Here is a 113,961-nt window from a genome sequence, read left to right on the forward strand (position 1 = left end):
CGTTTTCACACAGTCTGGGTCGATGGCCGACCGAAGCAGAAACATAATCCATTGGGTGCGGCTCCGCTGTCGAATGATCCTTGTCATCGCGGAACAGGACCGCCATCGAAATAAAGGCTAAGCAAAATTTTTCCCTTATAGCGATGCAGCTGATCGCAAACGGCTTTTTAACCATCGACATATATAGCATGCTGCAATGCAAAAGGGGAATTTGATGCGAGCAGATGCTGCCAACCTCCTGGCCCGGCTGGGAAGGAGGGATTTCCGTTATCGGGAGTTCACCGACAATTTCGCCGATATGGAGCTATGGCCAATCTTCGAGGCGCTGCTGACGGACAAGCGCGTGGTCGGCAAGCCGCTGTCCGCGCTGGCCGCGCGGCATGTCGAGGACATTCTGCCTTCCAGCAAGGCTAGCCCGGCACGGCCGCCGGAGCCTGCGTCCACGGGCGGCTTGTTCGACGGCTATGGCGACGGCGCCCGCCCCTCTTCCGCCAGTCAGGAGGCCGGGGAATTGCGGTCCTATCTGCAACGCCTTTCAAAAGGCTCGCATGAGGGGCGCGACTGATGCCGCTGATCCTCTGTCACTCGGCCAAGGGGGGAACCGGCACCAGCTTCATCGCCGCGCACCTTGCCATGCATCTGGCCCAGCAGGGGCATGAAGTCGTCGCTCTGGACTTCACCTATCAGGATGCGCTCAAGCTCTATTTCGGCCTGCTCCCGACACAGTCGCTGGTCGAGTTCCGCGGGTCCGGCTCCTCGCCGCTCGCGGTGGCTGGCGTCGAGCTGTTTTCCGGTTACGCCCTTAGCCGCGAGAGCGATTTCATCGAGGCGCTGCGGGCCGGTCGATCACCCTTCGCCGAACGGAAGATCTATATCGCCGACGTAGCCGCCGGTGATCGTGAAACAAAAGACCTGTTGCTGCCCTTCGCGCAACTGCATCTCTGCGCGCTGTTGCCGCATCCGGTGTCGCTGGCCGCTCTGACAAAGGTGCAGGCAGGAACCCCGGCGATCGAGTTGACCAAGACGGCCTTCATCCTCAACCAGCTTGACGACACGCACCGCTTTTCCCGCCACGCCCACATATTCTTGCGGGAACTGCTGGGCGAACGACTGATCGGCACCATTCGGCGTGATGAGGCGGTCAACGAGGCCGCCGCCATGTTCGAGCCGATCAACAAATATGCAGCGGCCAGCGCGGCTCTGGCTGACATCCGTGAGGTCGCGCGTGCGGTCGAGCAGCGTGCGGGGCTGGTGACGGAGGCCGATCAACTCTCATGAAGTTCCTGTCTTCACAGCCTGCAAAATGGCTGGCTTTGCTGTGCGTGGCGCCCCTGACCCTGCTTGTGGTCGGCGTTCCGCTCGATCTCGATGCGCAATGGCTGTTCACGGGCATAACCATCGTGGGCGCCATCGTGCTGGGCCGCTCTCCCACGCGAAAGGCGACGTTGACGCTGGGCATCCTGTCGCTGCTGGTTTCGACCCGCTATATGTTCTGGCGCACCACCCAGACGCTGGAATTCGGCACCTTGCCGGAATTCCTGCTGGGGAGTGGCCTTTATCTTGCGGAAATCTATGCCTGGGTCATTCTATTGCTGGGCTTTCTGCAAACCAGCTGGCCGCTTAACCGGCCCGTGGTTGAGATTGCGGGCGAGCCTGAGCATTGGCCCGTCGTCGACGTTTTCATTCCCACCTACAATGAAAGCCTGTCGATCGTGCGCAATACCGTGTTCGCGGCGCTGGACATGGATTACCCCGCCGACCGCTTTCGCGTTTTCATCCTCGACGATGGCCGTCGCCCCGAATTTCGCGCCTTCGCCCGGCAGGTGGGCTGCGGATATCTGACCCGCGCGGACAATCTTCATGCCAAGGCGGGCAATCTGAACGCGGCGATGAACAAGACGCGCGGCGAACTGATCGCGATCTTCGACTGCGACCATGTGCCCACGCGTGCCTTCCTGCAGATGACCGTCGGCTGGTTCCAGAAGGATGCAAAGCTGGCGCTGATGCAGACGCCGCACCATTTCTATTCGCCCGACCCTGCCCAGCGCAACCTGCGCACGGTGGACGATCTGCCGGGCGAGGGCGACCTGTTCTACGGCAATGTGCAGGGCGGCAATGACCTGTGGAACGCCGCCTTTTTCTGCGGCTCCTGCGCCATCATCCGGCGCGAAGCGCTGACGCAGACCAACGGTTTTGCCGGCGAGACGGTGACGGAGGACGCGCATACCGCGTTGAAGCTCCAGCGCATGGGGTGGAACACCGCCTATATCAGCGCGCGCCTGTCCGCAGGACTCGCCACCGAGCGGCTGGTGCTGCACATCGGCCAGCGCATCCGCTGGGCGCGCGGCATGACGCAGATCATGCGGATCGACAACCCGCTGCTGGGGCCGGGCCTGAAATGGCAGCAACGCCTTTGCTACCTGAACGCGATGCTGCATTTCCAGTTTCCGCTGCCCAGGATCGTGTTCCTCACCAGCCCGCTTGCATATCTCATCTTCGGCCAGAACATCATCCATGCCTCGGCATCGCTGATCTTCGCCTATGCCGCACCCCACCTCTATTGCTCGATGGTGTCGGGCGCTCGATCGCAGGGCGGCGAACGCCGACCCTTTTGGGGCGAGATATACGAGACGATCCTGGCCTTTCACCTAGTCCCCGCAACGATCCTGACGCTGTTCAACCCCCGCAAGGGCAAGTTCAACGTCACCGACAAGGGCAGCCTGCTGGACCGCACCTATTTCGACCTTGGCACGGTGAAGCCGCACCTGATTTGCATCGCGCTGATGCTGTTGGGGGTGATGCTGGGCTTCGTGAAGTGGCTATTCTTCCCACATCTGTTCAACATTCAGTTCGACACATTGATATTGAACACCCTGTGGGCGGGCTTCAGCCTCATCATCCTGCTCGCGGCCGTATCCGTCGCGCGCGAAACACGGCAGGCGCGCGAACATATCCGCATCGAAACGCAGGTGCCCGTCACCATCTATCTTCAGGACGGGCATGTGTTCGACGCGATGACCACCGACCTTTCCATGGGCGGCGCCGCGATCCTCCTGCCGCTCGACGTGTCTCTGCGCGACCGGATGGTGACGCACATCTCGCTGCCCATGGGCGACGAGAAGCTGACGCTGCCGGTCGACAATATCCGCAGCGATCGAACTCGGGCGTTCCTGAGCTTCCAGCCGCTCGACGTGACTCTCTCGCGCCATCTCGTCCGCGCCATATTGGGCCGTGCCGACGCCTGGCAGCCCGTTGCCTCTCCGCGCCCGGTATCGGGTCTGCGATCCTTGTGGGATATCATTGTGGTTGATTTCACTACGCTCAAGCGCCTGTTCCGCCTGAACCGCACGGAACGGCGCACGCTGAAGCGCGAACAGGCAAAGCTGCCCGGCGCCCCAGCCACCAAGGCGGCCGCTGGCCTGCTGTTGGCTGCTGGCGCGCTGTTCGCCATGCAACAGCCATCCCGGGCGCAAACCCCTGGGGTAGCAAGGATCGCCGCAACGCCAGCTTCGGCCGCTGGCGCGCGCCAGCAGCGGCTGAACTTCCGCGATCTCCAGATCCACTCGCCCATCCGGCTTCAGGGCACACGGGGCGAAATCGGTATCCCCTTTGGCATGCGCCGCAACGACGTGGTCACCAACGCCAGCCTGACGCTGAACCTGGCGTGGTCGCCCGCCATGCTGGGCGACCTCAGTCAGTTAGTCGTGTTGCTGAACGGCGAGGTCGTGGGCACCCTGCCTTTGCATCCCGGCGACGCAGCGGGCCAGATCGTCAAGATACCGGTCAACCCCGCGCTGTTCCTGCCGGGCGACAACCGTCTGAACCTGCGCCTGTTGGGCCATTATACCCGCGATTGCGAGGATCCGTTTCACAGCTCGCTCTGGGCCAATGTCAGCAATGTTCGGTCCTGGTTCGACCTGACCGTTCAGTCGTTGCCGATGGCGCCCGACCTCGCTCGCCTTCCCGGCCCCTTCTTCGACCGTCATGACAATCTGCCTTTGCGCTTGCCCTTCGTCTTTGCCGGGCGTCCCGGCAATGGCGAACTGGAGGCGGCGGCCAGCGTCGCGTCCTGGTTCGGCGGCATGGCCAGCTATCGGGGCTTTTCCTTCAAGCCGCTCCTGAACCAGCTGCCGCAAGGAAATGGCGTCGTTTTCCTGCTGGGCAATCGCTCGGTCGCGGGCCTAACAATGCAGGCGCGCGGGCCCTCGGTGGCGGTGGTCCGCAATCCGCGCGACAATTTTGGCGAATTGCTGGTCGTCATGGGCCGCAATGTGCAGGAACTGAAACTCGCCGCAGCAGGCATCGCCAGCGGCCGGGGCGTCTTTGGTGGAGCGCAGATGTCCTTCGACAATGTGCGCATTCCGACCTACCCGCGCTATTCGGCGCCGCGCTGGATCAGCACCGATCGTGCGGTGCGCCTGGGCGAGTTGACCAACGCCTATGCGCTTCAAGGCCTGGGCCTTCCGCCCGGTCCGCTCAGCACCCGGTTCCGCATCACGCCCGACCTTTTCTTCTGGCCGCGCCAGGGGGGCCGGCTGGACCTGCGCTATCGCTATCCCACGGCCGACTGGCTGGACAAGCGCGGTTCCCGGCTCGACGTGTCGATCAACAACCAATATCTGCGCACCCTGCCGGTCGCAGGCGGCGACTGGTGGGATCAGATCGTCGCCGGCAAGGGCGCCGTATCCCAGGACAGCCGCGCATCGGTGGTCCTGCCGCGCTATAATCTGTTCGGTCAGAACGAGCTGGTCTTCGACTATAATCTGATCCTGGCCAACAAGAAGAAGTGCGAGGGCACGCTGCCGGACAATGTTCGGGTCAGCATCAGCCCGACCAGCACGATCGACTTTAGCCATGCCTATCACGCGCTGCAGATGCCCGATCTCGCCACCTTCGCAGGCGCAGGCTATCCCTTCACCATCCGCCCTGACCTGGCCGAGACGGTCATCGTCATGGGCCGCGATCCCTCGTTGGGAGCGATCGAAGCGTTTCTGGCGCTGATGGGCCGCTTTGCAGACTCCACAGGCCTTCCAGCCACACATGTAACCGTCGCCAGCACGATCGAGCCATCGGCGATGGAGGGCAAGGACATATTGGTTCTGGGCTCCAGCAGCGTCGCCAGTTCAGAGCAGCTGTTCGGCTCCGCGCCCGTACGCTTCTATGACGGGGCATTGCATGTGGCCGAACGGTCGGCGCTGCAGAATATCCAGAGCATATTCGCCCTGGGCGAACGATCTTCGCTGGAGGAGGCGGAACAGACCATCTACAACACCACCGGCTTTTCCGGCATCGTAGGCTTCCGTTCACCCTTCGACAGTGGCCGCAGCGTGGTGGCCCTGCTGGCAAACGACCCGAATGCCCTGCCCCAACTGGTGAACGGCATGGCCGATACCAAGATCAATGCGCAGATACAGGGCGACCTGGCGGTGACGGACGGCGAAGGCATGACCAGCTTCGCGGTCGGCCCGACCTATTGGGTGGGATCGCTGCCGGTCTGGATGCGGATCGCCTACTGGTTCAGCCAGCGCCCCATCCTGATGGCGGCGAGCGGCCTGCTTCTGGCGCTGTTCCTGGCGGGCCCCGCCTATCTTTACCTTAACCGGCAGGCCAAGCGCCGCCTCGCAGCGGCGGACGAAGCATGAGCAGGACCATTATGATGCGTAAGTTGCTGATCGCGGCCCTGGTCGGATCGACCGCCATCCCGTGCATCGTCCAGGCAGAGGTGCCGGGCGTCGCCGCCCTGATCCAGCAGGGTCGCTACTGGCAGGGCAAGGGGCGGCAGGATCTGGCCAACCAGGCCTTTCGCCGTGCATTGGTGCTCGACCCGTCCAATGGAGAGGCGCGGCGCGGCCTGAACGGCGGCGGCTCGCGGACTCCAGCGCCTGCCCCTGCCGTTGCAAAGCCTGCCGCTGCGCCTGCGCCAGCACGTCAGGCTCGCACCACTGGCCAGACGACCCAGCCGACCGCGCCTGCGCCCCGGACGCGCAGCGACACCGGCGGGGACGCGCGGGCTGCCGGTTTCCGCGCACTGGAACGGAGCGATCTGGCCGAGGCTTCCACTCTGTTCGAGCGCGCGCTGTCGCGCAATCGTGCCGATGCCGGTGCACGGGGCGGCCTTGGAATCGTAAGACTGCGCCAGAGCCGCTTCAGTGAGGCGCGCGACCTGCTGGAGCGGGCATCGCGAACGGGCTCGGCGGCGCAGTGGGCGGAAGCGCTGGCCAGCGCCCGCTTCTATGGCGACCTTGCCGACGCACAAGTGGCATTGTCGGCAGGCCGTCTTGCCGAGGCGCAGGCAAAAGCGGAGGGTCTGGTCCGATCAGGCTATACCGATCGCCAGCCCGCGCTCGAACTGCTGGCGAACATTTATGAACGGCAGGGCCGTTATGCAGACGCCGCAGACATGTTCCGCCAAGCGTCGAACCAAGGGGCTAGCGACAGCCAGTCGGAAGCTCGCCTGAAGAGTCGGGCCGCGCGCGGCCGCGCGTTGGCCGCCGTGGCGCAGGGCGATCCGGTGACCGCTGAGCAGGAATTCCAGTCGGGCCTGTTGCTCGATCAGAGCGATCCCTGGATTCGCTACGAATACGCGCGCTTCATGATCGATCGCGGCCGGACATCCGATGCCGACTCTCTTGTCCGCTCGCTTTCTGCCTCCTCCAGTGCCGACGCTCTCTATGCGGCCGCGCTCATCAACAATGAGCTTGCCCGCCCCGCCGCCGCCGATGAGCTGATCAGCCGGATTCCCGATGCGCAGCGCACGACGCAGATGCGGAACTTCGCGCTGGGCCTCAAGACCGATCAGGCGATCCGCCGCGCCCGCGAGATCGGCGCAATGGGGCGTCAGGCGGAGGCGCGCGCGGCATTGCAGCAGCTGAGCGGCACGCCCGGTATGACCGCTGCCAAGCAGGCGGCGATCGCCGACGCGCTTTATGATCTGGGTGACCTCGACGGGGCGGCCGGGCTGGCGCAGCAGGCACTGGCGGGCGACATCAGCGATGTGGAAGGCTATGAGCCCGTCGTCCGCGTGTTGGCCAAGACCGGCCGCGACGACCTCGCCGCAGCCGCGCTTCAGCGGGCCAACCAGATGACAGGCGGATCGGCCGATGGCCAGCGGTCTCTGGCACGGATCAGCGGCGGCATGGCGGCGGCGCAGGCGGACCGGCTGCGCCTGGCGCAGCAATATGCGCCAGCGTTCGACCTGCTCCAATCGGCCTGGAATGCCGCGCCCGGCAACCGAGAGGTTCTGTCCGCGCTCGCCCGGCTCTATCAGTCCGGCGGCATGCCTGCGCGTGCGGCGCAGAGCTATCAACTGATCCTGGCGCAATCGCCCAAGGATCGCGACGCCACGCTGGGCCTGATTGAAACAGCAGGCGCGGCGGGAGACACCACGCTCGCCCGTCAGGCCATCGACCAGGCAGCCCAGCAGTGGCCGAACGATCATGAGGTCTATCTGGCCGCTGCCCGGATGGAGCAGGCGCGCGGCAACGAAGGGGCGGCCATCCGCTATCTGAAGCGAGCGCGCGAAATCTATGCAAGGCAGGCAGGCATCGCGCCAACGCTGACCGCGGCCAATCCCTTCGGCACGGCGGCGATGGGCGAAAATCCGTTTCGTTCGCAGGCTGTCGCGCCTGCCCCAGCCCCTATCAACCCCTTCGCGCTCAGCGGGCGCGCGCGGCTTCCTTCGCCCGCCAGCTATGGATCGGGCTATGGCGGGCCTGCTCAGACTGTGGTCCCGCAGCAGAGCAGCTTCGCCGCTGGGACGCCGGGGTTCGCGGGCAACGCGCTCGCCTCCGCCGCTTTCACTTCCTCCTCATCCTTCGAAACGCCCCAGGGCGGCAGCGGCATCGGCGATCCCGTGCTGGCACGCCTCGAATCCGACATCCGCTCCCTGTCCAGGGACAGCGGTCCGCGCGCCGAGGTGGAAACCGGCTATCGCGAGCGGTCCGGGGAACCGGGCTTGAGCGAGCTCAAGGAACTGACCGGCTCAGCCGCCATTTCCACCAGCATCGGCAATGGCCGTCTATCGGCCAAGGCGGAAGCGGTGGTGCTCGATGCCGGTGCGCCCAGCCAGTCCGGGCAAGCGCGCTTCGGCGGCAATGGCCTGCCGGAGGCTGCCGCCATCGTCGGAGAGGTGGACCAGGCGAACATCCCGGTCGGGACGCAGCATGCGTCCGGCGTGGCGTTGTCGGCATCCTACAAGAGTCCGCTGTTGCAGCTGGAGGCGGGCACCACGCCGCTCGGCTTCGGCACTACGCGGGCGACCTGGCATGCGGCGGTGACGCCGCAATTCTCCTCCGTAGCGTCGGGCAAGATCTGGTTCGAGCGCCAGCCTGTCAAGGACAGCATCATATCCTATGCCGGTGCCAGCAATCCGGCCAGCGATGCCGCTGTCGGCGCGGCCATGGCGCAGATCGCCAATGCGGCGCGCGACCCGGTGACGGGCCTGTCCCCGGTCGACTATGCCACTGGCGGCGCCTATGGGCTGGGCGAACGTTGGGGCCAGGTGATGAAGACCGGCGGCGGCATGTCGTTCAGCTATGATCGGAACGGCACCGGCTTCTACGGTGATGCCACCTACCACCGGTATCGCGGCGAGAATGTCCGGAACAACTATGGCATCCAGCTGAACGCGGGCGGCTATATGAGGGTCTATCAAGGCAATGGCTCCACCGTGACTGGCGGCATCAACGTCAATTATCAGGACTTTGCCAACAACCAGAACTTCTTCACATTCGGACATGGCGGCTATTTCAGCCCGCAAAGCTTCCTCAGCGTGGCCTTCCCGTTGCGCTACACCTATGACAGCAGTCGCTGGGAAGTGCGGGGTAATTTTGCGCCCGGCTACCAGAGCTTCGATCAGGACGCCGCCAATCTCTATCCGACCAGTGACGCCGCGCAGGGGCTTCTTAACGATTTGAAGCTACAGGATAGCGATGTGCGTTCGAGATATGATGGCCTTAGCAAGACCGGCTTCGCCCTTTCCGCTGACGGAGCCATCTATTACCGCGTTAGCCCCTCGACACGGGTTGGAGGACAGATGGGCATGAACACATTCGGCACGTACGACGAATTCCGCTCGCTGATCGGCATTCGCCAGTCGCTGGGAGCCGGGCGATGAACGAAACCACGCACCGCTTCATGGCGGCCGGACCCGTTGCCGCCGATCCCAAGGGGCTTGCCCTTCTCAGTGCGATGACCGCCGCTGAAATCTGGGCGAGCGCCTCTCCTGCACAGGCGCGCGGCTTTTATATGGCGGTCGGGGGCAGGCTCGCCGCGGCTCAGCCGATGGACGAAGCCACCGATCTGGCGCTGCTCGCCACCCGCGCCAACATGCTGTGGGCGGCGCTCGATTGGGGCCATGTCGACCTGCATATGGAAGATCAGGGCATTGCCATCCGGCATGAGGGGCTGCCCCATGCACTGGACGGGGACGTCGACGGCCACTGGCGCGAGATCGTCAGCAGCGTGCTCGAGGGCGTCTATGACGCATGGTTCCGTGCGCTGGGAAGCGGTGCGACGCTGATGACGCGAACGGTCGATTTCAATGGCGGGACGCTGGACCTCTGGCATGGTCATTGACCGCCGCAGTTTTGCATTGGGCGCGTTAGCGGTGATGACGGGATCATGCGCCCGCGCTGGCAGTCCGAGGAGCCGGAGCGGCCGGAGCAGCAGTCCGGCCGCCAAGGCGCTGTGGGCTCAGTTCAAGGCAAGATTTCTGGACCCGTCCGGTCGGATCGTCGACACCGGCAACAACAATGTCAGCCATAGCGAAGGACAGGGCTATGGTTTGTGGCTTGCTCAGATGGCTGACGACAAGACGGCCTTCACCAGCATGTTCGAATGGACGGAAAAGACGCTGGCCCGGCCGGATTTGGCCCTCTACGCGTGGCGATACGACCCGCGCCAGACTGACAAGGTGGCCGACAGAAACAATGCCACCGATGGCGACATATTCATCGCCTGGGCGTTGGCCCGGGCGGGAGAACAGTGGAAGGAACCTTTGTTTACCTCGCGATCGGAGGAGATAAGGGCTGCCATATTGACGCATCTGGTGACAGAGCGTTTTGGCAGGCGGCTGCTTTTGCCTGGGCTGGACGGCTTTTCGACACCGAATAAGGTGACGGTGAACCCATCCTATCTGGTTTGGCCGGCCTTCGACAAATTCCTCTCTCTGGATGGGCGCGGCGTGTGGGGACCATTGGTGACCGACAGCGAAAAGCTGCTTCTGGACGCCCGGTTCGGACCAAATCGCCTGCCAACCGACTGGGTGGACGTGACCGCCGACGCGGCGCTGGCGCCCGCCGCCGGCAAGCCGCCACGCTTCGGCTTCGACGCCGTCCGCGTGCCGCTTTATGCCATGGCCGGCGGCCGCAGGACGTTGGCCGATCCCGTCATTTCTTTCTGGCGCCAATATGCGCGGCTGGGAAAGACGATCCCCGCCTGGATTGACGTGCAGTCCGGGCAACTCGCCGAATATCCCCTTTCAGCCGGGGGGATGGCTGTCGTCGATCGAAGCCTGGACCGCGCAACTACGCCTGCGATGCCGACAGACTATTATTCCGCTGCTCTCCAGAGTCTCTCGAAAGCCCTTTGACTATGCTTCGTTCGGCAAAAGCTTAGATGCACAGGTTGCGTCATTCGATCTGTCCGTTTTCCCACAGCGTTGAAACTACACCTGGACACATCGGGAGAAAGGCAGATCAGGCCTTTCCCATCGACTGATCTCGGCCTTCCTCTCCTCGTCAGCGGCATTTGGTAGCCATCCAGAAAGTGTAGAGCGTTCTCACCGGCATGTCGTTGTCGCGAATGGCAGCTCGCGAGATCCACGAACTGCTGACAAAATGTCTGGCATTATCCCGTGCTTCCCCACCAACCGTCGAACTTGGAAATGACCGGTTCCGGCTTGCACCCAGATCCACGTAGCCCGATCGGAAGGGCGTAAGCTGGTCGACGGCCGTAGGAATAGCTGCCCTTCCGGACTTGGAGATCGAAAATTGGCCCCTGAACGGTAACAAAGGGTCGGTTGTGATGGGCAAGGCATTGGACAAAGGCGTCATCCCGGGAGGCTTCGCTGGACGGCCGCTATCGCTAGATCCAGTCGTTTGTGAGCCGATGTGTCTTCCTATCGCCTAAGCGCAAGCTGGGTGGTTACCCGAATGACCGCTGACCGGTAAGGATCGGCGGAAGCTGTCTCGCCGTCTCATTAGTCCACCACCCGAACAAGCGCCTTGCCGGTCACTGCCCCCTGTTCGAGAGCGATATGCGCATCGGACGTTCGGTGCAGGGGTTCTATCAAGCCAATCAACGGCTTGTAGGCTCCTACCTCGAGGCCGGCGGTGATGTCGAGGATGGCAGCGTGTTTAGCCGACATCGGTACCGTGTAGATGTATACGAACCTAAAAACGGCGCCGGTGATCATCGCGCGCAGCAGCGGGATCGAGCTTTCATCCGTCGCGTCCCGCATCGCATACGAACTGATGACCCCACCGTTCGCCAGACAGGCCAAGTCGAGGTCGAGGTTCGCGACGAGATTAACGTCGACGATGCGATCGACGCCTGCGCCTGCCGTCGCTTCTTGTATTCCGGCCACGACATCGACGCTGCGCAGGTTGAGGACCAAATCAGCGCCTGCGTCGCGCGCGATGGCCTCGTGCTGTGGATCGAGGACCGTTGTGGCGACCCATGCCCCCGCCCATTTGGCGAGATGGATCGCGGCCGATCCCACCACGCCTGCGCCACCGTGGACGAGTACGCGCCGACCTTTGAGGTCTCCATCGGCAAAGAGGCAGCGGTGAGCCGTCAGCGCAGGGATGCCGAGGGACGCCCCGATCTCGAACGACGTGTTGGCTGGCAGCGGCACCGCATTGGCAGACGGTACGACGACATAGTCGGCCGCCGTTCCCTCCGCACGACCGGACTGCGCTTCGAAGATCCATACGCGCTCGCCGACCCGCGTCGCGGGGACATCTGGGCCTACGGCTTCGATCACCCCGGCACCGTCTTGGTGCGGAATGATGCGCTCATAGGGCATCGCGGACGAAAAGCCGGTTCGCACCTTTACGTCGGTCGGATTGATGCCCGATATGTGCACGCGAACAAGAACTTCTCCCGCGTTGGGCATGGGCGTGGGGAGGTCGCCGAGGATCAGGACATCGGCGGCGGCCCCTTGGCGGTCGTAGTAAATGGCACGCATGATCAACTCCTGCTGTCCCAGCTCGCGACGGAACGGGCTGGCGGAACTACAAATCTGCACATGGAGGCGAGTTTGCAAGAAGGCACACATTTGATATATAGGGATAAGAAGTATACTAATGGCATCATGACATCAGATTTTAAACCGGCTCGCTGTGCCGTCGCCGTCACCGTCGAAGTTGCCGGCGGCAAATGGAAGCCGCTGATCCTTCACTATCTGCTCGGCGGTACCAAGCGGTTTGGTGAACTGCGCCGCCTAATCGGCGGGGTGACGCAACGCTCCCTCACGCTCCAACTGCGGCAGTTGGAAGACCATGGCGTCATCCGTCGCGAAGTGTTTGCGGAGGTGCCTCCTCGAGTTGAATACTCCCTGACGGAAAGAGGCAGGACGCTTGCGCCCGTCCTCGAAGCAATGAAACAATGGGGCGAAACCTACGCGGCTCAGCGGCTATAGGCGATGCGCTGCTCTACGATCGCCTACGGGCAACGCGGTTCCGGCCGTCAACGGCAACAAAAGGGCGCCTGACGACCGGCAGCTTCCAGGAACGCGAACGGCAGCCCCTGTCGGGATGGTCGTTCGTTGACTTGCTCGAAAACGGCCGGGTCTGGGTCGCGAGCTTCCGGAAAAAGCGGAAGGTCTGCACCTGGGTAGCCGGACTCTGGCACTGAGCGTCTTGAACGGGTCGCCTGCCGCCGGATAGGCGGGGAGAGGGCACGCTCACGTTCTCCCTTAGCATGAGGCGCCCATTCCATCCAAGAGGCCACAGCCTCACTCCTCCGGCTCGCATCCTCGCGACGGCAGAAATCGGCGCCCCACGACCGCCATTATGAGGATGCCGACCCAAGCTCACACGGTGCTGACCGTACCGCCATCTATGACAAATTCAGCGCCGTGGATCGCCCCTGCACGATCCGAAGCCAAATAGGCGATAAGGTCGGCGACTTCGGAAGGCTCCGCCCCGCGGCCGATTGGAATGCCGCCGAGAGCCTCAAGGACTGACTGCCTCGCATCCTCGATTGTGCCGCCATTCGTGTCCTGCAGGCGCTCCAAGAAGCGGCCCGTCGACTCAGTCATGATCCAGCCAGGGGAGACCACGTTGACCCGCACACCCTTGGGACCAAGCTCCTTGGAGAGCGATTTGCTGTAGGTCCTGAGCGCGGCCTTGGCGGCGGCATAAGCTGTCGTCGATTCCGGCAATGGCAGCACGGACTGGATGGACGTGACATGCACCACGGCGCCGGCGCCTTGTTCGATCATCTTGGGCACCAGCAGGCGATCGAGGCGGACGGTCGCCAGAAGGTTGAGGCTCAATTCCGCAAGCCAGTGTTCATCGGTCAAGGCAACGAAGCCGCCGCCCGGCGTGGACGAACCGCCGATGACATGCGCGAGAATGTCAATGCCGCCCAAGCGTTCGAGAGCAGCATCCGCCAGCGCCTTGCTGCCTTCCGGGGTCGCGAGGTCGGCCTGGACGAACTCCACTCCGTCGATGGGCTCCGGCGTTCCGCGCGCGGCGGTGATAACGCGCGCGCCTCCGGCCAGAAACCGGTCTACCGTGGCGCGGCCCGCACCTTTGGTGCCGCCGCTGACGAGTACGCGCTTTCCTGCGAACTCGGTCCGATCAGCCTTGATCGTCATGCCGTGACCTCCACTGCCTTGATCGCATCGGCTTCGATCGCGAAGCAGTAGGTGAAGCGGATGGGACTACCGGGAAAGTCGCCATGGGCGGGGCCTTCGACGACGACCAGACCGTCTTCGCGGCGGATAGCATCCGGCGTGAAGATGGCTTTCACGGCGATGACCTCTTCCTCGAACAGGGTCCGGATCTGGTCGTGGCCCTCAAAGCGCTTCCCATTATCCAGGAAAGCCGCGTCAGCAGCAAACGGCTTGAGCATGGCGTCTGCATCGAGCCGTGCGTTGGCCGCGACATAGTCGGCGATGGGTTTAGGTAGTTCGATCGGCATTGCTACGCTCCTTGCGGTGACGAGGAGAATTTAGCGCCACACAATGATTGTGATAATCGGGCTAAACCGGCATGTGGCGTTGCGAAAGGCGGGACAATGTCGAAACACGGTTTGATCGGATTTGACGCTGTGCTTGCGATAGCGCGGCGGGCATCGTTCCGCGCGGCAGCGCTGGAACTGGGGCTTTCCACCACTGCGCTAAGCAATGCCGTCGGCAAGTTGGAAGGGCAGCTTGGCGTCCGACTGTTCAATCGCACGACTCGCAGCGTGTCCCTCACCGATGCTGGACGAAATTTCGTCGAGCAGGTTGGGCCCGCTGTGAGCACCCTCCACGAAGCGATGGGAGCCGCTCGGTCACAGCAGGAAACACCCTCCGGAACTCTGCGGATCAATGCTTTCGCCACAGGCGCACGGGAGATACTCGGCCCACTTTTGCTGAAGTTCCTGCGACGTTATCCCAAGGTTCACATCGATCTCGTCACCGAGGGCCGGATTGTCGACATCGTCGCTGAGGGGTTTGACCTCGGATTACGAACCGCAAACCTGGTGCCGACCGACATGATCGTCATTCCAGTCGGACCTCCGCGCAGTTTTGCCGTCGTGGCGTCGCCTGCATATTTCAAGGCCAACGACAAACCACGCACACCCCCGGACCTGCTTCACCACTCCTGCTTGCGCATCCGGTTGCCAAACGGCGCGCTGCATCGCTGGCACTTCGAGAAGAACGGCCAGCCTGTTTTAATCGATGTTTCCGGCCCCATAACCCTGGACGAGGCGAGCCTGTCGCGCATCGCCGTGCTCGATCATGTCGGCATCGGTTATTTCATGGAAGCCGACGTCCGGGACGACATCCAGGCGGGACGCCTGGTCCGTGTCTTGGAAGACTGGACGCCGCCGCTCGCACCCTTGTGCCTCTATTATCCTAGCCGGCGAAATGCTTCAGCTGCTTTCAGGGCCCTGATCGAGATGGCGCGACAATCACCCGGGTGACCGACATGCCGGGACTGCTTTTGCCATCAACTGCCATTCTCCGTGCTAGGCTGAATGGCGGTATCGGGTCGCGACCTGCTGGAATACCGGACGGACCGCAACTGGGCATCGGAGTATAGCGTCCGAACGGCAACAAGGGGTCGCTACCGGCGCCGCAGTTCACCCAATTAATGTTTCGTGACTGACGATAACTGCGAGCCGTCATCGAACGTCAACGTTAGGGGCCAGAGTGCTGTCTTCGTGAAAAAACGCTCAGTCCGGCTTGGCCGGGTCTCATGCAATAGGCCGAGCCAGCTAAGGGGCCGAAGGACATGCGCATAGACAAGTGATTTTATATGATAGTCCTTATCATCGCTGCCCGTCAGCCTAGCGCAGAATTGCTTGTCAGTCACACCTGAATGGGCTTCCACGTTCACGGCGTTGAGGACCGAAACCCATTCGATTTCCAGCATGTCATCGTGACCGATGGAAAGGAGCAGATGCTGGGCCAGCGTAATCCATAGGCTCCCCGGATGCTCCAATAGATCCTTGCCTATCTTGGTTATGTGTACGAAGCCTTTTCGGTGGCGGGCGAGCTTGGCGGCCAGCAGCAAATCATGCAGAATGGCCAGTGGCGGGAAGTCATGTTCGTTTAGGACCTTATTGATCGCGTAAAGTTCTTCGGCGGTGTAGCCCGGCCAATTGAAGGCTGCGGCGGCCCAGGTGACGAAGTAGCGCTTTATCGCCCTGTTGGGCGTGAGGCCGATCGGACCGATTTCGGCGAGATGACGCAATGTGAGCAGGGCCGCTCGATGGAGGGGTGATAGCGCCAATTGCGGGGCGTCAGCGGTTGGGGCGTGAAACTCGATCATCGTGACACGGTTCTGCCGCGCCGGGGACCTCGAGACAAGAACCGTATAATTAACTCCCGTGGCGCGACTGCACTGTGCCATGTCTCGGAGGGTGACGCAGAAAACCGGACTGACCGTAGCTGGAGATGATAAGTAGGCGGCTGAGTGTCTTGTAAGGTCGATGACCGAAGTGTGCCAAATTAGGGATTTTCGGGCAGCGGCGCTGGTGACGATCTTGCTGCATCAATCTTTGGCGCTACCATCGCCGCCTTCCTTGGATTGGGGTTTAAGCGGCGCCAGTATCCAGAACGTTAGCAGCGTGAAAATGGTAAGGACGACCGCAACGTCGTAACTGCCGAGACCTACCGCAACGCCGATGGCACCAGTGACCCAGAGGCTGGCTGCGGTCGCGGTCCCTTTAACCGTATTCTTGCCCTGCAATATGGCGCCACCGCCCAAAAAGCCGATGCCTGCGATCACACCCTCGAGAACGCGGGCAATGGCCGCTGGATCATGAGCCATCGTGGTTTCGACGGCCTGGACGAAGCCGCAACTGGCAACGGCGACCAGGGGAAAGGTTCTTATCCCGGCGCTTCGTTCTTCTACCTCCCGGTTCCAGCCGATCGGCACGGCCAGCCCGTAGGCGATCGACAGAGCGATGAAATGAGGAATCAGAGAGAAGCTGCCAGCCATGCACATCATAACGCGCGACGACGGATTGCGATGCGGAAGTGGGATCCGATGAATTTTTCCCAATCCTTTGGATGCACGATCAGCGGGGCCTGTGGAATCTTGGGCTGGCATTTCCTGTACTAGCTGCGTCTAAGCCCCTTCGTCGCGCGCCTTTACCGGCGGGATGAAGCTGACCTGTGCGAGGCGCCAGGCGCGCTCCTTGTGGCCTGGCCAATATTGGCGGGGATGCCGACATGACTGCGGAGCATGGGTGTCATGCACCTCCGCCCGGATCAACCGGCCGGTTTCGCGCAAGCGTATGGCCGCGCCCGGAAACTCCGCCAGCAGTTTTTGCCGCACCTGCTCAGCGTCATCCGACAGCGCCGCGCTGGAGAGGGCGCGTGGAAAGCCATCGACCAGTTCCGCTGTGGATGACCGCAACGCCTTGAACCCATCGTTGATGACATCGACAGATATGATTGCCGCCGCCAGCGCATCGGCCCACCACCAGCCAAGCCCCAGACCGATGACGCCAGCAAGGCCGGCCGCGCCGGTCAGCCAGTTCGCCTTGTTCATCAGCGCGTCGGTATGCAGCAGCTTGTCGTTCAGTTCCTCCGCAAGAGGCAGTTGCTTGCGGCCGATGAAGAAGGGCGGGATCACCGAATAAAGCTGCGCCGCAACCATGAGCCAGCCGAGCCAGATATCCTGACCCAAGATGACGATCGACCCTACCGTCGCATGTTCGGCGCTCGCCAGCGCGACCAGCGCATTATAGAGCAGTATAGCGCCGACCGCCGTCAGTGCGACAGCAGCGACGAAGAACCCCAGCCCATTGACCCGCTCGAACGCAAAGGGGAAGCGATGCGAACGGCTGGCGCTGCGCTCCAGATGCGCGGCGATCAGGAACATGACAGGCGGCACGAGGCCCAGCGTGTCCTCGATCCATGCTGTCTTCATCGTCTGGCTCTGGCCCAGCACCAGTCCCATGACGACGATCACCGTGAGCGTCCAGAAAATGTTCCAATATTCGAGCCGGATGGCTTTTTCCAACGGTTCGGACAGCTCGTCCGGCAGGCTGGTTTCGCTCATTGGGCGCGCGCCTCCGTCGATATGGCGCGGCTGGCGCGCTCCACGGTCATGATCCAGCGGTTCTCACCGTTCCGCATGGCTGTTTTCAATTCGATCCGCTCACCCTCCTTGCCGGATACCGATAAAGCGGGGCCGAACGCCACTTCGGCCTGCCAGGGGCTGGTTTTGGCGAAGCGGCCTATGGCGAGGTCGAGCGTACCGGCATCAAGCTGCCCCAATAAGGTTTCGCCCGAACCTTCGGTCCAGAGCGGCCGGGCGCCTGTTCGCTGTTCGATCTGGCGCAGAAGTCGGGCTGTTTCCTGCGCATCCCGCGCGGATGGATCGACCGAGCCGACCGTAAAATATCTGGTCGATTCGATCCGTGCCGATGTGTCCGCAGGATCACGCGGCAGGGCGTTGCAGGCCGATAGCGCGATGCACAACAGGATTGGTAGCCGCCTCATGATGCTCGCGCCATTATCTTCATTCCCCTTGCCGTTCGGGGATAACGCCTTGGGCTTCAAAGGGATCAATTTCTGATCGTAGGCCACCTTATCAAGGTCTCGGCCATGCCGACCCCTGGAAAATGTTCTAAACCCCAAAAGTCACAAAGCCTTTGTCGTCGATCTGCCAGGCGGGATTGTGCGCGATCTCCCAGGCATTGCCATCGGGATCGGCAACATAGCCGCGATAGCCGCCATGGGGCGGCGCATCGGCCTTTCGGAGCAGCTTGCCCCCGGCGGCAAGCAGCTCCGCGATCGCGGCATCGGCCTCATCCGGCGAGCCGACATTATGCGGCAGCGCGAAGCTGCCGGGGCGCTGTAGATTATCGAGTGCCATATCTTCGGCCAGCTTGCTCCTCAGCCATGTCCCGAACACGAAACCGTTCATCTGATAGAAGGCGATCTCCTCATTCTCGAACACCGGCGTCCATCCGAAGCCTTGCATGTAGAAGCGTTTCGATCGCGCGAGATCATCGATGCCAAGGGTGATGACGGATACTGCTGTTGCATGGTCAACCTCCTGCCCTTCACTCAGTCATGTGGTGATTGGTGGATCGATGGCATGGCGTCCCTTTCCTGATTGCGCTGAACTTGCGTACAGCCTCAGCCGTTCACGATCGTCCCGCCATTGGGATGCAGCACCTGTCCCGACATGTAGCTGGCGTCGTCACAGGCCAGGAACAGGAAGGACGGCGCAACCTCATTGGGCTGGCCGGGCCTACCCATCGGCGTGCCTTCGCCAAAATGCTCCAGCTTTTCAGGACTGGCGCCGCCGCAGGGATTGAGCGGCGTCCAGATCGGGCCGGGCGCGACAGCATTGACGCGAATGCCCTCGCCAACCAGATTTTCCGATAGTGATCGGGTGAAGGCCGTGATCGCGCCCTTGGTCGAACTATAGTCGAGCAGTTCGCTGCTCCCCTGATACATGGTGACGCTGGTGCAGTTGATGATGGTGGCCCCGGCCTTCAGATGCGGCCGCGCCGCCTGCGTCAGGAAGAACATGGCGAAGATATTGGTCTGGAAGGTGCGGCGAAGCTGGTCCTCGCTGATGTTGGTGATGTCCTTGTCGGGATGCTGCTCGCCCGCATTGTTGACGAGGATATCGATCCGCCCGAAGGCCTCCAGCGTTTGGGCGACCACCGCATCGCAATGGGCTTTCTCGCCAATGTCGGTGCGGATGGTGATGGCGCGCTGCCCCTCTGCCTCGACGATGCGTTTCGTTTCTGCAGCGTCGTCATCCTCCAGCAGATAGACGATCGCGACGTCGGCTCCCTCTCGCGCATAGAGCGCCGCGACGGCCCGACCGATGCCGCTGTCCGCGCCGGTGATGATGGCGACCTTGCCCGCCAGACGCCCCGATCCGGGGTAGCGCGGTTGCCACTCGGGCTTGGGTTCCAGCCTGCTTTCATGGCCGGGCAGGGCGTCCTCATGGATCATCTTCTGGGTGTCGCTCATCACTTTCTCCTCGTGACAGGAGAACAGACGGGTCGCCAAAGCGTTCACCGCAATCATACCGATCCATGTTAACCGGAGATATGCGATGCTGCTCAAGGCTCTGGCTCTTAATTGCACGCTCAAGCCCGACGCGGGCGACGCTTCATCGACCGATGCGATGATCGCGGTGTTGCAGCAGGCATTTGCCGAAAGGCAAGTGACCCTTACCGAGACGGTGCGGGTGGCAGCGCTGGACATCAGACCCGGCGTCACTTCCGACGAGGGCGAGGGTGACGACTGGCCGGCGCTGCGGGCGAAGATACTGGATCACGACATAGTGATTTTCGGCGGTCCCATCTGGATGGGCCAGATCAGCAGCGTGGCCAAGCGCGTGCTGGAACGGATGGACGCCTTTTTGTCCGAAACCGACGATGAGGGCAGGATGCTCAGCTATGGCAAGGTCGCCGTCGCAGCCATCGTGGGGAATGAGGACGGCGCGCATTTCTCTTCCGCTCAGCTTTTTCAGGCCTTGAACGATGTTGGCTGGACGATTCCGGCGGTCGCGGTTTGCTATTGGGTGGGAGAAGCGATGGGATCGGTCGACTTTAAGGATTTGAAGGACACGCCGGAGATGGTGACGAAGACGGCGAAGATGGTCGCAGGCAACGCCGCGCATCTCGCTGGACTGCTCCAATCCAGCCCCTATCCAGGCTGACGGTCGGTGGCAGGCAGAGGTTTTCGGGCCAATATCGTCCTTTACGGTGCCCTGTTGGCGAATGTGGGTATCGCGATCGCCAAGTTCGTGGCTGCGGCGATCACCGGTTCCTCGTCGATGCTGACCGAGGGCGTGCATTCGCTGGTCGACAGCGGCAATCAGTTGTTGTTGCTCTATGGGCAGGCGAAGGCGGATCGGCCGCCCGACGCCGCGCATCCCTTCGGCTATGGGCGCGAACTCTATTTCTGGGCGTTCGTCGTAGCGATCCTGATCTTTGCGGTCGGGGCAGGCGTCTCCATCTACGAGGGCTGGCGCCATATCGCCAGTCCTGAGCCGTTGCGCGATCCCACGGTCAACTATGCGGTGCTGGGGATCGCGATGGTGCTGGAGGGCACGAGTTGGGCCATCGCGGTCCGGGAATTCAACGGCACGCGGGGCGCGAGCGGCTGGTGGCAGTCGATCCGCCGATCCAAGGATCCTGCCGGATTTATCGTGCTGTTCGAGGATAGCGCAGCTCTGGTGGGCCTGCTCGTTGCGGGCATCGGCGTTTGGGCGAGCCATCATTATGCCGATCCGCGCATCGATGGTGCCGCGTCCATCGCGATCGGCCTTATCCTTGCGACCGTCGCGGTGCTACTGGCAAGGGAGGCCAAGGGTCTGCTGATCGGCGAGAGCGCGGACAAGGCCATCATCGCTATCGTGTGGCGCATATTGGAGGCCCGGCCGCAGGTGACGGCGGTCAATCATGTTCGCACCATCCACACGGCGCCTGACGCGGTTTTCGTGGCGATCAGTGCAGATTTTGCCGATGATCTGCCGATGGGCGAAGCGGAAAGCCTGATAGAGGCGATGGAGGCGGAGATGAAGGCAGCCGTACCCGAACTTACCTCCATCTACATCCGCCCGGAAAAGCAGGGCGACGCGCTGGTGCAGCCACGCCCCTTCAACCGCGCCAATAGCTAAGCCGCAGAAACGGCGCTGAGCGAACGATCCCCGTCATTGGATGCATCGAGTTGATGGCGATGCGATCCCAATGCAGCGTTGGACGCATTGATCATTTGTCGGTGGGCATCGCTTCCGCTTTCCACGTCGGACCAGGGTTGGCCCGAAATGCAGCCGTGACTGCTTCTCCAGATTTCCCCTGCGATCAGTTCCACTTCTTCTACCGTGGGTCGCCTTTCTTCGGACAGACAGTCCCGAAGCAATTTGTGAAAAATCTTACCGGAATTTGCTTGAACTCGGCTCATGGGCATCCTCTCCAGCGCCAATTTTTATCGGCTGCCGTAAGGGAAGTGCCTCATGAGTCGGTTCGCGTCAATGTTCCGACTTACCCATTCAATGGCAGCAAATCAGTGGGTTATGGCGATTATACTTTATTGCCGTCTCGCGGACGAGAACCGATCGCTACAATCGCATTGATCTTGATTTACATCATCCCACGCTCTCAAGGGAATCGTCTTAACCTGGCGCAATGAGGGGGAACGACGTCGGCCACCTGGCGTAGTTCTGTTCATGCCTGCTCCTATGACCCCTATGTTCCCATGGCAGCACGCTTCTCAATCGGAGAGCGAAGCCGCCTTGGCCAGACATGTTTCAGCGCCGTCCTTCCCCTGCGTAGGGGCGAAGGCGGCTTTGGCTAAAGGTACGCTCTGCGTCCTCGCCTGCAAGGCGATCGACAGTGCGTGGGATGATGTGCGCATTCATGATGCGCTGTCATGCTTTGCTGCTGACTATAGGACAGACCCCGGCCTTTATCGCAGCTTTGCCGTGGTATTCGACGGGCCGGATGAATTGAGTGAAGAGACTTTTGAGCATGCCCTGTGGTCACGGCTGCAATCTCTTTCCGACAAAGATGTGTGGCGCGGTCATGACTATGATAGCGCAGTGAGCAGCGACCCTGCCAATCCGCATTTCTCGCTCAGTTTCGGCGGCGAAGCCTTCTTCGTGGTCGGGCTGCACCCTCATGCCAGCAGGGTTGCGCGCCGGTTCGAAAAGCCGACGATCATATTCAATTTGCACGACCAGTTCGAACAACTGCGTGCAGCGGGGCGGTACGAGACGATGCGCGAAAAGATTCTGCTGCGTGATGAAGCCCTGGCTGGAAGTCGCAATCCGATGCTCGCTCGCCATGGCGAGTCGAGCGAAGCGCGCCAATATAGCGGGCGCCAGGTGGGCGAAGACTGGGTATGTCCATTCGCCTATCACGGGGCGAAGGATGAGGATGAGCCCGATGCGGAGGCGGACGATAGATGACCGTATGCAAGATGCCGGATCAGGTGAATGAAATTCCGCCGCGCAGCGGCACTGCTTTCCGCCTGACCGAAGGGCAGATACTGACCGTGATCGATCCGCAGGGAATGCAGGTCGCCGATCTGCTGGCATTCAACGCTCAGGATCTCGATGAAGTCATTTCATCAGGTCGCACGTTGGACTATGCCGAAACCATACGCCTGACCACCGGCCATGCTTTATATTCGAACAGATCGCGGGTCATGCTGGAGATCATCGACGATATGGTCGGCGTTCATGATTTCCTGCTGACGCCCTGCTCCGTCGACACTTTTCTCCATTTTTATCCAGACGAGCCAGTGCATCGCGGTTGCTTCGGTAATTTGGCTGAGACTCTTGAACCCTATGGGGTGGCTGCCGATCGAATCCCCGTCGCCTTCAACTGCTTTATGAATGTTCCGATCGATAGCGAGACGGGCAAATTGTCCGTTTTGCCACCCGTCAGCAAAGCGGGCGACCATATCCGCTTCCGCGCCAGGATGGATCTGGTGATCGGGCTGACCGCCTGCTCGGCATTTGCATCCAACGGAGGAAGTTTCAAGCCCATCCATTACCGGGTCGATGGCGATAGCTGAGAACTCTTGATGGGCGAGCAATTATAAGCCTTACCAACCCTTCTGCGTAGCGTGGGGTGCCTTCGAAACTATTCTTAATTCGCCGACACGCTTGTTTCCGGAATGGAAAAGCAGGTTTTCAGCACGGATTTGGAAGCTGAGCGGCTGGATAATTTGTTGGCAGAGGGCGCTGTGGCGTAACTGGTCATTGCGCCGCGAACGCCAGTCGATCATCATTGCTTGCATGAGTGAATCTGAAGAAAATTCAGCTTGGTAAACAGGCACTTGCGGGGTTTACGCGATCAACATCCAATATCGTCGATCTGGCGGAGACAAGCCTCCCCTCATTGCGCTTCACGGGCTGATGGGGAGCGGAGCATGTCTGTTGCCCCTCGCACGCGCAGTCGCCGACCACGATATCATCCTGCCCGATGCTCGAGGCCATGGCGGATCCAGCTCTCCTCCAAACGGATACCTATACAGCGATTTGGCCGGCGATCATTGGGCTCATTGAGCACCTGGACTTGAATGCTCCAATTCTCGTTGGCCACTCGATGGGGGGGCTCACCGCTGCGGTTGTCGCTAGTCATCTCGGAACGGCCATCAAGGCGGAAGCGCTTGTCGATCCCACGTTCATCAGTCCGGAATGGCAGCGTGAGGTTTACGACAGCGATGTCGCAGCTGAGCATCAGCGCTCGCGCACCGGAATTGATCGAATATCTGGTGGATGCAAGGTTTCAAACCAGCCCCAATGCCTTCGAGGTAGTCACTCCGCCGAATCCAGATTTGCGGAAGCTAGTTCAAGGCATCCGCGTTCCTGTTCTACTACTACTCGCCAGCCGGGCCATCGTTTCAATCGACACTGCCTGTGAACTGCAACGGCTTAATCCATTGCTGCGGTTCGAAATCATTCCAGATGCCGGGCATGGGCTGCCCTATGATCAGAGCAAGTTGGCGCTGCGGTATCCGCTTTCGCCGCCTCAATGCACGCGATCGAACATGCCGCCATTGCAGCTTCTTGACTGGTAAAGGGGCGACCGCCGATTGGCAATTTCATGAGGCTCGGACGGCGGTTTCTGTTTGAGCCCAACATTCCTTTCGTAAGAAATGAACGCCTTGGTTGGGTCGGGAGCCACCGGAATAGCTGCCCGTCCGCTGCTGGTGATTGAAAATCCGCTCTTGAATGACGGCAAGGGTCGGAATAGTTTTTGGCCCAAGCCGGGACGCTCTGAACCATCGGAGCGAGGGAGCCTGAAATCGTGGCGGGCGTTCAGGCTTTCAGCACAGGAAAGGTTGCGATCATGGCTCTTTGAACGATCGGAGCACCCGTTCAATTTGAATTCAAAAATCCGGCGGCATAAGCGCCGCCGGGGTACGACAGAATCAACTATGCCGTGAGAAGATTGACGGCGGTCGGTTTAGCCGCCGGTAGTCCTGACGTCTTGGCCAGGGTAAGAAGTTCCGTCTTCCGGCCGGCCATTTTATCGCGCAGTGCGACTAAATCGACGTCGGTTTTGCGACATTGGGCAAACATCCCCTCCGACGGCATTTCCTCTTCATGGACATGATGTTTGATTTCTTCAGAGATAACCTTGACCTTGGCGTCATAGAAATCGTCGTTAGACGAGCCTGCCTCGATATCGTTGATCAGGACCTTCGCGCCATCATGCTCAACATATGCTTCGTCGAGCGTGTGATCCTCAATCAGACCGCGGAAGGCAGGATAGAAGATCTCCTCCTCGATCAATGTGTGAACTTTGAGTTCGACGCAGATTTCCTGCGCCAAGGCCCGCTTCCGGCTGGCGGAAGTGGCTTTCTCGAATGTCTCGAACAGGTCTTCGACCTTTCTATGGTCTACCTTCAGCAAAGCGATCGCATCGGTGAACTGGGGCTCTGCCATCGTCGTCCTCCTTGGTAGTGTAGTAGCCTTGAGATTCTGCATGAGACACGTGGTTCCCCGCGAACGACTCGCAACAAAGGCGGTCGCGGGTTTGAAGAGCTGAAGCCGCGCCGGTCGAAAGCCAATGTCACCAGCATGCTATGCCGATGACGCGCCGTTAATTCCCGGCCAATTCAAGGAGCGCTTTTGTGGCAACTACCGATACGCAAACGACCGACGACGTGCCTGACGAGAAGGAGGTTCAGGAAAACGTAGAAAAGGGTGAGGATAAGGATCCCAATCCCCTTGCGCCGCCGATAAACACGCAGGGCGGCAGCTCAGCAATAGCCATGCCTGGCGGCGGCATGCCGGCGCAAGGACCCCGCTCATGCTGGTCCGGCATCTGACCGTCATTCCCCTGTCTGGCTGTGCGGCGCGGCTACGCCTTTGGATTCCGGCGATTCACGTTGGCGAAGGAAGATCGACAGAAGGACGAGCACTGCGATCGACAAAAATTCGCTTTGCCAATTCTGGAATGATTCGAACCATAGCTGGGCATCTGACAGGTGGGCTATGGTGGCTAACGGTATTTCTCCGTGGGCGATAGCTTCCTGGGCGGCAACACGCGCGCTTTGCGTCCAGTGAATGATAAAGGATAGGAAAAAAACAAGGCCCAAGGCGAGCCCCAAGGATCGCGCATATAGAGCCCGCCAGAATGATCCCCAGTTCAGGATAGCCGGAGCCCCCGGCTTGTTCTCCTGGATATCAGTGTCGCGAGGCGGGGCATCAGGATCCTTCAATTCAGCAGATCCCCGTTGAGCGAGAACTGCCGTCAGGACTACATAAGCGGCCATCTGAAGAAATTCACTTTCCCAGTTTTCGAACACACTGGATAGGAATTCCGGGCTGACGGTATATGCCCCGAGCGGAAGGACGGCTTGCCCACGCCGGTGCGCTTCTTCCATCTCGACATTCCAGCCCGCTATCCACTGGCCGATGATGCTTCCGGCAAACATACCGAGAAGGACAATCGTCAGTCCGTTGTCGCGAAGTATGCGCATCACCGCCTCCGCTTTTGATATGAGAGGAAACGTCGACACGACGCGATAGGTCCGAACCGACTTTCCATGGGTCGGGCAATGGCAAGTAAGGTTTATATCAGCGTTTATAGATGAAGCCATTTCCTTGGGCAGGCAATGGCTGTCCCAATGTTTCCATCAGGCGAGGAACCAAGGGCAGCAATTCGCGTGCGAGGAAGCCGATTTCGCCGATCTCGGCCGCTGCCAGCTGACCGGCCGCTCCGTGCAGCGCAACGCCCCAGCCTAAGGCCACAATGGGCGCAGCTCCACGGGCGAGCAGGCCACCAACGATACCTGCAAGTACATCGCCCGATCCACCAACACCTAGCCCCGGACAGCCCCCCGTAAAGCGGATGATTGGCATACCAGGGCCGCCGATCCAGGTTTCAGGTCCCTTGAGCGCTATGTAGGCACCTGTCTGTTCCACGATTTGGCAGACCATATGTACGGGATCTGCGGCGACGGCCTGCGGATCGCGTCCGATCAGTCGGGCCATCTCGCCATGATGCGGCGTCAAAATAAGCGGGAGTTTCCTTGCGGCGTTCGCGAGTTCAGTTAGACTAGTGCAGGTCAGCGCCGCAGCATCAAGCAGCATCGCAGGGGGAGACAGCGCCAGGAGGCCGCGCACGAACAGGCCTGTCTCCGCGGTTGCACTCATGCCAGGTCCGACTAGTAGGAGATCGCATTGCGGTACCAAATCGGCCAGCACGCCGACGCCATCCTTTGCGATCTCTCCGTCCTCGCGCATCGGCAGACCGATCATGGCAGCTTCTGGAACCAGCACGCCCAAGGCCGACGCGACCGAATCGACGGTGGCCATTTGCAATTTGCCAGCGCCCGCGCGCAAAACGGCTTCGCCCGTTAGCGCAAGGGCTCCCGGAACAAAGCGCGCACCGCCAACCAGCAGAACACGCCCTCTGCTATTCTTATCGCAATCGCTATCGATTTGCGGAAGCCCGTGGGACGCGCACCACTTAGCGTCGAGAGGTATTATTTGGATCATCCCCGGGCAACAGCAGGTAAATCCGGGGCGTCGGTCATTGGCACAGCCTGAGTATCTCCCGGCGCCACGTCATTATAGCGCTGAAGGACCAGATTGCCGCGCCGCCCCGCTTGCGGATCGAAACGATATTCTGTGACCGAGCAGTTGGCGACGTCCCCGTCTCGGTCGATATCCAGAATCTGGGCTTCATCCATATTTTCGATGATGTAGCGCAGGCAGAGGACGACTACCTGATGCGCGAAGATGATGACCCTCTGCCCCGAATAATGGAGGGACACCGTGTCCATCAAAGCCCGGAGGCGGAAGATGACATCGCACCAGCTCTCGCCACCGGGCGGGCGGTGATAGAATTTCCCAAGCGTCTGGCGGAAGGCGGCTTGCTGCGGCTCAAGCTTCGCGACCCCACCCGTCGTTAGCCCGTCAAGGATGCCGAACTCCTTCTCGCGCAACCGCTCGTCAATGCAAACGGGCTCCTCCATCGCAGCGCCGCCCTCCCCCCTGAACAGCTTGGCCGTCTCCACGGCCCGGCGATAGGGTGAGGAGAGGATCACATCGGGTAGCTGGCCTATCCCGCCATGGGCGAACCAACGACCAAGCGCTCTCGCCTGCGCCTCGCCCAAGGCACTGAGCGGGACATCGACGTCCCTGCCCTCCAGCGCGATGCGATCGAGCGCAGCTTCATGCGCTGCGTCGCGGGCGACATTCCCAGCACTTTGTCCATGACGGACGATCCAGAGTTGCGAAGGCCAAGGTGCATGCTCATTATCCATAGAGGGATCAATGCCGCTCAGCATCTTGCGGTTCCTGCGATATCGCTAGCGGGACGATCGAAGCACGCCACCGCGCAGTCGCGAAAGGTCTTGCGCGGGTGTCGAGGGCGAGGCTCTGGCGACCGTGGTTGTGAACAAGCTGCGGTGCGAACTAAAGATCGCATCAGTAAAGGCTCCGGGCTTCGGCGATCGCAGCAAGGATATGCTCGAAGATATCGCCATAATCACCGGAGGCAACGTCGCCAGCGAGGACCTTGGCGCCAAGCTCGAGAACGTAATGATTCACATGCTTGCCGGGCCAAGAAGGTCACTATCGACAAGGGCAACGCCACGGTCATCGACGACGTCGGCACCAGGGGCGATATAGACGCACGCGTTGCGCAGATCCGCCAGCAGATCGATGCGACGCCCTCCAACTATGACCGAGGGAAGCTCCAAGAGGGGCTTGCCAAGCTCGACGGTGGCATAGCGGTGATCCGCGCCGGCGACGCGGCCGAGGTCGAGGTCAAGGAGAAGAAGGATTTGGCCAATAATGCGCTGCATGCCACCCGCGCCTCGGTCGAAAAGGCCATCCTGCCCGGCGGAGGCATCTCGTTGCTGCGCGCGCTCAAGGCGCGGGATGGTATCAAGGCGGCCAACGACGACCAGCAGTCGGGCTCAACATCATCCGCTGCGCGCTCCGCGCCTCCGCTCACAAGATCGCCGAGAATGCCGGCGAGCATGGTGCTTGGATCGTTGGGAAGCTGCTCGAAGCCGAGGACTATATTGAGCGTGGACGTAATGGCTCTGTTGTTCGCTATGTGATATGAAGGCCGCCGAAAGTGCGGCCCGGCCGCCTAGCTCCTATTCGGATCGGAATGCTCTTGCCTATCGAGACTATTGACGGATGCGGCTACCATCACGTGGCGTTTTCGTGAGCGCACCGGATGACGACGCCCTCTGATCAGATGACGAACCCGGCGCAATCCGTTTTGCAGGGGCAACGACTGCGCGACGAGTTGATACAGTCGAGCCGACACTCGCCCCTTGCTACTATCGTAACGGATGCAAGAGCCGGAAATGTCATCATCGCTGTCAACGAAGCTTTCGAACGGCTGAGCGGCTATGCTGAGTCGGATGTCATCGGCCAAAACTGCCGTTTGCTCTCCGGGGCTGCAACCTGCCCAAAATCGCGGGCGCTCTTGCGACAGGCTATCAATGCGGGCCGACCGGCATTCGTTACCTTGGTCAACTACCGAAAAGATGGTCAGGCTTTCCATAATGCCGTCATGATTGCGCCTGTCTATGACAAGGCTGGGCTTCTCACTTATTTCATAGGGACCCAATTGAAGGTGGATGGCGAAGTTCAAGATGCCGGAACCGCCAAGGCAAGGTTAGCTGTCTTAACCCCCCAGCAGTTGAAGGTTCTCGAGCATATGGCGCGCGGCATGCGCCACGCCGAGATCGCAAAGAACCTTGGCCTTTCCATCAAAACCATCAAGATGCATCGCGGCGCATTGGTGCATCGCTTGGGTGTGCAGACTTCGACCGAGGCGATCAGGATCGCTGTAGAAGCGGGCCTTTAACCTGAAGCAAGGCGGTTCGGAATGGCCTTGCCAACCTGTCAGGATTCGATATGGACTTAAGTCCGGGGTGCAAGCCGGGGGGCTTGTTGAGGATGTCGCGTGACGAATTCTGATATGCCCGACGAAGCCGAAGCAAAATTCAAGCTGCTCGTCGACGCGGTTATGGACTACGCGCTTTACATGCTGGATCCGGAAGGCCGGATCACGACATGGAATAGCGGCGCGCAGAGAGCCAAGGGCTATACTGCTGACGAAATCGTAGGGCGGCATTTTTCCTGCTTCTTCACCCAGGAGGATCGCGATTCCGGTCTACCGGAAACTGCCTTGCGCGTCGCAGCGCAGGAGGGCCGTTTCGAAGCGGAGGGCTGGCGGATCAGGAAGGATGGCAGCCGTTTTTTCGCCAATTCCGTTATCGATCCCATCAGGAACGATGCCGGAGAACTGATCGGCTTTGCAAAGATCAGCCGCGACATCACCGAACGCCGTGAAAGAGAACTCGCTCTCTTTCAGGCGGAACAGCGTTTTCGGCTCCTCGTCCAAGGGGTCAAGGATTGCGCGATCTACATGCTGGATACCGACGGTATCATCACCAATTGGAACACCGGGGCCGCAGCGATCAAGGGCTATGGTTCCGACGAGGTCGTGGGCAAACATTTCTCCATTTTCTACACGCAGGATGACCGGGACGCGGGCGCACCCGAACGAGCGTTGGCGACGGCCCTCGCGGAGGGAAAATATGAGACAGAGGCCTGGCGCGTTCGCAAGGACGGCACGCTGTTTTGGGCAAATGTGCTGGTCGATCCGATTTATGACGAAGAGGGAAAGCATGTCGGCTTCGCTAAGATCACCCGTGACGCGACCGACAAACGCCAGGCACAGGAGGAGCTGGAAGAAACCCGCAGCGCGCTGCTTCAGGCGCAAAAGCTGCAGGCCATTGGCGAACTGACTGGCGGGGTGGCCCATGACTTCAACAATCTGCTGACAGTCATAGGCGGGGCGGCCGAAATGCTCCGAAAAGTCGATCTGCCCGAGGAGAAGCGGGCGCGCTATATCGACAACATAGCAGCAACCGTTGAGCGGGCTTCCACCCTTACCGGTCACCTTCTCGCATTCAGTCGGCGCCGCGCCATCCGTCCCGAGGTTATCGACCTGAATATCCATCTCGATGCCTGGGCTGAAATTCTATCCCGGTCCCTCGGGAGCGGCATCACCCTGTCGGTCAAGACATCGGCGAAGAACGCGCGCGTGGAAGTGGACCCGACTGAACTGGAAACGGCCGTCCTGAACGCTGCCGTAAATGCCCGCGATGCGATGCCGGGAGGTGGAGACCTCCTCATAGAGACCCGGGACGCCGTCTACGAAAGGCAAGTCGCGGTGGCCATCGACATTACCGATAGCGGCACTGGTATGTCGGAGGAAACACTCGCCCGCGTCTTCGAACCGTTCTTCACGACTAAACCGATCGGCGAGGGAACAGGACTGGGATTATCCCAGATCCATGGCTTTGCGGCCCAAGCAGGCGGCATCGCCCGGATAAGTTCACGCGTCGGATTGGGCACCACGCTCACCATCATCCTTCCCAAGGTCGACAAGACGCCGGCGGCGATCCAGCAGAAAGGCGAACTTGCCTCAATACCACCGGGGATCAAAGTCCTTCTGGTCGAAGATAATATTCAAGTTCTCCAATTCGCGGAGCAATTGTTAGACGATCTGGGGTGCCAGACGGTGTGCGCAAGTAACGCGACTGAAGCACTTGCGCTTCTCCAGGAGCAATCGTTCGATCTCGTCTTCACAGATATCGTTATGCCGGGACTGAGCGGTATCGATCTTGCACGACAACTGTACATTCGGGCGCCTGGGCTGCCGGTCCTCCTTGCGACAGGGCATAGTGATCAGCTTGTTGGGGAAGGAGAGGCGCATCTTTCTGTATTGTCAAAACCCTATGGCGCCGAGACACTGAGCGCAGCGATCGGTCAGCTTATCGCTGCATCCGTTATTTCGTCAGGATCGAATATTGGAGCCAGCACCTGCGACCCGTGAGGTGGGGGTTTCGCTCCCCGTGGGGGGAGTTTTACGGATTGTAAATTGGCGCGCCGAACGGCCGAGGCGCAGTGCGTCATTTTTTTTACGTTCAGGCAACCGTCCGGTTTTGACGTGAGCCGACCTTAAATCGTTACTGCAAACGACCTATGTTGGTCGCCTGCGGCCGAAATAGCTGCTGGCCCGCACCTGGGGACTAAAAATCGGCACCTGAACGGTGACAAAGGATCGAGATCCCCGGATGTCGTTGAATCATCTGCAGATTCGCGAAGCGCGGCGCCCACGGCGCCGCGCTCTACTCGTTCACGCCTTCCCTGCTACGGCTTGCTTCGATTCGCCACCGTCCGTGACAGGTGCAGTGCCTGCTTTCACGGTCGGTGCCGACGAATTCGGCTTTGCCGCTGGTCTTGCCGCCTTCGGTGAGCCTGGAGCTTTCCCGGTATTCTTTGGCTTGATCGTTTCAGCCTCGACACCAAGGGAAACTACCTGATCTTTCCTGCCAGCTTTGGGCGCGGGGGCAGGCTTGTCGTCCGTTGGCGTAGCAATCGACAAACGCTTTCGCGCTGTTTGCTTGTCCGCAGATGGTTCCTTTTTTCCGGGCTTGGCCGAGGCAGTCTTTGGAGCAGCAATCTTCGTCGTTTTTGATACCGTCTTGGCCTTGTCCGCCTTACCCTTTTTTATGCCGACATCGGCTGCTTCGGCGGCGACGACTGTGGTGCGCGGAGCTGGATTGATCTTCGAAGCCGCAGCCTTCGGCAGTGCGTCCTCCTTGCCGTTCTTTGCAATCTTCGTGGGCTTTCTACCCAAACCCAGCTTTTCGGCGACGGCTCGCCGGGCATCGGAATAGGCTGGGGCGACCATGGGATAGGACTTGGGCAGATTAAATCGATCGCGATACTGATCCGGCGTCAAACCATGCTGTGCCAGATGTCGCTTCAATGTCTTGTAGGGCTTTCCGTCGATCAGGCTCAGAATGAAATCGCGCGACGCAGTGCTTCTGCGGATCGATACGGAGGGTACGTAACCTTGCGCTTCCGGCTCGACCTGGATCGCGACCGGGTTTGTGGCCAATGCCGCACGTGTCGACTTGATCAGGTCAGCCAGACCGTCGGCAGGAACCGTATTGTTGGAGACGAAGGCGCTCAGTAGCTGGACGGTGAGCGTCGTAAATTCATTGGGTGTTTCATCGGCCATTTATGCGAACCCATGGTGTGGAGGGAGGGGATTGATTACTGCGCGTCCAAGAATAAATTGTAAATGCCAGGAAAACGGTAGATCGGCTTGATGCAGAATGTTGCGCATCCAAAACCGAGGAACACCAGTTTGAGTACAGTCGGTCTGCTGATACGCCCCATCTGAGCATGTAAAACTTCCCATCGCTTCGTCTTGAAATCGTCCTGTAGACCATGCATCATCCTGTTGCCGGATGGAGAATGCTGACAGCCTTCCGGTAGGATTTCCCTGTCAGGCATCAATACGTCCGTCGTGCGTGTCGGACGGTCAGAACAGATGCGGCAGCATCGTTCGAGACACACCTAGCCGATTCACCCCCGAGTTTTCGGGGCCGTGATGCTGTCAGCCGCATGGCCAGGTGTTTCGTGTCCCGTCCCATTCGTGCTTCCGTCCTGGATGAAGGCTTTGGCGAAAAAGTCCCCCAAGGGGTCGACGAGCGCTCCATGGGCGTCGTCCTGCTGGCCGACGAAGAGATCGACACACCTCTGTTGGCCCAGACCTACCGCACGCAGGCGCCGGGCCTGCTCCGTTACTTCAAGCGTCAGACACGAGACAGCGATGACGCTTCCGATTTGATGCAGGAGGCTTTCGTGAGGCTTACCGCCCATATGCGAAAGACCCCCCTCTCCCATCCGGCATCCTACCTGCAGAAAATTGCGCGCAATCTTCTCGTTGATCGCATCCGCCTCTCCAAGCGCGCGGAAGCCGCCTTCGGGAAACAGACAGCAGAAGATGTCGAAATCGCAGTGGAGCCGGACCAGGGGCTTGCGATCGAAGGAGTCGACAGCCTGCGTCTCTACCGACAGGCCGTGGCCGCCCTTCCCCAAAGGACGCGGCAGGTCTTTATCATGCAGCGTGCCAAAGGCATGACCTACAAGCAGATATCCGAGGAACTTGGCATTTCTATCCCGACTGTCCAATATCATTTCGGTCGCGCGCTTGCGCGGATCGCGCAGGCGCTGGATGGTGAATGATGATGGATAGGCCTTCAGATTTCTTGCGCGACGAGGCGGCAGCATGGTTCGCCGCCATGCGCGGTCCGGCTGCAGCGGACCGGAAGATGGAGTTTGACGCCTGGATGGCCGCTAGCCCATCGCATCGGGCAGCCTATGCCCGGATCAGCGAAATATATAATCTCGGAAAGGGCCTGGAATTCGATCACGAACCTGCCATCGCGGCCAATCGGCGCCAGCGACGGCAGCTGTCCGTTCTGGCTGCCGCCCTGTGTCTCGGCATCATATCTGTCGCCGCTTTTGTCTGGAAACCTCTCCACCCTGGGCCGTCAACCGACGCCGCGCGCTCGATGGCAGTGGCAGCAAAGGCGTCGAACACGATGCAGACCTCCATTGGCGAGATCCGCAGGATCAAACTGGCCGATGGGTCCATCCTCACGCTCGACACCGGCAGTATCGTTCGAGCCGACTTCACGGATTCAGCCAGGACTCTCCATCTCGAGCGCGGGCAGGCCCGCTTCGAAGTCGCGCACGAGGCCCGGCCCTTCACGGTCATGGCAGGCGCCCTGTCGGTCACAGCCCATGGCACAGTCTTCGATGTCAGCGCTATTTCCGATGGTCGCTTCGCTGTCCATCTGCTGCGCGGTTCCGTCGAGGTCACCCAGAGGGACCGCGCTGAAGGTCAAAGAATATTGACGACCAAAATGCTTTCCCCCGGGCAAGCGGCAGAAACCGGATCCACCGGGCTCAGCCTTCTGAAGCAATTTCCCACAAATCCCGCAGGGAACGACTGGCCCTCACTGCTGCGCCAGTTCGACAGGATCGAAGTGGGCGAACTGATCCAGGAAGCAAACCGCTATTCGCGCGTGAAAATCCGGGCGCCTGCGCCCGAAGTTGCGGCAATGCGGGCGTCGGGCACGTTCAGGATCAACGATCCCCAGCGTCTGGCCAGCAATCTTGCAGTTCTTCTCGATCTGCGCGCCCGGAACGAGCCAGACGGCACAATCAGTATCACGGCCCAATAAAATTTTTCGCCCGCCGGCAGCCCTCTCATAAATCGGTAAATTCGAGCGTGGTCCCCGTCATGCGCCGCAATCGGCGCGCGACAGAAAAAGGGGGACATAGTGCGACAGATATTCCATGGATTGGCTTCCTCGGTGTTCAGCATCGCAGCGCTCACAACCGCCAGCTATGCCCCGATCGCAATCTCGCAGAGTGATCAAAGGATTGAGCTCCATATCGCAGAGCAGGATCTGGCCGCCTCGCTCCAGGCGCTGGGCGCCGCGACGGGGCGTGAGATCCTGTTCCGGCCCGAAGCCGTAGCAGGCAGAACCGCGCCGGCGGTCGAGGGCCATTTTACACCCACGCAGGCGCTCACCATTCTCCTCAGGTCGAGCGATCTGCGCTTTCGCGAGAATGGCAGGAGCCTTGTGATCCTGGGGCGATCGGGCGCGTCGGCGGCGCTGAGTGACGGCGCTGACGCGGCAAACACGCTCTTCGTCACCGGCTCCCGCATAAGAGGAGCAGATGCGCCAGGATCGAGCGTCATCCGTCTCGATCGAAAGGCGATCGGCGAAAGCGGCTATGCGTCTGCCCAGCAGATCCTCCAGTCGATCCCTCAAGCCTATGGCGGCGGCGCCAACGAAGCGACGAGCGGCGCCACCGGCGCGAGCGGCGCAAATCTCAACGCGTCCTATGGATCCTCGATCAATCTGCGCGGTCTTGGCCCCTCCTCCACGCTGGTGCTCCTCAACGGCAATCGTCCAGCCCTGGGCGGTTCCGGCGGCGTCTTTGCAGACATATCGATGCTGCCCATCAGCGCGATTGAGCGGATCGAGGTCCTTCCCGATGGCGCATCCGCGATCTACGGATCCGATGCGGTCGCCGGCGTCGTCAACCTCATCACCCGCCGAAAATTCGAGGGGCTCGAAACCGGCCTTCGCTATGGCACGGCTGAAGGAGATTTTTCGGAGATCCAGGCCAGCCAGGTCGCCGGCACCAAATGGAGTTCGGGTCGCGCCGTGCTTGCGATCGAATATTATCGTCGCGGTAGCCTTGCAGCAGATGATCGTGACTTCGCAACACAGGACCTGCGCCGCTGGGGCGGTAGCGACTATCGCGTCCAGTTCGCCAACCCCGGAAACATCGTGGCCGGCGGGCAGACCTATGCGATTCCCTCAGGCCAGGACGGAAGTTCGCTTGTTGCATCGGACCTGGTCGCAGGGTCGCTCAACCGACAGGACGGATGGGAGCAGGCCGACCTTCTTCCGCGCCAGACGCGCTATTCCGCCTATGGTCGGGTCGAACAGGATGTGACCGACGGCATCACGCTGGACATCGAGGGTCTGTACGCCCGGCGGTCCTTCTCCAAACGCGTGAACCCCGCAGGCTATCAATCCTCCATCACCGTCACACCCGACAATCCCTATTATGTCGATCCTATCGGAACAGGCCGCGCGATCAGCGTCCGCTATGATTTCACCGACGAGCTTGGCCCGCGTACCGATCAGGGCAAGGTCGAGGCCCTGGGGTTCAACGGCGGCGGCACGATCGCTCTTGGCGGCTGGGCAATCGATATCCGTGGCACCTATGGGAAGCAGATCGAGAATTTCGGGACGATCAATCTTCCCAATACCGCCCGACTGGCCGTCGCCGCGGCGAGCAGCGATCCCTCGATTGCCGTCAATCTCCTCGGTGACGGCAAGGTCAACAATGCCTCGGTGCTCGACTATATTCGCGGATCGACACACTCGCGTTTCGCGTCGACGATATGGTCGGGCGCGGTGCGTGGTGACGGTCCGCTGGTCAACCTCCCCGGTGGCGAGGCGCGCCTGGCCTTGGGCGCCGAGCATCGCGATGAACGCTTCAGATCGCGGACCGTTTCGGACCAGAGCCGGCTCGAGCCATATGTTTCCACCGGCACGCAGGGCGCGCGCAATATCGAAGCCGTTTATGGCGAAATCTTTGTGCCGGTCATCGGCGCAGCGAACGCCCGGCCCGCATTCCAATCGCTGAGCCTGTCCGCAGCAGTCAGGCACGAGCGGTATAACGACTTCGGCTCCACGACGAACCCGAAGTTCGGACTATCCTGGAAACCAGTGTCCGGACTGGAGCTTAAAGGCAGCTTCGGCACATCTTTCCGCGCGCCGGGGTTCGTCGAACTGCGGCAGACACCGGATTCGGACGTCTATTTCATCTACCCCGTCAGCGATCCGCAGTCACCCACTGGCACCAGCAACGTGATGTATTATCGCGGCAACAAGACCGGCATCAAGCCGGAAAAGGCGCGCACATTAACCCTGGGCTTAGTGCTGGAGCCAGCACTGCTTCCCGGCCTGCGCCTTTCGTCGAGCTATTTTGATATCCGCTACAAGGATCAGATCGTCGATCTGACCTCCGCCCTGCTGCAGATGCTGAACAATCGGGAAACCTACGCGGCGCTGATCAACGACAGTCCCTCGCTGGAGATGCTGCAGGCCGCCATCAACTCGCCCAATTTCATCGACTATTTTGGCCTGCAAGCCGCCGATGTAGATGTTTTCATCGATGCCCGAACGCAAAATCTCGCGGTTGTCCGGCAGAAAGGCCTGGACTTCGATGCCCAATATCAATTTCCAGCGGGGAATGGCGAAGCCCGGCTTGGCATCGACGGCACCTATCTCTTTCGCTTCACGCGTGCTGCGAGCGCATCGGCGCCAGCCATCGACATATTGAACAGCATCAACAATCCGGTCGATCTGCGTCTGCGCGCGCATGCGGGATGGACATCTGGACCCCTCTCTGCGGTCACCAGCCTTAACTATGTGCGCGGCTATACAAACAGCATCGTCAGTCCGGCCGAGCATGTGGATGCGTGGACCACCATCGACGCGCAGCTCAGCTACCGCTTCGAGAACAAGACAGGCATGCTGCAGGGCCTTGCTGTTGCGCTCAGTGCGACGAATCTGTTCGACACGGATCCGCCCTACGCGGCCTTCTCTTTCAACGGGATCACGGCGGTTGGCTATGATCCGCAAAACGCCAATCCGCTGGGCCGGGTTGTTTCGCTTCAGCTGACCAAGGCGTGGTGAGATGCGCCTTCCAAACTGCCTCGTCGCTGTCCTGTTTGCGGCAGTCGGCGCCCTGCCGTCCGCTGCCGCCGCGCTCTGTTCCTCGCCGCCGACACGCGCGGAGCAGAGCGCCACGAATGGCTCCGATGTCAGCCCCGAGGATCTGCTCGGCCTCTGGGACTTTGGCGATGGTGGATCCAGCCCTCTGAATGCCTCCCATATCGCGCTGTCCCCCAGCAAGAAGCAACTGGCGGTGCAGATGCGCCGTGCTGACGCAGCAACCAATCGCTACTGCATGGCACTTGTGATCATCGACCGAAGCGGGAAGCGCGCGCCTATCATAGCCGATCAGGGCGGAGACTTCATCAAGGCGAGATTTTCCAACCGCCGTCTGGCGGGATTTCCAGTCGGCCTGCCCATGCCGCTGACGCCGCGCTGGTCGCCGGACGGACATCATATCGCCTATGTGCGGCGCGATCAGGGGCAGACCCGGCTTTGGATCGCCCATGCGGATGGCAGCGGGGCAGAAGCGGCAACGTCCGGGGACCTGCCGATTTCCGATCTGAGATGGTCGGCAGATGGGCGGCATGTGCTTCTGGCGGCCGACACGAATCGCCTGGAAGCTGACCGTCGCATCGAGGAAGAAGGGCTTTCCGGCTTTCGCTATGATTATCGAATATGGCAGACGGCCCGCGCCCTTCCCTTTCCGCCCGGCGCGTACCCACCCGTCTATTATCAGGTCGATCGCGAGACGAAACAGCTGACGAGCCTTCGGGCAGACGCCGCCAGCAAGGCTTTCGGATCGCGCGGCGAAGGCGTTCCGGCAAACGCCAGGCTTGGCACGTTCCGCGATGATGGAAATGCCGCAGCGTGGGTCGAGCGTGAGCAGCCGGATCAGCTGCGCTCACCCTCAAGGCTTCACGCGGCCGTCGATGGCGTTCCCATCGCATGTCAGAGCGAAGCGTGTGCAGGCGAATTGCTCGGCATCTGGTGGACCGATCGGCACGAAATCCTGTTCCTGCGAACGGAAGGTCCAGCGGACCGGAGCCAGCTCGCACTTTACAAATGGCACCCACGGCGTGGACGACCCGCCCTCCTCCTTCGGACGGAGGATCTCATTCTCGGCTGCCAGGCAGGCAAGGGCGAACTGTTTTGCGGCTATGAGCGCAGCCTCGAGCCGCGCCGTGTCGTCGCCATTTCGGCGCGGGACGGCGCCGTCTCCAGCATCTATGAGCCTAACCCCGATTTCGCGCGGCATCGCTTCGGCGCGGTGCAACGCCTCTATTGGAAATTCCAGGGTGGTGAAGCCTTTGGCGACCTTGTCCTGCCGCCCGACTATCGGAACGACAGGAAGCTTCCTCTTGTGGTCGTCCAATATACGAGCCGCGGTTTTCTGCGGGGCGGAACCGGCGATGAATATCCCATATTGCCGTTGGCCGCGGCAGGCTTTGCCGTGCTGAGTTTTCAGAGGCCGACGGATTATGCCAATCGCTTCCCAGCCGCGACTATTGCCGAGTTCAGCCGAAACAATGTCGCTGGCTGGGCGGATCGGCGTCACGTTCTGAACGCTCTTGAAGCCGGTGTCTCCCAACTGATTGACCGCGGACTGGTAGACGCGGCGCGCATTGGCATCACTGGCCTCAGCGACGGGGCGTCGACGGTCCAGTTCGCACTGGTCAATTCCAGTATGTTCCGCGCTGCAGCCGTCAGCTCCTGCTGCGAAGACCCGAGCAATTACGACAGTGCCGGCGAGGAATATTATCGAGACCTCGTCAGTTGGGGCTACCCGCCCCGAGGCACAGACGGCCGCAAATTCTGGCAACCCTATTCGTTTCTGCAAAATGCCGACAAGATCACAGCGCCCATTCTCATGCAGCTTTCAGACGACGAGTTTCGTCTTGCTCTCCCCGCCTATCATGCCCTCGAGGCTGCGGGAAAAACCGTGGACATGTATATTTTTCCCGACGAGCATCATATCAAATGGCAGCCGGCGCATCGCCTCGCGATCTACCGGCGATCGATTACCTGGTTCCGCCGGTGGCTGCCCCCTCAAGGAGACCTCGCGTCACCTTCCGCCGGCGGACGGCCCTGACCCACATTTCCGTATCCCACAGCACCATCAGCCGGTTGATGCCGCCGCTTCCGCTTTCCTGGAAGCGGCGAAACTCCTCATCGACGGCGTCTACATCGATGATTTTTTCCGTGGCAAGCCAGCCATCGTGCAGATGCGCCTTCATTTCTCCGCTGCGCTGCTTGAAGATATCGCGAATCACAGCATCAAAGCCACCCTTCGACCGGCGACCCGAGATCATCGGGGGCAATCTGTCGGCGAGCAGTCGGCGAACCGGGGCACGGTTGCGCCCGCCCTCAAACCATTGCCAGGTCGGTATCCGAAGCGCCGCTTCGACCACCGGCCTCGACACGAGCGGGAACCGAAGGGCGTCTTGGCGAGGCGCGCTGTAGGCGTCCAGGTGATTATGGATGCCGATCATTTCCTTGAGATGATCGCATTTGCCTCTCTGTGCGCAGCCCAGATCGATCCCCCGGTGATAGGCCCGGCGCGACAGCGACCGCCGCGCCTCGCGGGACAGCAAGGAGCCATCCCTTTTCCAGGAAAGCCGATGCGGCAGGATCATCCTTCGCAATGCCCGCCAGATTATCTCCGCGCTGGTGGTCTCATGGGCGAGCGCAAGATCATGGACAACCGCCGGACTGTTCAACATCGTTTTCCAACTACCCAGACAATCGATCAACGGTGCGCTGGAGGGAAGATAGCAAAAGGTGCCGTCGCCGCCGCCCCCGCTCATGATCATGTCGCAGCCAAGCTCGTTCATCGCCCTATCCGCCGCCTGATCGAACAGCTGGGTAAAAAGCCGGGCGCTCGGCCACGCGAGATGCGCGGCAGCCGATTCATGGAGGCGGATGTGACTGGGTGACAGGAGCAATCCGCGCCATTGCCGGCCCAGATGGGCGCAAACTGCCCTCGCAAAATCGCTCTCATCTTCTCGCGCGTCAGGCCCGACATAGGTGACTGCCGTAAAGTCGATTGCCATGTCCGCCAGGAGCATGGCGAGGAGGGAAGAATCCAATCCGCCGGACAATTCCAGCATTACGCGACCGGCGCCGTTCGTTTGGGCGCGCACGGCGACCCTCAGCACCCTCTCAAGCCGCTCCGCAATCTCTTCATGCGAAAGCGCGCGGTCCACCTTCAGGCCCGCGAGCGGTTGCCAGACATAGCGAACCTCCTCATTTTGATCGCTGGCGGTGCATCCTGGGGTCAACTCGCGGACGGATTGCAACGCCGTGCGGTCCTGCCGAAGATCCCGATAGGCAAGCGCCTGGATAATTCCGTCCCGGCAAATCTCGAAATCCTGCCCTGTCGCGAGGCGCAAAAGATCGACGCTCGACGCGGCGAAGAACGCGCTGCCGACGCGGCACATGTAGCAGGCCTGCCCCGCCGATGGATCCCTGTAGAAGCGCACGCTCTGCGCATCGACCGCGACGGCGACAAACCGCCCCCAATGACGCGACGCCACCGTTTCCAGGCGATCAGCGCAATGCGCCGCCGTGTCAAGGCTCTCCTGGCTCAGGCGGCCGCCGTCTGGGTCAAAGGCTTCGCCGATTATGACAAGGCGCTGGTCCGACGAAATCTCAACGCGTCCCCTCAGGAAAAGCCTGTAGTTCACGTCGATCGACGTTTCGGAAAAGTCGTCGATCAGGGACAGATCGGCAAGGGCCCGCTGAGCGATGCCGATAGACGGTCCCCCTGCTGGACAGAGGATGAAATCGCTCATGCCCGGCACCGCATGATCGGCGTAAATCGACGCACATGGTCGATTTCGTCGTTCAGGAGCCACCCTTCGCGCTCGAGCCAGCAATGCGCGGAAAAGGGATCGAGACTGACGCCAAAGACCAGTTCCGTCATGGAATCTCCAACAAAATGATAAAGCGCAACGCTGTCGAGGAGGCAGACGCGGGATAGCGGAATGGATGGCCGGCAAGCGGTAAAGCGCCCGACATGGTCCATCACGACCTTTTGCTCCCGGACCGGCATCTGTCCTGCTCGTCTCCGCATCGGCTTAAGGGTTCTCGCAAGCGATCCCAATGCTATGCGCAGGCGCGTCGTGGCAAGAAACCAGGCGATCTGCAGATACTCGGCACGATTGGCGGACGACACGCAAATCTCGGCGCGGCCCTTCAGGGGTTTCGCCGCGCACGCCTCCAGACGTCGATTTCCGGCCTGTTCGCGGGACACATATCCCTTTGCCAGCAGGTCATCGAATGTTTCGTCTGAATGCCTGCTTTCAGCGCCCGCTTCCCATTGGATCAGCGCCTCACCCGATGCACCTTGGATCAGGAAATAGCGGGTCGTCCTCATATCGAGTGCGACGACGCGCCCGTCGACCAGGCAATGGTGAAAATGAGGCGTTGCGTAGAGCATCGTTTCGTAGATCGGCGCGGCCAGAGCCGCGCCGATCCCTTCGGATTATTCGTCGGCCATGCCGTTCAGGCGGTAGCCGACGCCGTCCGACGGTTCGCCCGCGATCGCGCCTTTGGTCTCAAAGGCGGCGTTGCCCAGATCGACGAAGTCGTCGGAGCGGTCTTCGATACGTTCCATGTTCATCTCCATCATGCATGCCGCAGTCATTTGCGGCATCCATGATGATAAGTAGCTCGTCCCTTATACCCGATCTTATAAGGTCTCATTTCACCGGCTTATAAGCGCCATATTGGAGATAACCCCGCACTGGCGGCAATCAAAGCCGCTGAACATCAGCTTCTACCGGCAGTGTCGGAGGATGGCGGGACCGCGCTAATTCTGTGAGCGATTGCCGAAGCGCGTCGTATCCGTCTCCTGTGATAGGCCCAGATGGCATCTCGTAATGCGGCATTCTGACCGGATCTGGTCAGGTTCCAGATCGCAAGCAGTTCTTCCTCGACATTCTTGACGACGGACGGCTCATGGAGTCGCGCGACCGAAAGCAGCTCGCCCGCGGCAAGAACTGCATGGAGATGCACCTGATTTCCGGGCCTGCTACCGATCCGGCCGAACAGCGCGGCGGTTGCATCGCGAATATCCTTGGGATGGTGCGGGCCACTGCGCTCCAGGATTGAGATAGGCCCTGGCTCCCCCGCAACGGGACTATTTGCCTTCAGGGCATGCCTGACCAGATAGCCATGCCAGACATAAAGGTCGCGCAGCACCTGCGCATCGAGTTGCGGGATGGTGAACCCTCCCCCGACATTGAGGCCCAATAGTCTCTCGCCCACCAGCCGATGCGCGCCATCCCGTACGGGCGATATGCTCACGCCATAGGTTTCGGCTGCATTCTGTACGATCAACTGGGATCCCGGAGGGAAGACGCCATCGAGTATATCGGCCTTGAGCCGGCGATAGATGCGCTCCGCCGTCAGGGGTTCAGGTGCCATCAAGACCTCCCGTCAGGACGGTTCGCCGTCATCACCCGGCGCGAAGAAGGAGGATCTGCGCCGGGTGACGGCCGCCTGCGAATGCTCATAGACGAGCGCGATGCAGCGATCTTCCAGTTCGGAGAGGTCCTCCTCCACCAGATATTCCTCGGGAATCGACATTCTTCGCTCCATGAGAAGAAGCGGGATCATGATGTGGGTGGTCGAGAGACCAAGCCGATGGGCACATGCAAGATGCTCATCAAGCTTCGACTTGGGATTGCCCGCCTCAATTTCCCGCAACCATCGAACACTGACCCCGGCCGCGCGTGCAAGCTGGGGCTGCGTGATCCGGTCACGTCGGCGGCGCTCTTCGATCCGTTTCCCGGAAATCTCCTTTATCCTGGAGAGAACCAGCACGTTATCCTTGGTCTGAAGTCTTCGAGTCGGCATGCGCAGGCACCCCTGACACTGGCTCGAAGCTTCCAATGGCACTTACCCGATCGCCGAAATCTATGCATTTGACGCACGCGGTCAAAAACAATCATTCTCAATTTGAGATGAATTCGACGATCCAACCTGATGTTGGCGCCGGCGTCCAGTGCCCGCAGCATTTATGATCGCGCCCGCTCGCGCGCGAGACAAGCGACCCAGCTGGTCAATTCGCGGTTCTCCGAGGCGCCAAGAACACTCAGCCCGGCAATGTAAATCCGACCGATCTGGGGCGCATGCATCAAACCTGTCTGCGATAATCTGTCCCTGATGGCCCGCGCGGACCGGCCGATAGCAGGCGAACCGCCCACGAAATGCTCGCATTTGCCGAAATATATATCCAGGCGATTGTCGAGCATCTCGGCCGCCACCTCATCGCAATCCCGCTGCTCCAGATGATCGATCGCAGCCTGGAGCGTCGCTCCATAGGGCAACAGATCCTGCGCCAGGGTGCACAGGCGCAGGTGGACAGAGAGATAGAGTTCCAATCCGCGTTCCGAAAGGGTCAGCCGATAGGCGCGTGACCTTTTACCGTTCATCCTTTGCACTTTCCTCACTGAAAATGACGGGCGGAGCCTGACGCGATTCGTGCAGCAAGGCAGAGTGGGTCCGCGATGGTCGACGCTTCGCCCGTTACAAACGATCCATGATGCGGCACGCAAATGCCCAAGCGGCACTTTACTGCCGCCTGGCGGCACGTCAGTGCCCTGCACCGGCACGTCATTGCCCTGGCCATTGCCGGGCGGGGGCAGTCTCGACATCGATGGTTTCAACAACCGGTGAGGGCGAGCTTACCCGAATGACCGAAGCTTCCCGCCAGCACCCTTCCCGAAACCGGGCCGCCGCTTCAGCCGCCCAGATGCGAGGAGACATGCCCCATGGGCAGAGGCATTCCTATCGGCGCCCCCGCACTCGTCATTCTCATGGCGGCAACTATGCCCGCAATGGCGGCCAAAGGGCAAGCCATGGTGAAGGCGCGAGTTCCCACTGACTGGGTCCAACCTCTCGCCGTTCGGCAGCAGGGCGGCGATTTTATCATCGAGGAGGCCACCCCGGGCGAAATTCCGGCCGCCCCCGCAATGACCGTACCGCTTGGGCGCTCGATCCGCTTCGATCCGGCGCTCCTTGCCCGCCCATTCCACGACAGGAAAGGATATCATGATGCCATGCCACGCACGGATCGCTAAGACACTGGCGATTGCGCTGATCGCAGGCGCCGCCGGGATCGTGAACGCCGCACCTGCAGAGCCCGCGACGGATCCGGTCGCTCTCGACACTGTAGCGGCAAAGGCTCAGGCAAGTCTTCGGCAGAGCTTCGCCAACCTCCAGTTCGAGGATTTCGGCCCGGCGCCCGTCATTGGCCCGCTGTTCCAGGCGAGCGCCGGCGGCCGCATCCTCTATTATGCGCCTGACAGCGACCATCTGCTCTTCGCCACCATCTACGACCGAAACGGCGTCAACCTGACCGCCCTCGCCCAGGATGCGAGCGCGCGAAAAAAGCTCGGCCAACTCGACCCTGCGCAGGCGCTCACCATCGGCCCACCCGGGGCTCCGACCGTCATCGAGTTCACCGATCCCGACTGTCCCTATTGCCGCGCCCTCGATCGTTTCTGGGCGGCAAAGGCAGCCGAAGGGAAGCCAGTGCGACGGCAAATCTATTTCGTGAGCGGTATCCATGCCGACGCCGCGTCCAAGGCCGAGCATATCCTCTGTTCGAAGGACCAGGCGGCCGCGTTCCGCGCCACCTATGCCGGAGAGGCGCCGAAACCTCTCACGACCTGCAAGGAGGGCGCCGCCCGCGTCGCGGCCAATGCGCAGGCGGTCAAAGCCATGGGCATATCGGGCACCCCCACCCTCATCCTCGACGGCCGCATCATTGCCGGTTTCCAGCAGGCCGAGATCGAGGCCTGGCTCGAAGAGAAGCTGGCGCCCAAAAAACCGCCCAGCTGATTCTCCCCACATTTGGCGGGCTCAGGCCGACGGGTGCAAGCGCGCCAACAGCCTGAGCAACAGATGCCGGCGACAGGGCCCCGTTTCCAAGGAGCCACCCATCCCTTCGCTAGCCGTCAACGATCAACCATGTCGATGCCGGCGGGCATTCACAGGGGACGGCTCCTTTTTGCCTGGAGAAAAGCCATGCTCAAGACCGTAAACCTACCACATCTGTCGATGCCACGGATCCGCCGCCTCTCTTTTGCGTCGGCCGATGCCGTGGGAACCCTGCTCATTGCGATGACCCTGGCATCGGCCGCCCACGCCTTCCAGGCGCCGGCCGCCGGCGACCTTGGCTACGACATCTACGATATCGTGGTGAACCAGGGGGTGAAGGGGCCGCTCGGCTTCGTGGGGGGCGTCGCCGCCTTCCTGTTCGGGGTCAGCCGCCTCTTTTCCAATATCATGATCGGCATCCCGACGATCGTGGCGGCAGTCTGCCTCATCCGGGCCGACTCCATCCTCCAGACCTTCGGCATGATGGTCTGAGACCCGCGTGAAACAAGGACTGGCGCAGGCTTTCCTTTTGGGCCTGCGCCGGACACGGGGAGCGAATGGTCGCTCCTTGTAACAATCACGCCTGGCCGGCGTGATGAAGCAAGGGAGAAGGACGTGGACGAGAGATTGCCGCAATTCCTGCACAAGCCGGTCCAGATCCTCTGGTTCGACGCGCAGGAGTTCATCCTCGTGGTGTCCACAATCTTCGTCGCCGTCATCGTCGGCGGATATTTGGGCTGGTCGCTCCTCGGCGTCCTTCTCCTCTTCATTCCCTGGAAGCGGACCAAGCCGCGCGGCTTCATCCCGCATCTCGCCTGGCGCTGGGGGCTGCTCACGCTGCCCCGCTACCCCGGCCCGACCCAGACCCGCTTTTGCGAGTGAGCTATCCAATGTTCGGCAGATCATCCGCCCGAGAGACCAGCGATCCCTTGGCCGAGAAGCCGGCGAGCTTCGGCATCCATCGCTATCTCCAGGGGTCATCCAACCTGTTCGAAGAAAATCGGCTCCTCAAATTCTCGATTGCGGGGCTATTCGGCATCACCGCGGTTTTGGGGATCGCCCTTTACACGACGAGCCAGAACCAGCGGACAATCGTGGTTCCCTTCGGCGCGGGCGGCGATCTCTATGTGACCGGCGGCAAGCCCTCGCCCACATATCTGCGCACCATGACGCGCAATATCGTCGCGCTTTCGGGGACCTATTCCGCATTGTCGGCCGACCGGCAGTTTGAGGAATTGCTCAGCATCGTCCACCCCACCGCCTATAATGGCATCCGCGACAGTCTGAACGCGATCCTCGACGAACTCACCACTAATCCGACGCTCTCGATCGCGACCTACATCCGGCCCGATCAGCCCGTCACCTGGACGGACCGCCAGATCCTGGTGCCGGTAGAAAAGGTACGCGTCATCGGCGGCGTCATCCGCAAGTTCCGCGGCAATCTGAGCATCCGCTACACGATCGATGCCGGACGCTTCTGGCTCCTGTCACTTTCCGAGGAGAATTTCGATGCCGAACTTCGGTAAGCGCCTCTGCGCGCCCTTCGCGGCGAGCGCGATCGCCACCATGCTGCCCATAGCGGCACTGGCCCAGACCATCACCGCGCTTCCCGACCAGACCAGCAGCATCCGCCTCTCCAACCGCGACATCAATCATTTCGTCTGCCAGGGCGGGGAGATCGAGGACGTCAAATTCTCCGCCGAAAAGGCGATCGCGGTCGAAAAGGCGGGCGCTGACGCCTGGGTCAAATTCCTGGTCAGGGAAAGCGACGATGCCGGCCAGGTGACGCGCAGCTTTGTCACCACGCCCTCGGAATTCTTCGTGACCTGCAACGGCGCCATCTATCCGCTCTATGCCGAGCCCTCCGACATTCCCGCCCAGACCGTGACCCTCGCGCCCGGCGCCAGCCAGCGTGCCCGCGCCAATGGCGAATTGCTGGGGCCGCTGGTCGAGGAGGAGCGAGCCGTCTCGATCACCCTCTCGATGCTGCAGGACCGGGTGCCGGCAAGCTTTACCGAGGTCGCCGTCTCGCCAGGGCCGCTTGCGCTCAGCGCCGCACCAGCGCTGCGCATCACGGAACGCCGCCGCGTCACGATCGAGGGCACGGGGCTGTCGGCGTCGGAATATTGGGTGGAAGCAAGCACCGATAGCGAGTTTGACGAGCGGCTGTTCCTGGACACCGCGATGGGCAAGCGCATCTTCAGCGTCACCCTCGATCGCCTGTCCCTGAAGGCCGGCGAGACCGCGCGCCTCATTCTGCTGCGTCGCGGAGAGACGCTGTGAGCGGCCCTGACGACAAGAGCGGCGAGAAGCCGACCGGCGCGCAACCGGCGGGCACGCAACCGATGGGCACCAGGCCCGACGCGCCGACCCAGCGGCCCCACGCCGGCATGAAAGGCTATTCCCGCCCGCCGAAGAACAGCGACGCCGCCGGCAGCAAACCGAACGATCGCGCGCAAAGGGATCTGCGCGGTCCGGCACTGCTCGACCTCAAGGCCCGCTGGGCGTTGCTGACGGCCCATCAGCAATTGCGCGCCCGCCAGGCGGGTGTCGGCTTCGTCATCGCGCTGTTCGGCTATGGCCTCTATACCGCATCGACCGGCTCGAAGGAGGAGGCCCCGGCCGCGCCAGCTGCCTCCCGCCTCGACATGGGCGCGGGACTGCGCGGCGACAGCCTCGAGACCAAGATGCGCGGTGACCTCAAGAAAATCCTCGACGGCCAGGCGCTGCTGGGCGACCGGGTGACCGCGATCGAGGAAGGCAAGATCGCGCCGGGCGCGCGATCCTCGACGGACGCGGCGGACGGTGACCTCCCCAGCGCCATGCCGGGCGACATCCCGGCCTTCCCACCTAGCCCCAGCGCGCATGAGCTGGAAAGCGCCGACGGCAGCCTGCCACCGCCGCCCGTGCCGTCTGCCCCTCCTGCGCCGCCCGCCCCGCCAGTGGAGCGCCAGGTCGGCTCGATAGGGACCGCGACCGCCGCGCTCACCGCCGACGCCGGCGACAAGGGGGCAACAAGCGTTAAAAAAAAGACCCGGACGATCTATTTGCCGCCTGGTTTCATGAAGGCGCGGCTGCTGACCGGGATCGACGCGCTGGCGAGCCGGGACGCGACCTCGAACCCCGAACCGCTGATCGCCCGCGTCCAGGCGCCCGCCGTGCTGCCCAATGACGTAAAGGCGAACCTTTCCGGCTGCTTCGTTATCGGCAATGCGACCGGCAGCCTCGCCAAGGAGCGGGTCGAGGTCCAGCTCGTCTCCCTCTCCTGCGTCGATTTCGACGAACGCTCGGTGGTCGATCAGCCGATCAAGGGCTTCTTCGTCGATACCGACGGGAAGAAGGGACTTTCGGGCCGGGTCGTCACCCGCGCCGGCGCCGCGCTCGCCCGCAGCTTCATTGCCGGCACGATCTCGGGCATGAGTCAGAGCGTCGAAAACACGTTCGGGGACACGTCGGTCTCCGCGCTCGGCACCGTTCGATCGCTTGATGCGGGCGACGCGGCCAAGTCCGGCATTGCCGGGGGCCTCTCCAAATCCTCCGACAAGCTGACCGACTTCTATCTCGATCTCGCCCGCCAGGCCGGACCCATCGTCGAGGTCGGCGCGGCCAAGGATGTGGTGGTCGTGATCCAGGAGGGCGTGACCCTCGAAATTAAGCCCAGCGCGGCAAGCAAATTCTGATGCGCATGAACCCTCAAGCAGGAGACAAGCCCATGTCCCCCCTCACCACAGCCCCATGCCGCGTGCGGCGCCCAGCAGCCACACTGCTCCTGTTCGCCGCGCTTCCCGGTTGCACGGCGATCGGCTCGGCCATGTCGCCCTACCCGGAAAAATTCAGCTGCAAGAATAGCGACCATGGCCAGTGCATCCACCCCGAGCGCGCCTATGAGGATGCGGTCGCCGGCGCCGCCTCCCGGTCCGATCCCAGGGTCACGAACGACAGGAAGATGCTGAAAGGCAGCGCCGTCGCCGCCTCGCCCGGATCGACGGGACGCGCCAGGGGCAAGGCCGCCACGCCTTATCTTGGCTATCGTGACAGCGTCTATCGCGAGCTTCAGGGGTTGGTCGAAGCGCCAGTGACGCCGATGCTGCGGCCCGGACGCACGATCCGCACGCTCATCCTTCCTTATGCCGACCGTGAACGGCCCGACCGGCTCTACATGCCGCGCTACGTCTATTCGATCCTCGACAAGCCCCAATGGGTCGTCGGCGACTATCTGGTGAGCCCCGTCAATCCGGCGAGCCGTGTGCCAGTCCTCGAGCAGGTGAAGGCCAAGCCCGCGCCGATGGAGACGAGCGACCTTCCCGCTCCACCGCAGGAACAGCCGCGAGAGCAGGGGCAATGAAGGCGCCCGGCACCCGTCATGGCGGCGGCATGACGTTCGAGCGGCTGCGCCAGAGCGTTTCGCGCGATGCCTATTCCGACTTTCTGCCGATGGTCGCCTGGGTCGCGGAGGAGGAAGCCTTCCTCTGCATCGACGATGGCTGGGGCCAGGCCTGGGAACTCGTGCCCAGTGCCTATCTCTTCGCCCATGTCCATCAGGCGCTGCTCGGCCTCCTAAACATCCACTTCGCGCCGGGCACCGTGGTCCAGCTCCACTGCTTCGCCGACCCGCTGATCGACGGCGCGCTCGACGCTTTCCTCGATCTGAAATCCCGGCCCGATCCGTTGATACAGGCTTCGGCGCGCCGGACCCGCGACTATCTGCGCGACGGGACGCAGGGGCTCGATGCGCTGCACGGCATTCCGCTGCGCAATTTCCGCCTCCTTCTCTCGATCAAGACGAGGAAGCCCCTAGGCGCCGACTTGCGGCGACAGATTGAGGAACAACTCTCCAAGCTCGGCATCGCCCGCATCGCGCCCGAGGCACTCGTCACCTTCTATCGCCGCATCTTCAACGGCGTATTCGAAAATGCACCGGGCGTTTTTGCACGCGGCAGCGACGACATGCCCGCGCGCCCGGTCCGAAAGCAGCTGATCGATGCCGGCCCGGATCTCGTCTTCGATGGCCCGGAACTGTTCCTCGGCGACCAGGTCGCCCGCTGCCTGACGCCCAAGTCGCCGGCCCGGCGCGTGACAGCCGAACGCTGCAATCGCCTTCTGGGCGGGATGCGCGGCGCCTCGGAGGACAGCGACCAGATTGGCGGGCCCTTCCTCTATACACTCAACATCCTGTTCGATCATTCAAGCTTCGAGATCCACAAGCGCGCGCAGATCCTCTCCGCGCAAAAGGCCGCTGGCAGTTTCGCGGTCGAGGTGGGAAAGCAGATCGAGGAGATAGGCTGGGTGCTCGATGAGGCGGGCAATAGCCGCTTCGTCTCGGTGATCCCGGTCATCTGGGTATTCGGCCGCGATAGCGCGCAGGCGCGTGAGATGGCCGCGCGCGCCAAGCGCCTCTGGGAAAGCGAGCCGCTGCCCTGGATGATGCAGGAGGAGAGCTATCTCAATCCGGTCCTGCTACCAATGGCGCTCCCCTTCGGCTTCTATCCCGACCGGCGGACGGTGCGGATGCTGGAGCGCGACCTTCCCATGCCCGCCAAGGCGGCAGCGCTTCTGGCGCCCGTCCAGACCGACTTTCGCGGCGGGGGGCGCCCCGCCCTCCTCTATGCCGGCCGCAAGGGCCAGCTCATCACGCTCGATCTCTTCGACCCGCGCATCAACAATTATAATTTCATCGTTTCGGCCGAGAGCGGCGCGGGCAAGAGCTTCCTCCTCAATAACCTCTGCCAGCAATATTATGCCCAAGGCGCGCTCATCCGCATCATCGATATCGGCGGCAGCTATGCCAAGCTCTGCACGCTCTGCTCGGGCCGCTACATCGACATTGGCGAGGAGCATTTCGTCCTCAACCCCTTCGACATGGGCTTCGCGCTCGACAGCGACGATCGGCAGTCGGCCATCTCCATGGCGGTCGCCATCGTCGCGGAAATGGCCAATGCCGCGACCCGCAAGGGCGTCAGCACGTCCGAATGGAACCTGCTCAAGTCCGCAGTCCAGTGGACGATCGACAGCGGGCGCGCGGAAGCCGGGATCGACGCGGTCCGCGACTGGCTCGGCGCCTATCCCGCTTATGCGATGAGCGATCTCGACAAGGTCGAGCATCTGATCCCCGCTGCACGCGAACTTGCCTTCAACCTGCGCGATTTTGCCAGTTCGGGCGCTTATGGCCATTATTTCAACGGGCCCTCGACCTTCGACATTTCCGCCGATGAATTTGTCGTGCTCGAGCTTGAGCGCCTCAAAGCCATGCCCGATCTCTTCAATGTGATCGTGATGGTGGTGGTGAATGCGGTCACCCAGGAACTCTATCTTTCGGCACGCGATCGGCCCCGCTTTGTCCTGTGCGATGAGGCCGCCCAGTTCATGACCCGCACCGACGGGCAGGATCTTTCCCGCCTCGCCGAGGTGTTCGGCCAGGGCTACAGGCGCGCGCGCAAATATCAGGGGAGTTTCGGGGTCGTGCTCCAGTCGATGAACGACTTGCTGCTGTTCGGAGGAACCGGACAGGTGATCCTCGAAAATGCCGCCACCCGCTTCCTGCTCCAGGGGTCGACCTACGATCGGGCGGTCGAGAACAAGATCCTCGATTATTCAGGCTTCGTCCTCGACCTCCTGAAGTCGGTCCGCAACAACAAGCCCCATTATTCGGAAGTCTTCATCGACTCGCCTCTGGGTCTGGGCATCGCCCGGCTCGTCGTCGACCCCTTCTCCTACTGGATCAATACCAGCGCACCACAGGAGGTGGCGGCGTTCGAGGCGCGACTGCGCCGGGGCATGTCGCCGCTCGAGGCAGTCTGCGATCTCGCCGGCGTCGATCCGACCGAAATCCTTGGGTCCACCTTTACTGGGGAGCAGCTCTGATGCGCACGCCGCCCGACCAGAACCAGCCCCGCTTCGAATTCGAGCCCGACCCGAAACTGGAAGCCTTCATTGAGGCACGCGCGGCGGCCAGGGCCGAGGCGCAGGCCTTCCAATGGCGCTTCCGGCTTGTGACGATCGAGACGATGATGCTTAGCTTCCTCGTCGGCGCCGCCGGCATCGCGCTTCAGAAGCCTCCGTTCCTGATCCTGCGCGCAGCGGTGATGGTGGCCGCAGGCTGCTTTGCGAGCGGCATATTGCTTATCGGCATGACCGGCGCTGCGGGCAAGTCGGCTAAATGGCTACGCCGCTGGTGGAACAGGCGATGAAGGGCATCCTCAGCGCCGCCCCGGCAACTGGGCCGATCCGCCTGCTGGTCGGCACGCAGCTCATGCTGCTCGTCCTCACGATCCTGGTGCTCGAAACTCCAGGCGCGCTGCCGCTGCGTCTCCAGGGGCTGCTGCTCGCCGGCTTGGTGCTCGGCGCGTCGGCGCTCATCTGCGCGATTTGCGGCGACAGATCGGACGACCGCCCCTGGTGGAGGCGGCGCCATGACCGCTGAGCCGTGTTTTCCCGATCGCGCCCGCCACGCCCTGATCGGCGCGCTGATGCTGAGCCTTGCCTGCGGGAACCCCGCACTGGCTGCGACCTCCACGATCGGGCGAACCTGGCCGATCGCCGAGCCCGACGCCATGGCGGAGATCGAGGCGCGCGCTGCGAGGGCACCCAGTCTTGTCTCGCGCCTTGGCCCGCGCTCGAGCTGGTCGGCGCTCCAGGCGGCGCCATTGATGCAGGCCAGGGTCGACCGCGTCCGCAGCCTCGTTCCTTTCTATACGGTGGAGGAGGATATCCGCCTGCCCGATGGCCGGTTGCTTTACCCCAAGGGCTTCACCTTCAACCCGCTCGACTATGTGTCGTTGCCCCAGCGCCTCGTTATCGTCCATCCCCGTGATCTTGGCTGGGCGCTGAAGCAGGCGCGCTTTACCGATTTCATCCTGCTTACCGCGGGCGATGCGCTCGACCTCTCCGAACGCAGCGGGCGTCCCCTTTTCATCCTGGAGGAACGGGTGAAGGAACGGCTCGGCCTCACGGTCGCGCCGGTGATCGTCGCGCAGCAGGGCAAGAAGCTCGTCCTCACCGAATATGCGCCGCTGCGTGCAGCGGGCGGGAGCGCACGGCCATGAAGCGCGGGCTTCTCGCGCGCATGACGCCGCTCACACTGGCGCTGGCCGCCGGCGGCGCCTCTGCGCCGGCCCTTGCCTCCAAATGCGAGGCCGGGACCATCTTCAACCCCATCACCAAGGTCCGCTGGAACTGCATTTTCCCGATCACCATCGGCGGCGTGCGGGTGGGGAGTTTCGACAAGCTCGACAAGGCGCTCGACGCCCAGTCCGCTTCCAAACCCTTATGCGCCTGTCGCAAGGGCGCGACCTTCTGGTTCGGCGTGAAGGTGAGCTTCTGGTCGCCTAACCGGATGATCGACGTCGTCACCGAGCCCGGCTGCATGATGGCGCTCGGCGCCGATCTTCTGCCGACCGGCGGCCGGCTTCAGGGCAGCCAGTCTGGAATCGCCGACGGTACCAACAGCCAGAAGCTGTTCGCGCAAATGCATTATTATATCTCGCCGGTCTGGAAGATGCTCGACATGTTCACCGACCTCCCCTGTACGCAAGATGACGGGTTCGACGTCGCCATGATCACCGAAGTGCTGCCGACCTGGCAGTCCGGGACATTGGGCGCCATCATCCAGCCCGAGGGTATTCTCTTCGGCAATCCCGCCGCGGGTCTTGCCTGCATGGCCGACAGCGCCGCGGCCGCCGCGGGCAAGGTCATCGACCCGCTCTTCTGGTGCATGGGAAGCTGGGGCGCCACTTATCCGGTCGCGGGCGATATTCATTTTGGTGACAGTGTGGAAGCCTGGGCCGGCCTCGCTGCGCGCGGCACCTTCATGATGGGGCGCCTTGGTGCCCTTACCATTTCTTCAGCCGACGGCTGTTCGTTCAAGCCCCAGCCGATCTGGGCCAAGAGCCGCTACAAGCTCCAGATCATGGAGCCGGTCAAGGGCGGCAAATGCGTAAATATCGGACGTCCCGGCGCGCTCTGGTCCTCGGGCAAACATGCGCCCGGCAAGGACAACGCCCAGTTCATGTCCTTTGAAAAGGTGATCTGCTGCGCGGGGGTCTCGACCCCATGAGCCAAACCCTTCCCCCCTGTCCCACAGCGGCCCGGCTTCCTGCCCGGTCTGCCCGCCAAGGCCATGTTGGCCCGGTCGGCCGCTACGTGGGCGGAGCGGCGCTGGCGCCATCCAGCGCCGCTCCAACACCCGATTCTTCCCATGCGGCTTTGGAAACGTATGGGGAGAAGGTCAGCACGGCCGGATATACCCCCGGCGAGCGAGGATACCCCCCTCTGCCTGAATCCTCGTCCGCTTTGGCCGTGCTGACCATCATTGACGGCAAGGCTGCCTTCCAATGTCTCTCCGCGCCACCCGGCGTAGTCGGGCTTTGCTCCGTGTTCCGGCTTCGCGCTGCTGGCCGCCCGCGGACCTTGGGGGAAGAGGCATGAAGTGGATCCTCATCTCTTCGCTCGCGGTGCTGGCGACGCTAGAGTCGCAATCGGCCTTCGCGCAGGACATGGACGCGAGGGCCCGGGCAGCGGCCGCCGCCTCGCGCGCCAAATCCGGCGACAGCGATGCGATCAGCAACAATTATCTGACGCCGGGCCTCGCCAACCAGCCGGTCAGCACGGTCGACAATCGCCGCAGCTTCACGCCCAGCATTGCCTGCCAGCAAAGTGCCACCATGCTCGAAATGCTCGTCCAGCCGGGCACCACCGGCGACATCACCCATCTCTCCATTTCCCGCGACAAGGATCTCGATGGCGCGTTCGACCAGGTCCTGACCCTCCCGGTCCCGGTGTCGGGAATCTGCGCAAACGGCGTCATCTCCTGTTCTAGCGGAAGCTGGAACCAGTGCCAGAGCTTCAAATGGGATGTCGGCGGCACCGGCGATTTGAGGCTCAGCCAGGTCGATCTGCCGGACCTTGCCGGCTGCTATTGCGTCAATGCCAGCTGCGGCGCGAACCTGGTCGCGGGCAATCTCCCCTCGGTGCTGAAGGATCTGGGTGGCGGGGTCATCGGGGCGCTGACGACCGCCGATCCCCGGATCGCGGTGGCGCAGGCCAGTATCGACGGCCCGGTCATCCGCTATGTCGGCGCGCAGACGACCGCCTGCTCGTCCTCGCCTGCGGTGTCCGCGACGAGCTATCGCGCCAACCCGACCGCGATCAGCGGCGACGCCTATGCCGCCTCGCAGGCCAGTTCGGTCTTCACCGCGCTGGCGGCCTCACCGGCGGGGAATGGCAAGGCGGAGGAAACGCGGTCCTGCACGATCGAGCGCGAGATTGCGGTCAAGGCCTGGGACTTTTCCGATATCGTCTCCGCCAGCGGGTCCATCACCTCGACCAGCAGCTGCGGCACGGGATGCCTGCGTTTCCAGATCCGCGGGGCGGGAAGCTGCGGCAGCAATCCACCCATCTATACCGTCTCCTTCAATCCGTTGCTGCCCAGCCGGATCGTTTCGGCGCGGATCATCGAGATGGGCGCGGACGACTGGGTTCAGGGGCGGATCAACGGGCAGGTCGTGGGGTCTGCGGGCAAGCGGCCCTGGCTTGGCGACGCTTTGCCCTCGGGCGACTGCCGGATCGGCGACGATCCCTGGTATAACCGCACGCCCATCGATTTTACCGACAGGCTCAGGTCCGGCAAGACGTCGGTCAGCGCGCGCGTGCGCGGCGGGGGTGGCGGTAATTGGGGCTACGCCACCGTCGAGATCCAGGTCGACACGAGCTGTGAGGTAAGTGAGCGGCTGGTTGACCTGTGCGCCGGCTATGCGGGTGATCCCGCCTGCCGCCTGACGCAGGAAGATGTGGACGGCGTCGAGACGGTCAGAAACGGCGTCGTCACGGGCTTCAAATCCCTACCCCTGACCCGCCTGTTCGGCACGGGGAGCTGCACTTTTCAATATAGCCGCGACTTCTTCCTGCGCACGCGCCGCTATGCCTGCGTGGCCGATACGTCGGGAACAGCGCAGCCCAATCTTGCCCGCGCAACCTACATCATCGACCATTCGACCGAGACGTTGCTCGCCGACCAGACTCGCGCCAGCGATGGCTCGCTCGTCCAGTCGACCCGCGCCTTCGCCCTCCCCGATCGTCCGGCGGTCGGGGCGTGCGAATCCATCTGCAAAACCCGCGCACCCAGCGCCAATAGCGGCGTTGCGCCCGCTGGCGCCGTGGCGGAAAAGCAGAATGTGCCCGTAGGCTGGGACAGCTTCTTTCATATCTGCTCGGCCGACAATGTCTGCCCGCTGGGCGCTGGCGAGGAGATCGTCTCACCCTGCGGCTGCCTCGATGATTTCCCAGAAGCGGTGGTCATGATGCAGACGGTCCGGCTCGCAGGCTCGGACCTGGCCTGCACGGCGGTGGCGCGATGATCCGCCGGCTTGCCCTCGCACTCGCGCTCACCAGCGCCCTGCTTCCGGTCACGATGGTCCCGCAGGCTCATGCCGCGCAGATCTGCGCCGCCGACCTCAACGGCAATGGCGATGCAGGAGATGAAGGTGAGATGGCGCAGTGCCTTCCAACCACGGATGGCGGCACGCTCTGTCCCATCGGCCAGGTCGATTGCGTAGCCAACGCGCAAGGCGGATATTCCTGTCCGCTCGGGGCTGCTTTTGCCTGCAAGACGCCGACAGTTGGTGGCGTGCCAGCCTGCTCGCCCCATAGCTGCATCGACACATCCGCCACGCCGATCGAAAATGAGGAAGTTGTCGACGATCCCGGCGCGACGGGTGACGGCCCGGTCGATGCCGACGGCAATTGCCTGGGAACGATCGAGATATTCGGCGGACGGGCGCTGCGCTGCCGGCCGCCCGGCGCCAGCGTCACCTTCCAGAATTGCTGCAAGGACAAGGGCAAGATTGTCAAGGACGGGATGGGTGGTTCGCTCAGTTCCATCACCACCAAAATCGCGATCGCCAAGGGCGTCTTCACCGGCATGAAAGCGGCCTATACCGCGTTCAAGGCAGGAGCGACCGCGAGCGAGGCGGCCTCGGCGGGCGCCCATGCGATCATCGTCGGCATCGATCCGACCTCGATCGCGATCAGCCTGGCCATCAATTACATGATCGAGGCGCTGCTCCAGGGCTGCGACCAACAGGATATGGAAACCGGCATGCTGCGCGGCTCGGGTATGTGCCATGAGGTCGGCACCTATTGCTCGTCCAGGATCCTGGGCATCTGCATCCAGAAGGCGCGGGGCCATTGCTGCTTCAACACCAAGCTCGGCCGCATCATCCAGGAACAGGGTCGGCCGCAACTCGCCGCGTTCAACAGCCTTGGCTGGGGCACGCCCGAACATCCCTATTGCCGCGGCTTTTCCGCTGAAGAATTCCAGGCGCTCGATTTCAGCCGGATGGTTCTCAGCGAATATTATTCCGACATCGAGGCCCGCGCCCAATCCGACATCCAGATCGACATGAAGGAGAAGATCGATGCGACGCTCAGCATCATCCATCCCTGACCTTTTGCTGCACGCCGGCGCCATGGTCGCGCTCTGCGCCGCCGCCCCCGCGTTCGCGCAAGCCGGTCAGACCGTGGGAGAGCCCCAGCCGACCGGACCAGACAAGCCCGCCCCAGGCAAGCCCGCTATATCTGGCCCGAGCGGCATCCCCGAACCATCGCAGGCAATGCGCCGCCGGGCATTCGAGGCGATGCGACAGAAGGGGCGCTTTCCCGACATCGAAAAGCAGGCGCGCAAGGACCGGGAGGATGCCGCGCAGCGCCTGACTGCCGAGCATGATGCCGTGCAAAAGCGCCTTTACGAGGCTCTGGGGCTTGCCGCGCCAATCGAGGCGGAGAAACCGAAGGATGGACGGGCTGTGGCTTCGGCAAAGAGCTGGGTGCCGATGCTGTTCGCCTCCTCCTCGATGCCGCTCCAGGCCCTGCGTAATTACGCCGCACAGCTTGAGACCGTGGGTGGGGTCATCGCCTTTCGCGGCGTTCCCGGGGGCATGAGCAAAGTCGGCCCGATGGCGAAATTGACGGCGCAGATCCTGCGCGTCGATCCGGGCTGCGAGGGGCCGGCCTGCACGATGCGCAATGTCCAGCTTATCGTCGACCCGGTCCTCTTCCGCCAGCATGGCGTCGCCCAGGTACCCGCCTTCGCCTTGGTGCCGGGCGATCCAACCCTCCCTTATTGTGAGCGCGACGAAGAGGTTGTGCCCCGCGCCAGCCATATCGTCTTTGGCGATGCCGCGCTCTCCGGACTGATGGACGAATATGCCCGCCTTGGCGGCAAGGAGGAGGTAAGCGATGCTGCGTCTCACCTGTCTCGCCGCTAATCGGCTTTGGTTGGGGCTCAAGACCCTTCCCGCGCAGGCGGCGCTCGCACTGGGCGGCGGGGTCGGCAGCCAGCCTGCCGACAACAGGCGCCTGGCCCTGAACCTCGCGGTCATCCTGCCCCTCGCGACCCTCACCTGGCTTGGATTGCCGGGCATCATCCTGGTCATGAGCCCCTCGATCGATGCCTGGGTCGTGCGGCGCGCGCCAGGTCCGATACACAAGGGCGATCTCGTTGAGTTCATGCTCTCCCATCCGGTCGCGGGACCAAAACCGGTGAGCGTCACCAAGAGGGCGCTCTGCCTGCCCGGGGAACGCCTCCGCGAGATCGAACGGCTTTCGGTCGATGGCCGCGAGGGCACCCGCAGCTGGTATTATTGCGGCCGCACCTTCCTGGGCGCGAGCCGGCCCTTCGGGCACGATGGTCGACCGCTTCCTCATCTGCGCTGGGGGGATCGGCCGGTCCCCGTCGGCTATGTCTATGTCGGCTCCGATCATGCCGGGGGCTTTGACAGCCGCTATTTCGGACCGGTTCGGCTCGATCGCCTCACCCGTATGGAGCGCATCCTGTGAGGCGCGCGCTCGCCCTGCTGGCCGTGGCTGGCCTGCTGCTCCCGGCGACGGCCGACGCGGAGGATACGATCCGCCAGGGCTATTGGTGGTATCGCGCCAAGCCCGATCCTGGCGAGACGCCGGCCGACGAAGTACCGGCAGCGCCGCTGATCCCACCGATGGCGGAACTCGCCCGATGGAGCCCGCCCCGGATCGCCAAACTGATCGCCGACCAGCGCGATTATGCCGCGACGGTTCTCACCGTCGAAGCCGTATCCGATTTCTGGCGGCTGGAGGATTTTGCGCGGCGCAAGGCCCGCGCCTTTGCCGGCGTCACCCAGCTGGCGATGCTCGCCCATCCTGAACTGAGCGCTAAGTCGGCCAATCCGATGATCGGCGATGCGCGCGATGCGCTGGGGGCAGAGAAGGATGCGGTGCGCCGCGCCTATCTGCGCTCCCGCGGTTCTGAATTTGCGCTCGTCATGTTCTCGCGCACATCCTGCGGCTATTGCCGGGTGCAATGGCCGATCCTTCAGCGTTTCCAGGAGGAAACCGGCTGGCAGATCATCCGCGAGGACCTTGACCGGCGGCCCGAACTTGGCGCCCGCTTCGGCGTGGAGGTGACGCCAACCACTATGGTCATCCGCCGTAATTCCGCGCAGCGCATGGTCATCGCCAATGGCGTCGAGGCGTTTCCTACGCTCATCCAGACCGCCTATCAGGCAGTGAAGCTCCTCTCGGGCGACATCAGGCCCGAACAGTTCCTGACCGGTGCCGGTGAGGAGAATGGCTTTTTCGACGCGCTCGCTAATGGTCCGGTAGCCGCCGCCGATCCGATGGCAAATCCAGTTGGTGTCCGCCCATGAGAGCCCTCCATTTCGGTGCATCAATCTCGCTGCTGGGCTTGTTGCCGCTGTCGGCCCATGCGCAGGAGCAACGACGCGCGCCTGACCGTGTCGCGGCAGCCCGCGCCGCGATCCATCCGGTTTCCAGTGACCGCGAAATGCAGGGCTGGCTCGCTCGCGTTCCACGCACCGTCGATTATCCGCCGGATTTCGAGGCGGCTTTGAAGGGCCAGGGCTCCGCATTCGTCATCGAGATGAGCACGGCGCCTGGTTGCCTGCCCTGTGGTGATCTCTGGACCAAGCTGCTCGCCCTCAAAACGCGCTATGGCCTCGCGGTCCGCCCGATCGGCAGGGAGGAGGCCATGCTCCGCTCGGGACGGCTTGGCCTTCCCTGGATCGGCCATCCGGTCGCCTGGCTCCGCCCGGTCTCCGACGAGGTCCGCATCCTGCCAATCGCGATTGGAACGGATCATTCGGCCAATCTCGCCCGCAACATCTATCTCGGTCTCAAGATGCAGACCGGCGTGCGAGCCGCGGTCGGCGTGCGCGCCATGGCGAAGTTTACCGGCATCGTCGGCGCCCCGGCGCTCTCTCCCATCACCCGCAGAGCGAAGGACTGAGCAATGGCGGGCTCGGATCTTCCCTCAACAGCCTCACCTGTCTGGAGTCCGCCATGGCCGATCGCTGCACGCCCGCCCTTTTTCGGTTGATATCCTGCGCGCGGTTCCGGCGATGGAGCGCGCTCCTCGCCACGCTGCTGGCGAGTTGTGGCACGATGGCGCCCGCGCACGCCCAGAGCTGGGCCGAACATTGGTTCGACAATGTGACCTATACCAGCCCCGGCAGTTTCGAGGACCAGACCCGCGGCTATGTGACGGCGGGCGGCATGTCCGGCCGGATCGACGTCCATAGCGATTACCTGATGAGCCTCACCATGCCCAAGGTAAAGGCGGGCTGCGGCGGCATCGACATGTTTCTGGGCGGCATGTCCTTCCTCGACCCGGACTATCTCGTCCAGAAGCTCGAAAGCATCCTCCAGGCCGCGCCCGCCGTCGCTTTCCAGTATCTGCTCGAAACCCTGGACGAGAAGATGGGGAACATCATTTCGAAGATGGAGGCCGCCACCAATTTCTTGAATTCCATCCAGGTCAATGACTGCCGCCTCGCCAACCGCATGGTCCAGATCGCGAGGGGCGACGACAATATGTCCGGGATCATCGAAGAAATGACCGGCTATAAGTCGGTGAAGGAAGGTTACGCCAAAAGTTATCAGCAAAGCCGCGAGAAGATCCAGGCGAACGGAAATAGTCCGACCGAGGATCTGAAGGACGCACTCGCCAATTGCCCGGCCGAGGTGACCGACATCTTCCGCACCGGCTCGCTGCTCTCGCACGCCGCTTCCCGCGTCGGTGCCGCCGATTGGGCGGGCGTCATGCGGGCGCGGGTGGGCGATGTCTATATGCGCTGGGACGCCAGCGACAAGGTTCCGCTCTTTTCGGCCATCCCCGCCTGCGCCGGGCAGGATACCGAATCCTCGGACGACTTCCTGAGCGGCCGGGTGATGCGGCGCGCACTCAACATGCCGGCCACCGCCGCCGATTGCACGCAGGACGGGACCAAGGGCGCGCTGGCGCTGACCCGCGAGCGCATGACCTCGATCGCCGAGAAGATCAGGACGCGCGCTTCGCTCACGGCCGAGGAACGGCAGTTCGTCGCGAATGTCCGGACCCTGCCCGTCTACCGGATGCTTGAATGGGGCGTGCGCCAGGATGTGGTCGACTCCGTCATCGGCGATACCGACGAGCTGGTCGCCCTGACCCTTGCCTATCAGATGCTGAACGATCTCACCCGCAGCATAGATTTTGCCGTCTCCAATGCCGAGCGCGGCACCAGCGCGGCGGGCGCCGCCGATGGGGCCAGCGCCAATGTCTGCCAGACCCGCATCCTCACCAAGGGCATCGAGCAGCTCCGCGACCTGCGCGAAGAAGTGCTCCGCCAGCGTGCTCAGATGCGGCAATCCTATATGGCGGCGCTCTCCCAGGCGAACCTCTCGACGGGCTATGCCGGCCTCATCCGCCAGCGCGATCGGGATGCGCGTGACGCCGCCGGCACCGCTGCCAGCCGCAACCGCTGAAGGAGCAGCCGCCATGCGCCGTCTGTCCCGCTTGCCCGCGCTGCTTGGCAGTCTCGCCAGCTTGTTCGTTGCCTCTCCTGCCCTCGCGCTGGAGACGAGCTTCCACACCTATGACGGCTTTGCCGAGACGGTAGATGCGTTTCGCCTTGTCTCGATGATCTTTGCCGATCCGCGCTACGAGACACTGGTGCTGATCGTAGCGGTCGTCGGGTTGGCGCTGGGCGCGGTGCTCGCCATGGTCCGCGGCACCGGCATGGGGCTGGTTGCCTTCGGTCTTCAGATGCTGGTTGGCATCGGCCTGTTCGTCGGCCTCGTCGCGACGAACGGCACTGTTCATGTCTATGACCGGGTGCGCAACGCCTATCAGCCGGTCGGCGACGTCCCCAATCTCATCGTGCTGGTGGCGGGCGTCACCAACATGATGGAGCGCGCACTCGCCGAGACGATCGACGACAATACGCTCGACCCACATGCCAAGCTCGAGTTCGGCGCGGGCGGCCATGCCTTCGACCTGTTCCTCAATGCCGTGAGCCCGCGCGGCCCGATGACCGATGCCTTCCTCGATGCGACGATCAAGGATTATGTCCGCCAATGCTATCCGGTCGCCCGTGTCTCGCCAGCCTATGGCGTCGATGACGACCAGCTTTTCCACACCAGCACCGACCTCCCCGCATCTTTCGCAGCCATGGCTGGACCGGCAACGTTCAGCACCGTCTTCACCGCCTCGGACAAAGGCGGCACGACGGTCAGCTGCAGCGAAGCCTGGACCCATATCGCGGACCGGCTGTCCGACCCGGCGATCTTCGAAGGCTATTCCTCTCAGGTCTGCCAGCGCACCGGCTATGACATCGCCAAGGCCGACCAGCTCGCGCGCTGCCGCAGCAACCTCGCCGAGATGGGCGACATGATGCTGGGGACGCCGCTCACTGCCCAGACTTTCTTCACCAATATCCTGCTCGGGAGCAGCGTGGGCGATGTGCTGTTCGAGGACAGCCCGGCGACCGCCGCCCGCGTCATGGCCAATCGCGCCGTGGTGGCGGGCGGTCTTGCCACCATGTCGACCGCCAATGAATGGATGCCCACGATCCGGGCAACGGTGTTCGGAATCATGCTGTTCATGATGCCGATCGCGCTGCTGTTCATTCTCACCCCCATCAACCTGCGGGTCGCAAGCTTCGCACTGGGGCTCTTCGTATTCGTGGCACTTTGGGGCGTGATCGACGCAGGGATCCATCAGCTCACCCTTGGCCGCGCGATGGCGGTCCTGGCCGAGATGCGCTCTAGCCATGTGGCGGCCACGACCTGGATGCTTGCCCCCTCCTCCGCGATGAAGGCGCTCGCGATCTTCGGCAGCTTCCGCACGGCGGCGGCCGGCCTCGCCGGCGCGTTCGTGTTCACGGTGTTCCGCTTCTCGGGCAATGTATTCTCCTCCTTCACCGGCGGGTCGCTCGGCGTCCAGGCGCAGGGATCGGCTGCGGCGACCGCCATCTCAACCTCCGAGGGCTTTGCCTCGGCGCTGGAGGCGCAGGCCTCCGCCATGGGCACGGGCGCACGCCGATCGGCGACCTCCAGCTTCGGGGATTTTGGTGAGCGCTCGACCTTCGGCACCAACCGCAGCTTCGCCGCCGCGGGCGCGGTTGGCGCGGCCCATGGTGGTGGAGCCCCCGGCAGCGCCGCAATGGGTCTGGGAGCGACAGACGCAGCGCGCGAACTGGGCGGCCTTGCGCCCGCACTGCATGGGCGCGACCTCAATGATCCTGCAACCGCGAGCGCCGTGCGCGCCGCTGCCGCGACCGGCGCGATCCACAATTTTGCGGAGAAGGACGCGCTGCGCAGTCTGGGCACCAGCTATTTCGGGGAAGGCGAAGCGGGCGAGAAGGCGTTCGGCGCCTTCACCCAAGGCCTCGTCCAGTGGCGGGCTTTCGGCGACACCCGCGCCTATGGCATGATGATGCAGGCGGCGACGCGGCATTTCGAGCGCGGCGGTTATTCACCGGAAGACGCAGCGCTCAAGGCAAGCGGACTGATCGCACAAGCCAGTGCCGATCCCACTTTCGCCAAGCTGATCGCTAACAGCTATGCGCAAGAGGAGATGCTGCGCAATGACCTGACGGCCGCGCAGGTTCAGGTCGGGGCGATGGAAGGCCGCCGCGATTATGCGGGTGACCGGGTCGCCCAGGTGGAACGGGGCAATGTCGCGACCGAGCAGGCCCATCGCACTGGCGGCAATGAAGGTCAGCGCGAAGCTGCCGCGATGCTTGGCCTCCCCGTTGACGATATGAGCCGCCGCATCGCCTTCATCAATGCCCTCTCCGGTGAAGCGCGCTCCTCCACTATCACGCAACTCTCCCGCGCAACAGGACGTAATGAGGCCCAGGTGACCAAGGCTCTCGAAACCTATCGGGCCGCGACCGACCTTGGTACGGCGGACGGGGCAACGGCTGAAGCAGCGCGGGAAGGTACCAGCGTTTATGGGCGGACCCGGGAAGCCGCCGGCTATGACTTTGCCGAGCGTTCGGGGAAGCTCGACGCGCAGAAAGAGGTCGGGCACGACGGCACGCGCAGTGCTGCCCGGACCGGCGAGCAGCGGCGGCAGTCAGAGAATTTCGGCTTCGCGCAAGGCGCCGAGGCTGCCGGCATGTCGACTCGGGAAGCAGCCCGTCTCGACAGCTTCATTCGAACATTGGCCGATGCGAGCGGCAACCAGCTCGACATGGCGGAAGGTGGCGCCGACGGCATCGCCGACCGGGCGCTAAACGCCAGGATGACCAGCATCGTCGAGCGCGAGCGCCTGTCCCGCATGCAGGGCCTGCTCCGGGCCAATGGCATCGAGATGACCAAGCGCCAGATCGCCATGGATCAGAATGGCGACTTCAGGATTAACCTCACCCCAGCAACGGCGGCCCAGATGTGGCAGGCAGGCCTTCTCAACGAAAGCCAGCTCGGTGCAGTCGCCAATGGCGGCCATGCCCGCTTCAGCCTCGCGCACAATGATCTTCTTGTCTCCAGCAGCGCAGGATTTGAGAAGTCTGCCCGCAACGACACCAGCACGCGGTTCGAAGCGGGCAAGCAGGCCGGGCCCGACACGATCGAGCATTTCATGGGCGGTGGTGCTGAAGGTCGCGCCGCCATGGCGAACTGGCTCAAGGGCGGGTTCGAGATGGATCGCAAGGGCAATTGGCGCCTGAAGCCCCAGGTCGCGGACACGATCCAGCGGGATGTGCAGGCGATCATGGGGCAAACGGGCTGGGAGCGGTCGATCGGTCGAACAGCGCAGGACCAAAACGCATTCTCTATCGGTGTGAAGGGGGAGATCGGCGGAGGCGCAGGCGCCGGGGCTAACCGAATTTCGAAACCTGACCGGGGCACTGCGTTTGGCCGTGCGACTGGATCTTTGGGGATTTCAAGCCAGGAAGGTGGTTCAACTAATGAAACTGCCAACGCGCATCTAAATATCGTGAACTACGAGGTCCGGCAGGCCTTGGCCAATTCAGAGGTGGCTGCAGCGCGATCCATCAACCCAGCTGAGGTGTTTGCCAACCGATTGTCGGAGGAAATACTCGGGTCGGACGGACTTAGGAATCGATATATTGGTCAGGCCGACAGCGCGCGCGGAACCGCTGATCTGACCGCTCCTCTGACCTCACTCGAACAGAGTTCGCTATTAAGTAGCGGACGATTTTCGACTGATTTGCGGTCGGGGCCGTTCGATGGCGACCCTCAATTCAAGAAGGGTGCCGATTGATGTAGCCCGGATTTAGAGGGTTCAAGGTGCTGCCGATCCAAAGCGCCCCTGACGCCGGGTCGAACGGATCAAATTCGCGAAGCACCCCAGATGGACCGTATCGATCGCGAGCTAATAAATCTTCCGCATCAAATTCACCTTTTTCCTGGGTTGGCAACGAAGCTAACCACTGCCGAAGAAATCCAAATGAGAGAACGAACGCCACAAGGGGTGGAAAGAACAAGACGTTCATATATCCCCCGGCAGCAGAACGATAAACCTCAGCCAATGTGTCCAGCTTGAGGGCTGCGAGCATGCCCAGCCAATAAATAGGCACACCGCTCCACCAGAGCTTCGCGTACCAACGTCGCCAAAGCCAATCCGTGAGACGAAGTTCGTCGGCGTTCCGATCCGCATTATCGGGTTCAAAGGTTGCGGCCTTCATCAATTCCTCTTCGCCGAACGTACCATCTTGGAGCCCTGCAGAAAATAGCTAGCCCCCCGATAATACAGCACGGCGCAGGCTCACTGATATCCATCTTAGCGACGATCGCGTGGAGAGGGATCTCGAAGCCGGCGTTTCGCCCGATTGCTAATATCGAACCTGCAACAAAAATTGTCTGAAAAACCCTCTTGATAAACGTCCAATAATGTCCCAATAAATTCCAAATTGAATTCTAGAAATAAATACTCACAATTGCTGTTTTGATGCTGTTTTTCTAGAAACGGTTTTTCTTATTTGTTTAATTTTTCAACTGGATGCGGCTTAAGTACGAACTCTGTCTCCCCGACCACTCACATCATCAGGCGCGAAGCGACCAGCCAGCCGGGCAGCGCTGCGCCGGCCAGGAAAGTGCCGAGCGGTACGCGCGCCGTGGCCTGCCGCGCCCGCCCCGACACCAGCATGACCGCCAGTCCGACCGACGACGCGATCAGAAGGATGAAGGGCAGCGCCTGCCATCCGAACCAGGCGCCCAGCGCGCCCAGCAGCTTGGCGTCGCCCAGCCCCAGGCCGTCCCGCCCCCGCAGCGCCCGATAGCCGAGCGCGATGGCCAGCAACAGGCCATAGCCGATCGCCGCACCGATGATCCGGTCGGCCAGAATCACGTCGGTCGACCAGAGTCCCAGCGTCAGGCCCAAAAAGGCGAGCGGCATCGTCAGCGCATCGGGGAGCCAGAAATGGCGCCAATCGAGAATCGCCAGGGTCAGCAGCACCCAGCCGCCGCACATCCAGCCGATCCCGCCCGGATCCGGCCTGAAACCCAATGCCAAAGCTCCGATTATCGCACAGCCCGCCTCCACCCGCCCATGCAGCGGATCGATCCGCGCGCCGCAGGTCCGGCAGCGGCCGCCGCTCAGCAGCGCACTGACCATCGGTACCAGATCGCTGGCAGTCAGCGTCCGGCCGCACCCGTCACAGGCGGAGCGCCCGCGCATGACACTGCGCCCCTGCGGCCAGCGCAGGATCAGGGTCGCCAGGAAACTGCCGATGATCGCGCCGGCCAGCGCGCCGATCAACGCCGCTACCGGCTGGATCACAGCGTGCCTTCGACCTTCAGCACCTGGGCATTGCCTACGCTGGCGAAACCGGCCTGACCCAGCGCGCCGGTCAGGGCGGGATCGGCGGTTTCGACCCGCATTTCCGCAGTATATCGGCCCGATCGCCAGATACGCAGATTGATTTTCTCCAGGCCGGACTGGCTGACCAGCGCCAGGAGCAGCGCATCGCCGTCACACGCCACCGCGCCCGACAGCCCCTGGCTGAGGTTCAGCCCCGGAAACTGCCCGGCCATGCGCGCGCGGACCCGCCCTTCGGCATGGCCGCACCGGTCGCCGCGATAATAAGCGCTGACATCGTCCAGCATCAGGCCGCCGACCGGCAGCGGCGCAAAACTGCGGCCCAGGGGCACCGCGCCGGTCACGTCGTCCACGCCGACCCGGCCGAAGCCGACCGTCAACGCCCCCTTGATATCGTCGGCCAGCCCCTGGCTTCGGGCGATGTCGAAGCGGGCGCGGCCCACCAGCAGAGAGACGGGCGAAAGACCCGCCCGCACGCTGCCCATAGGCATATCGCCGAGCATCAGCTGCTCGATCCGCCCGTTCCACACCGTGCCCCGCACGTCCCGCGCGGCGACGCCCAGCCGCTCAAGCCCGGCAAGGCCGAGCGCGACGCGCATCGGCAGAAACAGCAGAAGTCCGACGAGCAGGACCAGGATCAGTACAATCCGGCTGCGGCGCGACAGATGGAGGCCCATCATTGCCCCTCCCCCCGCACCAGCACCGCCTGCACCGACACGCTGCCAACCGTGGGCGACGGGCGCGCACTCATCGTTTCCACGCGCACGCCCTGCGCCTCGAGCTGCGACAGCCAGGAAAGAAGCGCGATCGGCCGGACCGATGCGATGGCGATGTCCATCCGGTCATTGCCCTGCGCCTGTGCACGCTCCAGCGTCAGCCCGGCCTCGCCGGCGCCCTGGCCGACAAACTGGTCTAGCGGGGTTGCCGGACCGCTGTTCACAGGCGTGCGGGGCAGCGCCTTCAACTGCTTCACCGCCGCACGGATGGCGGCATTGCGATCGGTCGCTTCGGCCATGGAGTCTCGCGCGCTCCTCTGCGCGCGATCGAGCGGCATGGCGACCCCGAACCACAGGATCACCCCGGCCAGCAGCACGAACATGACGCCCAGCAGATAGTGTTCGCGGGCGGAACGCTCCGCCCAGTAAGTGGCTATTCGTTCCATCATGACCGCACCGTGATGTCCGCCAGCGTCCGCCCGCCCGGATCCTGCGACGGCGTGGCCGTGATCGTGAAGCCGGACGCCTGCAACGCCAGCAAGACTATGTTGATGTCATCCGACCTGGCCGCCGCCAGCGTCGCGCGAACCATGCCGTCGGGGTCACGCGACAGGCTGGTCAGCGCGACGCCCGGCGCGTCCTGCATTGCGGCGAGAAGGCCCGAAACCGGCGCGGTGAAGGCGCGGCCCCCTGCACCGCGCGCGGCCAGCCTCGCTTCCATCTCGACCTGCGCCTGCGCGGCATCGGTGGCGTTGGGCAGTACCTGCTGCGCCAGGGCCAGGCTTTCCCCGTCGAGCCTGCTCGCCTCCATATGCTGGCGGGCGATCGTGACGAGCGCGATCAGCAGGCTGACCAGCAGGAGCAGCCCGCTCCACAGCGCGATGCGACCGATCGCCATGCGGTCGACCGCACGCCGCACCCGCTTGGCAAACTCGCCCTGTCGCAGATCGAGCGGCGGCGCATCGAGCGCGGCGATCGCGCGGCCCTCGATCGCCCCCGGATCGGCGTCTACGATGGGCGCATCGCCGATCAGTTCGGGCAAGGCCATGTCGGCGGGCAGCGCCATGTCCACGCCGCGCAGCATTGCGTTCCCGCCCACCACGCCACGGGTCAGCCCCTTGTCCGGCTCCGGCAACAGCAGTGGCGCAGGGACGATGATGTCCGGGTCCAGGCCATGATGCTGCGCCCAGAGCAACCAGTGCTGCATGTCGGCGCGGCTGGCGACCGCCACCACATGCGGCCGCGCCGGATCGTCATTCTCGTCGGTCGCGGCGAACAGCTGGTCGGCCGGCAGCAGTCCTGCCGCCAGCGCGGTCAGTCGCGATGCCGCCCGCCCCTGCCGCGCGGGCAGGTCGGGATGGGCTATCCAGTGCAACGTCACCAGCGCGGCCGGCGGCACCAGCAGCACGCGAGCCTGCTCCGGCAGCGCGGCGATCCCGCACGCAGCGAGCCAGTTTGCGCCTTCGCCCGTCCGGACCGGCGCGCCATCCACCACCCGCGTCCAGCGCGCGGGCGCGGTTTCCGCCTCGGGCAGAAAGACGATCAGGGCATCGCGGCTGCTCATGCACCTGCCCCCCAACTGCGCCGCACCAATATCGCCGGGCTTTGCCGCGCGTCGATCAGCGCCCGCTCCACCAGTTGCGTTCCCCCGACATCCACAGAAACCTCTACTCCGAAAAATCCTGTCGTCATTTTGACCTGTTCCGACACTTCGGTCATCGGCGACAGGCCGGCGAGCGAAGGCAAGGCCCAGAATTGCACCGTCCCGCCGTAGCCGTCCGCAGGCCGCTGCGCCAGCAATTGCCGTGCCTGCGCGACGCTCATTTCCCCTGGCAACAGCATGGCGACGAGCGGCGCCTGATCGGGCAGCAGCGTATTGATGTTGATCGGCGACAAATCCGTGACCGGCAGCGCGCATATCCAGGGTTTGACCAGATCATAGATGGCGGGCGTGATCCCCGCCACCGCCCGCAACTCGCTGGGATCGACCATCATGCGGTTCGCCACGCGATAGGGACGCTCGGCCTGCGCATAAAGATCATCCTCCGCTCCGCCCGGCTGCGGCACGGCATCGCTGTCAATCCAGTCGGCAAGACTGGCGGACGCCGCCTGCGCCTGCCGCGCGTCGACGCCCAGCGCCTGGAGCAGCGCCTGGAACTGGGTGACGCCGATGGGGCGGACCTGAAGCGCGGCCTCATTCTCGCCGCTAACCACGCTGTTGAGGTTGAAGCAGTTGCTGCCGTCGGTGACGCGCGCGGTCGCAACGCCGCCGGGCACCGGGATCGCCTGCGGCGCGCCCATCCATCCCCCCGCCAGCGTCATCTTCGTGGGATTGGACGCGACCAGATCGCCGATCCGCAGCCGGGCGATCTCGGTCCCCGCATCGGCATAGGCCCGCGCTTGGTCGACCGCGCCGCCATTGCCCGTCATGCGCGTGGCCAGCGCCAGCCGCTCCAGCGCGCCGGCGGCGACCACCGCCATCACCGCCACCAGCAGCAGCACGGTCAGCAGCGCTGCGCCCGCCTCGGCTTTCCTGCGGGGATCAGGCACCGCCCGCTCCTGCCGTTTCGGCGGGCTTTTCCGCCGGACCGGGCGCGACGAGGAACTGCAGCGTCACCGCCGGCTCGCCGGTGCGCGTCACGCTCATCTCCACCGCTTTCGGCAGCAGGTCGGGCTGAGTCGGCGTCCAGTCTTCGCGCCATTCGCCCTGGGCGTCGCGAAACCGCAGCGTCACCGCCTCGACATTCTCCAGCAGCGCGGCGGGATCATCGCCCGCCGCCCCATCCAGTTGCGCGTAGGTCCGCCGCTCCAGCCGCCCCTGGCGCACCCAATATTCGACTTTCTGCAAGGAAGGACGCGGCAGATCGCCCAGATTGTCCCAGCCGCCGCGAACGAACTGCATCACCGGCTGGCCTTCGCCACCGTCATGCGCCCAGAAAGCCGGCGCAAGCGTCCCCGCCTCGGTCCGGGTGATGCGTGGCACCGCCTGACCCAGATCGCCGGCCAGCGCCCCGCCGGCACGCTGCACCGCCGCCATGTCGTCCAACCGCGCCTTGACCTGCGCCTGCGCGGACACGCTGTTGCCCAGCAGCAGTACGCCGGCCGCCGCCAGCATGGCGAAGATCATGAACGCGACGAGCAGTTCGATCAGCGTGAAGCCCTGTTGGGCGGAACGGGGGGAAGCCGTGAAGCCCTGTTGGGCGGAACGCGCGGAAGGCGTCTTTTCGTCGCTTCCGTTCGTTTCCAGCGAAGCCAACGGAACAGGTGACCGGTCGATGCCCATCACTCGACCACCCGGATGAAGCTCAAGACCACGGGCGAGGCGCCCGGCTGGCCGTCGATGGTCAGGTCGACCTGCAACAGACGCTTGTCGTCCGTGGCCCTCACGCTGCGGCTCCAGTGCCAACGCCGACCGCCATTTTCGACCTCGCCATCCTCCTCGCCGATCGAAGGCGGCGCGGGGTCCGTCTGCGCCTCGACCATCAGGTTGCGCGCGACGATCTGGCCCAGCGCCTTGCTGTCGAGGTCCGCCGCCGTCCGCAGCGTTACGCCCTGCAAGCGTACCAGTGCCAGCGCGGCCAGGCTGAACACTGCCAGGGCGACCAGCATTTCGAGCAGCGTGAAGCCGTGTTCGGCGGAAGTCCGTAAGGGGGGCAAACCCGCGTCGCTCTTGTCGCCTCTAGCCACCGACCATGACCTTCCCCGCCATGTCGATGGTCACGGACACACGCTCGCCCTCGCGCGCCAGCGTCACGGTCAGCGGATCAGTGGGAAGGCCGGTGCCGTCAAACGCGATCTGCTGGCGCCCGTCCTTGCCCACCAGTGCGCGCGTGCCGCTTTTCCAGTTGGCGGTGCCAAAGGGCTTGTCCTCTATCTCCGCCCACTGGCCGCCCTCGCGGCGCTGGAAGCCATAGCCGGAGGCGGACACCCAAAGCCCCATGGGGCGTGCGGTGACGACCGCTTCGTCGCGCGCGGCGGCGACGCGCGCGGCGAAGCGGTCGGCATCCTCGATCACCCGGCCACGCGGGTCGGGGATGGCAAGTATGACGGCAGCCGAAATGAAGCCGATGATCGTCAGCACGACCATCAGTTCCAACAGCGTGAAGCCTTGTTGAGCGGAACGCACCGCAAGCGTGAAGCTCTGCTGGGCAGAACGTCCCAAAAGCGTGACGCCGCGCCCGCTGGCACGCGAGCGCGTCCCCGCGAAGGCAGCGCCCCGCCGCCCCATGCGTCGCCTCGCTTCAGAGTTCGCTGGAGAAGATGTCCGCATTCTCATTCTCGCCACCCGGCTGGCCATCGGCGCCCAGCGAGCTGATGTCGAACGCGCCCCGGCGCCCCGGCACGTTGTAGAGATAGGCGCGACCCCACGGATCGTCAGGCAGCTTCTTGATATAGCCGCCGCGCCGGTAGCGCTGGGGCTGGGCCAGCGATGCCGGCGGGTTGAGCAGCGCCTGCAAGCCGTCGCTCGCTGCCGGATAGGTCAGATTGTCGAGCCGATATTGCTCCAGCGCCTGCTCGATGGTCGAAATATCAGCCTTGGCCTTCTCGATCCGGGCGGTGTCGGTCGCGGGAATGACGTTGATCGCCACGATCGTCGCCAACAGGCCGATGATGACGATCACGACCATCAGTTCGACCAGAGTGAAGCCGTGTTCGGCGGAACGCTTCGAAAATGTGAAGCCGTGTTCGGCGGAACGCCTCGAAGACATGAGGCCGATTTCGGCGGAACGCCTCACGCGGGTGAAACCAGCTTCACCGGACCTCTTGTCACCGTTCGTCCTCAGGCTGTCGAAGGGCCTCACTTTCTTATCGAAGAAGGAAAGGGCTTCGGCAAGCTCGGCCCGAAGGGATTTTCGTTTGAACATATTCAACTCCTTCAAGCCCCGGTCAGGCTTTGCAGCTGCAAGATCGGCAGCAGGATGGACAGGATGATGACGGCGACGATGCCGCCCATCAGTATGATGATCACCGGCTCCAGCATCGCAAGCGCTGTGGAGGTGAAGCTGTCAAATTCGCGCTCCAGATAGTCGGCGGCGCGTTCCAGCATCGTATCGAGCCGCCCCGCGCTTTCGCCGCTCGCCGCCAGATAGACAAGCAGGGGCGGAAAGACGCCCGCCCGGCGCAGCGCCGCCGACAGGCTGCCACCGCCCCGGATCGCCTCGACAATCTCGTCCGACGCCTTGCGCAGAACGCGATTATGCACGGTGTTGGCAGTCAGCGACAGGCCTTCCATCAACGGCAGGCGGCTCGCCACCATGGTGGAAAGCGTCCGCGCCATTCGCGCGGCATGTAAGTCGCGAATCAACCGCCCCAGCAGGGGCAGGCCCAGCAGCATCGCATCGAAACGATAGCGGAAACTCTCGACCTTCATCGCGCGCCAGAACCCGGCTCCGGCCAGCAGCAGCAGGATCAGCAGCAGCCACCAATAGCCGGCGAGGAAAGCCGACACGCCCATCACCAGCCGAGTCAGCAACGGCAGTTCCTGGCCGACAGTATCGAACTGCTCGACCACCTTGGGCACGACGAAGATCATCAGCGCGGCCACCACGCAGACGGCAAAGGCCGCCAGGACGGAGGGATAGGCGATGGCGGTCAGCACCTTGGACCGAATCACCGCCTGCCGTTCCATCAGGTCGGACAGGCGCTCCATGATCGTCGGCAGGCTGCCAGAGCTTTCGCCGGCCGAGATCATCGCCCGATAGAGGGGCGGAAAGCTCTTCGGCTCCGCGCCCAGCGCATCGGCCAGCCGCCGCCCCTCCAGCACGCCCGAATGCACCTTGCCCACGATCGCGCGGACATGGGCCTGTTCGCTCTGGCGGCCAATCGTCCGCAGCGATTCCTCCAGCGGGCTGACCTGGATCAGCGTCGACAGCTGGCGGGTGAAGAGAGTCAGTTCCTTGGCGCTGAGGCGCGGCGCCCGCAGCGACAGGCCCGCGCGCTTGCGCGCCGCCTCGACCGCGCCCGGCTCCAGCCGCACGACGAACAGCTTGCGCGCGTCCAGCCTGGCGCGCGCATCGTCGATCGTCTCGGCCCTGATCGCTCCCTTGCGCTCCTTGCCCGCCGGGTCGATCGCTACATAGTCGAAATCAGCCATCGGTGATGGTTTCCACCTCGGTCGCGTCGCGGCGCGACACGCGGATGGCTTCTTCCGCCGTGGTCTGGCCGTCGCGCACCAGCGCGCGCGCCGCCGACCCCAGGTTCGGCGCGTTCAGGAAGGCATGGCGCGCGATCAGCGATTCATCGCCACCGTCGTTGATCAGGCGGCGGATCGTGTCGTCGACGCGGATGGCCTCGAATACGCCGATCCGCCCCTTGTAGCCGGTGCCGCTGCACTGGTCGCAGCCACGCGCCCTGTAGATGATGGTGCCCGGATCGAAGCCCAGCAGCGCACTGGCCGACTTGTCCGCCTGCACCGGCTCGCGACAATGCTGGCAGAGGCGGCGCACCAGCCGCTGCGCGATCACCGCGCGCAAGGTGGACGCCAGCAGGAATGGCTCGACCCGCATGTCCCGCATCCGGGTAATCGCGCCGACGGCATCATTGGTATGCACGGTGGACAGCACCAGATGCCCCGTCAGCGACGCCTGCACCGCGATCTCGGCCGTCTCCCGGTCGCGGATTTCGCCGACCATCACCACGTCCGGGTCCTGGCGCAGGATGGCGCGGAGCCCCGCCGCGAAGGTCAGGCCGACCTTGGCGTTGACCTGCGTCTGGCCGACACCCTCGATCGCATATTCGACCGGGTCTTCCACCGTCAGGATATTGCGCGACCCATCGTTCAGCTGGCGCAGGCCCGCATAGAGCGTCGTCGTCTTGCCCGAACCGGTCGGACCGGTGACCAGGATGATGCCGTTCGGCTCGCTCAACCCTTCGCGGAAGATGCGATCGGGCGCGCCGGTCATGCCCAGCAGATCCAGGTTCATGCCCGCATTCTCCTTGTCGAGAATACGCAGCACCACCCGTTCGCCCGCCCGGCTCGGCAGGGTCGAAACACGCACGTCGAGCAGCTTCCCGCCCAGGGTCAGGCCGATGCGTCCGTCCTGCGGCACACGCCGCTCGGCAATGTCCAGCCGCGCCATCACCTTGATGCGGCTGACCACCACCGGCGCAACGTGCGGCGGCATCCGCAGCGTCTCGCGCAGCACACCGTCGATCCGCATCCGCACGACCAGACCCGTCTCATAGGGCTCGATATGAATGTCCGACACGCCCTGCCGCGCGGCCTCGGCGATGATGCCGTTGATCAGGCGGATGGCCGGGGCATCGTCCGCGCTGTCGAGCAGGTCGTCGGCGGTCGGAATATCGGCGGCCAATATGTCCAGTTCGTCCGCGCCGACCTCCAGCGATCCCGCCATCGCCGCCGCGCTGCCTTCCATCGCATAATGGTCGGACAGGTGGCGGTCGAACTGCGCAGCCTCGACGAAACGCACGTCGAAACTGCGCGCCAGATGCCGCCGCACTTCCAGCAGGACACGCGGGTCGCTGCCCTCGCGCACTGCGATGGTCAGCCGGTCGTCCTCGGGCGGCAGCAGCACGACGCCATGCTTGCGCGCGAAGCTGTAGGGAATGTCGATCGGACGCGGCGGGATGACCGGGGAAATAACTTCGCCCTGATCCGTGTCGCTCACTTCTTTTCTCCGCCTGGCGGTATCTCGACCGGCCGCACGACGCCGCTCGACTGGCGGACAGTCGGCTCGATGACCTGCGGCGCCGTGGCGGCCGGCTGCACCACCGCATCGCCCGGCAGTGGCGCGGCGATCGGCGGGGCGGCGCCCATATAGTCGCGCACCAGTTCGTCGATCGTCGGCTCCGCATCGGGATCGCGCTGCAACTGCATCCCGCGAATATAGCCATAGCGCTGCTGCGTCAGCTTCTGCGCATCCTCCTTGGACCGCAGTATCGTGGGCCGGATGAAGACCATGAGGTTGGTCTTGGTCCGGCTCTTGCTGCGCGACTTGAACAATTCGCCAAGGCCGGGAATGTCCGACAGCAGCGGGATGCGCTCGATCGTCTTGCGCTCATTATCGTCCAGCAGCCCGCCCAGCGCGAGGATTTCGCCATCGTCGACCGTCACGGTCGTCTCGATCTCGCGCTTGTTGATGATGAGGTCGCTGTTGCTGTTCGAAACCGGCCCGGCGACGCTCGACACTTCCTGCTTCAGGAACAGCTTGATCGCGCCGCCCGTATTGATCTGCGGCTTCACCTCCAGCTTGATGCCGACATCCTGCCGCTGCACGGTCCGGAACTGATTGTCGAAATTCTGGCTCAGCGCCTCGCCGGTCGTGATCGGCACCTGCTGGCCCACAAGGATCGAAGCCTTCTGGTTATCCAGCGTCATGACGGACGGCGTGGACAGCAGGTTGCTTTCCGTGTCGGACTTTACCGCATTGATGATGGCGCCGAAAATGCCGTTGCCGCCGATGCTGCCGCCCAGCCCCGCGATCGCGCCGGTCGCGCTTTGCAGACTGCTGACCGCCGCCTGCTGGAGCGTGCTGGCGAGATCGCTGTTGGTCTGCGTCTCGGTCGTCGTGGTGGAGCCGTCGGCCGCCACCACCGTCGTTTTGGTCGTGCCCAGCCGGTCGGCCGCCACCGCCCCCGCCAGTGTCAGCAGATTGGGCGAGGCGTTGCTGTAATTGGTCGCGGCAAAGCCGGTCGACGTGCTGCCGATCAGGAACTGGACGCCCAGCTTCTTGGCGGCGGCGTCGCTGATCTCGACGATGATCGCTTCCACCAGCACCTGCTCGCGACGGGTGTCGATCTGGCGGATCGTCTCGCCCAGCATCCGCTGCACGTCGCTGTTGGCGGCGACGATGATGGCGTTGGCGCCTTCATAGCGGGTGACGATCGCCGGGCCACGCGTCGAAATGCCGCTGCCGGATGATGACGATGAGGAGGAGGATGGCGCCGCCACCGCGACCGCCGCCTGCGATGCGGGTGCAGCCCCCTGCCCGCCCGCCGCCGGGGTGGACGCCGTCACCGGCTGGCTGCTCGACTGGCCGATCAGTTGCTGCAACACCGGCAGCAGCTTTTCCGCGTCGGCATGTTCCAGCCAGTAGACGCGGATTTCGGTTCCGCTCGCAGCCTGCCGGTCCAGTTCGCGCGCCATGTTGGCCAGCCGCGCGACGGTGTTGGCGTCACCCCGGATCGCCACCGCATTGCTGCTGTCGATCGGCACCACCGTCGCGGCGGCGGGCGCGGCATTCTCGCCGCTGCCGCCGCTGCCGACCAGCGCCTGGAGCGAGGTCGCGATCTCGCGCGCGCCGGCATTTCTGAGCGTCACCATCTGCGTCGCTGCCGTATCGCGATCGATCCGGGCGATCACCTGGCGGATGCGCGCGATATTGTCGGCATAGTCGGCCACGACCACGCTGTTGCCGGCCCGGTTGGCCGTGACCGACCCGTCCTTGCTGACCAGGGGGCGCAGCGTTTCCAGCGCGCTCGCCGCGTCGATCGAGCGCAGGCGGAAAACTTCGGTGACGAAGCTGTTGCGGTTCGCAGCCCTGCCTACGCCGCTCGGCTGGCCCGCCGCGCCGTCCGCCGGCTGGATGCGATAGGCGCCGCCCGGCGCCGGCACCGCGACCAGGCCATTGGCGCGCAGGGTCGACAGGAAAATCTCGAAATATTCGGATCGGCTCAACGGCCGGTCGGTCACGACCGACACCTTCCCCTGCACCCGATTGTCGATGATGAAGGTGCGGCCGGTGACGCGCGCCGCATCCTGGATGAAGGCTCGGATGTCGGCGTCACGCACGTTGAGCGTCTGTTGCGCCAGCACGGGCGTGGCGATGGGCGCAGCAAGGGCAAGGGCCATGGCGGCAGAGAGGAGGAGTTTTCGGGTCATTGGCCTTGCACTATGATGTTGACGGAGGCGACGGCGGCGCCGCGCTCGACGGTCAGGGCAAGCCGCGCGCCAGGCGCGATCCTGCTCTGGATATTCTGCATGGTGGCGACGGGCTGGCCATCGACCTGGGTCACGATGTCGCCCGGCTTGAAACCGGCATTGGCGAAGGCCGGTCCCCTGGACAGGACGGCCAGTCCGGTCACGCGGCCATTCTGCATCCGGGGGACAAAGCCGATGTCGCGCTTCAGGCTGTCGGCCGTGGGCGCATCCACGCCGGGAGGCGCGGGCGGTGGCGGCGCGGCGCTCTGCCAGCCTTCGCCCGATGCCGGGACAGGCGTCGCTGCGGAGGGCGCAGGGATCGACTGGTCGAGGAAGACCTGCTCCGCCGCGCCGCCCCGGTCGATCGTCACATGGTCGAAGGCAACCGCCTTCAACACCACGCCGGGCAATATCTCGTCGCCGACCGCAAAGCTGTTCTGCACGCCGTCGGGTGTCGCGATGATCGCCGATCCCAGTCCCGATCCTTCATTGAGGCGGATGCCGTAGACGGTCAGCGCCAGCGAAGTGACGACGACGCCGCCCGCCTGCTGCGGCGCATCGGACCGGAAAAAGGGATCGAAACTGGCGAACAGGGCCGTCCGCGCGCTGGACGAAAGAAGCTGTGCCTGCCGGCCTTCCCAAAGGCCGAAACTGCCGACCGGCGTCAACAGCACCCAGATGAACCGCACGACCTGCAACGCCAGCAGCGCAAGCAACGCGCGCTCTCCCAGCTTCAGCCAGTCGATCGACGGCACGCCTGTTTTCAGGCCCCGGACTTTGTCGCCAAACGGCACGCGCATGATATTGGATCGCCCCCTCGAAGTCCCGCCTGCCTGCTAGGCACATCTTCTTACTCTGAAATGACACTTATGTGACCATAATATGACAGGCAGGACGACAAGGAAGGATGCTTGCATTTCGTGCCGTCAACGATAGCTAGGCGGCGAATTGTGCCAGAGGCGCGCCGCATTCATGCGAGGTCCGTCATGTCCGATATTTCCGATCATCCCAGGGCCGCCGATGCCGATCCGGCGTGGATCGCGGGGCATCCCCGCGTGCAGAAGCTGCCCAGCCGCGACCTCACCCTGTTCATCCAGCGCCAGTTCCTCTCGGCGGAGGAATGCGCCGCGCTGGTCGATCGGATCGAAGCGGACCGCCGTCCCTCGACGATCGCTGACGCCAATGGCGACGGCTATTTCCGCACGAGCGAAACCTGCGACCTCGACCCGGCCGATGCCTTCGTCGCCGCGATCGACGCCAAGCTGGCCGCGTTCGCCGGCGTAGACCCGATTTTCGGCGAACCGATCCAGGGCCAGCGCTACGCCGTCGGGCAGGAGTTCAAGGCCCATACGGACTATTTCGACCCCAAGGGCGCGGACTTCGCCAGATATTGCTCGGTGGCGGGCAATCGCACCTGGACGCTGATGGTCTATCTCAACCAACCGGCGGCCGGCGGCGCGACGCGCTTCCCCAAGGTCGGCAAGACGGTCCAGCCCGAAACCGGCAAGCTGCTCGCCTGGAACAACCGGATCGCGCCGGGCGAGCCCAATCCCGCCAGCCTGCACCACGGCATGAAGGTGCGCAGCGGCGTCAAGCATGTCATCACCAAATGGTATCGGGAAAAGCCCTGGGGCTGAATGGGATCAGGTCCAGAATTTGCGGACGTCGGCCAGTTCGGCATGGGCTTCGGCCGCGTCGGCCAGCAGCTTCTTCCTGTCCCGCAGACCCAGGGGGGTGGTCGGCGCGAGGCCGTGATGGGCCAGCAATGGCGGGGCCGTCGCCAGATCATTGAGATCGCCCAGATGCTTCTGCAACCGCTCCAGCGCGGTTACAAATTTGCGATGGCGCCGTTTTTGTCCACCCTTTGGAAATAGATCGGCCAGAAATTCCGTACCATAGCGAAGTTTCTTCGCATTTTTTCGAACTTCGTGCCGGGCGGCGTCCGGCAGATTTTCCATGTGCCGTCCGCCCTTCACCACCCGCTTGCGCAACCGCCGCAGCCGCGCTGCGGCCAGATCGGCTGCCGGTCTTTCCGCTTCCCCGCCACACCCCGCGCCCAGCGCCAGCCATTCGACCAGGTCGAGCAACAATATCCGCACCCGCGCGGAATGAAGCCATTGCCCGACACGGACATGCGCCGCCTGCCGCGCCACCTCCAGCATATTCCTCGCCGCCTCATCCTCGATCCGCTCGGCCAGCACGTCCAGATCGCGCGCTTCCCCCAGCATCCCCGCCAGCCAGCGCAATTCCCCCTGAAATCGGAGCAGGTCGGTTTCCAGCAGGACCGGCTTGAACAAGGCCAGCGCCGTGCGCAGGCGCCTGACCGCGACCCGCGCCTGATGCAGCGCCCGGGGATCATATTGCTCCAGCAGCAGCGTCTCGTTCAGGCGATAGTGGCGCAGGCACGCCTGAGCGATGTGCAGGAAGGCTTCGCCCGCCCGCATCATGGGGTCGAGCCGCACGGGTTCGGCCCGGTAGGCATCGGGTATCGCGTCGCGCAGCTGATAGCCGCGATCGGACTTGCTGAGTATACCGGGCCGCACCGGCACTTCGCCGTCGATCCGCCGGGCGATGCCGAACAGGACGGCGGGCGGCCCCGCCATCAGTTCCAGTTCGATCTCGCACAGCGCCGCCTCGCGCTCGCCCGCGCGCACGATGCCCCGGTCCAGCACCAGTTCGACCCGCGCCTCGCCTTCCGCCAGGATCCAGCGGGTCCGCTCGACATCCACCTCGAATGCGGGCGCGACCTGGCCCACGGCGTCGCCCAGCAGCACCGCCACCGGCGTGCGATCATCAAGCACGGGTACGCTGCCCCGCACCGGCATTTCCCATTCCCGCCGCGCGAAGAGGCCGGCAGCCGTCCCGCCATCGGCCTTCACCGTCTGGATGCGCCGCTTGCCATCTTTGCGGATACGCAGGCTCATGCCGCGCTCCGCCAGCTTGCCATCGGGCGTGTCGAAATAAACGGAGTGCAGCCGGGACACATCCTCCCGCTCCGGCAGGCCGCCCCAGCGGGACAAGGCTTCCGCCGACACCTCCGACAGGTCGAGCTTCAGTTCGATTTCGCGTCCCATGCGTCTCTCCGTCCATGACCGGGGCGAGCGCCGGGCTTGTAGCATGATGCGGGACGGAGGAACATCTATCCGGAATCGCAACGGCCGACCTGTCGAGGACAGGCCGGCCGCGGCTGGCAAGAGGGTGTCGCCACCCTCCTTATCGGGTCGTCAGAAGGCCACGGTCAGCGACGCCGCGATGGTCGTGCCGATCTTGTAGCGGTTATAGAAGACCTTGTTGCCGCCGGCTTCCTGGAACTCCTGGAACTTGCGGCCGGTGATGTTGCGGGCCTCGAACTTGAACTCGCTGTTGATGCCGCCCGGCAGGGTGACGCCCTGGCGCGCGACGAAGTCCAGCGTCAGGCCCGGCTTTTCCTTGATGTCGGGCTGAAGGTTCGGACCGCGGCTGGTGACGCGCGGGCTGGCATAGGTCAGCAGCAGGGTCTGCTGCGACAGGCGATCGGTATCCTCCAGCCCCAGTTGCAGGTTGACCAGATGGTCCGACTGGCCCGTCAGCGGCACGCCGTCCAGGAAATAGTCTGAAGCGGCGGGCAGGTCGCCCGTGGTGTAGCTATAGGGGATCGTGGTGTCCCCGTCGCTCACCTTCAGCTTGGACTGGGTGTAGGTATAGTTGCCGATCAGCGCGATCCGGCGGCTCTGAAAGAAGGACGAGTCCGACCAGCCGTCGAGCGGGATATATTTCTGGGCCTCCAGTTCGAACCCGTAAAGTGTGGCTTCCGGTGCGTTGGCGAAGCTGGTCGTCACCGCATAGGTATCGGTGATGGTGGTGTAGGTTTCGATCGGGTTCTCGATCTTCTTATAGAAGGCCGCCGCCGTCAGCCGCTCATCACGCCCCATATACCATTCGGCGCGAATGTCCGCATTCCACAGCTGACTGTCCTGCAAATAGGGGTTGCCGCGGTAGAAACGGTTGGATTCGGTGTCGAGATAGGGCTGGGCGATGAGTTCGCGGAACTGTGGCCGGGCGATCGTCTTCGACCCGCTGGCCCGGAACTGCAACCCCTTCGCCGCCTCGACGGTCACCGTCACGGCCGGCAGCCAGTAATCCTTCCTGATCTCGTTGAACGGAGTGACGCCCGTATTGTAGACGTCCAAGCCAGTCACCGACTGTTCGCCCTTTTCGTAGCGGACGCCGGCATTGATGGTCACGCCCGGAATGACCTCCGCCTGGAACTGGCCATAGCCGGCGTGGACGCGCAGCGCGGCGTCATAGACCGGATAATTGCCCGAAAATTCCAGAAGGCTGATGTCATAATATTGGATCGACACGTCCGACAGCAGATAGTCGGGACGCAGTTGCTGCACCGGGATCGACAGGTTGGTCGCGTCATAGTGCAGTTCGTAGCGGGACGAGGTACGCTTGGTGTCGGTGAAGGCATAGCCCGCCGTCAGCGTCACGTCGGGCGAGACCTTGTAGCTGAGGTCAGCCCCGGCCGACCAAAGATCCTCGTTCAGGTCGCTGAAGGTGATCGACGCGTCACCGCGCTGGCGGTTGAGCGCATTGACGAAACGGTCGCCAACCGGATCGGTCGCCGTGTCGACATTGCTGCGGACATAGACGAACTCGCGCTCATAGGGCGCCTCGCGCTGCGAATTGGCATAGCCGCCACGCATGTCGAGGCTCAGCGCATCGCTCAGCTTGAACTCGCCGACCAGTTGGGTGTCGATCAGCTGACGCTCATACCAGGCGGTATTCTGGTTCAGATAATCGGCGCCCTGGATCTGGCCGTCATTCTGCCCGATCGCCAGCGCGCTGCGCTTCAGCGTGTCGCGGATATAGAGGTTGGTCCAGCGCAGCTTCTGGTCGCCCAGTTCCAGGCCCACGCCCAGCAGGCCGTTCACCGTCACCTCATTGTCGGTGCTCACCTGCTGGAAATTCTTGCCCGCTCCGGCCGCCACGTCGAGCGAAGCCTGCTGGAGCGTGTCGCGGGTGCGCCACTTGTTGCTGTAGGATGCGGTGGCGATGATGCCCATGCGCCCGTCGCTGCCGACGTCGAACGCCGTGCCGCCATTCAGCGACGCTGAGAAGTTGAAGGGCAGGCTGTTGGTCCGCTGCACCACCGACGTGTTGCTGTTCTGGAACGACATCGCGATCGCGCGCAGGTCCGCCCGTTCCATGTTGGAAAAGGCCATGCCGCTGCCGATGGCATTCTTCAGCAGGTTCGGAACGTCACGCGTGCCATCATCGAAGCCGGTCCAGTCGGACTTGCTGCCATAATGGGTGTAGCCCAGCTGGCCCGATGTCTCGGTGTTGGCCGAGCTGCCCATGCCGATTTCCAGATAGCTTTCCGTCGGGATCGCCTTGGTCGTCAGGTTGATGACGCCGCCGCCGAATTCGCCGGGGAAATTGGCCGAAAAGCTTTTCTGCACCAGGGTCGACGCGATGACACTGGTCGGGAAGAGATCGAGCGGCACGACGCGCTTGAGCGGTTCGGGGCTGGGCAACGGCGAACCGTTGAGCAGCGCGAGCGAATAGCGATCGCCCAGGCCGCGGACATAGACATAGCCGCCCGACACGACCGACAGGCCGGTGACGCGCTGGAGCGAACCGGCGATGTCGCCCTCGCCCGTGCGCTTGATGTCGGCGGCAGACAGGACGTTCACCACCTGCGGCGCCGCCTGCGAGATGTTGGCGGTGCGACGGCCGGTGACGACGATGTCGGCGCCGGGGATCGACACATCGACATTGCCCGACTGGGCATCGGCTTCCTCGGCCGCGCTGGGCGTGCCGCTGGGCGTCGTAGGCGCGACGGCGCCGCCCGCCTGGCCGGCAGTCGTGTCGGTCTGCGCCATGGCGGCAGGCGCCGACAGGGCAGTGGAAATCAGGAGCAGGCGCGCCAGGGTCAGCGGCTTCGACATGCGATGGTCCCCCTTGGGATTATTCAGAGCAAAGAAGGCGGGGAAGCGTCGGTCAACGCTCCCCCGCCCCTGTTAAGGTCAGGTGCCGATCAGGTGGTCGGGATGGCGGTGCAGTTCTTGCTGCTCGTGCCGAAGCTCGCCGTCACGGAGTTGCAGGTCCAGCCGGCATACCAGGTGTCGCTGCTGTCCTTGACCGCGCCGACATAGGCCGTGGTGGCGAAGTTGCTGTCGACCGTCTTGGGATCGGTGGCCACCAGGGCGGTTTCGGTCGCGCCGTTGATGAACAGGCTGGTCAGCGACGGCGTGTAGCTGATCGTGCTGTTCGGGCCGGCTTCGAAGATCGACTTTACGACGTCGGCGGTCACGCCGTTATTGCCCTTGTACGGGGTCGCCGCCAGGCACTGCATCGCCACCGAGATGTAGCGCGGCTTGCCCGCATCCTGCAACGCGGTGTCGGCGTCACGCACGGTCGTGGCGCTGTCGATGCGCAGACAGGTCTGGGTCGGGCTGACGATCAGGCCGTTGACCAGCGTCAGGTCAGCGCCGCCGCGCAGCAGCATGGCCGAACCGTTGCTGCCCGTGGTCGAGCGGTTGATCCAGGTGAAGTTGGCGACCTTCACATATTGGCGGGGCAACGCGTCCTCGCCATTGTTCGACGCCGAACCACCGTTCGAGTCGGTTTCCATGAAGCTGTCGCCGATATTGTTGCCGTCGCGATGCGCGCCGATTACATATTGGATGGTGCCGCGATAGCCGACGTCGGTGTCGAGATTGTCATCCTCGTTGCCGGTCAGGACCAGGTAGCGCGGGTGGACGGAGCCGCCGAAAATCTCGATGCCATCGTCCGAGCTGTTGTGGACCTGGATATGGTCGAGCACGGTGCCGGTACCGACGCCCGAGGGGGTCAGGCCCTGCAACTCGCTCGAACCCGACAGGACGAAGCCCGAATAGCGGATCTGGACATAGGACATGCGGCCCGAGCTGTCGGCGTCGTTTGCGCCGCCATAGAGCGCGCCGCTGGCGCCTTCGGTGTCGCGTTCGCACGCCGTGGTGCCGGGCGCGGCCGCAGGCGCGGCGCAGTCGGTGATCTTGGCGCGGCCGAGCAGCACGACGCCGCCCCACTGGCCCGACGACTGGTCGGTCGAGGTTCCGAGCACATTTTCACGGCTGGTGAAGATGATCGGCTGGCTGGCGGTGCCTACGGCGTTGATCTTGTTGCCGCGGTTGACGGCAAGGAAGGTATTGCCGGTGCCGGCGAACACGACAACGCCCGGATCGATCGTCAGCGTGACGTTGGTATTGGTGCTCGCGGCACCCTGGTCGGTGCCGACATCGACGCGGCCGGGCATGGAATAGATTACGCCGGCAACCTTGGCGATCGCGGTCGAGCTGTTGAAGCGCGCCGGGAAGCCGCAATTGCGCCAGGTGTTGGAGCCATCCGAAATCGTACCGAGGTCGGTCAACTGGTCGCTGCCGGCAATGGTCGGGCAGCTGGCGGCCGGGGTCACGCTCGTGGGGGTCGGCGTCGGGGTCGGCGTTGGCGTGGGGGTCGGCGTCGGAGCGGGAATGACGATCGTGCCCTGACCAGGCGACGCGATGTCGTCCGCACCGCAGGCGCTCAGGCCCACGCAGGCGCAGCTCGCCATCAGGATCGTGTGGATACGGTTAATCTTGGCCATGTCGTCTCCGCTCCGGCTGTACCGGGTTGTTGAAGTGCGGAGCGCAGGGGAAACTCGAATCGGACAACGCCCCCTGTCGCCCTCTGCGGCGGCAGGTAAGGACGGCAGATGACATGATCATTCCGCTTCTGTGACACTGGAGAGACTTTGGAATGACAGTTTGATGAATTATCTTTCATTTTCATGACAGGCGTCCATGCAAAAGGGCGCCATCCGCGACGGATGACGCCCTCTGCTCCCTGCACCTATCCGGTGGAAATCAGCGCGATGCGTAACTCGGATTGAGGCGGCCCAGCGCGCGGGCGGCCACGTCGCGCGAGGATTCCTCGGACCCGTTCGCCAGCACCAGCGTCACTTCCGGCGAGAAGCGTGCGGCGCGATAGGCTTCGCGGGCCTGCGCCATCTTGCCCAGGCCGGCATAGGCGTTACCAAGATTGATGAGGCGGGCGGGATCATTCTCGCCATACACCGGCATCGGGGCCAGCCTGTCGAGCGCATCCTCGAACCGTCCCGCGGTCAGCGCCTTGGCGGCCAGGCTGCCGTCGGTCACGCCGACGACGACCATCTCCTCGGGCGCTGCATGGGCTAGGCCCGGCACCATCCCGGCCAGCGCCAACGCCACCATTCCAGCGACCTTCTTCATGCCCGATCTCCTCAAAAAAACTTCCTAATATAGCTAGGAGTATTTCATTTAGATGACATCGGGGCAAGGCAGGTCACGACCCAGAAAATCGATTTTCTTTACAGTAAAATCAACGCTTTAATAATTTTACGCGAGACTGTCATAAAAGCGTAATCGAAATCGCGCGCACAAGGAACCCGATTCGCACGATCCGACGGCTATCGAGCCGACCTGCCGGTCGCGTCGGTCAGAATCTCACAATGTCGGTAAAGGGTCCGGAGGCTTCTGTTGCCCGGCGCCTCCGGAGGCCGCTGAATTCCCTTCTGTTGCCCGGTGGGTTCAACCGCGCTATTTTAGAGTAATGTCAGGCCGTGAGGCCCTCAATTACGCTGCAATGGCGAGTGCTTCGTTATCGTTGGCACTTGTGAGTTTTGCACAGTTTAACGGCTTACACGGGCCGGGTGAAAACATCGCCTTTGAACACACGTCGATCCTAGTTCGGCCCCGTCAGACACCCCGCCCGGCCTTGCGGACCGGAACGGGACATGTGGTGGAGCCGCCGGGTACTGCCCCCGGGTCCGCTGCGTCTATTACTCGACACAATTTATCACCATAGCCGGGCGAACCCGGCACTGCCCATATGGGCTCAAGCAGATGGTTTTTCAAGTCATCCTGGTGAAAGGCGTCAAGCCGCGATCAGGTTGACCGCGCTCGGCCTGGCGACCGGCAGCCCGCCCGCGCCTGCCTGCGCCAGCAATTCCTCCTTGCGGGCGGCCATCAAGTCGCGCAGCGCGACCAGGTCGACATCGGTCCTGCGGCACTGGGCGAACATGCCCTCCGACGGCATTTCCTCCTCATGGACATGATGCTTGATCTCCTCCGAAAGCACCTTGACCTTGGCGTCGTAGAAATCATCGTCCGGCGATCCCGCCTCGATGTCGTTAATCAGCACCTTCGCGCCATCATGCTCGACATAGGCTTCGTCCAGCGTGTCATCCTCGATCTTCCCGCGAAAGGCCGGATAGAAGATCTCCTCCTCGATCATCGTGTGGATTTTCAGTTCCAGGCAGATTTTGCGCGCGATCTCCTGCTTGCGCGCCGATGCGCTGGCTTTCTCGAATTTTCCGAACAGATCCTCGACCGTCCGGTGGTCGGCCTTCAACAGGGCAATGGCGTCGGTAAACTGGGCCTTGGGCATGACATCCTCCTCGTCCGTGGACGGAGGTGGAAGCCCTCAGCACTGGCAAGGTTCCCATGGCTGAAAATCGCGCGTCTATTCATAACCTACATCATGGGCGTGGGGCTTGGCATGGCCCCCGGTCCGCATGTAGCGCTTGTCGATCACACCGATCAAATGCTCGGCCCGATCGCCGCCGACCATCTTCATCAGTTCGTCGACCTTGGCCTCCAGCCGGTCGTCATTCTCCTTGGAGGCCGGCGATCCGGCGTAGAGGAAATAGGCCAGACCGACGACCTGCCAGATCAGCTGGAGAAATTCCGACTGCCAGTTCTCGAACGTGTCCCGACCCATCTCGACCAGATAGGCGGCGAGTTCCGGGCCTTGGCCATGGCTGCGCGCTTCGTCGACATAGGCCCACCAGCCGAACAGCCAATGCCCCGCGATCGACACGAGGAAAAAGAAGGCCGTGATCCATCCATAGGCATAACGCTTCATGATCCTGCTCCTTCGTCTTGCTCGTGGACGCGAAGGCTGGAACAACGCGCGGACGAGAGGCGGGTTCAGGGAAGGACGGCGGCATGTGCATCATGGCCATGGCATGGAGGGCGCATCGGCGCTGGCAGCTGATCCTGATCGGCAACCGCGACGAATATCATGCCCGCCCGGCCGCGCCGATCGCCCGCTGGGCCGGCCGCCCCGGCCTGATCGCCGGGCGCGACCTGCAATCGGGCGGCACCTGGCTCGGCGTGTCAGAAGCGGGGCGCGCGGCGATCGTGACCAACTTGCGCGGCCATGGCGGCCCGCGATCCGACCGCGCGTCACGCGGGGCGCTGGTGACGGATCTGCTGGCGGGCGACGGTCGCTATGGCGATGCCGAACAGGCGGCGCTGGAGGATTTCAACCCCTTCAACCTAGTCCTGGTCGATGGCGCCAGCGCCCATTTCCTAACCAACCGCCCGGCCCCGATGCGGGCAGCACTGACGCCGGGCCTCTACGGCCTTTCCAATGGCGCGCTGGACGCGCCCTGGCCCAAGACGCTTGCGCTCAAGGAGGGGCTGCTCGGCTGGCTGACCGGCGGCGCGGAGCAGCCAGAGCGCCTGTTCGATGTCCTGCGTCGGGAGGATCTTCCCGACGCGGGCATCGCCCCGACCGCTCCTTCCGACGCGCCCGACGAGGCCGCCGCGTCACCTATCTTCATCCGCAACGCCATCTACGGCACGCGATTCAGTACGATCGTCGCGATCGACGCCGAAGGCAGGGGAAGGATCATGGAGCGCCGCTTCGACCGACATGGCGCGCAGAACGGGGAGGACGGCATCGCCTTCCGCTGGCCGGACTGAGCGCCTGCCGCCTCAGCGCAGCGCGGACCGGGGCTGCCGCGCCAGATAGACCGACGAACGCACCACCGGCGTCAGGATCAGCTTGTTCTGCATCAACGCGCGTACCCGTTCCGCTCCGTCCGGGTTCAGCATGACGACGCGGGTGCCACCCGCAGGCAGCGCCTCGATCGTGGAAATGGCCAACGCATGGCGCGTGCAAAGCGCCTGCACATCCGCCGGTTCGGCCTTCAGATTGATCGCGCGGCTCATGGGCGGTTTCCTTTCGCGCCATAGGGGAAGGGATCGAAGGCCGTGCGCCCGGTCGCCATGGCAAGCGAACGATAGGGCAGCCGATGGTCGCGAATACGGTCGGCATAGCCGTTGGCGCGACGGCGAAGCGCAGCGCGCGCATCGGGACAGGCGCAATATTGCGCACGCAGCAGCGCTTCCTGCTCCGAATAGAGAAGATGATTGAGATCGCCCATGAGAGACGCTCCTTGCTGGCAAGCGGGAGCACGATGGTCTCTCGGTCACGCGAAGGCTTGCGGGCGGGGTTCGCGGCGATGCACCAGCCCTAGCAGAAGGGATCGCCATCTGTCGCGATAATTCTCGTCCTCATCGCAAAGCCACGCTTCCCCTCGCCGGCCCTCGCCATTATAGCCCTGATCCCATGATCCTCGTCATCGACAATTATGACAGCTTCACCTGGAACCTGGTCCATTATCTGATGGAACTGGGAGCGAAGGTGGAGGTCGTCCGCAACGACGCCATTTCGGCGGGTCAGGCACTTTCGACCGGCGCAAAGGCCTTCCTGTTGTCGCCCGGCCCCTGCACGCCCAATGAAGCGGGCGTCAGCCTCGACCTGGTTGCTGCCTGCGCCGATGCGGGCGCGCCGCTGCTGGGCGTGTGCCTGGGCCATCAGGCGATCGGCCAGCATTTCGGCGGCAAGGTCGTGCGCGGCGGGCTGATGCACGGCAAGACGTCGCCCGTCAGCCATGACGGCACGGGCCTTTTCAAGGGACTTCCCTCGCCGTTCACGGCCACGCGCTACCATTCGCTGATCGTCGAGGACATACCCGAAACCTTGCGCATCAACGCGATCAGCGAGGACGGATCGGTCATGGGCTTCCGCCACGCGACCCTGCCGATCCATTCGGTGCAGTTTCACCCGGAAAGCATCGCCACCGAACATGGGCATGAGATGCTGGCGAACTTCATGGCGATCGCCGGCCTGCCGGTGCGGGAGCGAGAAGCGGCCTGACCGCTGCCCTGTTACAGCCAGCCGGCCCGCCGATGAGGGCGCACATGCTTGTCGAATATGATCCAGACGGGACATCATATTTCGGGACGTGCAGGAAAAGTGCGGGCTCTCGCACGAACGCCCTCTCGACTCCGTCACCTCCCCCCGACTAAGGCTGCGCCGATGACCAGCCTGCCCGATCCTTCCGTGCCGCTCCCGCCCGAGGCCGCCGCAACGGCCTTCGACCTGCTGTTCGACGCCGACCTGCCCGAAGCGGAGATTGCCGCCTTCCTCGTCACCATGGCCAGGCGAGGCGAAACCGCGACCGAGATTGCCGCCGCCGCCCGCGCGATGCGCGCGCGCATGATCCCGGTCGGCGCCCCCGCAGGGGCGATCGATGTCTGTGGCACCGGAGGCGACGGGCACCATACGCTGAATGTTTCCACGGCTGTCTCGCTCGTAGTCGCCGCCGCCGGCGTGCCGGTCGCAAAGCATGGCAACCGCGCCGCCTCTTCCAAGGCCGGTGCCGCCGACACGCTCGAAGCCTTGGGCCTCAACCTCGACAGGGCGGCCGCGACCGCCGAGGCGACCCTTGCCGATCTCGGCATCTGCTTCCTTTTCGCGCAAAATTATCACCCCGCGCTCAAGCGCCTCGGTCCGATCCGCAAGGCGATTGGCGAACGCACCATCTTCAACCTGATGGGGCCGCTCGCCAATCCGGCCAATGTCCGCCGCCAGCTCGTCGGCATCGCCCGCCCCGCCTATGTCCCCATCTATGCCGAGGCGCTAGCTGAATTGGGCGTCGACCGGGCCATGGTGGTGTCAGGCGATGAAGGACTGGACGAACTCTCGCTGGCCGGCGGCAACGACATGGCGGAGGTGATGGGGCACGAACTGGTCGCCATGCGTCGCCTGGCCGCCGCCGAGCTTGGCCTCTCCACCCATCCGGTCGAGGCGATCCGCGGCGGTGACGCCCGCCACAATGCAGCGGCGCTCCGCGCGCTGCTCCAGGGCGAACCGGGGCCATATCGCGACGCCGTGCTGCTGAACGCGGCCGCCGCCCTTGTCGTGGCGGACGCCGTACCCGACCTTCGCGAAGGCGTGGAGGAGGCCGCCGAAACCATCGATCGCGGCCTTTCCAACGCGCTCCTCAATTGCTGGATTGCCTATTCATGACCAACAAGCTGATCGAAATCTGCGACTTCAAGCGCGAGGATGTCGCCCGCCGCAAGGCCGCGACCACTGTGGCCGGACTCCACGCTCGCGCCAGCGAGCAGACGCCGCCGCGCGGCTTTCGCAAGGCGCTGGACGATGCCGCGCGCTCGGGCTTCGGCCTGATCGCGGAGATCAAGAAGGCCAGCCCCTCCAAGGGGCTGATCCGCGCCGATTTCGACCCGCCAGCCCATGCCCAGGCCTATGCCGCCGGCGGCGCGGCCTGTCTGTCGGTGCTGACCGACGAACCCTATTTCCAGGGACATGACGATTATCTGATGGCCGCCCGTTCCGCCTGCGCGCTGCCAGTGCTGCGCAAGGATTTCATCGTCGATCCCTGGCAGGTGCTGGAAAGCCGCTCGCTCGGCGCCGACGCCATCCTCATCATCGTCGCCGCGCTGGACGACGGCCAGATGCGGGAGATAGAGGACGCCGCGCTGGGCCTCGGCATGGACGCGCTGATCGAGGTTCATGACGAAAGCGAGCTTGAACGCGCGCTCAATCTCCGCTCGCGCCTGATCGGCGTCAATAATCGCGACCTGCGCGATTTCAGCGTCGACTTCGCCCGCACCCATGAACTGGTGGGCAAGGCGCCCGCCGGCTGCACCTTCGTCGCCGAAAGCGGCCTGACCGGCCATGCCGATCTGGCCGCCATGTCCGACCATGGGGTGCGCTGCTTCCTGGTCGGCGAAACGCTGATGCGCCAGACCGACGTCGAGGCGGCGACCCGCAACCTGTTGACCGGCGCATGACCGGCCTGACGCATCTGGACGCGGATGGCGCGGCGCGCATGGTCGACGTCTCGGCCAAGGCCGTGACCGCGCGCGAGGCGGTCGCCTCCGGCCGGATCGAGATGAGCGGGGATGCCGCCGCCGCGATCGCGCAAGGCTTGGTCAAGAAGGGGGACGTGCTCGCCGTGGCCCGGGTGGCGGGCATCATGGCCGCCAAGCGGACGGCCGACCTCATCCCGCTCTGCCATCCGATCGCACTGAGCGCCGTAACGGTCGATTTCGATCTTGACGAGAGCGGCGTCACGGCCACCGCCACCGCCCGTACCGCCGGCCAGACCGGGGTGGAGATGGAAGCGCTGACCGCCGCTTCGATCGCCTTGCTCACCGTCTACGACATGGCCAAGGCGCTGGACAAGGCCATGGTCATCGGCAACGTCCGCCTGATCGCCAAGACCGGCGGCAAGTCCGGGGACTGGCACGCGGCATGAGTCTGCTGCCCGTCGCCGACGCGCAGGCGCGCCTGTTCGCACTGGCGCGGCGCCTGCCGATCGAGATGGTTCCGGTCGGCCGGTCGGTCGGCCGCTGGCTGGCGCGGGACATCCTCGCCCTGCGCGATCAGCCCTGGGCCGACCTGTCGGCGATGGACGGCTATGCCGTGCGCGCGGCCGAATATCCCGGTCCCTGGCGCGTAGCCGGCGAAAGCGCGGCCGGTGCGGCTCACCTCCCCGCGCTCTCGCCCGGCGAAGCGGTCCGCATCTTCACGGGCGCGCCGCTGCCCCCTGGCGCCGACGCCATATTGATGCAGGAAAATGCGACCCGCGATGGCGACCTGCTGCGCGCCAGCGCAGATCCGCTGCCCGCCGGCCGCCACGTTCGCCCCGCCGCTTCGGATTTCGCCCGCGACACTGTCCTGCTCCGGGCCGGAACGCGCATCGGCCCGGCCCAGATCGCCCTTGCGGTGCTGGCGGGCCATGGCGATCTGCCGGTCCATGCCAGGCCCAGGGTCGCGCTGCTGTCCACCGGCAACGAACTTGTGCCTCCCGGCGCGCCGACGCCGCCGGGCTTCCTGCCGTCCTCCAACGCGCCCATGCTGGCGGCGATGCTGGCGGACGTGCCTTGCGACGTGATCGACCTCGGCATCATAGCCGACGATCTCGACGCCATGGTGGCTGCGCTGGAACAGGCCCGCGAGGCCGACATCATCGTCTCGACCGGCGGCGCGTCGGTCGGCGACCATGATCTCGTCCGTCCCGCCTTCGCCAAGGCTGGCGGCACACTCGATTTCTGGAAGATCAGGATGCGTCCCGGCAAGCCGCTGATGGCCGGTCGGCTTGGCGGTTCGCTGTTCCTCGGCTTGCCCGGCAACCCCGTATCGGCTTTCGTCACCGGCACATTGTTCCTGCTGCCGCTGATCCGTCACCTCGGCGGGGCGGCCGATCCTCTGCCGCCCGTCGGCAAATCGCGGCTTGCATCCCCCCTGCCGGCCACGGGTGATCGCGACGACTATCTCCGCGCCTGGCGCAGCAGGGACGGAGCCGTATCCGTCACGTCGCAGGACAGCGCCGCCACCGCCGCCATGGCGCAGGCCGACTGCCTGATCCTGCGCCCGGCAGGATCGCCGCCAGCCCTGCCCGGCGACCGCGTGACCGTGCTTCCACTCGCGTGACGGACAGAAAAAGGGGCCGCGGAACGGCCCCTTTCTGCTGATCTGTCGGCTTGGTCAGCGTTGCTGCTTGTTGCCCGGCGCCTTGTCCTGGCGGCGTTCGTCGCCCATCTGGTCCTGCCGGTTTTCCTGCTGATGCTGACGGTCGCTCTGACCACCGCCGCCTTGCTGGTCGCGGCGCTGGGACTTGTCCTGATCATTCTGGTTGGCCATTGTCACTCTCCTATACCCTCTGTGGAGGGTGGCATTGAAACCCCCGGACCACGACGCGCGTTCCGCGAAATGCGACCGGCCGTTCGGCGCTTGACTAATCCCCATGTGTTTCCTATGCGTTCCTCATACGTTCCACGGAGGACCGCAGCGATGTTGACGCCCAAGCAGCAGGAATTGCTGAGCTTCATTCAGACCCGGCTGGAGGAGGGCGGCGTGTCCCCCTCTTTCGAGGAGATGAAGGATGCGCTCGACCTGCGTTCCAAGTCCGGCATCCACCGCCTCATCAACGCATTGGAAGAACGCGGCTTCATCCGTCGCCTGCCCAACCGCGCTCGCGCGCTGGAGGTCCTCAAGCTGCCCGACGCCATGCACCGCCCCCCCGCGCCGGTGATGGCGCCTGCGGTCGCGCCGCAGCCCAGGGTGGCGCCTGCCCTGCCAATCGCCGCCAATGACGTGATCGAAATCCCCCTGCACGGTCGCATCGCGGCCGGCGTTCCGATCGAGGCGATGGAGGGACAGGCCATGCTCTCCGTCCCTGCCGCGCTGCTCGGCGCGGGCGATCATTATGCGCTGGAAGTATCTGGCGATTCGATGGTCGAAGCCGGCATCCTCGACGGCGACTTCGCCCTGATCCAGCGCACGGATGTCGCGCGCGAGGGACAGATCGTCGTCGCCCTGATCGACGATGCGGAAGCGACGCTCAAATATTTCCGGCGCGAAGGCAGCCGGGTCCGGCTCGATCCCGCCAACTCGGCATATGAACCGCAGATCTATGATCCGCGTCAGGTCCGTATCCAGGGCAAACTCGCCGGTCTGCTGCGCCGCTATAACTGAGATTTTCCGGACCTCGGGCGCACGATCCAGGGATGGGCGTCGCCCGGTCGATGGACGGTGTGAACTTCGCCATCTTGCAGGCTGATGGACAGGCCGCCGGTGCGCGCCAGCAACCGGCGGTCAATCTTCAACCAGCGCGGACGGCACCAGCGCGGCAGGCCCCGATCGCTGATGACGATATCCGCCGCCGCGCAATCCCGTGAAAAGTCGCGCCGCGCGATCAGCATGTCGCTGCGGGTCAGGAGCAACCGCCAGTCTCGACCCGTCCCGTCCTTCAACCCGACTGCGCAAAGGTCCGCCGAACAGCGCGCCTGCGGCAGCGCCGCGATGGCTTCCAGCTCACCGTCATGGCCCGCACTTTCCGACAGCACGTCGCGGACATAGTCTCCCGCCCCGGCGCGCAGGGTCGCCATGCCCTTCTCCGTCCGCACCGCCACATGCCGTCCGTCGCCCGTGACCAGGACATCCGGCGGTGACGCCATCAGGGTCGCCGCCATGCCGATGCCCAGCGGCGCCAGCCCCAGCCACCTGATTCCCGTCCGCCACAACAGGCACCACAGCAACCCGACGACGGTCATGCCGAACAGGGTGGCGCCCATGGCCGGCGCCACCATGGTCGCCATCGGACTGGCGGCCACGCTGTGGGCCAGAAGCAGGAGCAGGTTGAGCGCTTGTTCCGTCACCCACCAGGCCGGAGCCCCCAGTCCCACCAGGTCCAGCGCCAACGCCAAGGCCTCCAGCGGCATGACCAGGAAGGTGGTGAGCGGGATCGCGATCAGGTTGGCGAAGGCGCCCAACAGGCCCGCCTTTTGAAAATGAAACAGCGCGATCGGCATCAGCACCAGTTCGACGGCGACGCCGGTCGCCAGCGTCACCGCCAGAAGACGGCCGCCTTTGCGAATCATCCCTTCATCACGCGCCGCGGCAAAGGCGCGAAAGCGCGGATGCTCGGCCAGCGCCACCAATGCCGTCACTGCGGCGAAACTCATCTGGAAACTCGGCCCGACCAGCGCCTCGGGCCAGAACAGAAGCACGACCAGCGCGCCGGCCGCCACCAGCCGCAAGGTGATCGCATCGCGCCCCATCGCCAGCCCGCCCAGAACCAGCAGTGCGGCGACACAGGATCTGACCGTCGGCACCTCGGCCCCTGTCAGCAAGGTGTAACCGATCCCCGCCAGCGCCCCGCCGGTCGCAGCGATCAGCATCAGCGGCCAGCCCAGCACAGCGCGCCGGCTGAGCGCCATGACGCGCATCAGCAGGAAGATCACGGCACCGATCAGCGCGGTGACGTGCAGCCCACTGATCGACAGCAGATGAGCCAGGCCGCTCCGCCGCATCGCCTCCGCATCGGCCTCACTGATGGCGCCCTGATCCCCGGTCGCCAGCGCAGCGGCGATCCCCTCGACCGGCCCGTCCACGCGCTCCACGATATGGCCGAACAATCGCGCCCTCAGCGACGGCGATGCAGTCGACGGACGCAAGACTTCCACAGGCTTGAGCGCCCTGCCGGTTGCGCCAATCCCCTGAAAATAGGCGCGTGCGGCAAAATCATAGCCGCCCGGCACGGATGGCGGCGCCGGCGGCATCAACCGCACGCGAAACCGGATGCGCGCGCCAGCGCCCAGGCCGGCAGGCACGTCCGCATCCGCGATGTTGACCCTGACCGTCGCAGGCAGGCCCGGCGCGGCGACCGGCCGGAGCATGACGCGCACGATAGCCTGCGACGGCACGCGGCGCTCGGACAGCACGTCCCCGGTCAGTTCGACGAATGTCGCCCGGCCGAGCGGCGGCTGCCCCAGCAGGCTCGCCTTCCCCCAGACCAGCAGACAGCCCATGCACGCCAGGATCGCGCCCGCCACGATCATCCGCCGCAACCGCCCTCCCGCCGGCAACATGGTCCCCGTACAGGCCATCGCCAGCGCCGCGCAGCAGAAGGCGAGCCAGCCCATCGCGTGCGGCAGCAGGAACCAGGCCGCAATGCCGCAGCCCGCCCCCACCGGCACCCATAATCCGATCTGCTCGCGCTCGCACTCCAGCCGGCTTTCGACGGCTTCCAGCGCCGCCCGCGCCCACGCCCACGGCCCCGCACCAAGGGAGGTTTGTCGTGGCTCAAAAGCCGTGCTAGGGGGCGGCGCATTCATGGGTCAGCTAAGGCGAATGTCAAAGAATATGACGGCAAGTGCAACGGGAATGAACAAGCAGGTGGTGACCCGTTTCGCCCCGTCGCCCACGGGATACCTGCATATTGGCGGCGCCCGCACCGCGCTGTTCAACTGGCTGTTCGCGCGTCACCATGGCGGCAAGTTCCTGCTGCGCGTCGAGGATACCGATCGTGCGCGTTCGACCGAGGCGGCCGTGGCCGCGATCTTCGACGGCCTCGAATGGCTGGGCCTGGCCGGTGACGAGCCGGCCGTGTTCCAGTTCGAACGCACCCCCCGCCATGCCGAGGTCGCCAGCCAACTGCTCGATGCCGGCCATGCCTATAAATGCTACGCGACGCCCGAGGAGCTGGCATCCTTGCGCGAACAGCAGCGCGCGGCCAGGCAGCCGATGCGCTATGACGGCCGCTGGCGCGATCGCGATCCGGCCGAAGCGCCCGAAGGCGCGCCCTTCGTCATCCGCATCAAGGCGCCGCGCGACGGCGAAACGGTGATCGAGGATGCGGTGCAGGGCCGCGTCGTCGTCCAGAATGCGGAACTGGACGACATGATCCTGCTGCGGTCGGATGGCACCCCCACCTATATGCTCGCCGTCGTGGTCGACGATCATGACATGGGCGTGACGCACGTCATCCGGGGCGACGACCATCTCAACAACGCCTTCCGCCAGTTGACGATCATCAAGGCCATGGGCTGGGACGAGCCGGTCTACGCCCATATCCCCCTGATCCACGGATCGGACGGTGCGAAACTGTCCAAGCGCCACGGCGCGCTGGGTGTCGATGCCTATCGCGACGAAATGGGGATGCTGCCCGAAGCGGTGCTGAACTATCTGCTGCGCCTGGGCTGGGGACATGGCGACGAGGAGATCATCTCGATCGCCCGCGCGATCGACCTGTTCGACATCGGCGGCGTCGGCCGATCGCCATCGCGCTTCGACATCAAGAAGCTGGAAAATCTCAACGGCCATTATCTGCGCGAAGCGGATGATTCGCGGCTGGCCGGGCTGGTCGCGCCGCGGGTCGAGGCGCGGCTCGGAAAGGTTTTGAGCGAAAACCAGTTGGGCATTTTGACCCAGGCGATGCCTTCGCTGAAGCCGCGGGCCAAAACCCTTAATGAAATTGCGGAGGGAGCAGAATTTCTGTTCAAAAATTGCCCGCTCGATTTTGACGAAAAGGCAATTGCTCTGCTAGACGACTCCGCGCGCGCGCTGCTGACCAAGACAGCCGACGCTCTCCAGCCCGTCCAGTCCTGGACGGTTGAAGCGATCGAAGAAGCGATACGCCGCGTGGCGGAGGATGCTGGCCTGGGCCTCGGCAAGGTGGCGCAACCGCTGCGTGCGGCGCTCACCGGCCGCACGGTCTCGCCGGGTATTTTCGATGTCCTCTTCCTTCTGGGGAAAGAGGAGAGCTTGGAACGGCTGGCCGGTGCAGGGCACGCAACGGCTGGTTGATGGCACTCAAGGAGAAAAACATGTCGGATAATAAAGCCAATTTGACCATTGGGGGAGCGAGCAACGACTATGCCATCATGGATGGCACCGTTGGGCCGCAGGTCATCGACGTTCGCAAGCTCTACGCCCAGACCGGCATGTTCACCTATGACCCGGGCTTCACCTCGACCGCCAGCTGCGAATCCGGCCTGACCTATATCGACGGCGACGAAGGCGTCCTGCTGCATCGCGGCTATCCGATCGGCCAGCTCGCCGAACAGTCCAGCTTCATGGAAGTCAGCTACCTGCTGCTGAACGGCGAACTGCCCTCCAAGCAGGAACTGGACGACTTCACCCGCACGATCACGCGCCACACGATGGTGCATGAACAGCTGACCACCTTCTATCGCGGCTTCCGTCGCGACGCGCATCCGATGGCGATCATGTGCGGCGTCGTCGGCGCGCTGTCGGCCTTCTATCACGATTCCACCGACATCAACGATCCGTTGCAGCGCAAGATCGCCAGCCACCGCCTGATCGCCAAGATGCCGACCATTGCGGCGATGGCGTATAAATATTCGGTGGGTCAGCCCTTCGTCTATCCGCGCAACGACCTCAGCTACACCGCCAATTTCCTGCGCATGACTTTCTCGGTCCCCGCCGAGGAATATGAGCCCGATCCGGTGATCGTGGACGCGATGGACAAGATCTTCATCCTCCACGCGGACCATGAGCAGAACGCCTCGACCTCGACCGTCCGCCTTGCCGGTTCGTCGGGCGCCAACCCGTTCGCCTGCATCGCGGCCGGCATCGCTTGCCTCTGGGGTCCGGCCCATGGCGGCGCGAACGAAGCCGCGCTCAACATGCTGCGCGAAATCGGCACCGTCGATCGCATCCCGGAATATATCGCCCGCGCCAAGAACAAGGACGACCCGTTCCGCCTGATGGGCTTCGGGCACCGCGTCTACAAGAATTACGACCCGCGCGCGACCGTCATGCAGAAGACCGCGAAGGACGTTCTGGAAAAGCTCGGCGTCAACGATCCGATCTTCGATGTGGCGAAGGAACTGGAACAGATCGCGCTCAACGATCCCTATTTCGTCGAAAAGAAGCTCTACCCGAATGTCGACTTCTATTCGGGCGTGATCCTCTCGGCCATCGGCTTCCCGACCGAAATGTTCACCGTGCTTTTCGCCCTGGCCCGCACCGTGGGCTGGGTCGCGCAGTGGAACGAGATGATTTCGGATCCGGCGCAGAAGATTGGCCGTCCGCGTCAGCTCTACACCGGCCCGACGCAGCGCGACTATGTTTCGGTCGACAAGCGCTGATCGACGAGACCAGCATTGGAAAGAAGAGCGGCGCCCTCCCAAGGGGCGCCGTTTTCCGTTTCGGCTCCGTTAAGCGGGGCGTGACCGGCGAGCCGAAGGAAGGCTGCTATTCCATCGCCGGCAACGACAGGATGAAGCGCGCGCCTTCGCCCGGCTCGCCGTCGATGTGGATGTCGCCGCCCATCGCGCGCGCAAGCCGCCGCGAAATATAGAGGCCAAGCCCGCTACCGCCCGCATCATCGCGGCCGAGCCGCTCGAACTTGTCGAAAATGCGTTCGCGATCGGCCATGGCGATGCCCGGCCCCTGGTCGATCACCATGATGCACGCTTCGCCATGCTGCTGTTCGGTCACGATCCGCACCAGACTGCCCTCCGGCGCATAGCGCAGGGCGTTGCCGACCAGATTGACCAGTATCTGAAGTACGCGCCGAAATTCGCCGATCGCGTTGACGGCGCAGTCGGTCTCCGGCGCGACGATGGCGATCCCGCGGTCGAGCGCCTTGACCCCCAGCAACCCGGCGGCGCGACGGCCCAGATCGGCCAGGTCGACCTCTTCGGCGACGACGCTGAAATCGGGACGATCGATCGCCTGAAGGTCGGCCAGATCGTCGACCAGCGCCATCAGGTGACGCCCAGCCGAAGCGATGTCCTGCGCATAATCCGCATAATCCGGGCGCAGCGGCCCTTCCATCTGGGCGCCGATCGTGTCGGCATTGGCGATGATCCTGCCCAGCGGCTGACGCAGCGACCGGTCGAGCCGCTTGCTGAAATCTGCGGGATAGAGGCTGATGGCGGGGTCGGCCCGGAACGGCGCGACCACAATATGCTCCATCGGCAAGGCAGCGCCCCGATAGCCGATCAGTTGCCCCGCCATGTCGAACAGCGGAAACCCCGAAAGGCGGAACAATCGGTCGCCATTGCCGACCAGCGCGGCGATCTGGCCGCTAAAGGCGCGCCGCTGCGTCAGGCCGCGCAGCATCGCCATATCGCCTTCCTCGTCGGGCTTAAGGTCGAAATAGCCGGAAAAGCGCGTGCCGGGCACCGGCGCATCGGGCGGCAGCGCGCCTTGCCGGTCATCGCCGGCCAGCGTCATCTGAAAGCGCAGTTGCGTGTCGATTTGCCAGATCCAGCCGTCGGCAAGAGCGGCAATGTCGGAATCGCGCGCCGCCGGATCGGGCGACAGCGTCGCGGCCGGACGCTCATGCCAGTCGATGATGGCCAGATGCACGGCCTCGCCCTCCGGCCGCGCGCGCACCCACATGTCGATGTCGCCCCGCTCCGCTGCTGCCACCACAGGCCGGGACACGGCCACGCCCAGCCGCCGCGACAGGCGCGCCACCGCCGCGATCTGGGGCAGCGCGATCGGCGTGCCGAGATCACCGCCCGCTTCGCGCTGCAACGCGAGCAGAGGTCCGTCCGCGCTCAACAGGCAACCGTCGGGGGCCAGCGCAGCCCGAAGCACGCCGGGATGGGCGGGACTGTTCACGCGGCCCTGACGCTGAGAAGATGGTCGAGCTTCGCCCGGAAGGATGCGGGCGTGCGCAGGGCGGCGACCATTGCGTCGGCCTGCACTTCGTCCAATTGCTGATAGCGTTCGGCTTCCACGATCACCATCGTGTCGGTCAGCCAGGGACGCACCGGCCGCAGCGTCAGCAGCAGATGGCGATAGTCTCCGTCCGACCCACCCAAGGAGCGGCACAACGCCGCGAGTTGCGGCAAGGGCGCCATCACCAATATGTCCACCACCTGGATCATGGTCAGGCGCAGGCGTCGGGCGGCCAGCGCCGCAAACAGCAGAAAACGCCGTCCGCCCAGCGCCGCGCCCAGCAAGTCCGGCGCATCGGCCCGCTCCTCCATCCGCCGGACCAGGCGCTCCGCCTCCATCAGCGGGCTGACGCTTTCATCATGATCGGCCAGCACCGCCCATCCGGCGCGCTCGAACGCCGCCAACATCACGTCGGCGCGATCGGGCGCGGCGCGGCGCGCCACCTCCGCCAGGCAGGCGGAACTGGTCCACACCATTTCCGTGAAAAATTCCCTGGGCACGTCCGGGCGTATCGGCCAGTCTTCACCGCCCCGCGTCATCCAACGGCTTTCCGCCAAGGCCAGAGCGGCCAGGGCGTCGCCGGGCGCCGGGTCTACCGCCTGACCATCCGCCTCGACCGGCTCGCCGATGTCCGCGTCTCTCTGTCCCAACTGCCGCAGCATCAGGCTGACCGCGCCGCGTAGCCGCATATGCGCCAGCAGCGCAGGGCTGAGCAGCGCCGGCTGGTCGCAGATCATCCGCCAGCAAAGCGGATCGGGTGAAAGCGCCAATATCCCGGCAATCTCGGGAAACTGATCGAGCGCGACACGCAACGCGGTTTCGATCGCGGTCAGGCATCCGCCCAGATGCCGCCTTGTCTCGGCGATCAACGCATCATGATGCGGCTGCGCGGCGGGAAAGAGGAAGGCAAGGTCGATGGCGTGCGCAACCGGCATGGCGGACATGCCCGCCATGACTCGCGCCATAGGCCAGCTGTCCGCCACGGTCGATCCGGCAAGGGACAAATGGGCGCTCATGCGGTGCAGCATAATCCCACGTCGTTAAAATGCACTAAACCTTGGGATCGAATTCGGACGATCGACGCAGCAGGATCATCGCACCCATGGACAGGATCGCGCCCAGCGTGGCGACCCGGAAACCATCGTCCAGCAGGCCGACGGCGCCGGTCAGGATCAGCAGCAGCAGGGCAGTACCGGGGGTCAGGATCATCCACGGCCTGGCATGGCCCGTCAGACGCCACCGATCCGCGACCATGATGATGCCCAGCAGCAGGGCCAGGTCCATCGCTTCCGTGCTGCTGCCGGCCACGATCAACGCCGCCAGGGCCATCAGGGGCGTGACGAAGGCCAGCCATTTCCGTGGCGGCGCCCGCAGCGCGAGTTCATCGAGCCGATCGGCGGTTTCCGCCAGCAACAGCGCGACCAGCAGCAACGCGAAGCTCGTCAGGGTCCAGCCCAGTTCTACCGGCACCAGCGCGATCGCGCCCAGCGTCATGGCGCCGATCCGCACCTGCGTAGCGGGCACCTGCATCCGCATCAGCGCCGGGCCGACCATCCGTGCGAGCGGCGCCAGCAGGAAATGCTCGATGCCACCACGCGCCACACCCCTTGCCGCACCCGCCGATGTCACGGCCTGCGCGACCAGATCGGCCTGCTCCTGGCTTTCGACCAGCGCGACCCGCCCTTCCAGCAGATCATCCTGCGGCACGGTGACGCGACGGGCGCCATCCTGCACGGCGGCACGCACCAGCGTCAGCGCCAGATCCCAGTCGCCGATCATGTCGAGCGTGCCGAACAGCAAGGACGGGCTTAGGCGGGCGATGCCGGCCCAGCGCTGCCCCGCGTCGATTCGCTCGAACGGCGCGCTGGCCCGGCTGTCGTCCGTGACGAGCAGCATGTTGCCATCGGCCGCGCCAAGACTGTCGACATGGGCCTGCGCGATGATCGCCCCGTCGGCCATCAGCAACACGTCCGAATCACGGGGGGCGTCGCGGACCATCGTCACCATGTCGCGAATCAGGGAAACGGCGATGCCGTCGGCGCTCAGCCGGTCGACCGCCTGCGACAAGGCGGGCGTGATGACGCTGACCATGATCAAAATGCGGTCGGCGCCCGCCCGGATCGCCTGTCGCGCCTGATATTCGACCAGCGTCTGGCCCGCGAAATGCAGGCTCGCGCGGAGACCGGCCGGCAAATCGACCGTCATCCTGCTGGCGCTCAGAATAGCCGCAAAGCTCATATTGTTACGCGATCGACCCGTTCATGATGTGGCCGACCTTTTCGCAAGGTGGACGGCAGGACGCAAGCAGCCCGTGCGCCCTGGTGCTGCTAGTCCTGTTCCAGCGCAGCCAGCGCCGCGCTCAGCCGCCGCAACACCCTTGGATCGCCCGGCGCGGCATCGGCGGCTTCATCGGCCAGCGCCATCAGCGATGTCAGGCCAAAGCTGGCCGCCAGTCCCTTGAGCCGCCAGGCGGCAAGATGCCAGTTCGCATCACAGCGCGCCCGACCGAGCAGGTCGATCTGGCGTGCGGCGCTTTCCATGAAGGCGACACGCAGGTCGGCAATCAATATGTGATCGTCGCCGACGGCGGCGGCCAAGGCGGCGTCAAGGGCGCCAGGATCATAGGACATGGCGACCAACGCTATCGGGCTTGCGTTAAGTTTTGGTAACGAGGCATTTGCCTTCGCGGAAAAGATGCTAGGATGGCCGCATGACAGGGGGCAGCACAATCGTCGAGTTCTGGCGCGACGAACGCATCGCGACGAACAATCCAGCGCAGGCGGACGATATCTTGCATTTGAAACAACCCGTTCTCGACCTCGACGAGGATGATTCGAGCGCCGGCATCACGGAAAACTGGGTGAAGCGCACACGCATGGTCCTGGGTCTGGTCGCCCTTGCATGGATGGCGTTCACCCTCTGGGCCTTGATCGTTTCGGGCGACCTGCGTGACGGCCCGGCCGCCTGGCCCGGCGCGGTCGCAACCCTGGCCGTTCCCCTGATTCTGCTCGGCACCCTTTACCTGCTGCTGATGCGCAGCAGCCGGTCGGAATCGCGCCGCTATCTGGATACCGCCAGGGCGCTCAGGATTGAAGCCGACCTGCTGGAAATGCGCCTCAGCCGCATCACCGCGCAGTTGGAGGCGGCGCGCCAGACGATGCAGGACCAGGCCGAGTTGCTGGACAGTTATGGCGCGGCCGCCAGCAGTAATATGGAAGCGTCGGCGGAACTGATCGCCGGCCGCGCGCAGACGACTGCGGATCGCGCCGAAGCCGCCGAGCGGGCGGGTGTCGCACTGGTTTCGCGCATGGACGCGCTGATCGCCGCCATTCCCGAACTGGAAGACCGCACCGGCCGCATGGCTGCGCAGATCATGGACAATGGCCATGCCCTGGCCGAACGCATCGACACGCTGGAAGCGCGGCTGCACGCGCTTACCGAAGTATCGGACGAGGCGCGCGCGCGCACGCTGGCGGCAACCAAGAGCCTTGCCAGCCAGTTGGGCCACTTGCAGGAGGCGACCCGCGCTGCGTCCGACGAAGTCACTGGCATGGCGGACATCGCCGCCGGTCGGATAGAAGCCACCGCGCTCGGCGCACGGCAGGCTATGGATCGCAGCCGTCAGGATCTGGAAGCCCATTCCTCCGCGCTCGCCGCATTGATCGAGGCGGCCCAGGCCGGCGTGACCAGCACCAGTGACACGGTCCGCGCAGCGCTGCTCCGCGATCTGGATGCCGCGCAGAGTCAGATGGACGCGCGCCTGGACCGGTTGCTGGGGACGGTGCGGGAAACGATGGCCAGCACCGACGACGGCCTGTCGCGCCGTGCCGATACGCTCCAGGCGCTGGTCGCGGCGGCGCAGGCCGGGATCGGCCGGACCAGCGATGAACTGACCAGCCGGCTCGCGCAGGACATGGACGCAATCGAAGCCGATTTGCGCCGCCGTCTCGATGCGGCGCTGAATCAGGCGGAGGAAGCTCTTGCCCTGACCGACGGACGCCTCGGCAGCCAGTCCGAAGCGCTCGAACAGATTATCGCCCGCTCGCGCGCGCATCTGGACTCGATCGGGACCGATACGGTGGCCGGCCTGTCCGACACGATCGCCGACGTAGAAAGCCGCCTGCACCAGATCAATGATCTGATGGAGGGCCAGCGCGCCTTGATATCCGGCCTGCACGGCGGCCTGCTCGACACGGTGTCGGCGACCGAGGATCGCTTCGCCGCACTGGAAGACAGCGCCTTGGCGCGCAGCGAGCGCCTGACCCAGGCGCTGTCGCGACTGGCGGCCGAAACGCAGCGCATCGACAATGCCTTGGCCGCCGGCGGCATGACGGCGGAAAAGCTGATCGGCAGCGCGGAAACACTGCTGGTCGCCCTGGATTCGAGCGTTCGCGAACTGGACGAGACCTATCCCGCCGCGCTCGATCGCTTCGACGGCCGTCTGGAGCAGAGCCGGGCCTTACTCGGCAGCGCCACGCCCGAAATGGAGCATCTCGAAGCGATTTCGCAGGCCCTGGTCGGCCGCGCCGAGGAAGCGGAATCCATGCTGCGCGGCCAGGGAAGCCGCCTGACCGAATGGCTCGAAAGCACGCAGGGCGGGCTGGAGGCCAATCGCGAACTGGTCGACCGGCTGCGCGCGGCGCTCGACGCCGCACATCAGGACGCGAGCCGCATCACGGAGGGCGCCGGCCCGCTGCTGGTGACAGCTCTGCTGCGCGTCAAGGACACCGCCGAACAGGCTGCTGAGCGGGCGCGCCAGGCACTGGGCCGCGCCATTCCCGACGCTGCCCGGCAACTGGCCGACGCCAGCGAACAGGCGATGCAGGCGGCGATCGGCGAGACGACGACGGCCCAGATCGAGCAGGTCGCCCGCGTGGCCGAGGAGGCGGTCAAGGCCGCCCATCAGGCTTCCGAACGGCTGACGCGCCAGTTGCTGACCATTGCCGATACCAGCGCGAGCCTGGAGCAGCGGATCGAGCAGGCGCAACAGGCATCGGAGGATCGCGATCGGGACCATTTCGCCCGCCGCTCCGCCCTGCTGATCGAATCGCTCAACAGCACCGCCATCGACGTCGCCAAGATCCTGTCCAACGACGTCACCGACTCGGCATGGTCCGCTTATCTCAAGGGCGACCGGGGCGTGTTCACCCGCCGCGCCGTCAAGCTGCTCGATGCCGGCGAATCACGGGAAATCGCGCTTCATTATGATAATGACGCCGAATTTCGCGATCATGTGAACCGCTATATCCATGATTTCGAGGCGATGTTGCGGATCATCCTGTCGGCGCGGGATGGCAATGCGCTGGGCGTTGCCATCCTCTCGTCCGACATGGGCAAGCTCTATGTCGCGCTGGCCCAGGCGATCGAGCGACTGCGGCAGTAAAGCGCCCGTCGCTCAGCCGATAGCCTTGCGGAAAAAGACGACACGTTCGGTTTCAGCGAAGCCAAGTGCAGCATGGAAGGCGTGGCTGGATTCATGCGCGATGTTGGCGTCGGACGCCATTTCCGTGCAGCCATGCGTCTGTCCCCACGCCTTGGCGGCATCGGCCAGCGCACGGCCGATCCCGCTTCGACGCATCGACGGTTCGACGAAAATCCCCTCCAGGAAAAGGACCGGACTGCTTTCGCATCCGTTGACATAATCATGCCGCAGCGCTGCTTCGGCAAAACCGATGACGTCCCCTTGCTGGTCCAGTGCCAGGAACGCGGCCTGCGCGTCCTTGCCCTTCAACTGGGCGAGAATATCGTCGCGATGCTCGGAAAGTGATGCGTCAGGCCAAAGTTCGGCGCGCATCAACGCCCAGCGCTCGACATGGGACGGACCTGCAGGAACAATGCGGACCGTGGCGTCGCTCATCAGGATGCGCGATAGCCGGGTAGCATGTCGACGGTCAGCCAACCCTGGACATAATTGGCATAATAAAGCCCGAAAAGCAGCAATGACAGCAGGGTCGCGCGAAGGGCGACCCTGCCCGGCCGGAAATTGCTGGGCGCGCTGTCCGCCTGCCCCTTCAGCAGCACCTCCCCCGTTTCATCGGGCGTCCGAATGCCGAAGGGCAGCATGATGAAGGCGCTGACGACCCACATCAGGAAATAAATGGCAAAGATCGCGTACCAGTTCATGCCATCAGATTAAGCGCGGATCAGCAGAACGTCCACTACCGGTTTCTTGCCCGTCCAGCGGGTCGCGGTGCGACGCACGGCCAGGCGCACCCGCTCACGCAGCGCCTCCTCCTCCTGCGAGCCCTTCGGGACGACCGCCGCAGCTTCCTCCGCCGCCTCGGCCAGGAATGCCGCCTTGTCCTCCTCCACCGGAACGCCTTGCGTCCGCAGCGCGGGATCGCCGATCAGCTTGCCCTTGCGGTCGAGCGCCACAGCGACGCTGATCTGGCCATGGAGGCCCAGCTTGCGCCGCTCGTTCATGGTCGATCCGTCAGCGGGCAGGATGACGTCACCGTCCAGCACCAGCCGCCCGGTATCCTCGCGTCCGATAATCTCCGGCGCGCCGGGTGCAAGACGCAGCAGGTCGCCGTTGGACTGTACCGGCGCGTGGCGGATTCCGCTCGAAAGCCCCAGCCGCGCCTGTTCGGCCATATGGCGACGCTCGCCATGGACGGGCAACAGGATTTCGGGGCGAATCCAGCGATACATGGCTTCCAGTTCCGGTCGACCCGGATGGCCCGACACATGCACCTCCGCCTGGCGATCCGTCACCATCAGCACGCCGGCCGTCGCCAGCGCATTCTGGATGCGGCCGATCGCGATTTCGTTGCCGGGGATCTGCTTGGAGGAGAACACCACCAGGTCGCCCTCCGCCAGCTTGATCGGATGGCTGTCGAACGCGATGCGGGCCAAGGCCGCGCGCGCCTCGCCCTGCCCGCCCGTAGCGATGATCATCACCTCGTTGCGGGGCAGCGCCATCGCATCGTCCCAGTCGATCGTCGGCGGGAAATCCTTGAGATAGCCCGCGGCCTTCGCCGTGCTGATGATGCGGTCGAGCGAGCGCCCGGCGACGCACAGCTTGCGCCCGGTCGCCGCCGCGACCTCGCCCAGCGTCTGCACGCGCGCGGCGTTCGACGCGAAGGTCGTCACCAGCACACGGCCCTTGGCCCCGGTGATCGTCTGCATCAGCCCCTCGCGCACATCGCCTTCGGAACCGCTGGCCTTGTCATTGAAGACATTGGTGCTGTCGCATACCAGCGCCAGCACGCCAGCGTCGCCGATCTCGGTCAGTTCCTCCGGCGTCGACGGCTGCCCCAGCAAGGGCCGCTCATCCAGCTTCCAGTCTCCGGTATGGAAGATGCGGCCATAGGGCGTGTCGATCAGGACGGCATTGCCCTCCGGGATCGAGTGCGCCAGCGGCACGTAACGGAAACCGAACGGTCCGAGATGGAAGCTGCCCTCATTCTCGATGACGTTGAGCTGGACGTCCTTGGTCAGGCCTTCCTCTTCCAGCTTCAGCCGGATCAGCCCTGCGGTGAAGGGCGTCGCGTAAAGCGGCACGCCAAGGTCGGCGGCCAGATAGGGAATGGCGCCGATATGGTCTTCATGCCCGTGCGTCAGCACGATTCCGAGCAGGTCGTCGCGCCGCTCCTCGATGAAGCTGAGATCCGGCAGGATCAATTCCACGCCCGGATAGGCCGGGTCGGCAAAGGTCAGGCCAAGGTCGACCATCACCCATTTGCCCTGGCAACCGTAGAGATTCACGTTCATGCCGATCTCGCCCGACCCACCCAGGGCCAGGAAGAGCAGCTCATCCTTGGGTATCATTCTGTTTTCAAACTCCGTTCGTACAACAGCGCCAACCCCTGAATGGTCAGGTCCGGCGCGATCGCATCGAAAATATCGCTATTGTCATTGAAGAGGACCGCGAGGCCCCCCGTCGAAATCACCTTGGCAGGACGGCCGATCTCCGCGCGGATGCGCGCGACCAGACCTTCCATCATCGCCACATAGCCCCAGAAGACGCCGATTTGCATCGCATCGACGGTACTGCGCCCGATCACCGACCGGCTTTCGGGCGGCTCGATCGCGATCTTGGGCAGCTTCGCCGCAGCGGCGACCAGGGCGTCCAGCGACAGGTTGATGCCCGGCGCGATGATACCGCCCTTGTAGGCGCCGCTATAATCGACCACGTCGAATGTCGTCGCGGTGCCGAAATCGATGACGATCAGGTCATCCTGGTAGAGATGGTGGGCCGCGATGGCATTTACAACCCGGTCCGCCCCGACCGACGCCGGCTCGGCCACGTCCAGCTCGATGCCCCACTCCACCGGCGCCTGTCCGGCCACCAACGCCTCGGTCTTGAAATATTTGTCGGCCAGGACTTGGAGATTATGCAGCGCGCGCGGCACCACGGTCGCGATGATGACGGCGTCGACATCCGTCATCGCATAGCCTTCCAGCTGAAGCAGTTGATGCAGCCAGACGGCATATTCGTCGGCGGTGCGGCGGGGATCCGTCGCGATGCGCCATCGCGCACGAATGTCCCGCCCTTCCAGCAAGGCGAAAACGACATTGGTATTGCCCGCGTCGATCGCGAGAAGCATTGGCTCCGCCCCTTCAGGTCAGAATGATGTCGCCGGCGTGAATGGCACGGCTCTGCCCATTCGCCAAGCGAAGGATCAGCATCCCCTGTCGATCGAGCGTGTCGAACGCCCCCTCCACGACCTCCCCGTCGGGCTGGATCACGCGCATCGGCGTGCCGCCTGGATGGGCATTGAGCAGCCAATGGGTCCGGACGGGTTCAAGCCCCTGCGCCCGCCAGATGGACAGCCAGTGGGCAAAAAGCTGCGCCAGCCGTTCGAGCAGCGGGCCGGCCTCCGCATCGACCGCGCCCTGATCGACCAGGCTGGTCACGGGACGGTCAAGCCCGGTCGGATAATGGGTGACGTTGATGCCGATGCCAATGACGATGGCGTCGCCGACCCTCTCCAGCAGGATGCCGGCGATCTTGGCGCCGTCGACCAATATGTCGTTAGGCCATTTGATCCGGGCCTGGCCCGCGCACAGCGGCGCGACCAGCGCATGGACGGCATTGGCGGCGACCAGCGCCAATGTGTGCGCCATCGGATCGCTCGCCACCGTCCGCACGAAGGTGGAGCAATAGAGATTGCCGGTCGGGCTTTCCCAGGCGCGGCCCATGCGCCCCCTGCCCCCGGTCTGGCGGCCGGCGCGCAGCCAGCCGCCTTCGGGCATTCCCTGCTCCGCCAACGCCAGCATGTCGGCGTTGGTGGAGCCGGTTTCCTCGACGAAGCGGAGGAAGGTCAGAAGAGCGACGCCGCAGCGGCGGCGCTCGCCTGATCCAATAGGGGGTTGAGCAGATAACCCAGCACGATCACGACGGCGCAGGCCGTCAGGATGACGTTCTCGACCGGGCCGCCCTTGGCTTCATACGGCGCCGCCGGCTCATCGAAATAGATCGTCTTGATGATCTTCAGATAATAGAAGGCGCCGATCACCGACATGGCGATACCGAACGCCGCCAGCAGCGTCAGGTTCGCTGCAACTGCGGCATCGAACACCAGGAACTTCGCCCAGAAGCCGAACAGCGGCGGGATACCGGCCATCGAGAACATGAAGATCGCGAAAGCGGCGGCGAGGCCCTTGCGCGAGCGCGACAGCCCCGCGAGGCTGGCGATCGTTTCGACCGGGCGTCCTTCGGCATCGCGCATCTGAAGGATGCAGGCGAAAGCGCCCACCGTCATCAGGACGTAGATCGCCATATAGCTCATGGTCGCAGCGACGCCGGCAGGCGTCCCGGCGGCCAGGCCGATCAGCGCGAAGCCGACATTGTTGATCGACGAATAGGCCATCAGCCGCTTGATATTGGTCTGGCCGATGGCCGCGACGGCACCGAACAGGATCGAAGCGAGCGCCACGAAGATCACGATCTGCTGCCAGTCCAGCCCCGCCGGACCCAGCGCCTCGATCGCGACGCGAACGGTCAGCGCAATGGCGGCCACCTTCGGCGCACTGCCGAAGAAGGCCGTGACCGGGGTCGGTGCGCCTTCATAGACGTCGGGCGTCCACATATGGAACGGCACCGCGCTGATCTTGAACGCCAGGCCGCAGAGCAGGAATACCATGCCGAACAGCTCGCCATTCGACAGGCCGTCACCCATCGCGACCGCAATGCCGTCAAACGATGTCGTACCGGTGAAGCCGTAGAGCAGCGCCGAACCGTAGAGAAGAATGCCGCTCGCGAGCGAACCCAGCACGAAATATTTGAGGCCGGCTTCCGAAGAACGCTCGTCCTGCCGCATGAAGCTGGCCAGCACATAGGAGGCGAGGCTGTTCATCTCCAGGCCGACATAGAGGGTCAGCAGGTCGCCCGCCGACACCATCATGCCCATGCCGATAGCCGCGAAGAGGATCAGCACCGGATATTCGGGGCGCGGATGCCCCCCGACCGAGAAGAAGCGCGGCGCCAGCAGGATCGCTGCGGCCGCTGCGCCATAGATCAGCGCCTTGGCGAACACGGAAAAAGCGTCGGCGCGGACCAGCCCGTCAAAGGCATCCGGGCCATGCGCCAGCGAACAGGAGAGGCCCGCCCCTGCCGCGATCAGCGTCAGCACCGACAGCCAGTTGACGACACGGGCCGAGCCGTCGCCGGCATAGGCCGCGACGAGCATCAGGATGAGCCCGCCCGCCGTCAGGATGAGTTCCGGCAGGACTGCCAGAAGGGAAGCGGAATCAATCATCAGTGCGCCTCCCCCGACGCTTTTTCATGAGACATTGCAGGTGCTTCTTCATGGTGGGCCTCGCCTTGCGGCTTGGGCGCACCCATGGTGATCTTCGAATCTCCCGCAGGGGCTGCGGGAGCGAGACGCGCTTCGAGCGCACGGATGTCGGATCGCATGGGCGCCAGGAAGCTCTCCGGATAGACGCCCATCCACAGGACTGCGGCGGCGATCGGCGCGAGCAGCCAGATTTCGCGAACCGACAGGTCAGGCATCGCGGCGGCATCGGCGTTGACCTGCGTGCCATAGCAGATGCGGCGGTAGAGGTAGAGCATATAGGCCGCGCCCAGGATGATGCCCGTCGTACAGACCAGCGCCACCCAGCTCGACGCCTGGTAGATGCCCATCAGCGCCAGGAATTCGCCGACGAAGTTGCTGGTGCCCGGCAGGCCGACCGATGCCATGGTGAACAGCATGAACAGCACCGCATATTTGGGCATGTTGATGCTCAGGCCGCCATAGCGGGCGATTTCGCGCGTGTGGAGGCGATCATAGATCACGCCCACGCACAGGAAGAGCGCGCCCGAGACAAGGCCGTGGCCCAGCATGACCATCATCGCGCCCTCGATGCCCGCCTGGTTGAAAGCGAACAGGCCGACGGTGACGATCGCCATGTGCGCGACCGACGAATAGGCGATCAGCTTCTTCATGTCCGACTGAACGAGGGCAACGAGGCTGGTATAGACCACCGCGACCATCGACAGACCCCAGACCAGCGGCGCGAGCTGCGCCGAGGCTTCGGGGAACATCGGCAGCGAGAAGCGGATGAAGCCATAGCCGCCCATCTTCAGCAGCACGCCCGCCAGGATCACGGAACCCGCCGTCGGTGCCTGAACGTGCGCGTCGGGCAGCCAGGTGTGGACCGGCCACATCGGCATCTTCACCGCGAAGCTGGCGAAGAAGGCCAGCCACAGCCAGGTCTGGACATGCGGATCGAAATTATAGGCCATCAGCGCCGGAATTTCGGTCGTGCCCGCTTCATGCACCATCCACATCATCGCGATCAGCATCAGGACCGAGCCGAGCAGCGTGTAGAGGAAGAATTTGTAAGAAGCGTAGATGCGGTCCGCGCCACCCCAGATGCCGATGATCAGGTACATCGGGATCAGGCCGGCTTCGAACATAATGTAGAAGAGGTAGAGATCCTGCGCCGTGAAGACGCCGATCATCAGCACCTCCATGAACAGGAAGGCGGCCATATATTCGCCGACGCGCTTCTCGATCGCCTGCCAGCTGGCGCCGATGCAGATCGGCATCAGGAAGACGGTGAGCGCGATCAGCATCAGGGCGATGCCGTCGATGCCCAGCGCCCAGGCGAAACGGCCGAAGATCGGCGCATATTCCTGGAACTGCCACTGGGCCGCGCCGCCCGACTGATCGAAATTGACCCACAGGGCGATGCCCAGGACCAGATCGACCAGCGTAGCGGTCAGCGCGATCCAGCGCGCGCTGTTGGCGCTCGCGAACAGGCAGGCGATGGCGCCGGCCATCGGCACTGCCATCATCAGGGAAAGGATGGGGAAGCCGTCCATTATCGTGTCATCGCCCAGGTTGCAGCCGCGGCGAGCCCGATGAGCATCACCAGCGCATAGGTGTAGAGGTAGCCGGACTGAAGCCGACGGGTAACTTTGTTGCCCTGCACGACCAGAGCAGCCAGGCCATTCGGCCCGAAGCGGTCGATGAAGCCGACGTCACCGAACTTCCAGAAGAAGCGGCCGATGGCGAAGGCGGGCTTGACGAATAGGAAGTGATACAGCTCGTCGAAATACCACTTG

Annotated in this window: 110 protein-coding genes, 1 other RNA gene and 1 pseudogene (1 of these 112 only partly in view); 54 read left to right on the top strand and 58 right to left on the bottom strand. The window is 63.8% G+C overall.

Features of this window, described 5'->3' with window-relative positions; genetic code table 11:
* Positions 1-181, bottom strand: a 181-nt coding sequence (locus tag A7Q26_RS25780; protein ID WP_232313627.1) for a hypothetical protein, incomplete at its 3' end; no start/stop codon positions are given.
* A 33-nt stretch (positions 182-214) separates the two neighbouring features.
* Here A7Q26_RS25780 and A7Q26_RS01125 point away from each other — a divergent pair.
* The 6 genes from A7Q26_RS01125 to A7Q26_RS01150 are packed head-to-tail and all read left to right on the top strand — an operon-like array spanning position 215 to position 10,591.
* On the top strand, positions 215-565 hold the full coding sequence (locus tag A7Q26_RS01125; protein WP_066856189.1) for a hypothetical protein: 351 nt from the start codon (positions 215-217) through the stop codon (positions 563-565).
* Positions 565-1,278 (top strand): ParA family protein, encoded by a 714-nt coding sequence (locus A7Q26_RS01130; protein ID WP_066855388.1) that lies wholly within the window; start codon positions 565-567, stop codon positions 1,276-1,278. Before A7Q26_RS01125 ends, A7Q26_RS01130 begins: the two co-directional genes overlap by 1 nt.
* Positions 1,275-5,642, top strand: a complete 4,368-nt coding sequence (bcsA, locus tag A7Q26_RS01135) for a UDP-forming cellulose synthase catalytic subunit (RefSeq protein ID WP_066855392.1) — start codon at positions 1,275-1,277, stop codon at positions 5,640-5,642. Before A7Q26_RS01130 ends, bcsA begins: the two co-directional genes overlap by 4 nt.
* Positions 5,639-9,115 carry a cellulose biosynthesis protein BcsC gene (locus A7Q26_RS01140; protein ID WP_066855395.1) on the top strand — a complete coding sequence of 1,159 codons (3,477 nt, stop codon included), beginning with the start codon at positions 5,639-5,641 and terminating at the stop codon, positions 9,113-9,115. Before bcsA ends, A7Q26_RS01140 begins: the two co-directional genes overlap by 4 nt.
* Positions 9,112-9,576, top strand: a complete 465-nt coding sequence (bcsD, locus tag A7Q26_RS01145; RefSeq protein WP_066855397.1) for a cellulose biosynthesis protein BcsD — start codon at positions 9,112-9,114, stop codon at positions 9,574-9,576. Before A7Q26_RS01140 ends, bcsD begins: the two co-directional genes overlap by 4 nt.
* Positions 9,566-10,591 (top strand): glycosyl hydrolase family 8, encoded by a 1,026-nt coding sequence (locus A7Q26_RS01150; RefSeq protein ID WP_066855400.1) that lies wholly within the window; start codon positions 9,566-9,568, stop codon positions 10,589-10,591. The genes bcsD and A7Q26_RS01150 overlap by 11 nt, the downstream gene beginning before the upstream one ends.
* Positions 10,592-11,200: 609 nt before the next feature.
* Here the strand turns inward: A7Q26_RS01150 and A7Q26_RS01155 are convergent.
* The gene (locus A7Q26_RS01155; RefSeq protein WP_066856191.1) at positions 11,201-12,190 is read right to left on the bottom strand and encodes an NADPH:quinone reductase; all 990 of its coding nucleotides are present in this window, start codon (positions 12,188-12,190) and stop codon (positions 11,201-11,203) included.
* A gap of 72 nt (positions 12,191-12,262) precedes the next feature.
* On the opposite strand from A7Q26_RS01155, the gene A7Q26_RS01160 reads away from it, so the two are divergent.
* Positions 12,263-12,643 (top strand): winged helix-turn-helix transcriptional regulator, encoded by a 381-nt coding sequence (locus tag A7Q26_RS01160; protein ID WP_269747213.1) that lies wholly within the window; start codon positions 12,263-12,265, stop codon positions 12,641-12,643.
* 393 nt (positions 12,644-13,036) lie between these two features.
* Here A7Q26_RS01160 and A7Q26_RS01165 read toward each other — a convergent pair whose 3' ends face one another.
* Together A7Q26_RS01165 and A7Q26_RS01170 are read right to left on the bottom strand one after the other, a co-directional pair.
* Positions 13,037-13,825 carry an SDR family oxidoreductase gene (locus A7Q26_RS01165; protein WP_066855403.1) on the bottom strand — a complete coding sequence of 263 codons (789 nt, stop codon included), beginning with the start codon at positions 13,823-13,825 and terminating at the stop codon, positions 13,037-13,039.
* Entirely contained in the window at positions 13,822-14,151 is a 330-nt protein-coding gene (locus tag A7Q26_RS01170; RefSeq protein ID WP_054436074.1) for a nuclear transport factor 2 family protein, read from the bottom strand. The genes A7Q26_RS01165 and A7Q26_RS01170 overlap by 4 nt, the downstream gene beginning before the upstream one ends.
* Before the next feature lie 96 nt (positions 14,152-14,247).
* On the opposite strand from A7Q26_RS01170, the gene A7Q26_RS01175 reads away from it, so the two are divergent.
* Positions 14,248-15,141 carry a LysR family transcriptional regulator gene (locus tag A7Q26_RS01175; protein WP_066855406.1) on the top strand — a complete coding sequence of 298 codons (894 nt, stop codon included), beginning with the start codon at positions 14,248-14,250 and terminating at the stop codon, positions 15,139-15,141.
* Positions 15,142-15,308: 167 nt separating this feature from the next.
* Here the strand turns inward: A7Q26_RS01175 and A7Q26_RS01180 are convergent, their stop codons facing one another.
* The 6 genes from A7Q26_RS01180 to A7Q26_RS01205 form a co-directional block, all read right to left on the bottom strand.
* Positions 15,309-15,992, bottom strand: a complete 684-nt coding sequence (locus A7Q26_RS01180; RefSeq protein WP_066855409.1) for a hypothetical protein — start codon at positions 15,990-15,992, stop codon at positions 15,309-15,311.
* A gap of 222 nt (positions 15,993-16,214) precedes the next feature.
* Entirely contained in the window at positions 16,215-16,664 is a 450-nt protein-coding gene (locus A7Q26_RS01185) for an MgtC/SapB family protein (RefSeq protein WP_232313629.1), read from the bottom strand.
* Between the two features lie 129 nt (positions 16,665-16,793).
* On the bottom strand, positions 16,794-17,732 hold the full coding sequence (locus A7Q26_RS01190; protein WP_066855415.1) for a cation transporter: 939 nt from the start codon (positions 17,730-17,732) through the stop codon (positions 16,794-16,796).
* Positions 17,729-18,175 carry a hypothetical protein gene (locus A7Q26_RS01195; protein WP_066856197.1) on the bottom strand — a complete coding sequence of 149 codons (447 nt, stop codon included), beginning with the start codon at positions 18,173-18,175 and terminating at the stop codon, positions 17,729-17,731. The genes A7Q26_RS01190 and A7Q26_RS01195 overlap by 4 nt, the downstream gene beginning before the upstream one ends.
* 127 nt (positions 18,176-18,302) lie before the next feature.
* The gene (locus tag A7Q26_RS01200; RefSeq protein ID WP_066855418.1) at positions 18,303-18,749 is read right to left on the bottom strand and encodes a VOC family protein; all 447 of its coding nucleotides are present in this window, start codon (positions 18,747-18,749) and stop codon (positions 18,303-18,305) included.
* Positions 18,750-18,817: 68 nt separating this feature from the next.
* A complete protein-coding gene (locus tag A7Q26_RS01205; RefSeq protein WP_066855421.1) occupies positions 18,818-19,669 on the bottom strand; it encodes a glucose 1-dehydrogenase in 852 nt (283 codons plus the stop codon).
* A gap of 85 nt (positions 19,670-19,754) precedes the next feature.
* On the opposite strand from A7Q26_RS01205, the gene A7Q26_RS01210 reads away from it, so the two are divergent.
* From A7Q26_RS01210 to A7Q26_RS26285, 6 genes are all read left to right on the top strand, one after another.
* Complete coding sequence (locus tag A7Q26_RS01210) at positions 19,755-20,363, top strand: flavodoxin family protein (RefSeq protein ID WP_066855424.1); 609 nt, start codon at positions 19,755-19,757, stop codon at positions 20,361-20,363.
* 6 nt (positions 20,364-20,369) lie between these two features.
* Positions 20,370-21,326: a cation diffusion facilitator family transporter gene (locus A7Q26_RS01215; protein ID WP_066855427.1), complete on the top strand. Its 957-nt coding sequence runs from the start codon at positions 20,370-20,372 to the stop codon at positions 21,324-21,326.
* Positions 21,327-21,875: 549 nt separating this feature from the next.
* Entirely contained in the window at positions 21,876-22,616 is a 741-nt protein-coding gene (gntA, locus tag A7Q26_RS01220) for a guanitoxin biosynthesis heme-dependent pre-guanitoxin N-hydroxylase GntA (protein WP_066855429.1), read from the top strand.
* Positions 22,613-23,227, top strand: coding sequence for a DUF1989 domain-containing protein (locus tag A7Q26_RS01225; RefSeq protein WP_232313631.1), 615 nt, complete (start codon positions 22,613-22,615; stop codon positions 23,225-23,227). The genes gntA and A7Q26_RS01225 overlap by 4 nt, the downstream gene beginning before the upstream one ends.
* 325 nt (positions 23,228-23,552) lie before the next feature.
* Positions 23,553-23,720 (top strand): alpha/beta fold hydrolase, encoded by a 168-nt coding sequence (locus A7Q26_RS26280; protein ID WP_443018148.1) that lies wholly within the window; start codon positions 23,553-23,555, stop codon positions 23,718-23,720.
* A complete protein-coding gene (locus A7Q26_RS26285) occupies positions 23,650-24,078 on the top strand; it encodes an alpha/beta fold hydrolase (RefSeq protein WP_443018147.1) in 429 nt (142 codons plus the stop codon). The genes A7Q26_RS26280 and A7Q26_RS26285 overlap by 71 nt, the downstream gene beginning before the upstream one ends.
* Positions 24,079-24,593: 515 nt before the next feature.
* On the opposite strand, the gene A7Q26_RS01230 is transcribed toward A7Q26_RS26285, so the two are convergent.
* Positions 24,594-25,106 (bottom strand): hemerythrin domain-containing protein, encoded by a 513-nt coding sequence (locus A7Q26_RS01230; protein ID WP_066855432.1) that lies wholly within the window; start codon positions 25,104-25,106, stop codon positions 24,594-24,596.
* Positions 25,107-25,294: 188 nt separating this feature from the next.
* Here A7Q26_RS01230 and A7Q26_RS24400 point away from each other — a divergent pair, with 188 nt between their 5' ends.
* Complete coding sequence (locus tag A7Q26_RS24400; RefSeq protein WP_084438933.1) at positions 25,295-25,492, top strand: hypothetical protein; 198 nt, start codon at positions 25,295-25,297, stop codon at positions 25,490-25,492.
* Between the two features lie 3 nt (positions 25,493-25,495).
* On the opposite strand, the gene A7Q26_RS01235 is transcribed toward A7Q26_RS24400, so the two are convergent.
* The 3 genes from A7Q26_RS01235 to A7Q26_RS01245 all read right to left on the bottom strand — a co-directional run bounded on the left by A7Q26_RS01235 (position 25,496) and on the right by A7Q26_RS01245 (position 27,937).
* The gene (locus A7Q26_RS01235) at positions 25,496-26,146 is read right to left on the bottom strand and encodes a DUF6766 family protein (protein ID WP_066855435.1); all 651 of its coding nucleotides are present in this window, start codon (positions 26,144-26,146) and stop codon (positions 25,496-25,498) included.
* A gap of 97 nt (positions 26,147-26,243) precedes the next feature.
* Positions 26,244-27,167 (bottom strand): NAD(P)H-hydrate dehydratase, encoded by a 924-nt coding sequence (locus tag A7Q26_RS01240; protein ID WP_066855441.1) that lies wholly within the window; start codon positions 27,165-27,167, stop codon positions 26,244-26,246.
* The gene (locus A7Q26_RS01245) at positions 27,164-27,937 is read right to left on the bottom strand and encodes a histidine phosphatase family protein (protein WP_066856202.1); all 774 of its coding nucleotides are present in this window, start codon (positions 27,935-27,937) and stop codon (positions 27,164-27,166) included. The genes A7Q26_RS01240 and A7Q26_RS01245 overlap by 4 nt, the downstream gene beginning before the upstream one ends.
* A 100-nt stretch (positions 27,938-28,037) precedes the next feature.
* Here A7Q26_RS01245 and A7Q26_RS24405 point away from each other — a divergent pair.
* From A7Q26_RS24405 to A7Q26_RS01260, 3 genes and pseudogenes are all read left to right on the top strand, one after another.
* A pseudogene (locus A7Q26_RS24405) lies at positions 28,038-28,698 on the top strand (TCP-1/cpn60 chaperonin family protein); the annotation flags it as partial.
* A gap of 165 nt (positions 28,699-28,863) precedes the next feature.
* Positions 28,864-29,502: a PAS domain-containing protein gene (locus A7Q26_RS01255; protein ID WP_084438934.1), complete on the top strand. Its 639-nt coding sequence runs from the start codon at positions 28,864-28,866 to the stop codon at positions 29,500-29,502.
* Between the two features lie 114 nt (positions 29,503-29,616).
* Positions 29,617-31,542: a hybrid sensor histidine kinase/response regulator gene (locus A7Q26_RS01260; RefSeq protein WP_066855447.1), complete on the top strand. Its 1,926-nt coding sequence runs from the start codon at positions 29,617-29,619 to the stop codon at positions 31,540-31,542.
* 303 nt (positions 31,543-31,845) lie between these two features.
* Here the strand turns inward: A7Q26_RS01260 and A7Q26_RS01265 are convergent, their stop codons facing one another.
* Entirely contained in the window at positions 31,846-32,736 is an 891-nt protein-coding gene (locus tag A7Q26_RS01265; RefSeq protein WP_066855450.1) for a MucR family transcriptional regulator, read from the bottom strand.
* Positions 32,737-33,140: 404 nt separating this feature from the next.
* On the opposite strand from A7Q26_RS01265, the gene A7Q26_RS01275 reads away from it, so the two are divergent.
* The 4 genes from A7Q26_RS01275 to A7Q26_RS01290 all read left to right on the top strand — a co-directional run bounded on the left by A7Q26_RS01275 (position 33,141) and on the right by A7Q26_RS01290 (position 39,869).
* Positions 33,141-33,749 carry an RNA polymerase sigma factor gene (locus tag A7Q26_RS01275; RefSeq protein ID WP_232313632.1) on the top strand — a complete coding sequence of 203 codons (609 nt, stop codon included), beginning with the start codon at positions 33,141-33,143 and terminating at the stop codon, positions 33,747-33,749.
* The gene (locus A7Q26_RS01280; protein ID WP_066855458.1) at positions 33,746-34,753 is read left to right on the top strand and encodes a FecR family protein; all 1,008 of its coding nucleotides are present in this window, start codon (positions 33,746-33,748) and stop codon (positions 34,751-34,753) included. The genes A7Q26_RS01275 and A7Q26_RS01280 overlap by 4 nt, the downstream gene beginning before the upstream one ends.
* Before the next feature lie 99 nt (positions 34,754-34,852).
* Positions 34,853-37,798: a TonB-dependent receptor gene (locus A7Q26_RS01285; protein ID WP_198162802.1), complete on the top strand. Its 2,946-nt coding sequence runs from the start codon at positions 34,853-34,855 to the stop codon at positions 37,796-37,798.
* A 1-nt stretch (position 37,799) separates the two neighbouring features.
* On the top strand, positions 37,800-39,869 hold the full coding sequence (locus A7Q26_RS01290; RefSeq protein ID WP_066855464.1) for an Atxe2 family lasso peptide isopeptidase: 2,070 nt from the start codon (positions 37,800-37,802) through the stop codon (positions 39,867-39,869).
* Here the strand turns inward: A7Q26_RS01290 and A7Q26_RS25785 are convergent.
* From A7Q26_RS25785 to A7Q26_RS01310, 6 genes are all read right to left on the bottom strand, one after another.
* A complete protein-coding gene (locus A7Q26_RS25785) occupies positions 39,799-41,571 on the bottom strand; it encodes an asparagine synthase-related protein (RefSeq protein ID WP_066855467.1) in 1,773 nt (590 codons plus the stop codon). The genes A7Q26_RS01290 and A7Q26_RS25785 overlap by 71 nt on opposite strands.
* On the bottom strand, positions 41,568-42,218 hold the full coding sequence (locus A7Q26_RS25790) for a lasso peptide biosynthesis B2 protein (protein ID WP_066855470.1): 651 nt from the start codon (positions 42,216-42,218) through the stop codon (positions 41,568-41,570). The genes A7Q26_RS25785 and A7Q26_RS25790 overlap by 4 nt, the downstream gene beginning before the upstream one ends.
* 45 nt (positions 42,219-42,263) lie before the next feature.
* Positions 42,264-42,395 (bottom strand): benenodin family lasso peptide, encoded by a 132-nt coding sequence (locus A7Q26_RS24985; protein ID WP_143075179.1) that lies wholly within the window; start codon positions 42,393-42,395, stop codon positions 42,264-42,266.
* A gap of 155 nt (positions 42,396-42,550) precedes the next feature.
* On the bottom strand, positions 42,551-43,207 hold the full coding sequence (locus tag A7Q26_RS01305; RefSeq protein ID WP_066855473.1) for a GntR family transcriptional regulator: 657 nt from the start codon (positions 43,205-43,207) through the stop codon (positions 42,551-42,553).
* Between the two features lie 12 nt (positions 43,208-43,219).
* Entirely contained in the window at positions 43,220-43,675 is a 456-nt protein-coding gene (locus tag A7Q26_RS24990) for a helix-turn-helix domain-containing protein (RefSeq protein WP_232313633.1), read from the bottom strand.
* A gap of 125 nt (positions 43,676-43,800) precedes the next feature.
* Positions 43,801-44,217 carry a hypothetical protein gene (locus A7Q26_RS01310; protein WP_066855476.1) on the bottom strand — a complete coding sequence of 139 codons (417 nt, stop codon included), beginning with the start codon at positions 44,215-44,217 and terminating at the stop codon, positions 43,801-43,803.
* Positions 44,218-44,556: 339 nt separating this feature from the next.
* Here A7Q26_RS01310 and A7Q26_RS01315 point away from each other — a divergent pair, with 339 nt between their 5' ends.
* From A7Q26_RS01315 to A7Q26_RS01415, 21 genes are all read left to right on the top strand, one after another.
* A complete protein-coding gene (locus A7Q26_RS01315) occupies positions 44,557-44,865 on the top strand; it encodes a hypothetical protein (protein WP_066855479.1) in 309 nt (102 codons plus the stop codon).
* Positions 44,840-45,628: a DsbC family protein gene (locus tag A7Q26_RS01320; protein ID WP_066855483.1), complete on the top strand. Its 789-nt coding sequence runs from the start codon at positions 44,840-44,842 to the stop codon at positions 45,626-45,628. Before A7Q26_RS01315 ends, A7Q26_RS01320 begins: the two co-directional genes overlap by 26 nt.
* A gap of 186 nt (positions 45,629-45,814) precedes the next feature.
* Positions 45,815-46,159 carry a hypothetical protein gene (locus A7Q26_RS01325; protein WP_066855485.1) on the top strand — a complete coding sequence of 115 codons (345 nt, stop codon included), beginning with the start codon at positions 45,815-45,817 and terminating at the stop codon, positions 46,157-46,159.
* A 123-nt stretch (positions 46,160-46,282) separates the two neighbouring features.
* Positions 46,283-46,549, top strand: coding sequence for a hypothetical protein (locus A7Q26_RS01330; protein WP_066855486.1), 267 nt, complete (start codon positions 46,283-46,285; stop codon positions 46,547-46,549).
* Positions 46,550-46,557: 8 nt separating this feature from the next.
* On the top strand, positions 46,558-47,193 hold the full coding sequence (locus A7Q26_RS01335; RefSeq protein WP_066855489.1) for a TraE/TraK family type IV conjugative transfer system protein: 636 nt from the start codon (positions 46,558-46,560) through the stop codon (positions 47,191-47,193).
* Positions 47,177-47,950, top strand: a complete 774-nt coding sequence (locus A7Q26_RS01340) for a type-F conjugative transfer system secretin TraK (RefSeq protein WP_066855492.1) — start codon at positions 47,177-47,179, stop codon at positions 47,948-47,950. The genes A7Q26_RS01335 and A7Q26_RS01340 overlap by 17 nt, the downstream gene beginning before the upstream one ends.
* Positions 47,947-49,347 carry a TraB/VirB10 family protein gene (locus A7Q26_RS01345; RefSeq protein WP_232313634.1) on the top strand — a complete coding sequence of 467 codons (1,401 nt, stop codon included), beginning with the start codon at positions 47,947-47,949 and terminating at the stop codon, positions 49,345-49,347. The genes A7Q26_RS01340 and A7Q26_RS01345 overlap by 4 nt, the downstream gene beginning before the upstream one ends.
* Positions 49,348-49,379: 32 nt before the next feature.
* Positions 49,380-50,012 carry a TraV family lipoprotein gene (locus A7Q26_RS01350; protein WP_066855495.1) on the top strand — a complete coding sequence of 211 codons (633 nt, stop codon included), beginning with the start codon at positions 49,380-49,382 and terminating at the stop codon, positions 50,010-50,012.
* Entirely contained in the window at positions 50,009-52,528 is a 2,520-nt protein-coding gene (locus A7Q26_RS01355; protein ID WP_066855498.1) for a TraC family protein, read from the top strand. Before A7Q26_RS01350 ends, A7Q26_RS01355 begins: the two co-directional genes overlap by 4 nt.
* Positions 52,528-52,854, top strand: coding sequence for a hypothetical protein (locus tag A7Q26_RS01360; protein WP_066855501.1), 327 nt, complete (start codon positions 52,528-52,530; stop codon positions 52,852-52,854). Before A7Q26_RS01355 ends, A7Q26_RS01360 begins: the two co-directional genes overlap by 1 nt.
* Positions 52,851-53,087 (top strand): hypothetical protein, encoded by a 237-nt coding sequence (locus A7Q26_RS01365; RefSeq protein ID WP_066856214.1) that lies wholly within the window; start codon positions 52,851-52,853, stop codon positions 53,085-53,087. Before A7Q26_RS01360 ends, A7Q26_RS01365 begins: the two co-directional genes overlap by 4 nt.
* On the top strand, positions 53,077-53,709 hold the full coding sequence (locus A7Q26_RS01370; RefSeq protein ID WP_084438936.1) for a conjugal transfer protein TraW: 633 nt from the start codon (positions 53,077-53,079) through the stop codon (positions 53,707-53,709). Before A7Q26_RS01365 ends, A7Q26_RS01370 begins: the two co-directional genes overlap by 11 nt.
* Positions 53,706-54,719: a TraU family protein gene (locus A7Q26_RS01375; RefSeq protein WP_066855504.1), complete on the top strand. Its 1,014-nt coding sequence runs from the start codon at positions 53,706-53,708 to the stop codon at positions 54,717-54,719. Before A7Q26_RS01370 ends, A7Q26_RS01375 begins: the two co-directional genes overlap by 4 nt.
* A gap of 367 nt (positions 54,720-55,086) precedes the next feature.
* Positions 55,087-57,018 carry a hypothetical protein gene (locus A7Q26_RS01380; RefSeq protein WP_066855507.1) on the top strand — a complete coding sequence of 644 codons (1,932 nt, stop codon included), beginning with the start codon at positions 55,087-55,089 and terminating at the stop codon, positions 57,016-57,018.
* 53 nt (positions 57,019-57,071) lie between these two features.
* Positions 57,072-58,106 carry a conjugal transfer protein TraN gene (gene traN, locus A7Q26_RS01385; RefSeq protein WP_232313647.1) on the top strand — a complete coding sequence of 345 codons (1,035 nt, stop codon included), beginning with the start codon at positions 57,072-57,074 and terminating at the stop codon, positions 58,104-58,106.
* On the top strand, positions 58,078-58,926 hold the full coding sequence (locus A7Q26_RS01390) for a type-F conjugative transfer system pilin assembly protein TrbC (RefSeq protein WP_232313635.1): 849 nt from the start codon (positions 58,078-58,080) through the stop codon (positions 58,924-58,926). Before traN ends, A7Q26_RS01390 begins: the two co-directional genes overlap by 29 nt.
* Entirely contained in the window at positions 58,898-59,497 is a 600-nt protein-coding gene (locus A7Q26_RS01395) for a S26 family signal peptidase (protein ID WP_066855513.1), read from the top strand. The genes A7Q26_RS01390 and A7Q26_RS01395 overlap by 29 nt, the downstream gene beginning before the upstream one ends.
* The gene (locus tag A7Q26_RS01400; RefSeq protein ID WP_066855516.1) at positions 59,494-60,342 is read left to right on the top strand and encodes a conjugal transfer protein TraF; all 849 of its coding nucleotides are present in this window, start codon (positions 59,494-59,496) and stop codon (positions 60,340-60,342) included. Before A7Q26_RS01395 ends, A7Q26_RS01400 begins: the two co-directional genes overlap by 4 nt.
* A complete protein-coding gene (locus tag A7Q26_RS01405; protein WP_066855519.1) occupies positions 60,339-60,941 on the top strand; it encodes a hypothetical protein in 603 nt (200 codons plus the stop codon). The genes A7Q26_RS01400 and A7Q26_RS01405 overlap by 4 nt, the downstream gene beginning before the upstream one ends.
* Before the next feature lie 155 nt (positions 60,942-61,096).
* Positions 61,097-62,455 (top strand): conjugal transfer protein TraH, encoded by a 1,359-nt coding sequence (locus A7Q26_RS01410; RefSeq protein ID WP_232313648.1) that lies wholly within the window; start codon positions 61,097-61,099, stop codon positions 62,453-62,455.
* Between the two features lie 13 nt (positions 62,456-62,468).
* Positions 62,469-66,200 (top strand): conjugal transfer protein TraG N-terminal domain-containing protein, encoded by a 3,732-nt coding sequence (locus A7Q26_RS01415; RefSeq protein ID WP_066856220.1) that lies wholly within the window; start codon positions 62,469-62,471, stop codon positions 66,198-66,200.
* Here A7Q26_RS01415 and A7Q26_RS24410 read toward each other — a convergent pair.
* The 14 genes from A7Q26_RS24410 to A7Q26_RS01480 form a co-directional block, all read right to left on the bottom strand.
* Positions 66,181-66,624 (bottom strand): hypothetical protein, encoded by a 444-nt coding sequence (locus tag A7Q26_RS24410; RefSeq protein ID WP_232313636.1) that lies wholly within the window; start codon positions 66,622-66,624, stop codon positions 66,181-66,183. The genes A7Q26_RS01415 and A7Q26_RS24410 overlap by 20 nt on opposite strands.
* A 350-nt stretch (positions 66,625-66,974) precedes the next feature.
* Complete coding sequence (locus tag A7Q26_RS01420; RefSeq protein ID WP_066855525.1) at positions 66,975-67,718, bottom strand: prepilin peptidase; 744 nt, start codon at positions 67,716-67,718, stop codon at positions 66,975-66,977.
* Entirely contained in the window at positions 67,715-68,437 is a 723-nt protein-coding gene (gspN, locus tag A7Q26_RS01425; RefSeq protein WP_066855528.1) for a type II secretion system protein N, read from the bottom strand. The genes A7Q26_RS01420 and gspN overlap by 4 nt, the downstream gene beginning before the upstream one ends.
* Positions 68,434-68,922, bottom strand: coding sequence for a type II secretion system protein GspM (gspM, locus tag A7Q26_RS01430; protein ID WP_066855531.1), 489 nt, complete (start codon positions 68,920-68,922; stop codon positions 68,434-68,436). Before gspM ends, gspN begins: the two co-directional genes overlap by 4 nt.
* Positions 68,919-70,037, bottom strand: a complete 1,119-nt coding sequence (gene gspL / locus A7Q26_RS01435) for a type II secretion system protein GspL (protein ID WP_066855534.1) — start codon at positions 70,035-70,037, stop codon at positions 68,919-68,921. Before gspL ends, gspM begins: the two co-directional genes overlap by 4 nt.
* Positions 70,034-71,023 carry a type II secretion system minor pseudopilin GspK gene (gene gspK / locus A7Q26_RS01440; protein ID WP_066855537.1) on the bottom strand — a complete coding sequence of 330 codons (990 nt, stop codon included), beginning with the start codon at positions 71,021-71,023 and terminating at the stop codon, positions 70,034-70,036. The genes gspL and gspK overlap by 4 nt, the downstream gene beginning before the upstream one ends.
* Positions 71,016-71,759, bottom strand: a complete 744-nt coding sequence (gene gspJ, locus A7Q26_RS01445) for a type II secretion system minor pseudopilin GspJ (RefSeq protein ID WP_269747214.1) — start codon at positions 71,757-71,759, stop codon at positions 71,016-71,018. Before gspJ ends, gspK begins: the two co-directional genes overlap by 8 nt.
* A complete protein-coding gene (gene gspI / locus A7Q26_RS01450) occupies positions 71,756-72,160 on the bottom strand; it encodes a type II secretion system minor pseudopilin GspI (protein WP_084438938.1) in 405 nt (134 codons plus the stop codon). The genes gspJ and gspI overlap by 4 nt, the downstream gene beginning before the upstream one ends.
* The gene (locus A7Q26_RS01455; protein ID WP_157102427.1) at positions 72,153-72,599 is read right to left on the bottom strand and encodes a GspH/FimT family pseudopilin; all 447 of its coding nucleotides are present in this window, start codon (positions 72,597-72,599) and stop codon (positions 72,153-72,155) included. The genes gspI and A7Q26_RS01455 overlap by 8 nt, the downstream gene beginning before the upstream one ends.
* Before the next feature lie 115 nt (positions 72,600-72,714).
* Positions 72,715-73,182, bottom strand: coding sequence for a type II secretion system major pseudopilin GspG (gspG, locus tag A7Q26_RS01460; protein WP_066856229.1), 468 nt, complete (start codon positions 73,180-73,182; stop codon positions 72,715-72,717).
* 167 nt (positions 73,183-73,349) lie between these two features.
* Entirely contained in the window at positions 73,350-74,567 is a 1,218-nt protein-coding gene (gene gspF / locus A7Q26_RS01465; RefSeq protein WP_066855543.1) for a type II secretion system inner membrane protein GspF, read from the bottom strand.
* On the bottom strand, positions 74,560-76,101 hold the full coding sequence (gspE, locus tag A7Q26_RS01470; RefSeq protein WP_066855546.1) for a type II secretion system ATPase GspE: 1,542 nt from the start codon (positions 76,099-76,101) through the stop codon (positions 74,560-74,562). The genes gspF and gspE overlap by 8 nt, the downstream gene beginning before the upstream one ends.
* Positions 76,098-78,314 (bottom strand): type II secretion system secretin GspD, encoded by a 2,217-nt coding sequence (gspD, locus tag A7Q26_RS01475; protein ID WP_066855547.1) that lies wholly within the window; start codon positions 78,312-78,314, stop codon positions 76,098-76,100. Before gspD ends, gspE begins: the two co-directional genes overlap by 4 nt.
* The gene (locus A7Q26_RS01480) at positions 78,311-79,153 is read right to left on the bottom strand and encodes a type II secretion system protein N (protein ID WP_066855548.1); all 843 of its coding nucleotides are present in this window, start codon (positions 79,151-79,153) and stop codon (positions 78,311-78,313) included. Before A7Q26_RS01480 ends, gspD begins: the two co-directional genes overlap by 4 nt.
* Before the next feature lie 186 nt (positions 79,154-79,339).
* Here A7Q26_RS01480 and A7Q26_RS01485 point away from each other — a divergent pair, with 186 nt between their 5' ends.
* Entirely contained in the window at positions 79,340-79,990 is a 651-nt protein-coding gene (locus A7Q26_RS01485) for a prolyl hydroxylase family protein (protein WP_066855551.1), read from the top strand.
* A gap of 6 nt (positions 79,991-79,996) precedes the next feature.
* Here the strand turns inward: A7Q26_RS01485 and A7Q26_RS01490 are convergent, their stop codons facing one another.
* From A7Q26_RS01490 to A7Q26_RS01520, 7 genes are all read right to left on the bottom strand, one after another.
* Positions 79,997-81,427 (bottom strand): CYTH and CHAD domain-containing protein, encoded by a 1,431-nt coding sequence (locus tag A7Q26_RS01490; RefSeq protein WP_066855554.1) that lies wholly within the window; start codon positions 81,425-81,427, stop codon positions 79,997-79,999.
* Positions 81,428-81,577: 150 nt separating this feature from the next.
* A complete protein-coding gene (locus tag A7Q26_RS01495; protein ID WP_066855557.1) occupies positions 81,578-84,286 on the bottom strand; it encodes a TonB-dependent receptor domain-containing protein in 2,709 nt (902 codons plus the stop codon).
* Positions 84,287-84,375: 89 nt separating this feature from the next.
* Entirely contained in the window at positions 84,376-85,965 is a 1,590-nt protein-coding gene (locus A7Q26_RS01500) for a hypothetical protein (RefSeq protein ID WP_066855560.1), read from the bottom strand.
* 259 nt (positions 85,966-86,224) lie between these two features.
* On the bottom strand, positions 86,225-86,608 hold the full coding sequence (locus A7Q26_RS01505; RefSeq protein ID WP_066855563.1) for a hypothetical protein: 384 nt from the start codon (positions 86,606-86,608) through the stop codon (positions 86,225-86,227).
* 291 nt (positions 86,609-86,899) lie between these two features.
* Positions 86,900-87,257: a transfer-messenger RNA gene (gene ssrA, locus A7Q26_RS01510) on the bottom strand.
* A 15-nt stretch (positions 87,258-87,272) separates the two neighbouring features.
* The gene (locus A7Q26_RS01515; protein ID WP_066855566.1) at positions 87,273-87,785 is read right to left on the bottom strand and encodes a hemerythrin domain-containing protein; all 513 of its coding nucleotides are present in this window, start codon (positions 87,783-87,785) and stop codon (positions 87,273-87,275) included.
* Positions 87,786-87,860: 75 nt separating this feature from the next.
* Positions 87,861-88,262: a DUF6766 family protein gene (locus A7Q26_RS01520; RefSeq protein WP_066855568.1), complete on the bottom strand. Its 402-nt coding sequence runs from the start codon at positions 88,260-88,262 to the stop codon at positions 87,861-87,863.
* An 83-nt stretch (positions 88,263-88,345) separates the two neighbouring features.
* Here A7Q26_RS01520 and A7Q26_RS01525 point away from each other — a divergent pair, with 83 nt between their 5' ends.
* Complete coding sequence (locus tag A7Q26_RS01525) at positions 88,346-89,107, top strand: NRDE family protein (RefSeq protein WP_066855571.1); 762 nt, start codon at positions 88,346-88,348, stop codon at positions 89,105-89,107.
* A 12-nt stretch (positions 89,108-89,119) separates the two neighbouring features.
* Here the strand turns inward: A7Q26_RS01525 and A7Q26_RS01530 are convergent, their stop codons facing one another.
* Together A7Q26_RS01530 and A7Q26_RS01535 are read right to left on the bottom strand one after the other, a co-directional pair.
* Positions 89,120-89,356, bottom strand: a complete 237-nt coding sequence (locus A7Q26_RS01530; protein WP_066855574.1) for a hypothetical protein — start codon at positions 89,354-89,356, stop codon at positions 89,120-89,122.
* The gene (locus A7Q26_RS01535; protein WP_066855577.1) at positions 89,353-89,571 is read right to left on the bottom strand and encodes a hypothetical protein; all 219 of its coding nucleotides are present in this window, start codon (positions 89,569-89,571) and stop codon (positions 89,353-89,355) included. The genes A7Q26_RS01530 and A7Q26_RS01535 overlap by 4 nt, the downstream gene beginning before the upstream one ends.
* A gap of 185 nt (positions 89,572-89,756) precedes the next feature.
* On the opposite strand from A7Q26_RS01535, the gene A7Q26_RS01540 reads away from it, so the two are divergent.
* The 5 genes from A7Q26_RS01540 (at position 89,757) to A7Q26_RS01560 (ending at position 93,935) form a co-directional block, all read left to right on the top strand.
* Positions 89,757-90,347, top strand: a complete 591-nt coding sequence (locus A7Q26_RS01540; protein WP_066855580.1) for an anthranilate synthase component II — start codon at positions 89,757-89,759, stop codon at positions 90,345-90,347.
* A gap of 162 nt (positions 90,348-90,509) precedes the next feature.
* Entirely contained in the window at positions 90,510-91,502 is a 993-nt protein-coding gene (gene trpD, locus A7Q26_RS01545) for an anthranilate phosphoribosyltransferase (RefSeq protein ID WP_066855582.1), read from the top strand.
* Positions 91,499-92,290: an indole-3-glycerol phosphate synthase TrpC gene (gene trpC, locus A7Q26_RS01550; protein ID WP_066855584.1), complete on the top strand. Its 792-nt coding sequence runs from the start codon at positions 91,499-91,501 to the stop codon at positions 92,288-92,290. Before trpD ends, trpC begins: the two co-directional genes overlap by 4 nt.
* Positions 92,287-92,757 (top strand): cyclic pyranopterin monophosphate synthase MoaC, encoded by a 471-nt coding sequence (moaC, locus tag A7Q26_RS01555; protein ID WP_066855588.1) that lies wholly within the window; start codon positions 92,287-92,289, stop codon positions 92,755-92,757. The genes trpC and moaC overlap by 4 nt, the downstream gene beginning before the upstream one ends.
* Positions 92,754-93,935 carry a molybdopterin molybdotransferase MoeA gene (locus A7Q26_RS01560; protein ID WP_066855591.1) on the top strand — a complete coding sequence of 394 codons (1,182 nt, stop codon included), beginning with the start codon at positions 92,754-92,756 and terminating at the stop codon, positions 93,933-93,935. The genes moaC and A7Q26_RS01560 overlap by 4 nt, the downstream gene beginning before the upstream one ends.
* A gap of 54 nt (positions 93,936-93,989) precedes the next feature.
* Here A7Q26_RS01560 and A7Q26_RS25470 read toward each other — a convergent pair whose 3' ends face one another.
* Positions 93,990-94,145, bottom strand: a complete 156-nt coding sequence (locus A7Q26_RS25470) for a hypothetical protein (RefSeq protein ID WP_198162805.1) — start codon at positions 94,143-94,145, stop codon at positions 93,990-93,992.
* 150 nt (positions 94,146-94,295) lie between these two features.
* On the opposite strand from A7Q26_RS25470, the gene lexA reads away from it, so the two are divergent.
* Positions 94,296-94,979 (top strand): transcriptional repressor LexA, encoded by a 684-nt coding sequence (gene lexA, locus A7Q26_RS01565; protein WP_066855594.1) that lies wholly within the window; start codon positions 94,296-94,298, stop codon positions 94,977-94,979.
* Here lexA and A7Q26_RS01570 read toward each other — a convergent pair.
* Entirely contained in the window at positions 94,970-97,120 is a 2,151-nt protein-coding gene (locus A7Q26_RS01570) for a ComEC/Rec2 family competence protein (protein ID WP_084438939.1), read from the bottom strand. The genes lexA and A7Q26_RS01570 overlap by 10 nt on opposite strands.
* A gap of 28 nt (positions 97,121-97,148) precedes the next feature.
* Between A7Q26_RS01570 and gltX the strand changes: the two genes are divergently transcribed.
* Together gltX and A7Q26_RS01580 are read left to right on the top strand one after the other, a co-directional pair.
* Entirely contained in the window at positions 97,149-98,591 is a 1,443-nt protein-coding gene (gene gltX, locus A7Q26_RS01575; protein ID WP_232313638.1) for a glutamate--tRNA ligase, read from the top strand.
* 20 nt (positions 98,592-98,611) lie between these two features.
* Positions 98,612-99,898, top strand: a complete 1,287-nt coding sequence (locus A7Q26_RS01580; RefSeq protein ID WP_066856234.1) for a citrate synthase — start codon at positions 98,612-98,614, stop codon at positions 99,896-99,898.
* A gap of 106 nt (positions 99,899-100,004) precedes the next feature.
* On the opposite strand, the gene A7Q26_RS01585 is transcribed toward A7Q26_RS01580, so the two are convergent.
* From A7Q26_RS01585 to A7Q26_RS01600, 4 genes are all read right to left on the bottom strand, one after another.
* Positions 100,005-101,384 carry a sensor histidine kinase gene (locus A7Q26_RS01585; protein ID WP_066855600.1) on the bottom strand — a complete coding sequence of 460 codons (1,380 nt, stop codon included), beginning with the start codon at positions 101,382-101,384 and terminating at the stop codon, positions 100,005-100,007.
* A complete protein-coding gene (locus A7Q26_RS01590; RefSeq protein WP_066856237.1) occupies positions 101,381-102,460 on the bottom strand; it encodes a hypothetical protein in 1,080 nt (359 codons plus the stop codon). Before A7Q26_RS01590 ends, A7Q26_RS01585 begins: the two co-directional genes overlap by 4 nt.
* A 34-nt stretch (positions 102,461-102,494) precedes the next feature.
* Positions 102,495-103,682 (bottom strand): hypothetical protein, encoded by a 1,188-nt coding sequence (locus A7Q26_RS01595; protein ID WP_066855603.1) that lies wholly within the window; start codon positions 103,680-103,682, stop codon positions 102,495-102,497.
* Positions 103,683-103,771: 89 nt separating this feature from the next.
* Complete coding sequence (locus A7Q26_RS01600) at positions 103,772-104,074, bottom strand: hypothetical protein (RefSeq protein WP_066856240.1); 303 nt, start codon at positions 104,072-104,074, stop codon at positions 103,772-103,774.
* An 80-nt stretch (positions 104,075-104,154) separates the two neighbouring features.
* Here A7Q26_RS01600 and A7Q26_RS01605 point away from each other — a divergent pair, with 80 nt between their 5' ends.
* The gene (locus A7Q26_RS01605) at positions 104,155-106,827 is read left to right on the top strand and encodes a hypothetical protein (protein WP_066855606.1); all 2,673 of its coding nucleotides are present in this window, start codon (positions 104,155-104,157) and stop codon (positions 106,825-106,827) included.
* A gap of 12 nt (positions 106,828-106,839) precedes the next feature.
* Here A7Q26_RS01605 and aac(6') read toward each other — a convergent pair whose 3' ends face one another.
* The 8 genes in view from aac(6') to nuoL are tightly spaced (at most 13 nt apart) and all read right to left on the bottom strand, a layout consistent with a single transcriptional unit that may run on beyond the window.
* Positions 106,840-107,301 (bottom strand): aminoglycoside 6'-N-acetyltransferase, encoded by a 462-nt coding sequence (gene aac(6'), locus A7Q26_RS01610; RefSeq protein ID WP_066855609.1) that lies wholly within the window; start codon positions 107,299-107,301, stop codon positions 106,840-106,842.
* Positions 107,301-107,567: a DUF1467 family protein gene (locus A7Q26_RS01615; RefSeq protein ID WP_066855611.1), complete on the bottom strand. Its 267-nt coding sequence runs from the start codon at positions 107,565-107,567 to the stop codon at positions 107,301-107,303. The genes aac(6') and A7Q26_RS01615 overlap by 1 nt, the downstream gene beginning before the upstream one ends.
* A gap of 9 nt (positions 107,568-107,576) precedes the next feature.
* Positions 107,577-109,214: a ribonuclease J gene (locus A7Q26_RS01620; RefSeq protein WP_066855615.1), complete on the bottom strand. Its 1,638-nt coding sequence runs from the start codon at positions 109,212-109,214 to the stop codon at positions 107,577-107,579.
* The gene (locus A7Q26_RS01625; protein WP_066855618.1) at positions 109,211-109,993 is read right to left on the bottom strand and encodes a type III pantothenate kinase; all 783 of its coding nucleotides are present in this window, start codon (positions 109,991-109,993) and stop codon (positions 109,211-109,213) included. The genes A7Q26_RS01620 and A7Q26_RS01625 overlap by 4 nt, the downstream gene beginning before the upstream one ends.
* 13 nt (positions 109,994-110,006) lie before the next feature.
* On the bottom strand, positions 110,007-110,714 hold the full coding sequence (locus tag A7Q26_RS01630; RefSeq protein ID WP_269747220.1) for a biotin--[acetyl-CoA-carboxylase] ligase: 708 nt from the start codon (positions 110,712-110,714) through the stop codon (positions 110,007-110,009).
* Positions 110,711-112,147 (bottom strand): NADH-quinone oxidoreductase subunit NuoN, encoded by a 1,437-nt coding sequence (nuoN, locus tag A7Q26_RS01635; protein WP_066855624.1) that lies wholly within the window; start codon positions 112,145-112,147, stop codon positions 110,711-110,713. The genes A7Q26_RS01630 and nuoN overlap by 4 nt, the downstream gene beginning before the upstream one ends.
* Complete coding sequence (locus tag A7Q26_RS01640) at positions 112,147-113,718, bottom strand: NADH-quinone oxidoreductase subunit M (RefSeq protein WP_066855627.1); 1,572 nt, start codon at positions 113,716-113,718, stop codon at positions 112,147-112,149. The genes nuoN and A7Q26_RS01640 overlap by 1 nt, the downstream gene beginning before the upstream one ends.
* A protein-coding gene (nuoL, locus tag A7Q26_RS01645) for an NADH-quinone oxidoreductase subunit L (RefSeq protein WP_066855630.1) crosses the window boundary here: on the bottom strand, positions 113,718-113,961 show its 3' end. It continues 1,823 nt past the right edge of the window; 244 of the gene's 2,067 nt are visible here — the last part of the coding sequence; its start codon lies off the right edge, out of view; the stop codon is at positions 113,718-113,720. The genes A7Q26_RS01640 and nuoL overlap by 1 nt, the downstream gene beginning before the upstream one ends.

Source organism: Sphingobium sp. TCM1, assembly GCF_001650725.1.
In the GTDB taxonomy this organism is placed as follows: Bacteria; Pseudomonadota; Alphaproteobacteria; order Sphingomonadales; family Sphingomonadaceae; genus Sphingobium.

Coding starts and splice junctions, on each gene's coding strand:
- A7Q26_RS01415 (WP_066856220.1), top strand. CDS start 62,469: ATGCGCCGTCTGTCCCGCTTGCCCGCGCTGCTTGGCAGTCTCGCCAGC.
- A7Q26_RS01480 (WP_066855548.1), bottom strand. CDS start 79,153: ATGCGCGTGCCGTTTGGCGACAAAGTCCGGGGCCTGAAAACAGGCGTG.
- A7Q26_RS01195 (WP_066856197.1), bottom strand. CDS start 18,175: ATGAGGCGGCTACCAATCCTGTTGTGCATCGCGCTATCGGCCTGCAAC.
- A7Q26_RS01350 (WP_066855495.1), top strand. CDS start 49,380: ATGTCCCCCCTCACCACAGCCCCATGCCGCGTGCGGCGCCCAGCAGCC.
- A7Q26_RS01310 (WP_066855476.1), bottom strand. CDS start 44,217: ATGAACGGTAAAAGGTCACGCGCCTATCGGCTGACCCTTTCGGAACGC.
- A7Q26_RS01405 (WP_066855519.1), top strand. CDS start 60,339: ATGAGAGCCCTCCATTTCGGTGCATCAATCTCGCTGCTGGGCTTGTTG.
- bcsA (WP_066855392.1), top strand. CDS start 1,275: ATGAAGTTCCTGTCTTCACAGCCTGCAAAATGGCTGGCTTTGCTGTGC.
- A7Q26_RS01325 (WP_066855485.1), top strand. CDS start 45,815: ATGCTCAAGACCGTAAACCTACCACATCTGTCGATGCCACGGATCCGC.
- A7Q26_RS01205 (WP_066855421.1), bottom strand. CDS start 19,669: ATGAGCGACACCCAGAAGATGATCCATGAGGACGCCCTGCCCGGCCAT.
- A7Q26_RS01620 (WP_066855615.1), bottom strand. CDS start 109,214: ATGATACCCAAGGATGAGCTGCTCTTCCTGGCCCTGGGTGGGTCGGGC.
- trpC (WP_066855584.1), top strand. CDS start 91,499: ATGACCAACAAGCTGATCGAAATCTGCGACTTCAAGCGCGAGGATGTC.
- A7Q26_RS24410 (WP_232313636.1), bottom strand. CDS start 66,624: ATGAAGGCCGCAACCTTTGAACCCGATAATGCGGATCGGAACGCCGAC.
- A7Q26_RS01505 (WP_066855563.1), bottom strand. CDS start 86,608: ATGAAGAAGGTCGCTGGAATGGTGGCGTTGGCGCTGGCCGGGATGGTG.
- A7Q26_RS01245 (WP_066856202.1), bottom strand. CDS start 27,937: ATGGATAATGAGCATGCACCTTGGCCTTCGCAACTCTGGATCGTCCGT.
- A7Q26_RS01340 (WP_066855492.1), top strand. CDS start 47,177: ATGCCGAACTTCGGTAAGCGCCTCTGCGCGCCCTTCGCGGCGAGCGCG.
- A7Q26_RS01365 (WP_066856214.1), top strand. CDS start 52,851: ATGAAGGGCATCCTCAGCGCCGCCCCGGCAACTGGGCCGATCCGCCTG.
- A7Q26_RS01625 (WP_066855618.1), bottom strand. CDS start 109,993: ATGCTTCTCGCGATCGACGCGGGCAATACCAATGTCGTTTTCGCCTTG.
- A7Q26_RS01540 (WP_066855580.1), top strand. CDS start 89,757: ATGATCCTCGTCATCGACAATTATGACAGCTTCACCTGGAACCTGGTC.
- A7Q26_RS01175 (WP_066855406.1), top strand. CDS start 14,248: ATGTCGAAACACGGTTTGATCGGATTTGACGCTGTGCTTGCGATAGCG.
- A7Q26_RS01170 (WP_054436074.1), bottom strand. CDS start 14,151: ATGCCGATCGAACTACCTAAACCCATCGCCGACTATGTCGCGGCCAAC.
- A7Q26_RS25790 (WP_066855470.1), bottom strand. CDS start 42,218: ATGCTCTACGCAACGCCTCATTTTCACCATTGCCTGGTCGACGGGCGC.
- A7Q26_RS01190 (WP_066855415.1), bottom strand. CDS start 17,732: ATGAGCGAAACCAGCCTGCCGGACGAGCTGTCCGAACCGTTGGAAAAA.
- A7Q26_RS01495 (WP_066855557.1), bottom strand. CDS start 84,286: ATGTCGAAGCCGCTGACCCTGGCGCGCCTGCTCCTGATTTCCACTGCC.
- A7Q26_RS01125 (WP_066856189.1), top strand. CDS start 215: ATGCGAGCAGATGCTGCCAACCTCCTGGCCCGGCTGGGAAGGAGGGAT.
- gntA (WP_066855429.1), top strand. CDS start 21,876: ATGCCTGCTCCTATGACCCCTATGTTCCCATGGCAGCACGCTTCTCAA.
- A7Q26_RS26285 (WP_443018147.1), top strand. CDS start 23,650: ATGGCGGATCCAGCTCTCCTCCAAACGGATACCTATACAGCGATTTGG.
- A7Q26_RS01605 (WP_066855606.1), top strand. CDS start 104,155: ATGACAGGGGGCAGCACAATCGTCGAGTTCTGGCGCGACGAACGCATC.
- A7Q26_RS01485 (WP_066855551.1), top strand. CDS start 79,340: ATGTCCGATATTTCCGATCATCCCAGGGCCGCCGATGCCGATCCGGCG.
- A7Q26_RS01290 (WP_066855464.1), top strand. CDS start 37,800: ATGCGCCTTCCAAACTGCCTCGTCGCTGTCCTGTTTGCGGCAGTCGGC.
- A7Q26_RS01150 (WP_066855400.1), top strand. CDS start 9,566: ATGGTCATTGACCGCCGCAGTTTTGCATTGGGCGCGTTAGCGGTGATG.
- A7Q26_RS01395 (WP_066855513.1), top strand. CDS start 58,898: ATGCTGCGTCTCACCTGTCTCGCCGCTAATCGGCTTTGGTTGGGGCTC.
- trpD (WP_066855582.1), top strand. CDS start 90,510: ATGACCAGCCTGCCCGATCCTTCCGTGCCGCTCCCGCCCGAGGCCGCC.
- A7Q26_RS01410 (WP_232313648.1), top strand. CDS start 61,097: ATGGCGCCCGCGCACGCCCAGAGCTGGGCCGAACATTGGTTCGACAAT.
- gspG (WP_066856229.1), bottom strand. CDS start 73,182: ATGTCTTCGAGGCGTTCCGCCGAACACGGCTTCACATTTTCGAAGCGT.
- A7Q26_RS01640 (WP_066855627.1), bottom strand. CDS start 113,718: ATGGACGGCTTCCCCATCCTTTCCCTGATGATGGCAGTGCCGATGGCC.
- A7Q26_RS01210 (WP_066855424.1), top strand. CDS start 19,755: ATGCTGCTCAAGGCTCTGGCTCTTAATTGCACGCTCAAGCCCGACGCG.
- lexA (WP_066855594.1), top strand. CDS start 94,296: ATGTTGACGCCCAAGCAGCAGGAATTGCTGAGCTTCATTCAGACCCGG.
- A7Q26_RS01225 (WP_232313631.1), top strand. CDS start 22,613: ATGACCGTATGCAAGATGCCGGATCAGGTGAATGAAATTCCGCCGCGC.
- A7Q26_RS01280 (WP_066855458.1), top strand. CDS start 33,746: ATGATGATGGATAGGCCTTCAGATTTCTTGCGCGACGAGGCGGCAGCA.
- A7Q26_RS01530 (WP_066855574.1), bottom strand. CDS start 89,356: ATGAGCCGCGCGATCAATCTGAAGGCCGAACCGGCGGATGTGCAGGCG.
- A7Q26_RS01360 (WP_066855501.1), top strand. CDS start 52,528: ATGCGCACGCCGCCCGACCAGAACCAGCCCCGCTTCGAATTCGAGCCC.
- A7Q26_RS01315 (WP_066855479.1), top strand. CDS start 44,557: ATGGGCAGAGGCATTCCTATCGGCGCCCCCGCACTCGTCATTCTCATG.
- A7Q26_RS01535 (WP_066855577.1), bottom strand. CDS start 89,571: ATGGGCGATCTCAATCATCTTCTCTATTCGGAGCAGGAAGCGCTGCTG.
- A7Q26_RS01255 (WP_084438934.1), top strand. CDS start 28,864: ATGACGACGCCCTCTGATCAGATGACGAACCCGGCGCAATCCGTTTTG.
- A7Q26_RS01515 (WP_066855566.1), bottom strand. CDS start 87,785: ATGCCCAAGGCCCAGTTTACCGACGCCATTGCCCTGTTGAAGGCCGAC.
- A7Q26_RS01180 (WP_066855409.1), bottom strand. CDS start 15,992: ATGATCGAGTTTCACGCCCCAACCGCTGACGCCCCGCAATTGGCGCTA.
- A7Q26_RS01375 (WP_066855504.1), top strand. CDS start 53,706: ATGAAGCGCGGGCTTCTCGCGCGCATGACGCCGCTCACACTGGCGCTG.
- A7Q26_RS01570 (WP_084438939.1), bottom strand. CDS start 97,120: ATGAATGCGCCGCCCCCTAGCACGGCTTTTGAGCCACGACAAACCTCC.
- gspF (WP_066855543.1), bottom strand. CDS start 74,567: ATGGCTGATTTCGACTATGTAGCGATCGACCCGGCGGGCAAGGAGCGC.
- A7Q26_RS01230 (WP_066855432.1), bottom strand. CDS start 25,106: ATGGCAGAGCCCCAGTTCACCGATGCGATCGCTTTGCTGAAGGTAGAC.
- A7Q26_RS01595 (WP_066855603.1), bottom strand. CDS start 103,682: ATGAGCTTTGCGGCTATTCTGAGCGCCAGCAGGATGACGGTCGATTTG.
- A7Q26_RS01590 (WP_066856237.1), bottom strand. CDS start 102,460: ATGAGCGCCCATTTGTCCCTTGCCGGATCGACCGTGGCGGACAGCTGG.
- A7Q26_RS01335 (WP_066855489.1), top strand. CDS start 46,558: ATGTTCGGCAGATCATCCGCCCGAGAGACCAGCGATCCCTTGGCCGAG.
- gspM (WP_066855531.1), bottom strand. CDS start 68,922: ATGATGGAACGAATAGCCACTTACTGGGCGGAGCGTTCCGCCCGCGAA.
- A7Q26_RS24985 (WP_143075179.1), bottom strand. CDS start 42,395: ATGGAACGTATCGAAGACCGCTCCGACGACTTCGTCGATCTGGGCAAC.
- A7Q26_RS01370 (WP_084438936.1), top strand. CDS start 53,077: ATGACCGCTGAGCCGTGTTTTCCCGATCGCGCCCGCCACGCCCTGATC.
- A7Q26_RS01615 (WP_066855611.1), bottom strand. CDS start 107,567: ATGAACTGGTACGCGATCTTTGCCATTTATTTCCTGATGTGGGTCGTC.
- A7Q26_RS01390 (WP_232313635.1), top strand. CDS start 58,078: ATGCGACGCTCAGCATCATCCATCCCTGACCTTTTGCTGCACGCCGGC.
- A7Q26_RS01500 (WP_066855560.1), bottom strand. CDS start 85,965: ATGGCCAAGATTAACCGTATCCACACGATCCTGATGGCGAGCTGCGCC.
- A7Q26_RS01600 (WP_066856240.1), bottom strand. CDS start 104,074: ATGTCCTATGATCCTGGCGCCCTTGACGCCGCCTTGGCCGCCGCCGTC.
- gltX (WP_232313638.1), top strand. CDS start 97,149: ATGACGGCAAGTGCAACGGGAATGAACAAGCAGGTGGTGACCCGTTTC.
- A7Q26_RS01165 (WP_066855403.1), bottom strand. CDS start 13,825: ATGACGATCAAGGCTGATCGGACCGAGTTCGCAGGAAAGCGCGTACTC.
- gspN (WP_066855528.1), bottom strand. CDS start 68,437: ATGATGGGCCTCCATCTGTCGCGCCGCAGCCGGATTGTACTGATCCTG.
- A7Q26_RS01520 (WP_066855568.1), bottom strand. CDS start 88,262: ATGAAGCGTTATGCCTATGGATGGATCACGGCCTTCTTTTTCCTCGTG.
- gspD (WP_066855547.1), bottom strand. CDS start 78,314: ATGACCCGAAAACTCCTCCTCTCTGCCGCCATGGCCCTTGCCCTTGCT.
- moaC (WP_066855588.1), top strand. CDS start 92,287: ATGACCGGCCTGACGCATCTGGACGCGGATGGCGCGGCGCGCATGGTC.
- traN (WP_232313647.1), top strand. CDS start 57,072: ATGGTCCCGCAGGCTCATGCCGCGCAGATCTGCGCCGCCGACCTCAAC.
- A7Q26_RS01560 (WP_066855591.1), top strand. CDS start 92,754: ATGAGTCTGCTGCCCGTCGCCGACGCGCAGGCGCGCCTGTTCGCACTG.
- A7Q26_RS01320 (WP_066855483.1), top strand. CDS start 44,840: ATGCCATGCCACGCACGGATCGCTAAGACACTGGCGATTGCGCTGATC.
- A7Q26_RS01305 (WP_066855473.1), bottom strand. CDS start 43,207: ATGGCACCTGAACCCCTGACGGCGGAGCGCATCTATCGCCGGCTCAAG.
- A7Q26_RS01260 (WP_066855447.1), top strand. CDS start 29,617: ATGCCCGACGAAGCCGAAGCAAAATTCAAGCTGCTCGTCGACGCGGTT.
- A7Q26_RS01355 (WP_066855498.1), top strand. CDS start 50,009: ATGAAGGCGCCCGGCACCCGTCATGGCGGCGGCATGACGTTCGAGCGG.
- A7Q26_RS01185 (WP_232313629.1), bottom strand. CDS start 16,664: ATGGCTGGCAGCTTCTCTCTGATTCCTCATTTCATCGCTCTGTCGATC.
- A7Q26_RS25470 (WP_198162805.1), bottom strand. CDS start 94,145: ATGGCCAACCAGAATGATCAGGACAAGTCCCAGCGCCGCGACCAGCAA.
- A7Q26_RS01240 (WP_066855441.1), bottom strand. CDS start 27,167: ATGATCCAAATAATACCTCTCGACGCTAAGTGGTGCGCGTCCCACGGG.
- A7Q26_RS01490 (WP_066855554.1), bottom strand. CDS start 81,427: ATGGGACGCGAAATCGAACTGAAGCTCGACCTGTCGGAGGTGTCGGCG.
- A7Q26_RS01155 (WP_066856191.1), bottom strand. CDS start 12,190: ATGCGTGCCATTTACTACGACCGCCAAGGGGCCGCCGCCGATGTCCTG.
- A7Q26_RS01580 (WP_066856234.1), top strand. CDS start 98,612: ATGTCGGATAATAAAGCCAATTTGACCATTGGGGGAGCGAGCAACGAC.
- A7Q26_RS01525 (WP_066855571.1), top strand. CDS start 88,346: ATGTGCATCATGGCCATGGCATGGAGGGCGCATCGGCGCTGGCAGCTG.
- nuoN (WP_066855624.1), bottom strand. CDS start 112,147: ATGATTGATTCCGCTTCCCTTCTGGCAGTCCTGCCGGAACTCATCCTG.
- A7Q26_RS01235 (WP_066855435.1), bottom strand. CDS start 26,146: ATGCGCATACTTCGCGACAACGGACTGACGATTGTCCTTCTCGGTATG.
- A7Q26_RS25785 (WP_066855467.1), bottom strand. CDS start 41,571: ATGAGCGATTTCATCCTCTGTCCAGCAGGGGGACCGTCTATCGGCATC.
- A7Q26_RS01265 (WP_066855450.1), bottom strand. CDS start 32,736: ATGGCCGATGAAACACCCAATGAATTTACGACGCTCACCGTCCAGCTA.
- A7Q26_RS01140 (WP_066855395.1), top strand. CDS start 5,639: ATGAGCAGGACCATTATGATGCGTAAGTTGCTGATCGCGGCCCTGGTC.
- bcsD (WP_066855397.1), top strand. CDS start 9,112: ATGAACGAAACCACGCACCGCTTCATGGCGGCCGGACCCGTTGCCGCC.
- A7Q26_RS01380 (WP_066855507.1), top strand. CDS start 55,087: ATGAAGTGGATCCTCATCTCTTCGCTCGCGGTGCTGGCGACGCTAGAG.
- A7Q26_RS01130 (WP_066855388.1), top strand. CDS start 565: ATGCCGCTGATCCTCTGTCACTCGGCCAAGGGGGGAACCGGCACCAGC.
- gspL (WP_066855534.1), bottom strand. CDS start 70,037: ATGAGCAGCCGCGATGCCCTGATCGTCTTTCTGCCCGAGGCGGAAACC.